At 68.0% G+C, this 113,131-nt stretch carries 102 protein-coding genes; 55 read left to right on the top strand and 47 right to left on the bottom strand.

What is annotated here, in order from left to right:
* Positions 1 to 201: 201 nt before the first annotated feature.
* Positions 202 to 486 (bottom strand): accessory factor UbiK family protein, encoded by a 285-nt coding sequence (locus TSB10P1A_RS07160; RefSeq protein ID WP_186387225.1) that lies wholly within the window; start codon positions 484 to 486, stop codon positions 202 to 204.
* A gap of 341 nt (positions 487 to 827) precedes the next feature.
* Here TSB10P1A_RS07160 and lgt point away from each other — a divergent pair, with 341 nt between their 5' ends.
* From lgt to TSB10P1A_RS07130, 6 genes are all read left to right on the top strand, one after another.
* Positions 828 to 1,655, top strand: a complete 828-nt coding sequence (gene lgt, locus TSB10P1A_RS07155; protein ID WP_186387224.1) for a prolipoprotein diacylglyceryl transferase — start codon at positions 828 to 830, stop codon at positions 1,653 to 1,655.
* Entirely contained in the window at positions 1,652 to 2,770 is a 1,119-nt protein-coding gene (locus tag TSB10P1A_RS07150; protein WP_244293019.1) for a class I SAM-dependent methyltransferase, read from the top strand. The genes lgt and TSB10P1A_RS07150 overlap by 4 nt, the downstream gene beginning before the upstream one ends.
* 68 nt (positions 2,771 to 2,838) lie before the next feature.
* The gene (gene pgeF, locus TSB10P1A_RS07145) at positions 2,839 to 3,609 is read left to right on the top strand and encodes a peptidoglycan editing factor PgeF (protein WP_186387223.1); all 771 of its coding nucleotides are present in this window, start codon (positions 2,839 to 2,841) and stop codon (positions 3,607 to 3,609) included.
* A 2-nt stretch (positions 3,610 to 3,611) separates the two neighbouring features.
* Positions 3,612 to 4,769 carry a Xaa-Pro peptidase family protein gene (locus TSB10P1A_RS07140; RefSeq protein WP_186387222.1) on the top strand — a complete coding sequence of 386 codons (1,158 nt, stop codon included), beginning with the start codon at positions 3,612 to 3,614 and terminating at the stop codon, positions 4,767 to 4,769.
* 98 nt (positions 4,770 to 4,867) lie between these two features.
* Positions 4,868 to 5,386, top strand: coding sequence for a hypothetical protein (locus tag TSB10P1A_RS07135; RefSeq protein ID WP_186387221.1), 519 nt, complete (start codon positions 4,868 to 4,870; stop codon positions 5,384 to 5,386).
* Between the two features lie 238 nt (positions 5,387 to 5,624).
* Positions 5,625 to 6,557 carry a ribose-phosphate pyrophosphokinase gene (locus tag TSB10P1A_RS07130; protein WP_186387220.1) on the top strand — a complete coding sequence of 311 codons (933 nt, stop codon included), beginning with the start codon at positions 5,625 to 5,627 and terminating at the stop codon, positions 6,555 to 6,557.
* 80 nt (positions 6,558 to 6,637) lie between these two features.
* Here the strand turns inward: TSB10P1A_RS07130 and TSB10P1A_RS07125 are convergent, their stop codons facing one another.
* The 4 genes from TSB10P1A_RS07125 to TSB10P1A_RS07110 form a co-directional block, all read right to left on the bottom strand.
* Positions 6,638 to 7,492: an ABC transporter permease gene (locus TSB10P1A_RS07125; RefSeq protein WP_186387219.1), complete on the bottom strand. Its 855-nt coding sequence runs from the start codon at positions 7,490 to 7,492 to the stop codon at positions 6,638 to 6,640.
* Positions 7,479 to 8,252 carry an ABC transporter ATP-binding protein gene (locus TSB10P1A_RS07120; RefSeq protein ID WP_186387218.1) on the bottom strand — a complete coding sequence of 258 codons (774 nt, stop codon included), beginning with the start codon at positions 8,250 to 8,252 and terminating at the stop codon, positions 7,479 to 7,481. Before TSB10P1A_RS07120 ends, TSB10P1A_RS07125 begins: the two co-directional genes overlap by 14 nt.
* 38 nt (positions 8,253 to 8,290) lie before the next feature.
* On the bottom strand, positions 8,291 to 9,325 hold the full coding sequence (locus tag TSB10P1A_RS07115) for an ABC transporter substrate-binding protein (protein WP_186387217.1): 1,035 nt from the start codon (positions 9,323 to 9,325) through the stop codon (positions 8,291 to 8,293).
* A 186-nt stretch (positions 9,326 to 9,511) separates the two neighbouring features.
* On the bottom strand, positions 9,512 to 10,105 hold the full coding sequence (locus tag TSB10P1A_RS07110; RefSeq protein WP_186387216.1) for a hypothetical protein: 594 nt from the start codon (positions 10,103 to 10,105) through the stop codon (positions 9,512 to 9,514).
* 393 nt (positions 10,106 to 10,498) lie between these two features.
* On the opposite strand from TSB10P1A_RS07110, the gene TSB10P1A_RS07105 reads away from it, so the two are divergent.
* From TSB10P1A_RS07105 to TSB10P1A_RS07080, 6 genes are all read left to right on the top strand, one after another.
* The gene (locus TSB10P1A_RS07105) at positions 10,499 to 11,113 is read left to right on the top strand and encodes a 50S ribosomal protein L25/general stress protein Ctc (protein ID WP_186387215.1); all 615 of its coding nucleotides are present in this window, start codon (positions 10,499 to 10,501) and stop codon (positions 11,111 to 11,113) included.
* A gap of 44 nt (positions 11,114 to 11,157) precedes the next feature.
* Positions 11,158 to 11,910, top strand: a complete 753-nt coding sequence (pth, locus tag TSB10P1A_RS07100) for an aminoacyl-tRNA hydrolase (protein WP_186387214.1) — start codon at positions 11,158 to 11,160, stop codon at positions 11,908 to 11,910.
* A 6-nt stretch (positions 11,911 to 11,916) separates the two neighbouring features.
* Positions 11,917 to 13,017: a redox-regulated ATPase YchF gene (gene ychF, locus TSB10P1A_RS07095; RefSeq protein ID WP_186387213.1), complete on the top strand. Its 1,101-nt coding sequence runs from the start codon at positions 11,917 to 11,919 to the stop codon at positions 13,015 to 13,017.
* A gap of 92 nt (positions 13,018 to 13,109) precedes the next feature.
* Positions 13,110 to 13,469 carry a hypothetical protein gene (locus TSB10P1A_RS07090; protein WP_186387212.1) on the top strand — a complete coding sequence of 120 codons (360 nt, stop codon included), beginning with the start codon at positions 13,110 to 13,112 and terminating at the stop codon, positions 13,467 to 13,469.
* 60 nt (positions 13,470 to 13,529) lie between these two features.
* The gene (locus tag TSB10P1A_RS07085; protein WP_186387211.1) at positions 13,530 to 13,988 is read left to right on the top strand and encodes a MaoC family dehydratase; all 459 of its coding nucleotides are present in this window, start codon (positions 13,530 to 13,532) and stop codon (positions 13,986 to 13,988) included.
* Entirely contained in the window at positions 13,985 to 14,452 is a 468-nt protein-coding gene (locus tag TSB10P1A_RS07080) for a MaoC family dehydratase (RefSeq protein WP_186387210.1), read from the top strand. Before TSB10P1A_RS07085 ends, TSB10P1A_RS07080 begins: the two co-directional genes overlap by 4 nt.
* 9 nt (positions 14,453 to 14,461) lie before the next feature.
* Here TSB10P1A_RS07080 and TSB10P1A_RS07075 read toward each other — a convergent pair whose 3' ends face one another.
* From TSB10P1A_RS07075 to TSB10P1A_RS07030, 10 genes are all read right to left on the bottom strand, one after another.
* Positions 14,462 to 14,944, bottom strand: a complete 483-nt coding sequence (locus TSB10P1A_RS07075) for a GNAT family N-acetyltransferase (RefSeq protein ID WP_186387209.1) — start codon at positions 14,942 to 14,944, stop codon at positions 14,462 to 14,464.
* A 54-nt stretch (positions 14,945 to 14,998) separates the two neighbouring features.
* Positions 14,999 to 15,625, bottom strand: coding sequence for a 5,6-dimethylbenzimidazole synthase (gene bluB, locus TSB10P1A_RS07070; protein ID WP_244293018.1), 627 nt, complete (start codon positions 15,623 to 15,625; stop codon positions 14,999 to 15,001).
* Positions 15,626 to 15,684: 59 nt separating this feature from the next.
* Positions 15,685 to 16,233, bottom strand: a complete 549-nt coding sequence (locus tag TSB10P1A_RS07065; RefSeq protein WP_186387207.1) for an adenine phosphoribosyltransferase — start codon at positions 16,231 to 16,233, stop codon at positions 15,685 to 15,687.
* 123 nt (positions 16,234 to 16,356) lie between these two features.
* Positions 16,357 to 17,232 (bottom strand): S-methyl-5'-thioadenosine phosphorylase, encoded by an 876-nt coding sequence (locus TSB10P1A_RS07060; protein ID WP_186387206.1) that lies wholly within the window; start codon positions 17,230 to 17,232, stop codon positions 16,357 to 16,359.
* A gap of 128 nt (positions 17,233 to 17,360) precedes the next feature.
* A complete protein-coding gene (locus TSB10P1A_RS07055) occupies positions 17,361 to 18,203 on the bottom strand; it encodes a cytochrome c1 (protein ID WP_186387205.1) in 843 nt (280 codons plus the stop codon).
* Between the two features lie 29 nt (positions 18,204 to 18,232).
* Positions 18,233 to 19,495 carry a cytochrome b/b6 gene (locus TSB10P1A_RS07050; protein ID WP_186387204.1) on the bottom strand — a complete coding sequence of 421 codons (1,263 nt, stop codon included), beginning with the start codon at positions 19,493 to 19,495 and terminating at the stop codon, positions 18,233 to 18,235.
* Between the two features lie 28 nt (positions 19,496 to 19,523).
* The gene (gene petA / locus TSB10P1A_RS07045; protein WP_244293017.1) at positions 19,524 to 20,084 is read right to left on the bottom strand and encodes a ubiquinol-cytochrome c reductase iron-sulfur subunit; all 561 of its coding nucleotides are present in this window, start codon (positions 20,082 to 20,084) and stop codon (positions 19,524 to 19,526) included.
* A gap of 308 nt (positions 20,085 to 20,392) precedes the next feature.
* Positions 20,393 to 22,234, bottom strand: a complete 1,842-nt coding sequence (locus TSB10P1A_RS07040) for an ABC transporter ATP-binding protein (protein WP_186387202.1) — start codon at positions 22,232 to 22,234, stop codon at positions 20,393 to 20,395.
* On the bottom strand, positions 22,218 to 22,700 hold the full coding sequence (locus TSB10P1A_RS07035; protein WP_186387201.1) for a hypothetical protein: 483 nt from the start codon (positions 22,698 to 22,700) through the stop codon (positions 22,218 to 22,220). Before TSB10P1A_RS07035 ends, TSB10P1A_RS07040 begins: the two co-directional genes overlap by 17 nt.
* Positions 22,701 to 23,188: 488 nt before the next feature.
* Positions 23,189 to 25,054, bottom strand: coding sequence for an ABC transporter ATP-binding protein (locus TSB10P1A_RS07030; RefSeq protein ID WP_208987031.1), 1,866 nt, complete (start codon positions 25,052 to 25,054; stop codon positions 23,189 to 23,191).
* 143 nt (positions 25,055 to 25,197) lie between these two features.
* Here TSB10P1A_RS07030 and TSB10P1A_RS07025 point away from each other — a divergent pair, with 143 nt between their 5' ends.
* From TSB10P1A_RS07025 to TSB10P1A_RS07015, 3 genes are all read left to right on the top strand, one after another.
* Positions 25,198 to 25,689, top strand: coding sequence for a tRNA (cytidine(34)-2'-O)-methyltransferase (locus tag TSB10P1A_RS07025; RefSeq protein WP_186387200.1), 492 nt, complete (start codon positions 25,198 to 25,200; stop codon positions 25,687 to 25,689).
* A gap of 69 nt (positions 25,690 to 25,758) precedes the next feature.
* Positions 25,759 to 26,706, top strand: a complete 948-nt coding sequence (hemF, locus tag TSB10P1A_RS07020) for an oxygen-dependent coproporphyrinogen oxidase (RefSeq protein ID WP_186387199.1) — start codon at positions 25,759 to 25,761, stop codon at positions 26,704 to 26,706.
* Positions 26,707 to 26,721: 15 nt separating this feature from the next.
* Positions 26,722 to 27,843: an AAA family ATPase gene (locus TSB10P1A_RS07015; protein WP_186387198.1), complete on the top strand. Its 1,122-nt coding sequence runs from the start codon at positions 26,722 to 26,724 to the stop codon at positions 27,841 to 27,843.
* Between the two features lie 6 nt (positions 27,844 to 27,849).
* On the opposite strand, the gene TSB10P1A_RS07010 is transcribed toward TSB10P1A_RS07015, so the two are convergent.
* From TSB10P1A_RS07010 to TSB10P1A_RS06995, 4 genes are read right to left on the bottom strand one after another with little or no spacing between them, the layout of a single operon-like run.
* Positions 27,850 to 29,094, bottom strand: a complete 1,245-nt coding sequence (locus TSB10P1A_RS07010) for a CCA tRNA nucleotidyltransferase (protein ID WP_186387197.1) — start codon at positions 29,092 to 29,094, stop codon at positions 27,850 to 27,852.
* A gap of 23 nt (positions 29,095 to 29,117) precedes the next feature.
* Positions 29,118 to 29,378: a DUF6111 family protein gene (locus TSB10P1A_RS07005; RefSeq protein ID WP_186387196.1), complete on the bottom strand. Its 261-nt coding sequence runs from the start codon at positions 29,376 to 29,378 to the stop codon at positions 29,118 to 29,120.
* A complete protein-coding gene (locus tag TSB10P1A_RS07000) occupies positions 29,378 to 30,013 on the bottom strand; it encodes a CoA pyrophosphatase (protein ID WP_371515077.1) in 636 nt (211 codons plus the stop codon). Before TSB10P1A_RS07000 ends, TSB10P1A_RS07005 begins: the two co-directional genes overlap by 1 nt.
* Before the next feature lie 35 nt (positions 30,014 to 30,048).
* On the bottom strand, positions 30,049 to 30,669 hold the full coding sequence (locus TSB10P1A_RS06995; RefSeq protein ID WP_186387195.1) for a DUF1285 domain-containing protein: 621 nt from the start codon (positions 30,667 to 30,669) through the stop codon (positions 30,049 to 30,051).
* 202 nt (positions 30,670 to 30,871) lie between these two features.
* Between TSB10P1A_RS06995 and TSB10P1A_RS06990 the strand changes: the two genes are divergently transcribed.
* Genes TSB10P1A_RS06990 through TSB10P1A_RS06975 form a run of 4 tightly spaced genes read left to right on the top strand, consistent with a single transcriptional unit; the run spans position 30,872 to position 37,750 of the window.
* Positions 30,872 to 31,876, top strand: coding sequence for a MoxR family ATPase (locus TSB10P1A_RS06990; RefSeq protein WP_186387194.1), 1,005 nt, complete (start codon positions 30,872 to 30,874; stop codon positions 31,874 to 31,876).
* Positions 31,877 to 31,882: 6 nt separating this feature from the next.
* Positions 31,883 to 32,839 carry a DUF58 domain-containing protein gene (locus TSB10P1A_RS06985; protein ID WP_186387193.1) on the top strand — a complete coding sequence of 319 codons (957 nt, stop codon included), beginning with the start codon at positions 31,883 to 31,885 and terminating at the stop codon, positions 32,837 to 32,839.
* Positions 32,836 to 35,664 carry a DUF4159 domain-containing protein gene (locus TSB10P1A_RS06980; protein ID WP_186387192.1) on the top strand — a complete coding sequence of 943 codons (2,829 nt, stop codon included), beginning with the start codon at positions 32,836 to 32,838 and terminating at the stop codon, positions 35,662 to 35,664. The genes TSB10P1A_RS06985 and TSB10P1A_RS06980 overlap by 4 nt, the downstream gene beginning before the upstream one ends.
* A 10-nt stretch (positions 35,665 to 35,674) precedes the next feature.
* On the top strand, positions 35,675 to 37,750 hold the full coding sequence (locus TSB10P1A_RS06975; RefSeq protein WP_186387191.1) for a hypothetical protein: 2,076 nt from the start codon (positions 35,675 to 35,677) through the stop codon (positions 37,748 to 37,750).
* Between the two features lie 110 nt (positions 37,751 to 37,860).
* On the opposite strand, the gene TSB10P1A_RS06970 is transcribed toward TSB10P1A_RS06975, so the two are convergent.
* Positions 37,861 to 38,397: a GNAT family N-acetyltransferase gene (locus tag TSB10P1A_RS06970; protein WP_186387190.1), complete on the bottom strand. Its 537-nt coding sequence runs from the start codon at positions 38,395 to 38,397 to the stop codon at positions 37,861 to 37,863.
* Between the two features lie 426 nt (positions 38,398 to 38,823).
* On the opposite strand from TSB10P1A_RS06970, the gene TSB10P1A_RS06965 reads away from it, so the two are divergent.
* A complete protein-coding gene (locus TSB10P1A_RS06965; RefSeq protein ID WP_186387189.1) occupies positions 38,824 to 39,831 on the top strand; it encodes a glutathione S-transferase family protein in 1,008 nt (335 codons plus the stop codon).
* A 3-nt stretch (positions 39,832 to 39,834) separates the two neighbouring features.
* Here TSB10P1A_RS06965 and TSB10P1A_RS06960 read toward each other — a convergent pair whose 3' ends face one another.
* Complete coding sequence (locus TSB10P1A_RS06960; protein WP_186387188.1) at positions 39,835 to 40,287, bottom strand: NUDIX domain-containing protein; 453 nt, start codon at positions 40,285 to 40,287, stop codon at positions 39,835 to 39,837.
* A 528-nt stretch (positions 40,288 to 40,815) separates the two neighbouring features.
* Between TSB10P1A_RS06960 and TSB10P1A_RS06955 the strand changes: the two genes are divergently transcribed.
* Positions 40,816 to 41,727, top strand: coding sequence for a metallophosphoesterase (locus tag TSB10P1A_RS06955; RefSeq protein ID WP_186387187.1), 912 nt, complete (start codon positions 40,816 to 40,818; stop codon positions 41,725 to 41,727).
* A 72-nt stretch (positions 41,728 to 41,799) separates the two neighbouring features.
* Here the strand turns inward: TSB10P1A_RS06955 and TSB10P1A_RS06950 are convergent, their stop codons facing one another.
* Positions 41,800 to 42,417 (bottom strand): hypothetical protein, encoded by a 618-nt coding sequence (locus TSB10P1A_RS06950; RefSeq protein ID WP_186387186.1) that lies wholly within the window; start codon positions 42,415 to 42,417, stop codon positions 41,800 to 41,802.
* Between the two features lie 145 nt (positions 42,418 to 42,562).
* Between TSB10P1A_RS06950 and TSB10P1A_RS06945 the strand changes: the two genes are divergently transcribed.
* The gene (locus tag TSB10P1A_RS06945; RefSeq protein ID WP_186387185.1) at positions 42,563 to 43,036 is read left to right on the top strand and encodes a YbaK/EbsC family protein; all 474 of its coding nucleotides are present in this window, start codon (positions 42,563 to 42,565) and stop codon (positions 43,034 to 43,036) included.
* Between the two features lie 7 nt (positions 43,037 to 43,043).
* Here the strand turns inward: TSB10P1A_RS06945 and TSB10P1A_RS06940 are convergent, their stop codons facing one another.
* Positions 43,044 to 43,679, bottom strand: coding sequence for a GNAT family N-acetyltransferase (locus TSB10P1A_RS06940; RefSeq protein WP_186387184.1), 636 nt, complete (start codon positions 43,677 to 43,679; stop codon positions 43,044 to 43,046).
* A 136-nt stretch (positions 43,680 to 43,815) separates the two neighbouring features.
* Here TSB10P1A_RS06940 and aguA point away from each other — a divergent pair, with 136 nt between their 5' ends.
* Together aguA and TSB10P1A_RS06930 are read left to right on the top strand one after the other, a co-directional pair.
* Positions 43,816 to 44,925 carry an agmatine deiminase gene (gene aguA / locus TSB10P1A_RS06935; protein WP_186387183.1) on the top strand — a complete coding sequence of 370 codons (1,110 nt, stop codon included), beginning with the start codon at positions 43,816 to 43,818 and terminating at the stop codon, positions 44,923 to 44,925.
* Between the two features lie 158 nt (positions 44,926 to 45,083).
* Entirely contained in the window at positions 45,084 to 45,413 is a 330-nt protein-coding gene (locus TSB10P1A_RS06930) for a hypothetical protein (RefSeq protein ID WP_186387182.1), read from the top strand.
* 86 nt (positions 45,414 to 45,499) lie between these two features.
* On the opposite strand, the gene flhA is transcribed toward TSB10P1A_RS06930, so the two are convergent.
* The 9 genes from flhA to TSB10P1A_RS06885 form a co-directional block, all read right to left on the bottom strand.
* Entirely contained in the window at positions 45,500 to 47,578 is a 2,079-nt protein-coding gene (gene flhA, locus TSB10P1A_RS06925) for a flagellar biosynthesis protein FlhA (protein WP_244293029.1), read from the bottom strand.
* A gap of 191 nt (positions 47,579 to 47,769) precedes the next feature.
* Positions 47,770 to 49,143 (bottom strand): sigma-54 dependent transcriptional regulator, encoded by a 1,374-nt coding sequence (locus TSB10P1A_RS06920; RefSeq protein ID WP_186387180.1) that lies wholly within the window; start codon positions 49,141 to 49,143, stop codon positions 47,770 to 47,772.
* Between the two features lie 17 nt (positions 49,144 to 49,160).
* On the bottom strand, positions 49,161 to 49,460 hold the full coding sequence (gene fliN, locus TSB10P1A_RS06915; protein WP_244293028.1) for a flagellar motor switch protein FliN: 300 nt from the start codon (positions 49,458 to 49,460) through the stop codon (positions 49,161 to 49,163).
* A gap of 44 nt (positions 49,461 to 49,504) precedes the next feature.
* Positions 49,505 to 50,224, bottom strand: a complete 720-nt coding sequence (locus tag TSB10P1A_RS06910) for a FliH/SctL family protein (protein ID WP_208987030.1) — start codon at positions 50,222 to 50,224, stop codon at positions 49,505 to 49,507.
* 24 nt (positions 50,225 to 50,248) lie between these two features.
* The gene (gene fliG / locus TSB10P1A_RS06905; protein ID WP_186387177.1) at positions 50,249 to 51,313 is read right to left on the bottom strand and encodes a flagellar motor switch protein FliG; all 1,065 of its coding nucleotides are present in this window, start codon (positions 51,311 to 51,313) and stop codon (positions 50,249 to 50,251) included.
* On the bottom strand, positions 51,310 to 52,944 hold the full coding sequence (gene fliF, locus TSB10P1A_RS06900) for a flagellar basal-body MS-ring/collar protein FliF (protein WP_186387176.1): 1,635 nt from the start codon (positions 52,942 to 52,944) through the stop codon (positions 51,310 to 51,312). The genes fliG and fliF overlap by 4 nt, the downstream gene beginning before the upstream one ends.
* A 923-nt stretch (positions 52,945 to 53,867) precedes the next feature.
* A complete protein-coding gene (locus tag TSB10P1A_RS06895) occupies positions 53,868 to 54,143 on the bottom strand; it encodes a DUF1153 domain-containing protein (protein ID WP_067217848.1) in 276 nt (91 codons plus the stop codon).
* A 248-nt stretch (positions 54,144 to 54,391) separates the two neighbouring features.
* Positions 54,392 to 55,057 carry a flagellar hook assembly protein FlgD gene (locus TSB10P1A_RS06890; protein WP_186387175.1) on the bottom strand — a complete coding sequence of 222 codons (666 nt, stop codon included), beginning with the start codon at positions 55,055 to 55,057 and terminating at the stop codon, positions 54,392 to 54,394.
* A 55-nt stretch (positions 55,058 to 55,112) separates the two neighbouring features.
* Positions 55,113 to 57,731: a flagellar hook-length control protein FliK gene (locus tag TSB10P1A_RS06885; protein WP_186387174.1), complete on the bottom strand. Its 2,619-nt coding sequence runs from the start codon at positions 57,729 to 57,731 to the stop codon at positions 55,113 to 55,115.
* A gap of 503 nt (positions 57,732 to 58,234) precedes the next feature.
* Here TSB10P1A_RS06885 and mnmA point away from each other — a divergent pair.
* Positions 58,235 to 59,419, top strand: coding sequence for a tRNA 2-thiouridine(34) synthase MnmA (gene mnmA / locus TSB10P1A_RS06880; protein ID WP_186387173.1), 1,185 nt, complete (start codon positions 58,235 to 58,237; stop codon positions 59,417 to 59,419).
* Positions 59,419 to 60,123, top strand: a complete 705-nt coding sequence (locus TSB10P1A_RS06875) for a class I SAM-dependent methyltransferase (RefSeq protein ID WP_186387172.1) — start codon at positions 59,419 to 59,421, stop codon at positions 60,121 to 60,123. Before mnmA ends, TSB10P1A_RS06875 begins: the two co-directional genes overlap by 1 nt.
* A gap of 90 nt (positions 60,124 to 60,213) precedes the next feature.
* On the opposite strand, the gene TSB10P1A_RS06870 is transcribed toward TSB10P1A_RS06875, so the two are convergent.
* Entirely contained in the window at positions 60,214 to 62,379 is a 2,166-nt protein-coding gene (locus TSB10P1A_RS06870; protein WP_186387171.1) for an esterase-like activity of phytase family protein, read from the bottom strand.
* Between the two features lie 188 nt (positions 62,380 to 62,567).
* Positions 62,568 to 63,068: a hypothetical protein gene (locus TSB10P1A_RS06865; protein WP_186387170.1), complete on the bottom strand. Its 501-nt coding sequence runs from the start codon at positions 63,066 to 63,068 to the stop codon at positions 62,568 to 62,570.
* A 329-nt stretch (positions 63,069 to 63,397) separates the two neighbouring features.
* Here TSB10P1A_RS06865 and TSB10P1A_RS06860 point away from each other — a divergent pair, with 329 nt between their 5' ends.
* The 14 genes from TSB10P1A_RS06860 to TSB10P1A_RS06795 all read left to right on the top strand — a co-directional run bounded on the left by TSB10P1A_RS06860 (position 63,398) and on the right by TSB10P1A_RS06795 (position 83,597).
* The gene (locus TSB10P1A_RS06860; RefSeq protein WP_186387169.1) at positions 63,398 to 65,305 is read left to right on the top strand and encodes a PhoX family phosphatase; all 1,908 of its coding nucleotides are present in this window, start codon (positions 63,398 to 63,400) and stop codon (positions 65,303 to 65,305) included.
* 495 nt (positions 65,306 to 65,800) lie between these two features.
* Positions 65,801 to 66,802: a metal ABC transporter solute-binding protein, Zn/Mn family gene (locus TSB10P1A_RS06855; RefSeq protein WP_208987029.1), complete on the top strand. Its 1,002-nt coding sequence runs from the start codon at positions 65,801 to 65,803 to the stop codon at positions 66,800 to 66,802.
* A gap of 14 nt (positions 66,803 to 66,816) precedes the next feature.
* Positions 66,817 to 67,641 (top strand): metal ABC transporter ATP-binding protein, encoded by an 825-nt coding sequence (locus TSB10P1A_RS06850; protein WP_305849899.1) that lies wholly within the window; start codon positions 66,817 to 66,819, stop codon positions 67,639 to 67,641.
* The gene (locus tag TSB10P1A_RS06845) at positions 67,641 to 68,885 is read left to right on the top strand and encodes a metal ABC transporter permease (protein ID WP_186387168.1); all 1,245 of its coding nucleotides are present in this window, start codon (positions 67,641 to 67,643) and stop codon (positions 68,883 to 68,885) included. Before TSB10P1A_RS06850 ends, TSB10P1A_RS06845 begins: the two co-directional genes overlap by 1 nt.
* Positions 68,882 to 69,808, top strand: coding sequence for a metal ABC transporter permease (locus tag TSB10P1A_RS06840; RefSeq protein ID WP_244293014.1), 927 nt, complete (start codon positions 68,882 to 68,884; stop codon positions 69,806 to 69,808). Before TSB10P1A_RS06845 ends, TSB10P1A_RS06840 begins: the two co-directional genes overlap by 4 nt.
* A 248-nt stretch (positions 69,809 to 70,056) precedes the next feature.
* Positions 70,057 to 72,405 carry a hypothetical protein gene (locus TSB10P1A_RS06835; protein ID WP_186387167.1) on the top strand — a complete coding sequence of 783 codons (2,349 nt, stop codon included), beginning with the start codon at positions 70,057 to 70,059 and terminating at the stop codon, positions 72,403 to 72,405.
* A gap of 95 nt (positions 72,406 to 72,500) precedes the next feature.
* The gene (locus tag TSB10P1A_RS06830) at positions 72,501 to 73,514 is read left to right on the top strand and encodes a hypothetical protein (RefSeq protein ID WP_186387166.1); all 1,014 of its coding nucleotides are present in this window, start codon (positions 72,501 to 72,503) and stop codon (positions 73,512 to 73,514) included.
* The gene (locus TSB10P1A_RS06825) at positions 73,507 to 74,466 is read left to right on the top strand and encodes a hypothetical protein (protein WP_186387165.1); all 960 of its coding nucleotides are present in this window, start codon (positions 73,507 to 73,509) and stop codon (positions 74,464 to 74,466) included. Before TSB10P1A_RS06830 ends, TSB10P1A_RS06825 begins: the two co-directional genes overlap by 8 nt.
* Entirely contained in the window at positions 74,435 to 78,106 is a 3,672-nt protein-coding gene (locus TSB10P1A_RS06820) for a hypothetical protein (RefSeq protein ID WP_186387164.1), read from the top strand. The genes TSB10P1A_RS06825 and TSB10P1A_RS06820 overlap by 32 nt, the downstream gene beginning before the upstream one ends.
* A gap of 312 nt (positions 78,107 to 78,418) precedes the next feature.
* Entirely contained in the window at positions 78,419 to 79,210 is a 792-nt protein-coding gene (locus TSB10P1A_RS06815; RefSeq protein ID WP_186387163.1) for a DeoR/GlpR family DNA-binding transcription regulator, read from the top strand.
* Positions 79,210 to 80,283 carry an ABC transporter ATP-binding protein gene (locus TSB10P1A_RS06810; RefSeq protein ID WP_186387162.1) on the top strand — a complete coding sequence of 358 codons (1,074 nt, stop codon included), beginning with the start codon at positions 79,210 to 79,212 and terminating at the stop codon, positions 80,281 to 80,283. Before TSB10P1A_RS06815 ends, TSB10P1A_RS06810 begins: the two co-directional genes overlap by 1 nt.
* A 135-nt stretch (positions 80,284 to 80,418) precedes the next feature.
* Positions 80,419 to 81,714, top strand: coding sequence for an ABC transporter substrate-binding protein (locus tag TSB10P1A_RS06805; protein WP_244293013.1), 1,296 nt, complete (start codon positions 80,419 to 80,421; stop codon positions 81,712 to 81,714).
* A 153-nt stretch (positions 81,715 to 81,867) separates the two neighbouring features.
* The gene (locus TSB10P1A_RS06800; RefSeq protein WP_186387161.1) at positions 81,868 to 82,749 is read left to right on the top strand and encodes a carbohydrate ABC transporter permease; all 882 of its coding nucleotides are present in this window, start codon (positions 81,868 to 81,870) and stop codon (positions 82,747 to 82,749) included.
* A complete protein-coding gene (locus TSB10P1A_RS06795) occupies positions 82,746 to 83,597 on the top strand; it encodes a carbohydrate ABC transporter permease (RefSeq protein ID WP_186387160.1) in 852 nt (283 codons plus the stop codon). The genes TSB10P1A_RS06800 and TSB10P1A_RS06795 overlap by 4 nt, the downstream gene beginning before the upstream one ends.
* Positions 83,598 to 83,678: 81 nt before the next feature.
* Here TSB10P1A_RS06795 and TSB10P1A_RS06790 read toward each other — a convergent pair whose 3' ends face one another.
* Complete coding sequence (locus TSB10P1A_RS06790) at positions 83,679 to 85,655, bottom strand: VWA domain-containing protein (RefSeq protein WP_186387159.1); 1,977 nt, start codon at positions 85,653 to 85,655, stop codon at positions 83,679 to 83,681.
* Positions 85,656 to 85,950: 295 nt separating this feature from the next.
* Between TSB10P1A_RS06790 and TSB10P1A_RS06785 the strand changes: the two genes are divergently transcribed.
* A complete protein-coding gene (locus TSB10P1A_RS06785) occupies positions 85,951 to 86,598 on the top strand; it encodes an AprI/Inh family metalloprotease inhibitor (protein ID WP_186387158.1) in 648 nt (215 codons plus the stop codon).
* A gap of 39 nt (positions 86,599 to 86,637) precedes the next feature.
* On the opposite strand, the gene TSB10P1A_RS06780 is transcribed toward TSB10P1A_RS06785, so the two are convergent.
* Together TSB10P1A_RS06780 and TSB10P1A_RS06775 are read right to left on the bottom strand one after the other, a co-directional pair.
* Positions 86,638 to 87,690 (bottom strand): helix-turn-helix domain-containing protein, encoded by a 1,053-nt coding sequence (locus tag TSB10P1A_RS06780; RefSeq protein ID WP_186387157.1) that lies wholly within the window; start codon positions 87,688 to 87,690, stop codon positions 86,638 to 86,640.
* A gap of 123 nt (positions 87,691 to 87,813) precedes the next feature.
* A complete protein-coding gene (locus tag TSB10P1A_RS06775; RefSeq protein ID WP_186387156.1) occupies positions 87,814 to 88,503 on the bottom strand; it encodes an MOSC domain-containing protein in 690 nt (229 codons plus the stop codon).
* 303 nt (positions 88,504 to 88,806) lie between these two features.
* Here TSB10P1A_RS06775 and TSB10P1A_RS06770 point away from each other — a divergent pair, with 303 nt between their 5' ends.
* From TSB10P1A_RS06770 to TSB10P1A_RS06730, 9 genes are all read left to right on the top strand, one after another.
* Complete coding sequence (locus tag TSB10P1A_RS06770; protein ID WP_186387155.1) at positions 88,807 to 89,520, top strand: FadR/GntR family transcriptional regulator; 714 nt, start codon at positions 88,807 to 88,809, stop codon at positions 89,518 to 89,520.
* Complete coding sequence (locus tag TSB10P1A_RS06765) at positions 89,510 to 90,535, top strand: ABC transporter ATP-binding protein (protein WP_186387154.1); 1,026 nt, start codon at positions 89,510 to 89,512, stop codon at positions 90,533 to 90,535. The genes TSB10P1A_RS06770 and TSB10P1A_RS06765 overlap by 11 nt, the downstream gene beginning before the upstream one ends.
* Positions 90,532 to 91,629 (top strand): ABC transporter ATP-binding protein, encoded by a 1,098-nt coding sequence (locus TSB10P1A_RS06760; protein ID WP_186387153.1) that lies wholly within the window; start codon positions 90,532 to 90,534, stop codon positions 91,627 to 91,629. The genes TSB10P1A_RS06765 and TSB10P1A_RS06760 overlap by 4 nt, the downstream gene beginning before the upstream one ends.
* Before the next feature lie 33 nt (positions 91,630 to 91,662).
* Complete coding sequence (locus TSB10P1A_RS06755; RefSeq protein ID WP_186387152.1) at positions 91,663 to 93,174, top strand: ABC transporter substrate-binding protein; 1,512 nt, start codon at positions 91,663 to 91,665, stop codon at positions 93,172 to 93,174.
* A 59-nt stretch (positions 93,175 to 93,233) separates the two neighbouring features.
* Positions 93,234 to 94,181, top strand: a complete 948-nt coding sequence (locus tag TSB10P1A_RS06750; protein ID WP_186387151.1) for an ABC transporter permease — start codon at positions 93,234 to 93,236, stop codon at positions 94,179 to 94,181.
* 11 nt (positions 94,182 to 94,192) lie between these two features.
* Positions 94,193 to 95,062, top strand: a complete 870-nt coding sequence (locus tag TSB10P1A_RS06745; RefSeq protein ID WP_186387350.1) for an ABC transporter permease — start codon at positions 94,193 to 94,195, stop codon at positions 95,060 to 95,062.
* 49 nt (positions 95,063 to 95,111) lie between these two features.
* Positions 95,112 to 96,899, top strand: a complete 1,788-nt coding sequence (locus tag TSB10P1A_RS06740; protein WP_186387150.1) for a gamma-glutamyltransferase family protein — start codon at positions 95,112 to 95,114, stop codon at positions 96,897 to 96,899.
* Positions 96,900 to 96,914: 15 nt separating this feature from the next.
* Positions 96,915 to 97,667 (top strand): DUF1028 domain-containing protein, encoded by a 753-nt coding sequence (locus TSB10P1A_RS06735; RefSeq protein ID WP_186387149.1) that lies wholly within the window; start codon positions 96,915 to 96,917, stop codon positions 97,665 to 97,667.
* A 64-nt stretch (positions 97,668 to 97,731) separates the two neighbouring features.
* On the top strand, positions 97,732 to 98,649 hold the full coding sequence (locus TSB10P1A_RS06730; RefSeq protein ID WP_186387148.1) for a glycosyltransferase domain-containing protein: 918 nt from the start codon (positions 97,732 to 97,734) through the stop codon (positions 98,647 to 98,649).
* A gap of 18 nt (positions 98,650 to 98,667) precedes the next feature.
* On the opposite strand, the gene TSB10P1A_RS06725 is transcribed toward TSB10P1A_RS06730, so the two are convergent.
* From TSB10P1A_RS06725 to TSB10P1A_RS06705, 5 genes are read right to left on the bottom strand one after another with little or no spacing between them, the layout of a single operon-like run.
* The gene (locus tag TSB10P1A_RS06725) at positions 98,668 to 100,137 is read right to left on the bottom strand and encodes an aldo/keto reductase (RefSeq protein ID WP_186387147.1); all 1,470 of its coding nucleotides are present in this window, start codon (positions 100,135 to 100,137) and stop codon (positions 98,668 to 98,670) included.
* Positions 100,134 to 101,135 (bottom strand): branched-chain amino acid ABC transporter permease, encoded by a 1,002-nt coding sequence (locus TSB10P1A_RS06720; protein WP_186387146.1) that lies wholly within the window; start codon positions 101,133 to 101,135, stop codon positions 100,134 to 100,136. Before TSB10P1A_RS06720 ends, TSB10P1A_RS06725 begins: the two co-directional genes overlap by 4 nt.
* A complete protein-coding gene (locus TSB10P1A_RS06715) occupies positions 101,132 to 102,043 on the bottom strand; it encodes a branched-chain amino acid ABC transporter permease (protein ID WP_186387145.1) in 912 nt (303 codons plus the stop codon). The genes TSB10P1A_RS06720 and TSB10P1A_RS06715 overlap by 4 nt, the downstream gene beginning before the upstream one ends.
* The gene (locus TSB10P1A_RS06710; RefSeq protein WP_186387144.1) at positions 102,040 to 102,813 is read right to left on the bottom strand and encodes an ABC transporter ATP-binding protein; all 774 of its coding nucleotides are present in this window, start codon (positions 102,811 to 102,813) and stop codon (positions 102,040 to 102,042) included. The genes TSB10P1A_RS06715 and TSB10P1A_RS06710 overlap by 4 nt, the downstream gene beginning before the upstream one ends.
* Positions 102,810 to 103,523, bottom strand: a complete 714-nt coding sequence (locus TSB10P1A_RS06705) for an ABC transporter ATP-binding protein (protein ID WP_186387143.1) — start codon at positions 103,521 to 103,523, stop codon at positions 102,810 to 102,812. The genes TSB10P1A_RS06710 and TSB10P1A_RS06705 overlap by 4 nt, the downstream gene beginning before the upstream one ends.
* 404 nt (positions 103,524 to 103,927) lie before the next feature.
* Between TSB10P1A_RS06705 and TSB10P1A_RS06700 the strand changes: the two genes are divergently transcribed.
* From TSB10P1A_RS06700 to TSB10P1A_RS06680, 5 genes are read left to right on the top strand one after another with little or no spacing between them, the layout of a single operon-like run.
* Positions 103,928 to 104,701, top strand: coding sequence for a GntR family transcriptional regulator (locus TSB10P1A_RS06700; protein ID WP_244293012.1), 774 nt, complete (start codon positions 103,928 to 103,930; stop codon positions 104,699 to 104,701).
* On the top strand, positions 104,698 to 105,078 hold the full coding sequence (locus tag TSB10P1A_RS06695; protein ID WP_186387142.1) for a TIGR04076 family protein: 381 nt from the start codon (positions 104,698 to 104,700) through the stop codon (positions 105,076 to 105,078). Before TSB10P1A_RS06700 ends, TSB10P1A_RS06695 begins: the two co-directional genes overlap by 4 nt.
* Before the next feature lie 13 nt (positions 105,079 to 105,091).
* Complete coding sequence (locus TSB10P1A_RS06690) at positions 105,092 to 106,144, top strand: aldo/keto reductase (protein WP_186387348.1); 1,053 nt, start codon at positions 105,092 to 105,094, stop codon at positions 106,142 to 106,144.
* A complete protein-coding gene (locus tag TSB10P1A_RS06685; RefSeq protein WP_186387141.1) occupies positions 106,141 to 106,605 on the top strand; it encodes a DUF4440 domain-containing protein in 465 nt (154 codons plus the stop codon). Before TSB10P1A_RS06690 ends, TSB10P1A_RS06685 begins: the two co-directional genes overlap by 4 nt.
* Positions 106,602 to 107,876: an ABC transporter substrate-binding protein gene (locus tag TSB10P1A_RS06680; RefSeq protein WP_186387140.1), complete on the top strand. Its 1,275-nt coding sequence runs from the start codon at positions 106,602 to 106,604 to the stop codon at positions 107,874 to 107,876. The genes TSB10P1A_RS06685 and TSB10P1A_RS06680 overlap by 4 nt, the downstream gene beginning before the upstream one ends.
* Positions 107,877 to 107,960: 84 nt before the next feature.
* Here TSB10P1A_RS06680 and TSB10P1A_RS06675 read toward each other — a convergent pair whose 3' ends face one another.
* The 5 genes from TSB10P1A_RS06675 to TSB10P1A_RS06655 all read right to left on the bottom strand — a co-directional run.
* Entirely contained in the window at positions 107,961 to 108,788 is an 828-nt protein-coding gene (locus TSB10P1A_RS06675; protein WP_186387139.1) for a 3-keto-5-aminohexanoate cleavage protein, read from the bottom strand.
* Positions 108,789 to 108,920: 132 nt separating this feature from the next.
* A complete protein-coding gene (locus TSB10P1A_RS06670) occupies positions 108,921 to 110,951 on the bottom strand; it encodes a bifunctional diguanylate cyclase/phosphodiesterase (RefSeq protein WP_186387138.1) in 2,031 nt (676 codons plus the stop codon).
* A gap of 4 nt (positions 110,952 to 110,955) precedes the next feature.
* Entirely contained in the window at positions 110,956 to 111,435 is a 480-nt protein-coding gene (locus TSB10P1A_RS06665) for a molybdopterin-dependent oxidoreductase (protein WP_186387137.1), read from the bottom strand.
* 317 nt (positions 111,436 to 111,752) lie between these two features.
* Positions 111,753 to 112,553, bottom strand: a complete 801-nt coding sequence (locus TSB10P1A_RS06660) for a xanthine dehydrogenase family protein subunit M (RefSeq protein WP_186387136.1) — start codon at positions 112,551 to 112,553, stop codon at positions 111,753 to 111,755.
* 234 nt (positions 112,554 to 112,787) lie between these two features.
* Positions 112,788 to 113,131 (bottom strand): molybdopterin cofactor-binding domain-containing protein (locus tag TSB10P1A_RS06655; RefSeq protein WP_186387135.1); only part of this gene is annotated, 344 nt, incomplete at its 5' end.

The raw sequence follows: 113,131 nt of genomic DNA, 5'->3' as shown, positions 1-113,131 counted from the left end.
CAGCCGCGATGGCGTTTCATGCCCCTCTGCATCGCCGCCCCGCGAATCTCCGCCTGACTTCAGTATATAGGGAGAACTTAATTCAAGGATATGTTCACTTTTCCTTTACGCTTTTGAAGCTGTGGACGGCGACCGCTCGCCCGGCCGCCGGCTCGCCCCGCAACGGACGCAGGGTGACAGTGTGACCTGATTCGCGAAATGTCAGTCGTCCGCCGCCTTGGCCTTGGCCGAGCGCGGCTTTGCCGCCGACGTCTCCAGCGCGGCGATACGAGCCTCCAGCTCGTCGAGCCGGTCGAGCGCCCGCGCCGCCATGTCCTTCACGACGTCGTGGTCCTCGCGCTTGACCAGGTCCATGTCGGCGAGAAACCGCTCCGCCTGGGCGCGGAATGCCGTCTCCACCTCGCGGCGCGCACCCTGGGCGACACCGGCCATATCCGTCATCAGCTTGGCGAAATCGTCGAGAACCCGGTTCGGTCCCTGTGTCATGGCCAGTCCTTCCCTGCTGCCGGCCCACCGGGCCGCATATCACTTTCTCCTAGGTAGTGCGCTTTTATGCGCGGCGAAACACCCCAGTCATTCGAACCTGAAGTTCGCCACATCTTGCAGCAGGCACCGAAGGAACGTCAGGTTCAAAGCAGATGACCGGCAAGCGTATGTTTCCAGTGTGGTTTTCGAATCTGAGATGCGTCTGTTCCGGCAGCAACCCGGAGCGCATTTCACATTCGCCACACTGGTGAGGAGAAATCGCCGCAGCCTTGACGCAGGCGGCCGGGACCGGCAACGTCGCGCCGCATGTCCTGCCGGTCCGCCGGCGAGCCGGAGCCCCCATGCCGATCCTTGCCCTGCCCTTTCCCGCCATCGATCCCGTGCTGATCGAGATCGGTCCTTTCGCGATCCGCTGGTACGCGCTCGCCTATATCGCCGGCCTGCTGCTCGGCTGGCACTACATGCGCGCACTGGTCGCCCGCGACGACCTGTGGGGCCGCACGCCGCGCCCCTCCCTGACCGACATCGACGACTTCGTCGTCTATGCGACCATCGGCACGATCCTCGGCGGGCGGCTCGGCTATGTGCTGTTCTACGCACCGGCCTATTACCTGCAGAACCCGCTGGACATCCTGCAGGTGTGGTCGGGCGGCATGTCCTTCCATGGCGGCTTCCTCGGCGTCGTTCTCGCCATGGTTCTCTTCGCCTGGCGGCGCGGCATTCCGCTGTGGACCCTGTTCGACCTTGCCGGCGCCGTCGCGCCCATCGGCCTGTTCTTCGGGCGCATCGCCAACTTCATCAACAGCGAGCTGTGGGGCCGGGTGACGGATGTGCCCTGGGCCTTCGTCTTTCCCGATGGCGGACCGGAGCCCCGCCACCCGAGCCAGCTCTATGAGGCAGCGCTCGAAGGGCTGCTGCTGCTCGTCGTCGCGCGCATCGTGCTGCTGCGCGGCGGCTTCCGGCGGCCGGGCCTTGTCGCCGGCGTCTTTGCGCTCGGCTATGGCCTGTCCCGCTCCTTCGTCGAGTTCTTCCGCGTGCCGGACGCGCATATCGGCTATCTCGGGCCGGGCCTGACCATGGGCATCCTGCTGTCGCTGCCGATGATCGCCGCCGGCCTGTGGGCGATCGCCCGCGCCCTGCGCAACCCGCCGGCGGATCGCGCGGCGTGAGCCGGAGCAGTGCCTCCCCTTCCGGCACGGGGCCGCTCGCCGAGCGCATTCGCGCGCTGATCGAGACCGGCGGCCCCCTGTCGGTCTTCGACTTCATGGGCCTGTGCCTCACTGACCCCGAGCACGGCTATTACATGCGGGCCGAGCCCTTCGGGGCGGATGGCGACTTCATCACCGCGCCGGAAGTCAGCCAGTTCTTCGGCGAACTGGTCGGCGCCTGGGTCGTCGCGGCCCATGCGGCGCTCGGCAGCCCACGCCCCTTTCATCTGGTCGAGCTCGGCCCCGGCCGCGGCACCTTGATGGCCGACATGCTGCGCGTCGCCGCCCTGCGCCCCGCGTTCCGCGAGGCGGCCTCGCTGCATCTCGTGGAGACCAGCCGGCGGCTGCGCGAGATCCAGCGCGCCACCCTGGGAGATGCCTCGGCGACCGCACGGTGGCACGACCGCCTCGCCGATCTTCCGGAAGACGCGCCGCTGCTCGTTGTCGCCAACGAGTTCTTCGACGCCCTGCCGATCCGCCAATACGTCAAGACCGCGCAAGGCTGGCGCGAGCGGGCCGTCGGGCTCGACGAACAGGGCGCGCTGCGCTTTGTCGCCGGCACCGGCAGCCTTGATGCGGCAGAGCTGCCGGCCGGCCTTGCGGGCGCCGCCGAGGGCACGATCCTGGAGACCCAGCCGCTTGCCAATGCGCTGATGGAGGAGCTTGGCGCTCGCATCGCCCGCCAGGGCGGCCTCCTGCTCGCCATCGACTACGGCTACGCCCGCACCGCGCCCGGCGACACGCTGCAGGCTCTGCGCGCCCATCGCCCTGTCGAGGTGCTTGCCGAACCCGGCCGCGCCGATCTCACCGCCCATGTCAACTTCGAGGCGCTGGCCCGCGCTGCCCGCGCAGGCGGACTGCGCCCGCGTGCCCTGACGACGCAAGGCGACTTCCTGCTCGGCCTCGGCCTGCTGGAACGGGCCGGCCAGGTCGGCGCCGGCCGTTCGCCGCAGGAGCAGGAGCGGATCCGCGGCGAGGTCGAGCGGCTCGCCGCGCCGCAGGAAATGGGCGAGCTCTTCAAGGTGCTGGCCGTCGCCGGGCCGGACGTCGTCCTGCCGCTTTTCGATGGCGTTTGACAGCCGCCCCGCTTCAAACCACCATCCCGGCGAACATCCCGCCCGCCACGCAACAGTCCGACAGGCCCATGCTCACCTCCCCGGATCTTTCCGCCCTTCCCGGTCTCTCGCACGGCTTCTTCACCCGGCGGGGCGGCGTCTCCGGCGGCCTCTATGCCTCGCTCAACATCGGCCTCGGCTCGAAGGATGAGCGCGCCGCCGTCACGGAAAACCGCGCCCGCGTCGCCAGCCTGCTCGGGGTTGCTCCCGGCGCGCTGCTGTCGCCCTACCAGCACCATTCGCCGGATGCGATCGTGGTCGATGCGCCCTTCGAGCCGGGCACCCAGCCGCGCGGCGACGCGCTGGTGACCGACCGCCCGGGCCTTGCGCTCGCCATCTCCACCGCCGATTGCGGCCCGGTGCTTTTCGCCGATCCGCAAGCCCGCGTCGTCGGCGCGGCCCATGCCGGCTGGCGCGGCGCCCTCACCGGCGTGCTGGAGGCGACGCTTGCCGCCATGCAGCGGCTCGGCGCCCGCAACGAAAGGGTGATCGCCGTGCTCGGCCCGACCATCTCCGGCGCGAATTACGAGGTCGGCGAGGAGTTCCGCGCCCGCTTCCTCGATGCCGACGGGGCGAACGAGCGCTTCTTCTCGCCCTCCGACAAGGCCGGCCATGCGCTGTTCGACCTGCCGGCCTACATTCTTGCCCGGCTCGATGCCGCCGGCGTTGCCACCGCCGCCAGTCTCGACCGCTGCACCTATGCGGAGGAGGATCTGTTCTTCTCCTACCGCCGCGCCACCCATCGCGGCGAGCCCGACTACGGCCGCCTCGTCTCCGCAATCACCCTTTCGGAAAGCTGATCATGTCGCTCGCCTTCACGCGGGAGGAATACGCCTCCCGCCTCGATGCCCTTCGCGCCCGCATGGCCGAGACCGGCCACGACGCCCTGCTGCTCTTCGCCCAGGAGAGCATGTACTGGCTCACCGGCTACGACACGTTCGGCTTCTGCTTCTTCCAGTCGATGGTGGTGACCCGCGACGGGCGGATCGTCCTGCTGACCCGCTCCGCCGACCTGCGCCAGGCGCAGCTCACCTCGATCATCGACGACATCCGCGTGTGGGAGGACCGCGACGGCGCCTCGCCGGTGCTGCAACTGCGCGACCTCATCTCCGAACTCGGTCTCGGCGGCGCCCGCATCGGCGTCGAATACGACACCCACGGCATGACCGGGCGCATCGCCATCGACATCGCGACGCTGATGTCCGATGTCGCGCGCCTCGAAGACGCATCGATGACCGTCCAGCACCTGCGCGCGGTCAAGTCGCCGGCCGAGATCGCCTATGTCCGCCGTGCCGCCAGCCTGACGGATGCCGCCTATGAGGCCGCCCTGCCGCTGATCCGGGAGGGCGCGCGCGAGGGCGAGATCCTCGCCGCCATGCAGGGCGCGGTCTTTGCCGGCGACGGCGACTATCCGGGCAACGAGTTCATCATCGGCTCCGGTCCCGAAGCCCTGCTGTGCCGCTACCAGAGCGGCCGCCGGGTGCTGGATCGCAACGATCAGTTGACCCTGGAATGGGCCGGCGCCTTCCGTCGCTATCACGTCGCCGCCATGCGCACGGTGATCGTCGGCGAGCCGACCGGCCGGCATGTCGCCCTCTATGAGGCCGCCCGCTCCGCGCTTGCCGCGGTCGAGGAGTGCCTCGTGCCGGGCCGCACCTTCGGCGAGGTCTTCGAGGCCCATGCCCGCGAGATCGACGCGCGCGGCGAAGGTGCCCACCGGCTCAACGCCTGCGGCTATTCGCTGGGTGCGCGCTTCGCGCCGAGCTGGATGGACTGGCCGATGGCCTATCGCGGCAATCCGGCGCGGATCGTGCCGGGCATGGTCGTCTTCACCCACATGATCCTGATGGATTCGGACAGCGGCGCCGCCATGTCGCTCGGTCAGACCTACCTGACGCACGAGGGCGGCGCGGAGTGTCTTTCCAAGCTCCCCCTCGACCTGCCGGTCAAGGCGGGCTAAACGAAGAAACCGAACGGAGCCATGACCGGCGGCAGGCGGGTGTCGTCCATGGCCACCGGGCAAGCACCGACGACGGACACGGGGACCAGCAAGGCCAGATGAGCGCGTTCCACCTCACCAGAAAATCCGCTCTGCGAGCCGTCGTGCCGGCGCTTGCGCTGCTGCTGGCCGCCTGCGCCGGCGATCCGACGCCATCGGCCTCCATCTCCGGCGCGAGCGCTCCTGCGGCGAGCCGGCCGGTGCCCAGCGTTCCGGCCGATCAGGCGACATTCGCCTTCGAACCCTTCACCGGCGCTCCCGGCAACATCGCCGATGCCCTGTCGCGGCAGATCGGCACCGAGGCGCGCGAGCAGAACCTGCGCCTGGTGCGCCGGGTCGGAGCTCCGGCGACCTATCGCATCAACGGCTATCTCTCCGCGTCCGGCGACCAGTCCCAGACGACGCTGTTCTATGTGTTCGACATCGTCGACGCCGGCGGCAACAGGCTGCACCGGATCCTCGGCCAGGAATCGGCGCCGGGCTCGTCCGGCGATCCCTGGTCCGGCGTCGACGACACCGCGCTCAACCGGGCTGCCCGCCGTTCGGTGGCCGAACTCGCCGCCTGGCTGCGCCGCTGAGCGCGCCGCGATCCGGGAAAATTTGCCGGCAGGCCCACTGGCCGGTTGTGCAAGGCGGGACGCGTTGTTAAAACGCCGCCGCCTGTTGGAGGAAGGCTCGCCGATGCCGGACTCCGGTCTGGCCTGCCGCGCTTCGACCTAGGCCACGAAAGAAGACCAGACAGACCACCGTGTGACCCTGTCGTACCGGCGCTGCGTTCCCCGTGCGGCGGCGGACCCAAGAAAGGACTTGCGGGCCATGAAGATCGTCGCGGGCAATTCCAATCGCGCGCTTGCAGAGGAAATCTCGTCCTATCTCGGGGCGCCCCTGGCAAAGTGTCAGGTGCGCCGTTTCGCCGACCAGGAGATTTTCGTCGAACTGCAGGAAAACGTACGCGGCGAGGACGTTTTCGTCCTGCAGTCGACCAGCTTTCCGGCCAATGACCACCTGATGGAGCTGCTGATCGTCATCGACGCGCTGCGCCGCTCCTCCGCCAAGCGCATCACCGCCGTCGTGCCCTATTTCGGTTATGCCCGTCAGGACCGCCGCGCCTCCGGCCGCACGCCGATCTCGGCCAAGCTGGTCGCCAACCTGATCACCCATGCCGGCGCCCACCGCGTGCTGACGCTGGATCTCCATGCCGGCCAGATCCAGGGCTTCTTCGACATTCCGACCGACAATCTGTTCGCTGCGCCGGTGATGACCCGCGACATCAAGGAGCGCTATTCGACGGACAACGTCATGGTCGTCTCCCCGGATGTCGGCGGCGTGGTGCGCGCCCGCGCGCTCGCCAAGCGCATCGACGCGCCGCTGGCGATCGTCGACAAGCGCCGCGACAAGCCTGGCGAGTCGGAAGTCATGAACATCATCGGCGATCCGTCGGGCCGCGACTGCATCCTCGTCGACGACATCGTCGATTCCGGCGGCACCCTGTGCAACGCCGCCGAGGCGCTGCTCAACCAGGGCGCCAAGTCGGTCACCGCCTATATCACCCATGGCGTCCTGTCGGGCGGCGCGGTCGCGCGCGTGTCCTCGTCGAAGCTCAAGGAACTGGTCATCACCAATTCCATCGAGCCGACCGCCGCGGTGCTTGCCGCGCCGAACATCCGCACCGTCTCGATCGCCCCCTTGATGGGCGAGGCGATCTCGCGCACCGCGCTCGAACAGTCGGTGTCGAGCCTCTTCGGCTGATCGCCAGCCAGGGCCATGCCTCTCGAACGCCCGGATGCCGCATGGCTCCGGGCGTTTCTGCTTTTGCCCGTTGACGCTGATCAGCCGCGCCAGGCCAGCAGCCAGCGCTCCAGCCGGCCGATCAGCCAGCTGACGATCAGCCCGAGCATCGACAGGATCGCGACGCCGGCCAGCAACTGGTCGGTGGCGAACAGGCTGCCGGCCATCAGGATATAGGCGCCGACGCCGTATTCGGCGCCGATCATCTCGGCCGCCACCAGCAGGATGATGCCGATCGACGCCGAGATCCGGCAGCCGGACAGGATCGCCGGCATGGCGCCGGGCAGGATGATCTTGCGCACGATGGAGCGCCAGGACAGGCCGAAGGACTGGCCCATGCGCACCAGGGTGCGGTCGACATTGTCGACCCCGCCATAGGTGGCGATCACCGTCGGGAAGAACGTGCCGAACAGGATCGTGGCGACCTTCGAGCCCTCGCCGATGCCGAACCAGATCACGAAGAGCGGCAAGAGGGCGATCTTCGGGATCGGGAACAGGGCCGAGACCAGCGGCAACAGGCCGGCGCGGGCCAGCGAGAACAGGCCGATGGCGAGCCCGACGGTGATGCCGAGGGCGGTGCCGAGCGTCCAGCCGATGACGAGGCGCTGCAGCGAGGCCGACAGATGCCGCCAGAGCTGCCCCGATTCGACCAGATAGCTGAAAGCTTCGAACGCCTCGCTCGGTGCCGGCAGCACCAGGTTGCTGATCACGCCGCTGCGCGATCCCGCCTCCCACAGCGCGACGATCGCCAGGAACACGAAGGGCCCGATCAGCCGGATCGGCACCGGGCGAAAACCGCCGCCGCGATAGGGAACCGGGCGCAGACCCTCGCGTTGCTCCCCGGCTGCCCGGCCGCCGGACGTCTGGTCAAGCGACGACTGCTCAAGCGACGTCATCGGCGATCTCCCTGTCGGCGGCACGCGCCTCGTCGCGCAGGAGCTGCCACAGCTCGCGCTGCACGGCATCGAGCTTCGGATCGCCCGCCTCGCGCGCGCCGAGATCGCGGTCGATCTCGACAACGGTGCGGATGCGTCCCGGCCGGCGCGACAGCACGACGATGCGGTGGCCGAGGCGCACCGCCTCGGCCAGATTGTGGGTGACGTAGCAGGCGGTGAAGCGCTCGCGCTGCCACAGGGCGACGAGATCGTCCATCAGCAGCTCGCGCGTCTGGCTGTCGAGCGCCGACAGCGGCTCGTCCATCAGCATCACCGCCGGGCGCACGCTGAGCGCCCTCGCGATGGCGACGCGCTGCTTCATGCCGCCGGAAAGCTGCCGCGGCAGCGCCTTGCGGAAATCGGACAGCCCCGTGCGCTCCAGCACGTCGGCGACGATCGTCTCGCGCTCCGCTGCGGACAGCGGATGGTCCTCCAGCACCAAGGAGACATTCGCCTCGACGCTGCGCCAGGGCAGCAGGGCGAAGTCCTGGAACACATAGGTGAGCGGATTGAGCGACCCGGCAGGCACCTCGCCGGAGAGCAGCACCTCGCCCTCGTCCGGCCGCTCCAGCCCGCCGATGAAGCGCAGCAGGGTCGACTTGCCGCAGCCCGACGGACCGATGATGCAGACGATCTCGCCCTCACTGACCGTGAGGTCGATGCCGTTCAGCACCTCGGTCGCGCCATAGCGATGCGTGATCCCGCGCAGCAGGAGATCCATCGGCTGCGTTCCTTGCCCGCTCTTCGCCCGGTCGGGCGTCAGTCCGTCTCGACGAAGGACGGGTCGACCAGCAGTTCCATCGTCACCGTCGCGGGGACCAGCTTCTCCGACTGGAACCAGGCGAGCTGGTCGGCGATCGAGGCCATGTTCAGCTTCGCCCCCTCGTTGATGCGCATCGCGCCGCTGCGGATCGAGGGTGCCGCCTTCTCGTAGGGCTCGTCGTTGTTGACGTATTTGTGCAGCAGTTGCACCAGCGCCTCGGCCTCTTCCTCGGTCGTGGTCTTGTCGATCAGGGCCGCGTTGAAGTCGGCCGCGCCCTTGGAAAAGGCCGCGAGGAAGCGCTTGACCAGGTCCGGCTTGTCCACCGTGTTGGCGGTCGAGGTGAAGACCGTGGTCACCTGATAGGCCGGGATATAGTCGGCGACCATGCCGATCGCCTCGATCTCCGGCCCCTCGGCCAGCGGCTTGGCGATATGCGGGACGATCGCCCAGGCGTCGATCTGCCCGGTCTTCAGCGCGCCGATGATCGCGCCGACTTTCTGCAGCGGCCGCAGGGTCAGTTCCGAGCGGTCGAAGCCTTCCTTGTCGGCGATCTTGTGGGCGATGTAGTGGAACGACGACCCGGTCTGGGTGATGCCGAAGCTCTTGCCCTTGAGCTGCGCCGGCGAGGTCACGCCCGCGTCATAGGCCGCCTTGGACACCAGGATCATCTGCCCATCGACGCCCGGCTCCTCCTGCAGGCCGCCGCCGACCACCTTGATCGCGCCCTTCTCGGCAAGGTTGATCAGGCCGCCGGAAATCGCCGTGATGCCGAAGTCGACATCCCCGGAGGCGATCGCCACCGCCATCGGCTGCGCCGCCTGGAAATACTCGAAGGTGACGTCGAGGCCTTCCTCGGCGAAATAGCCGCGCTCGAAGGCGATGAAGCTCGGCGCGTGCGAGGTGAAGCGCAGCGCGCCGACGGTGATCTTGTCGGCCGCGACGGCGCTGGCCAGCGGCGCGAGGCTCACGCCGGCGGCAATGCCGGCAGCCGCCGCCAGTTTCACGAATCCGCGTTTGGTCAAAGCCTTCATGGCACCCTCCCGATATGGCCGGTCGTCCGCGCCGGTCCTGTTGTGTCCGTCTCGCGGACGTTCCCTGCCTGCCGGCGCAGCCCTGTCGAGCGGCGACGCGGGGCGGCAATGTGCCGGCGCAGGTGACCGCAGCCGGCCCGACTTGTCAATCTGTGCAGGGTCTTATCGTTGATCGCAGCGGCGGGCCTACAGCTCTTCCACATCGATCCCGAAGGTCAGGGCCCCGATCGGCTCTCCCGTCTGCGGGTCGACGACGGGCACGCTCACCTGGCTCTGCACCGTGCGGGTGGACAGGTCTTCCTCCAGCGGGCCGATATGCAGGCTGTGCGGCCCGACGAGGAACGTCTTCTGCCACTTGTCCTCATCGCCCTGCCAGTAGTCGGTGGTCACCCGGCTGACCGCGACATTGAGTCCGACGGCGTCCATCAGGATGATTTCCGTGAACAGCCCCTGGCTGTCGTCCTGCAGCCTTGCCAGATAACGGGAAACCTCGTGGTCCAGCACACCGGCAATGAGCTGGCCGTGGCTGCCGCTTTCCGCCTCCCTTATCCATTGCTCGTCGAGCTCGGTGATCTGCTCCTGGGTGTATTGCGCGGTCTGCCGGTTCTGCTCGCGCACCGCCGCGATCACCCGCGGCGACCGGGCCACTTCGGCAAGCCGCGTCCTTGCCAGCACGGCGAGATCGCTCTCGAAGACATTCAGGCCGGTGCCCTGCGCGGGACCGGCCAAGGCCGCCGCAAGCAACGAAACCGCCATCAGCCTGAAAACCCTGGTCAGCATGATCCCCCCCATCATTGCCCGGTCCGCCGCACCGGCCGGTGCGCGGGCGCACCCTATCCGGACCAGACTCTCATGGGGAAAGCGCAGGTTCGCACCTTCCTTGCGGCGATGCCGCCATAGAAATCCGCTTTGACGGCAACATGCAAGCGGCTCGGCCCCGGCCGTGCACTGAAATTGACGCTGCGGCAGAGTAATCGGGCCGGCGGGCACACGCGCAGCCTGCCGCAATGGCAGCGCATTTTCCGCGAAAACCCCGCCCGCGCTTGCCCTTTTCCGCGCCTTCGGCTATAGCAGCCGCGCGCACCTGCACCCCTGGAGGCGGCGCATCGGGTCGGCATGCCGCATCGAGGCGACAATGCCCTCCCCTTTCACGAGACATCAAGGAGAACTACCATGGCTGAAGGCTATGTGCTGAAGGCTTCGGTGAGGGATCGGGTTGGCAAGGGGGCCGCTCGCGCACTTCGCCGTGAAGGCCTCGTCCCCGCCGTGATCTACGGCGAGAAGAAAGCTGCCCTGCCGATCGCGATTCCGATCAAGGAGTCCACGATCGCCCTGCATCGCGGCGGCTTCATGACCCATCTGGGCACCATCGAGGTCGACGGCGTCGCGCACCGCGTGATCGCCAAGGACTACCAGCTCGATCCGGTTCGCGACGACCTGATCCATGTCGACTTCCTGCGCGTGTCCAAGGGCGCGACGCTGACCGTCGACGTGCCGGTCCACTTCGTCAACGAAGAGAAGTGCCCGGGCATCAAGGCCGGCGGCGTGCTCAACGTGGTGCGCCACACGGTCGAGATGACCGTGCCCGGCGACGCCATTCCGGATGCGCTGGTCATCGACCTGGCCAAGGCCAAGGTCGGCGATTCGATCCACATTTCGGCCGTGGCCATTCCCGCCGGCTGCGCCCCGACCATCACCGACCGCGATTTCACCATCGCGACGATCGCCGCTCCCGGCGGCGGTGCCGGTTCGGCTGGAGACGGTGCCGAGGAGGAGAGCGAGGGCTGAGCCCCCGCTCGCCGGCCGGCGCGGAGAAGTGACGGGGAGTTCCCATGCGCCTCATCGTCGGCCTCGGCAATCCGGGCGAGAAATACGCCCGCAACCGCCACAATATCGGCTTTCTGGCCGTGGACGCGATCCACGGCCGGAATTCCACCTTCGGCCCGTGGCGGAGCCGCTTTCACGCGGATGTCAGCGAGGGCCTTCTCGACGGCGAGAAGGTGATGCTGATGAAACCCCAGACCTATATGAACGAGTCCGGCCGTGCGGTCGGCGACGCCGCCCGCTTCTACAAGCTCGCGCCCGCCGACGTCATCGTGCTCTACGACGAACTCGACCTGCCGCCGGGCAAGGTTCGCACCAAGGTCGGGGGCGGCAGCGGCGGCCATAACGGCATCCGCTCGATCGACGCCCATCTGGGCAAGGAGTATTCGCGCGTGCGGCTCGGCATCGGCCATCCCGGCCACAAGGACCGCGTCACCGCCTATGTGCTCGGCGATTTCGCAAAGGTCGACGCCGACTGGCTCGATCCGTTGCTCGACAAGATCGCCGCGGAGGCCGGCCTGCTGGCCGGCGGCCACCACTCGGAATTCTGCAACCGGCTGCATCTGGCGCTCGCCCCGGCAAAGCCGCAGAAGCCCCGCAAGGAGCCCGGCGCGGGCATGGGCGGCACCTCCCGCGATCCGACCCCGCCGCTGCCGCGGCGCGGCGGTGACAGCGCGCCCAAGACCAGTACGCCCAAGACCAGTACGCCCAAGACGGGGCTCGCCGAGCAGCTCGCGCGCATGTTTGGAAAGAAGGACTGAGACGAGATGGGATTCCAGTGCGGCATTGTCGGCCTGCCGAATGTGGGCAAGTCCACGCTGTTCAACGCCTTGACCAAGACGGCGGCGGCCCAGGCGGCGAACTATCCCTTCTGCACCATCGAGCCGAACACCGGCGAGGTCGCCGTGCCGGATCCGCGCCTGAAGGACATCGCCCGGATCGCCAAGTCGGCCAGTATCGTGCCGACGCGCCTCACCTTCGTCGACATTGCCGGCCTGGTGCGCGGCGCCTCCAAGGGCGAGGGCCTCGGCAACCAGTTCCTCGCCAATATCCGCGAGGTCGACGCCATCGCCCATGTGCTGCGCTGCTTCGAGGATGACGACATCACCCATGTCGAGGGCCGCATCGATCCCATCGCCGATGCCCAGACCGTCGAGACCGAGCTGATGATCGCCGACATGGAGAGCCTCGAGCGCCGTCTCGCGCCGCTGAAGAAGAAGGCGACCGGCGGCGACAAGGACGCCAAGGCGGTGATCCCGATCATGGAAGGCGCGCTGGAGCTCTTGCGCGACGGCAAGCCGGCGCGCCTGCTCGACGTGTCGGGCCCGGACGAGCGCAAGATCCTCGCCGGCCTCAACCTGCTGACCACCAAGCCGATCCTCTATGTCTGCAATGTCGAGGAAGCCTGCTCGGCCACCGGCAATGCCCAGTCCGAGCGGGTGCGCGAGATGGCCGAGGCGGAAGGCGCCGCCTGCGTCGTGATCTCCGCCGCCATCGAGTCCGAGATCGCCCAGCTCGACGATGCGGAACAGGCCGAGTATCTGGAGACCATGGGTCTCGAGGAGCCGGGTCTCGACCGGCTGATCCGCGCCGGCTACGACCTGCTCGACCTGATCACCTATTTCACCGCCGGCCCGAAGGAAGCCCGCGCCTGGACGATCCGCAAGGGCACCAAGGCGCCGCAGGCGGCCGGCGTCATCCACAGCGATTTCGAGCGCGGCTTCATCCGCGCCCAGACCATCGCCTTCGACGATTTCGTCACCCTTGGCGGCGAAACGGCGGCCAAGGAAGCGGGCAAGGCCCGCGACGAAGGCAAGGAATATGTGGTCAAGGACGGCGACGTGCTGCTGTTCAAGTTCAACACCTGACAGCGGCCGCGCGAAGCGACTCGCGCTTTTCCCAAGGCCGGATTAGTCTTCCGGCCGCCGTCGTCGTGGCGGCCTCTCCTGAGGAAAACCGCATGTCCCATCGCATGCTCGCGGCCGCTTCGGCGGCGCTGTTCCTTTGCGCGTCCACGGCCCTCGCGGGCACGGGCTCGGAAGGCTATTTCCAGATCTACAACAACACGGACGACAACACCGTCGTCGGCTTCTACACCAACGACGGCAGCGGCTGGTCGAGCAACTGGCTCAGCCAGCCGATCCGCCCGGACGAGTCGGCGCGCGCCGAGTTCACCGCCGACAGCGGCTCCTGCGCCCAGACCTTCCGGGTCGGCTGGCTCGCGGAGAGCGGCGGCGAGGTGCTCGACGATCCGATCGACATCGACATCTGCGAGGCCAGCAACGTCTATCTCGACGACAACGAGATCTATTACGACTGAGCGTCGACGCGCGGCCGGAGGCTCTCGACAGCGGCGTCCGGCTGCGTATAGATCGGCGTCATGACCACGTTCAGAAGCTTTGAGGATTTCGAGCCGGGCGAGACCATTGCGCTCGGCTCGAAAACCGTCACCCGCGAAGAGATCATCGCTTTCGCAGCCGAGTTCGACCCCCAGCCGTTTCACCTGGATGATGCGGCGGGCGAAGCCTCCCTGCTCGGCGGCCTTGCCGCCTCCGGCTGGCACACGATCGCCATGCTGATGCGGCTGCTGTGCGACAATCTCCTGCTGAATTCGAGCGGCAAGGGCTCGCCCGGCGTCGAGGAAGTGCGGTGGATGCGTCCCGTCCGCCCCGGCGACGTATTGACCGCCAGCGCCGAGGTCATCTCCAGCCGGGTGCTCAACTCCCGCCCGGATCTCGGCATGGTCGACTTCCTGTTCACCGTCACCGACCAGACCGGAACGCCGGTCATGACCCAGCGCAACAAGATCCTCTTCGGCAGGCGGGAGGTGTCGCAATGACCTGGTTCGAGGACATGGTCGTCGGCGAGCGCCGCGAGCTCGGCAGCTATCATTTTACGCCGGAGGAGATCGTCCGCTTCGCGCAGGCTTATGATCCCCAGCCCTTCCACCTGTCCGACGAAGGTGCGGCCGCGATGCATTTCGGGCGCCTGTGCGCCTCCGGCTGGCACACCGCCTCCGTCTGGATGAAGCTGATGGTCGCCCATATCCGGGCCGACTGCGAAAGGCTCGGCACGCCCTCGCGTCTCGGCCCCTCCCCCGGCTTCACCGACCTGAAGTGGATCCGCCCGGTCTATGCCGGCGACACGATCTCCTACAGCTCGACCTTGCTGGAGAAGCGCGACATGCGCACGCGGCCGCAATGGGGCCTGCTGATCCATGGCAACGAGGGCGTCAACCAGGACGGCGTGACGGTGTTCTCCTTCACCGGAAAGGTGCTGGTGGCGCGCCGTCCTGCTGCCTGAGCGCCGCCGCTACAGCCGGCGGGCGAAGACCACCTCGTCGCGGATCGGGATGCCGTATTCGCCGAGCGCCGGGATCTCCGGCTTGAGCTTGCGCTCCTCGTCGATCGCGCCGGGCACCACCTTCTCCAGCCGGAAGTCGCGGCGCTGGTAGAAGCGGAAGGCGTCGAGATTGTCGTTGGAGGTGCGCACCAGCAGCCGGCGGATGCCGTTCTCGACCGCGGCTCCAGCCACCGCCTTGAGCAGCAAGGTGCCGACACCGCCCCAGCGGTTCAGCGAATCGAGCGTCAGGATCTCCCATTCCCGCTCGCGCTGGATCAGCGTGACAAGGCCGACGATCTCGCCCGCTTCGTCCACCGCGATGAAGCCGGGCAGCCGTGAGGCGTCGATCATCTCGCCCTCGATCAGGATCTCCGGGCTGGTCCATCGCCGGGTCAGCAGTTCGACCGCCGCCGCGTGGTCGTCCTCCGTCTTGCTGCGAATGGTAACCGTCATGGTCGGGTCCTCGTGATGCGCGGGCGGGCGCGCCCGCCATATTCGCCAGCCACATTAGCGCCGGAACAGCCGTTCGCCGAGCCCCTGCCGCGCCTGCCAGCCGGCGCGCTCCAGTTCCGGCTCGTCTTGCTCCTCCTGCGGATAGCCGATGCACAGATAGGCGACCAGCCGCCAGTCGGCCGGCACGTCGAGCGCGGCCGCGACCTCCTGCGGATCGAGGATCGACACCCAGCCGAGGCCGACGCCCCGCGCCCGTGCCGCCAGCCACAGCGTACTGATCGCGCAGACGCAGGAATAGGCCAGCATCTCCGGCATGGTCCGCCGGCCGAGGCCGCCGCCCTGGTCGGTCGCCTCGTCGCAGAAGACGGCAAGCTGCACCGGCGCGCCCCTCAAGCCCTCCAGCTTCAGCCGGGCGTAGAGCTCGGCCCGCTCGCCCTCGTAGGACGACAGCGCGTCGGCATTGGCCTTGCGGAAACTGCCCCGCACCGCCTCGCGCCGGGCGGGATCGTCCACCAGCACGAAACGCCAGGGCTGGCTGTTGCCGACGGAGGGCGACAGATGCGCCTGCGCCAGAAGCGCCTCCAGAAGCCCCTCGGGCAGCGGCTGCGGGTCGAACTGGCGCACGTCCCGCCGCCAGACGAACAGCGCCTGCAACCCGTCGAGAAAGGCCGCGTCGAACACCGGCGTCCCGCCGTCTTGCCCGTCTGCGCGGCGGGCCGGGTCGCGGGGCGCCGCGCCGCTCAATGGCCCGGAAAGTCCACCAGCGTGCGCACCGGAACGCCCAGGGCTTCCAGTCGCGCCCGCCCGCCGAGATCCGGCAGGTCGACGATAAAACAGGCCGCTACCACGTCCGCGCCCATCCGCTGCAGCAGCTTGGTGGCCGCCTCCGCCGTGCCGCCCGTGGCGATCAGGTCGTCGATCAGGATCACCTTCTCGCCGGGCCGGATCGCGTCCTTGTGCATCTCCATCTCGTCGAGCCCGTATTCCAGCGAATAGGCAATGCGCACCGTCTCGTGCGGCAGCTTGCCCTTCTTGCGGATCGGCACGAAGCCGGCCGACAACTGATGCGCCACCGCCCCGCCGAGGATGAAGCCGCGTGCCTCGATGCCGGCGATCTGGTCGACCTTGGCGCCCGCCCAGGGCTGCACCAGGGCGTCGACCGCCCGGCGGAAGGCGCGCGCGTTGCCGAGCAGCGTGGTGATGTCGCGAAACAGGATGCCCGTCTTCGGATAGTCCGGGATGGTGCGGATCGCCGCCTTCAGCTCCTGCGAGACCGTTTCAGTCGTCATTGCCCGTCCGTCTTGCTTGTTTCGGCGCGCCTGCCCGTCCGGCGACGGCGCAACCGTTTGGTGGGGGAGTTTGCCACATTCGCCGGTCCGGCAAAGCGGTTTCGTTCGCCGCGCCGGCTTCCCTTAGCGGAAGAGCACGCGGCCGGCGACGGCGTCGAGCCGGGCCACCAGTTCGGGATCGCGCGCCTCCACGCTCGTCATCACCGCGTATTCGAGCGCGGTGTCCGAGCCGATCGGGCAGGCCTCGTGCTCGCGCGGCAGGTCGCGTGCGAGGCGCGCGACGAGCTGGCGCGCATGGTCGGCATTGTCGTGCAGCACCTTGATGATCGACTGGATGTCGACCGATCCGTGATCGGGATGCCAGCTATCGTAGTCGGTGACCATCGCCACCGTCGCGTAGCAGATCTCCGCCTCGCGGGCGAGCTTAGCCTCCGGCATGTTGGTCATGCCGATCACGTCGCAGTTCCAGCTCCGGTAGAGGTTGCTCTCCGCCAGCGAGGAGAATTGCGAGCCCTCCATGGCGAGATAGGTGCCGCCGCGATGGAAGGTCAGCGCCTCCGCGGCCGCTGCCGCCGCGACATGGTCGACCAGGCGCGGCGACACCGGTTCGGCCATCGACACATGCGCGACGCAGCCCTTGCCGAAGAAGCTCTTGGCCCGCGCGAAGGTGCGGTCGATGAACTGGTCGACCAGCACGAAATGGCCCGGCGCCATCGCCTCGTTCAGCGATCCGACGGCGGAGACCGACACCAGCGAGGTGACGCCGCAGCGCTTCATCACGTCGATATTGGCGCGGTAGTTGATGTCGGACGGGGCGAAGCGGTGGCCCCGCCCGTGGCGCGGCAGGAACACCACCTTGAGCCCGTCCACCTCGCCGATCCGCACGGCATCGGACGGCTCGCCCCAGGGGCTGTCGACCCGCACCCACTCCGCGTCCTGCAACGCCGGCAGGTCGTAGAGACCCGATCCGCCGATCACCCCGAGCACAGCCTTGACCATCCGCGCAACTCCTCTGCCCTGCCTGCTGCGATAGCATTCCCGCCGCGATGTTCCAACCGCCCGGCGGACATGAAAAGGCCGCCGGATCGCTCCGGCGGCCGATTGTTCAGAATTTTCGTCGTGGTCGCTTAGTGATCGACGTCGCGCCAGACCGACTTCTTGGTGAAGTACAGCAGCGAGGCGAAGACGATGAGGAAGATCATCACGCGGAAGCCCATCCGCTTGCGCTCCTCGAGCTTCGGCTCGGCGACCCACATCATGAAGGCCGAGACGTCCTTGGCATACTGCTCGACCGTGGTCGGAGTGCCGTCGGTATACTCGACGCCATCGGCGAACAGCGGCGGCGCCATGGCCAGCGTCTGTCCGGCGATGAACTTCGGATTGTAGTACTGGCCGGCCGGCACATCCAGGTCGTCCGGCGCGTCTTCATAGCCCGTCAGCAGGTTGTAGATATAGTCCGGACCCTGCTCCTGGTACTGCGTGAAGATGTCGAAGATGAAGCCCGGGAACCCGCTCGCCACGGCGCGGGCCTTGGCCAGCGTCGAGAAGTCCGGCGGATAGGCGCCGCCATTGGCGGCACGCGCCGCCTGCTGGTTCGGGAACGGCGAGGGCCAGCGGTCGGAGGGGATCGCAGCGACCTCCTCCATCTCGCCGTCGTCGTTCGGGCCCTTCATCACGGTGTATTCCGCCGCGATCACCTTGACCTGGTCTTCGGTGAAGCCCGGCCCGCCCGGCTCCGCAAGGTTGCGGAACGCCATGAAATTGGCGCCGTGACAGGAGGCGCAGACCTCCTTGTACACCTTGAAGCCGCGCTGGAGCTGGGCCTTGTCATACTGGCCGAACGGCCCGGAGAAAGACCACTGCTGCCGCTCGATATGCGGCCCTTCGCCGGCGGCCATGGCCGGCGCGGCGACTGCCAGAGCCGCCACGGCCAGCAGGGCGCCACGCACGGATTTGATCATCGTCTTCATTGAGGAGAACTCCCAATCCCGTCCGTGTGTCACTTCGTTTCCGGCGCCGCGACCGCACCGGCCGGCTTGCCGCCGCCGCTGAGCACGGCTTCCGAGATCGAGGCCGGCAGCTCCTTCGGCTTCTCCAGGAAGCCCAGCAGCGGCAGGATGATCAGGAAGTGGGCGAAGTAATAGGTCGTCAGGATGCGGGCCGCAATCACATAGCCGCCCTCCGCCGGCATCGCGCCGAGATAGCCAAGGCCGACGCAGACCGCGACGAAGATCCAGAAGAACTGCTTGAACAGCGGCCGGTAGGTGCCGGAACGGACCTTCGAGGTGTCAAGCCACGGCAGCACGAACATCACCGCGATCGAGCCGAACATCAGGACGACGCCGCCGAGCTTGTCCGGAACCGCGCGCAGGATCGCGTAGAACGGCAGGAAGTACCACTCGGGAACGATATGCGCCGGAGTGACCAGCGGATCGGCCTCGATGTAGTTGTCGGCGTGACCCATGTAGTTCGGGATGTAGAACACGAAGTAGGCGAACAGGATCATGAACACCACGATCGCGAACAGGTCCTTGATCGTGTAATACGGGTGGAACGGGATCGTGTCCTGCTTGGTCTTCGGGTTGATGCCCGTCGGGTTGTTGTTGCCCGTGGTGTGGAACGCCCACACGTGCAGCAGAACGACGCCGAAAATCATGAACGGCAGCAGATAGTGCAGCGAGAAGAAGCGGTTCAGCGTCGGATTGTCGACCGCGAAGCCGCCCCACAGCCAGTTCACGATCGGCTCGCCGACCAGCGGCAGCGCCGAGAACAGGTTGGTGATCACCGTGGCGCCCCAGAAGGACATCTGGCCCCAGGGCAGCACGTAGCCCATGAAGGCGGTGGCCATCATGATCAGGAAGATCACGACGCCGAGGATCCACGAGATCTCGCGCGGCGCCTTGTAGGAGCCGTAATACATGCCGCGGAACATGTGGATGAACACGGCAATGAAGAACATCGACGCGCCGTTGGCGTGCAGGTAGCGCAGCAGCCAGCCGAAATTCACGTCGCGCATGATGTGCTCGACGGAGGCGAAGGCGAGCGCGGTGTTCGGCGTGTAATGCATCACCAGCACGATGCCGGTGAGGATCTGCGCGATCAGCACGAAGAACAGGATACCGCCGAAGGTCCACCAGTAATTGAGGTTCTTCGGGGTCGGGAAATCGACGAAGGAACCGCGAACGAGCGAAATGACCGGCAAGCGGCTCTCGAGCCACTTCGCCGCCGCGCTCTGCGGCACGTAGTTGGAATGTCCAGCCATGGCTGCCTCTCCTCTGGAATGCCGCGTATCAACCGATCTGAATCACGTTGTCCGAGATGAACTCGAACGGCGGGATCAGGAGATTCTCGGGTGCGGGTCCCTTGCGGATCCGGCCGGCCGTGTCGTAGTGCGAGCCGTGGCAAGGGCAGAACCAGCCGCCGAAATCGCCGGCCTGTCCGAGCGGAATGCAGCCAAGATGGGTACAGACGCCGACCATCACGATCAGCGCTTCGCGGCCCTCGACGCCGCGGTTGGCATCGGTCGCCTGCGCATCGGCGCCAAGGTTGGCATTGCGCGCGTAGGGATCGGGGAGATCGGAGATCGCGACGGCATTGGCCTCCTCGATCTCGCGGGCGCTGCGGTTGCGGATGAACACCGGCTTGCCGCGCCACATCACCTTGATTTCCTGCCCCTCGTCGATGGCCGAGATGTCGACCTCGATGGATGCCAGCGACAAGGCGGACGCATCCGGGTTCATCTGGTCGATGAAGGGCCAGGCGAGCGCGGCTGCGCCAACCGCCCCCATCGCACCGGTCGCGATATAGAGGAAATCGCGGCGAGTGGGTTCGACCGTATCCTGCTGTGCCAAGGTCGCGTCCTCTTTTAACCTACAAGCCCGACGACAACGGCAAGCGCCGCCGTCCCTGCCCCGGCAACAACGGGGACGAAGGCCGGCGGAAGGCGTCGTCTGGGCGGCAGATGCGGCTTTCCGCATCTTTCCAAGCGGGGCTGTTATTGGCACCCTTGCCCGCGCTTGTCCAGATCATCGTGAAACGAGACGACTCTTTGTCGCGGTTTTTTGCCCAATGATTGCAGCAATGCCGCCCGATTTTGGCCACGTGGTCAACTTCGATTTCCCCCACACGCCGCGCGAGGGGCGCGGCGTGTGGGGAGCAATCACACCGCCTCGCGGCCGCTGTCGATGAAGCCGCCGGACTGGCGCCCCCACAGGCTGGCATAGAGGCCGCCCCGCGCCAGGAGATCCTCGTGGCGCCCGTCCTCGACGACCCGGCCCCGGTCCATGACGATCAAGCGGTCCATCGCCGCGATGGTCGACAGCCGGTGAGCGATGGCGATCACCGTCTTGCCGGCCATCAGCTCGGTGAGGCTGTCCTGGATCGCCGCCTCGACCTCCGAATCGAGCGCCGAGGTCGCCTCGTCCAGCACCAGGATCGGCGCGTTCTTCAAGAGCACCCGGGCAATGGCGATACGCTGGCGCTGGCCGCCGGACAGTTTCACGCCGCGCTCGCCGACATGCGCCAGCAGCCCCTTGCGCCCTTCCGGATCTTCCAGTCCGGCGATGAAGCCGGCCGCATGGGCGCGCCGGGCCGCCTCCATCGCCTCGCTCTCGCCCGCGCCGGGCTTGCCGTAGACGATGTTGTCGAGCACCGAGCGGTGCAGCAGCGAGGTGTCCTGCGTCACCACGCCGATCTGCGCCCTGAGGCTCGCCTGGCTCACCTCGGCGATGTCCTGGCCGTCGATCCGGATGCGGCCGCTCTCCACGTCGTAGAAGCGCAGCAAGAGGTTCACCAGCGTCGACTTGCCCGCGCCCGAGCGCCCGACGATGCCCACCTTCTCGCCCGGACGGATCGTCAGGTCGAGCCGGTCGATGACGCCCGCCTCCTTGCCGTAGTGGAAGCGCACGCCCTCGAAGGCGATCTCGCCGCGCGAGACGACAAGCGCCGGCGCCTGCGGCCGGTCCGTCACTTCCCGCTCGCGCGAGATGGTGGTGATGCCGTCCTGCACCGTGCCGATATTCTCGAACAGGCCCGACACTTCCCACAGGATCCACTGCGACATGCCGTGCAGCCGCAGCACGAGGGCCACCGCCACCGCGACATCGCCGGTGGTCACCGCCTCGGCCCGCCACAGGTAGATCGACATGGCGCCGATGCCGAACAGCAGCAGCACATTGATCGTGTGCAGCACGGTGTTGAGCACCGTCACCAGCCGCATCTGCCGGTGGACCGTCTTCAGGAACTCCCACATGGAGGAGCGGGCATACTCCTCCTCCCGGTCGGTATGGGAGAACAGCTTCACCGTGGTGATGTTGGTATAGGCGTCGACCACCCGGCCGGTCATCAGCGAGCGCGCGTCGGCCTGCACCTGCGACAGTTTCTTCAGGCGCGGCACGAAGAACACCAGCACCGCCAGATAGGCGAAGAACCACAGCACCAGGGGCAGGGCGAGGCGGATGTTGGCATCGCCGATCAGCAGCACCGCCGAGACGAAATAGACCGACACATAGACCAGCACGTCGAGCACGCGGGTCACCACCTCGCGCACCGCCAGCGCCGTCTGCATCACCTTGGTGGCGATGCGGCCGGCGAAGTCGTTCTGGTAGAAGCCGATGCTCTGGCGCAGCAGGTAGCGGTGCACCTGCCAGCGGATCGCCATCGGATAGTTGCCGAGCAACGCCTGGTGGAACAGCAGTTCCCAGGCCAGCGACAGCACCGGCATGATCACCAGGATCACCACGCCCATCCAGACGAGCCGGCCGGCATTATCCTGAAAGAAGGTCTCGCGATCCGCCGTCGACAGCCAGTTCACCAGGTCGCCGAGGAAGGCGAAGACCATGACCTCGAAGATCGCGACGGCGGCGCCGAGCACGCAGATGGTCACCAGGATCGGCCAGATCGGCCGCGTGTAATGCCAGCAGAAGGCGAAAAGCCCGGCCGGGGGCGCCTTGATCGGCTGCTCCCGGAACGGGTCGATGAGTTTCTCAAAGCGGGCGAACATGACGAAGATCCTCATACGTCCTGCGGGTCCGGTTCGCCCGCCGCGTCACCGTATGGCGGCCGGCGGGAAACACCGGCTGCTGTGCCGCCGGCGTCATCAGCACCGACAGGATGAACGCGGACACGGCGGCGGCAAGCACCGTCAGGCCCAGAAACAGGGTGAAAAGCCGTTCGGCGAACTGCGCGGCGGGCACGCTGGTTCCGGCGGAAACGACCGCGTCCAGGCGGTCGAATTCCAGCAAGGCCTGCGGCACGAACAGAACCAGCGCCAGCGACAGGGTCAGCCCCACCGCCGCGCCGGCGACCAGCGCGGCATCGGTCAGGCGTCCTCTGCCAATATCGCGGCCAGTATCGCGGCCAGAATCGCGGCCAGTGTCACGGCTGGAGGCGCGGTCGAGGGAACCGCTGTCCTGCGGCAGCGGGGTTTGCGGCCGCGCGAAAGGATCGAGCGGAAAACGGGAGTCCATGGGTAAGCTCCTGCGGAACTCGGCATCGGACATGTCCCGCGACAGACACGGACGCAAACGCCATGCATTCACCGCGGATCGGTGAATTGCGTGCGGGACGGGACGAAAAACGAGCCGGCCAGGGCCGGATCGAAGGGGAAAATGGGTCTGGTTGGAAAGGCTGGCGGCTTAAGCGCCGCGCACCGCAGATCCGGTCGTTGAAGCCCCGGCGAGCGGAGCGAGGTCGCACATGGAGGTGCGGAACTTGACTGCGCAAAATGCCATCATGCACTCCCTCCTTGCTGTTGCGACCTGAGACGACCTGCGGGTTAAGGACGGACGGGCGTCCGCCGATCGGCGAAGCTCCACCGGGCGCGCGAGGCGCCGAAGATGGCGAAAGCCGATGCGGTGACCATACACGATGACCGGCGGTTGCAAAGGCTCAATTCGAACCCGAAGGATTGAAGCCATGCGACTGTTGCGTTCATGCAACGTTCTCGCGCCCCGCCCTACACCATCTCTTGCGTGTCCTCGTCCTCGACGGCGATGAAGCCGCCGGACTGCCGCGCCCACAACTCCGCATAGAGCCCTCCGCGCGCCACCAGCTCGTCATGCCGCCCTTCCTCGGCAATCCGCCCCTCGTCCAGCACGATCAAGCGGTCCATCGCCGCGATGGTCGACAGCCGGTGAGCGATGGCGATCACCGTCTTGCCGGCCATCAGCTCGGTGAGGCTGTCCTGGATCGCCGCCTCGACCTCCGAATCGAGCGCCGAGGTCGCCTCGTCCAGCACCAGGATCGGCGCGTTCTTCAAGAGCACCCGGGCAATGGCGATACGCTGGCGCTGGCCGCCGGACAGTTTCACGCCCCGCTCGCCGACCCTCGCCTCGAAGCCGGTGCGGCCGCGGCTGTCGGCCAGCGCCTCGATGAACTCGAGCGCGTGCGCCCGCCGCGCCGCCTCGCGGATCGCCGCCTCGCCCGTATCCTCCCGGCCGAGCGCGATATTCTCGCGGATCGAGCGGTGCAGCAGCGCCGTGTCCTGCGTCACCATGCCGATCTGCGACCTGAGGCTTGCCTGCGTCACCGCGGCAATGTCCTGGCCGTCGATCAGGATGCGCCCGCTCTCCAGGTCGTAGAAGCGCAACAGCAGGTTCACCAGCGTCGATTTGCCCGCCCCCGAGCGACCGACGAGCCCCACCCGCTCGCCCGGACGGATCGTCGTCGTCAGGTCCTCGATCACCCCGCCCGTCTTGCCATAGTGGAACCGCACGCCCTCGAACGCGATCTCTCCCTTGGACACGGCGAGCGCCGGCGCCCCCGGCCGGTCGGTCACCGTCACCGGACGGGTGATCGTCTCGGCGCTGTCCTGCAGCGTGCCCAGCGCCCGGAACAGCCCGTTGAGCTGGCCGAGCAGCCGCCCCAGCAGCACGTTGAGCCGCAGCACCAGGCCGAGCACCAGCGCCACGTCGCCGGTGGTCACCCGTCCCGCCTCCCAGGCGAACACCGCCAGCCCGCCGATCGCGGTGATCATCACGCCCGACAGCACGCTCATCTGCCAGCGCACCGCCGTCAGCGTGCGGGTGAAGCGGCGGATCGCGGCGAGGAACGCCTCGTAGCTCTCGCGGGTGCCGATCCCCTCGCGCTGTGTGTCGCTGAACAGCTTGATCGTCTGGATATTGCCATAGGTGTCGACGAAGCGCCCGGTCACGCCGGACGAGGCATGGGCGCTGTCCTTTGCGGTCCGGCGGATGCGCGGCACATAAAGGAAAGCCAGCCCGGCAAAGCCGGCGAGCCACAGCCCCACGACGAGGCCGAACCACGGATCGAGCGCGGTCACCAGCGCCAGTGTCGACACCGCGAAGACGACGATAAACCAGATCACCTGCAGCAGGCTGACCATGAAGTCGCCGGCCGCCTGTCCCGACTGCCAGACCTTCTGCGAGATGCGGCCCGCGAACTCGTCCTGGAAATAGGCCAGCGACTTGCCCACCACCTGCGCGTGACCCTGCATCCGCACCAGGTTGAAGAAGCCCGGCACCACGATCTGCTCTTCCACCAGCGCATTCAGCGTCGCAATGAGCGGGCGCAGCAGCAGCACGGTCAGCGCCATCAGGATCAGAACCGTCCCGTGCTCGGCGAGAAACTCCGTCCGCGTCCCGGCCTGCATCCTGTCGACCAGGTCGCCGACGAAGACATAGAGCGCCGCCTCGATCAGGGCGGTGAGGCCGCCGAGCACCAGCATCGCCAGAAAGGTCAGCCGCGCCTGGGAGACGAAGAACCACAGATAGGCGAAGGCGGTGCGCGGCACCGGACGATCGGGCAGCGGCGCCAGTGGATCGAGGCGCCCTTCGAACCAGGCAAGCAGTCTTTCGATCACGGGACGCGGGTCCTTTGCTGTTGCCGGAAGGGTGGGCTGCGGGCAAGAAGGGGCGCTGAGGGGATGCGTGCGCCGCCCGCACCTGCATATGGGACACCCTGCCCCGCTTCCAAGCCCGCTTCCAGACCCGGACCGCGCCTGCCATGCCCGACCTTGCGCTCTTCCAGCCCGACATTCCGCAGAACACCGGCACGATCCTGCGGCTCAGTGCCTGCCTCGGCGTGACCGTGCATGTGATCGAGCCGGCCGGCTTTCCGCTGTCCGATCACGCGCTGCGCCGCGCCGGCATGGACTATATCGAGCGCGCCGCCCTGGTCCGCCATGTCGACATGTCCACCTTCGAGGCCTGGCGCGCGGAAGAAGGCCGCCGGCTGGTGCTGCTGACCACCTCCGGGGCGACCTCCTATCTCGATCACGCCTTCGAGGCGTCCGACATTCTCATGCTCGGCCGCGAATCCTCCGGCGTTCCGCAAGAGGTTCACGCCCGGGCCGATGCCCGGCTCACCGTGCCGATGGTCGCCGGCCTGCGCTCGCTCAATGTCGCCGTCGCGGCGGCCATGGTGCTGGGCGAGGCCCTGCGGCAGACTGGCGCCTTTCCCCGTCCGGGGGACGCGTCCCCTTCCACCGGCGGATGAGTTCTGCCATGAAGCCGGGGCAGAAGGCCGATCAGGCGCGCGGGCACGCATAGGGGGAGGACTGCAGGAATGAGCGCAGCGACGACGGACGACAGGGGCGAGACGCGCGGCGGCCCGGTTCCCGGTGGCATCGACGACAAGAAGCTGCGCGCCGAAGCCTGGTTCCAGAGCCTGCGCGACCGCATCTGCGCCGCCTTCGAGGCGATCGAGGACGAGGCCGCCGAACAGGCTGCCCTGCCCGGCGACCTCGCGGCCCTGCCGGCCGGCCGCTTCGAGCGCACGCCCTGGGAGCGAATCGATTCGACCGGGGCGAAGGGCGGCGGCGGCATCATGGCGATGATGAAGGGTCGCGTCTTCGAGAAGGTCGGCGTTCACGTCTCCACCGTCCACGGCGAGTTCTCGCCGGAGTTCCGCGACCAGATCCCCGGCGCTTCGGAGGATCCGCGCTTCTGGGCCTCCGGCATCTCGCTGATCGCCCACATGCACAATCCGCATGTGCCGGCCGTGCACATGAACACCCGCATGGTCGTCACCACCCGCCAGTGGTTCGGCGGCGGCGCCGACCTGACGCCGGTGCTGGAGGCCCGCCGCACCCAGGAGGATGCCGACACGCGCGCCTTCCACGCGGCGATGCGAGGCGCCTGCGAGCCCCATGCGGTCGCCGACTATCCCCGCTACAAGGCCTGGTGCGACGAGTATTTCTTCCTCAAGCACCGCAACGAGCCGCGCGGCGTCGGCGGCATCTTCTACGACTATCTCAACTCCGGCGACTGGGAGGTCGATTTCGCCTTCACCCGGGACGTCGGCCTCGCCTTTCTCGACATCTACCCGAAGCTGGTGCGCGCCAACTACCGCACGCCGTGGAGCGAGGCCGAGCGCGAGGAACAACTCATCCGCCGCGGGCGTTATGTCGAGTACAACCTGCTCTACGACCGCGGCACGATCTTCGGGCTCAGGACCGGCGGCAATGTCGCCTCGATCCTGTCGTCGATGCCGCCCTTGGTGAAATGGCCGTGAGGCGAGGCTGATCCCATGTCCCTGCCGCCGCTGACATCCCTCTCCGTCACCGGCTATCGCTCCCTGCGCGCGCTGCATATGCCGGTCGGCGCGCTCAACGTCTTCGTCGGCCGCAACGGCACCGGCAAGACCAACCTCTACCGCGCCCTCTCGCTGCTGCAGCAGGCCGCCTTCGGCCGCATCACCCGCGCCATCGCCGAGGAAGGCGGCGTCGAGAGCGTCTTGTGGGCCGGCGGTCGCAAGCGCGGCGCGCCGGTGCGGCTGATCCTCAAGGCCCGGCTCGGTGACATGACCTATGCCATCGAGGTCGGCCTGCCGAACAACATTACCGACGCGGCCCTGCCGCTGGAGCCGCTGGTCAAGGAGGAGAGCCTGACGCTCGCCGCCGGCGCCCGCGAGGTCACCTTGATGCAGCGCGGCGGCCCCACGGCCTGGCTGCGCGCCGCCGACGGCACGCGGCTGACCTACGACAACGAGTTGCTGGGGTCTGAAACCGCGCTCGGTGCCTTTCGCGACGGCGCCCGCTTTCCCGAACTCGACATTGTCCGCCGCACCTTCGCCGACTGGCGCTTCTACCATGGCTTTCGCACCGACGAGGCCTCGCCGCTGCGCCAGCCCGCGCTTGCGCTGACGACACCGACCCTCTCGTCCGACGGGGCGGACCTTGCCGCCGTCCTGGCGACGCTGACCCTGGTGCGGGGCGATGCCCGCGACATGGAGGCCGCCATCGACGACGCCTTTCCCGGCGCGCGCCTGCGGGTCGAGGTGGCTGAGGGCACCGCCCGCCTGTCGCTGCGCTTTGCCGACATGCCGCGCGACTTCTCGGCCCGCGAGCTCTCCGACGGCACGCTCAACTATCTGGCGCTCGCCGGCGCGCTGCTCGCCTACCGGCTGCCGGCCTTCGTCGCGCTGAACGAGCCGGAGGCAAGCCTGCATCCGGAGCTGCTGGCCCCGCTCGCCCGCGTCGTGGCGCGGGCTTGCGAGCGCACGCAGGTCTGGATCGTCACCCATTCGCAGGACTTCGCCGACGCGCTGGCGCGCGAGGCCGGCGCCGTGCCGCGCACGATCGTGAAGACCGAAGGGGCGACCGGCATCGAAGGGTTGAAGATCACCGGCGAATTCGCCGAGGAGGACTGAAGGACGTCAAGCCGTCCCGGCGACCTCGGCAAGCAGCGCCGCCCGGCCGAGCGCAAAGCCGCTGTCGATCCAGCGGCTCTCGGCGAGGCGCAATTCCTCGCCGACCTTCGGTCCCGGCGCGATGCCGGCCCTGGTCATGTCGCGGCCGGAGACCGGCAGCACCGGAATGTCGAGCCCCGTCACCGCCTCCAGCAGCACCCGCAGCCCCGCGTCGTCCGCCGCACGCCCCGCCTCGGCGGCGGCCAGCAGCACGCCATCGGTCGCCGCCTCGCGCCCGTGGCGATAGAGCAGTTCCAGCGCGGCGAGACGCACCGCCTCGGGATCGGCGCTCCACGGCTTTGCGCGCACCGCGTCGGCAGCCAGCCGCGCCGCCTTCATCCGCCGCCGCTCCGCATTGGAGAGCCGCAGCCGGTCGGCCAGCGCATCGAGCTCCGCCTCGCCGCCCTCGCTGAGCGCGGCGAGCGCCAGCGCCGGCGCGCGCGTGTTGGCGCAAAGAGCATCGAGCGCCCGCAGGGCCCGGAACGGGCCGAGCCCGGCGCGCGGCACCAACACCTGCGGCATCACGCCGCTCGCCGCCATCGCCTCCAGCGTCGCGACCGCGCCGCGCGCGGCGACGAGCTTGCGCATCTCCGCGCCGATCCGTTCGGCCGAAAGCCCCGCAAGGCCGTCCTTCAGCCGGGTCACGGCGGCAAGCCCCTCGGCGTCGGGCGCGCCCTCGCCATATTGGGCATGGAAGCGGAAGAAGCGCAGGATGCGCAGATAGTCCTCGCGGATGCGCCGCTCCGCATCGCCGATGAAGCGCACCCGCCGGGCGTGAAGGTCGGCCAGGCCGCCGACCGGATCGAACAGCGTCCCGTCGCGTCCCGCATAGAGCGCGTTCATGGTGAAGTCGCGCCGCTCCGCGTCATGCCGCCAGTCGCGGCCGAAACGCACGGTGGCATGGCGGCCATGCGTCTCCACATCCTCGCGCAGGGTGGTCACCTCGAAGGCGCGGCCATCGCTGACCACCGTCACCGTGCCGTGGTCGACGCCGGTCGGCACCGCCTTCAGTCCGGCCGCCTCGACGCGCTCGATGACGATGGGAGGCGTCGCCGTGGTGGCGATGTCGATGTCGCTGACGGCCAGGCCGAACAGCGTGTTGCGCACCGCCCCGCCGACGACGCGTGCCGTCTCGCCGCCCTGTTCGAGCGCGTCGAACACGGCCTGCAGCGCCGGTTCGCCCAGCCAGTCGGCCTTGATCCGCTCGCTCATGCGCCCCTCCACGCGAGGCTCCGCTATTCGTAGCGGCCGGGGATGAACTGGCCGTCGCGCATCTCCGCCGGCCGGTAGGTCTGCCCCTCCGGCAGGCCCTCGCGCAGGGTCAGCGTCACCAGCCCGGCAATCACCAGCGCGCCGCCGGCGATCACCAGCCACAGCATCGGCCCCTTGCGCCAGTTCTCCGAGGTCTGTGCCTTCTTGTTGATGAACAGCCAGATCGCAAATCCGATGAAGGGCAGCGAGAACAGCAGGAGCTGGGTGAGAATGATACGCAACATCAGCGGCACACCGTGTCATAGAGAAGCCGGAGGATCCCGGCGGTAACGCCCCAGATGTAGCGTTCGCCATAGGGCATGGCATAGAAATAGCGGGGCTTTCCGGCGAAGATCCGGGACTGCCGGCGGTGATTGGCATCGTCCATCAGGAACCGCAGCGGCACCTCGAAGACATCGGCCACCTCGTCCGGGTTGGCGACGATCCGCGCCCTCGGCGAGACCAGGCCGATTACCGGCGCGACCCGGTAGCCGGAGCCGGTGAGATAGGTCGGCAGCACGCCGACCGGCTGCACCGCGCGCGGCGACAGGCCGATCTCCTCGCGTGCCTCGCGCAGCGCCGCGCTGACCGGCCCCTCGTCCTCGGGGTCGATCTTGCCGCCCGGCAGCGAGATCTGCCCGGCATGGCTGGTCAGATGGTCGGTGCGCTGAGTGAGGATGACGGAGGCCCCGGCCGGCCGGTCCACCACCGGGATCAGCACCGCCGCATCGCGCGGCGGCCGCTTGGCGAAGGCGAAGGGTCCCATGTCCGGATTGAGGATGTGGTCGCCGACCTCGTCCATCGCGGCCAGCGCCAGGCGCAGCCGCGCCTGCTCGGCGAAGGCTTCCGCCGAATCGATCACGGCGGCCGCCCCCTTCATCATCCGCTCCGCACGATCCTGCTCGATCTCCAGGCTCACCCTGCCCCGCCCGTTTCCATATCCGTCTCGCCGGCCGCAACCGCCGGAAAGAAGACGCCCCCGCTCCACACGCCGAGCACGGAGCGGCCACCCATGTCCTGTTCCTCGAAAAGCTCGGCAAGCTGGTAGAGCAGCGGCCGCGCCAGCAGCGCATCCAGCGCGCCTCGTACCCTGATATAGGGTTTAAGTCCGTCCGTGCCAGTTTCCCGTTCAAAGCGAAGCGGATGGCTGGCATCCGCCGTCACCACGTCGCCGACATTGGTGCGCAGGGTCAGCCGCTGCTCGCGGCCCTCGCCTTGCGCATGCATCTCCACCGCCAGGAACGGCGCGTCCTCGACGGTGATGCCGACCCGCTCGACCGGCGTCACCAGATAGTGGCGCCCGTCCTCGTCCCGCCGCAGCACCGAGGCGAACAGGCGCACCAACGCCTCGCGGTTGATCGGCGAGCCCATGTAGTACCAGCGGCCGTCGCCGGCGATCCGCATGTCGATGTCGCCGCAGAACGGCGGGTTCCACCGCTCGACCGGCGGCGTGCCCCGCGTCTTGCCGGCGCGGGCGACGAGATCGGCCAGTCCGGCGGGCATTTTGGCCCCATCCATGGCCTGTCCCTGCGTCATCGCTGTCGCGTTCCCATTGTCGTCGCCATCATTTGGCCCATACCCTGTCATGACATGGGTTACCATTGCCGTGCCGGCGTGAGTCTCGGGCCAGTCCCCGCGGAAGACTGCAACGGCGAGGCGGCCGATGGCAACCGCTGGCCGACTCGGGCGTTTCGGGTGATGCTGGAACCGCCGCGCGATCAGGAAGGATAATTCGACCATGAGTGCCGTCACTTCACCGGAAGTTGATCACGAACGGGTCGCCCGCGACGCGGAAGCGGCGATGGAGACGATCACCGCCGCCCGGACGGAGATCTCCCGCATCATCTTCGGCCAGGAAAGCGTGGTGGAGCGCGCGCTGGTGACGCTGCTGGCCGGCGGCCACGGCCTGCTGGTCGGCGTCCCCGGCCTTGCCAAGACCAAGCTGGTGGAAACCCTCGGCACGGTGCTCGGCCTCGACGCCCGCCGCATCCAGTTCACCCCCGACCTGATGCCCTCCGACATTCTCGGCGCCGAAGTGATGGACCAGGGCCGCGACGGCAGCCGTGCCTTCCGCTTCATCAAGGGGCCGATCTTCTCGCAGGTCCTGATGGCCGACGAGATCAACCGCGCCAGCCCGCGCACCCAGTCGGCCCTGCTGCAGGCGATGCAGGAATACCAGGTCACCGTCGCCGGCCAGAGCTACGATCTGCCGCGCCCCTTCCATGTATTGGCGACCCAGAACCCGCTGGAGCAGGAGGGCACCTATCCCCTGCCCGAGGCGCAGCTCGACCGCTTCGTGATGCAGATCGACGTGCATTATCCCGACCGCGAGGCGGAACGGCGCATCCTGATGGAGACGACCGGCGCCCAGGACGCGCAGGCGAGCGCGGTGATGACGGCGCAGGACCTTGCCGCCTGCCAGCAGCTCGTGCGCCGCATGCCGGTCGGCGAGAGCGTCGTCGAGGCGATCCTCGAGCTCGTCCGCTCCGCCCGTCCCGGCGAGAGCGACGACGAGATCACCAGCCAGATCGCCTGGGGCCCCGGACCGCGCGCCAGCCAGGCATTGATGCTCACCGTCCGCGCCCGTGCCCTCGTCGACGGGCGGCTCGCGCCGTCGGTGGACGACGTGCTGGCCCTGGCCGAGCCGGTGCTGCAGCACCGCATGGCGCTGACCTTCGGCGCGCGGGCGGACGGCCAGACCATTCGCGGGCTGATCGGCCGCATCAAGAGCCGGATCGGATAGCGCCTCATGAGCCGCCTCGGGCGTTTCGGCCTGTCCTCGCCGGGTTCCTCGGCCTTGGACGATCATCAGGGAGCCGCCTGGCCGCAGGTCGTCGCCGGCGCCCGCGCGCTCGCCGAGGCCCTGCCCGACCTCCTGGTCGAGGCCCGCCAGGTGGCGATGACGATCAATGCCGGCTGGCATGGCCGCCGCCGCGCCGGCACCGGCGAGAATTTCTGGCAGTTCCGCCCCTTCAATGCCGGCGAGCCGGTCAAGCGCATCGACTGGCGCCGCTCGGCCCGCGACGACCATCTCTATGTCCGCGAGCGGGAATGGGAGGCGGCCCACACCGTCTGGCTCTGGGCCGATCTGTCGCCGTCCATGGGCTTTCGCTCGCATCTGTCGCAGGTCCTGAAGCGCGACCGCGCCCTGGTGCTGCTGCTGGCGCTGGCCGACCTTCTCGCCGAGACCGGCGAGCGCATCGGCCTGCCCGGCCTGCGCCGGCCCTCCGCCGACCGCCATGCGGCCGAGCGCATCGCCGACACGCTCGGCCACCTGGCCGATCCCGTGAGCCTGCCACCGACTGAGGACATCCGCCGCTTTTCGGAAGTGGTGCTGATCGGCGACCTGCTCGATCCCGTCGAGGAGACGCTGGCCTGGATGCGCAAGGTCGCCGCCACCGGCGCCCGCGCCCATGTGGTCATGGTGCTCGACCCGATCGAGGAGACCTTCCCCTTTTCCGGCCGCACCGAGTTCCGCGATCCGGAGACCGGCTTCAAGCTCACCAGCGGCAAGGCGGAACAGTGGCGCCGCGCCTATCGCGACCGGCTGGAGGCGCATCGCCAGGCGCTGTCGGATGCCGCCCGCCGTGCCGGCTGGACCTTCGTCGTCCATCATACGGATCGCCCGGCCTCCGAGCCGATGCTGCTGCTGCACAGCCGGCTCAGCGGCCTGCCGCTCAACGGACCGGGAGGCGCCGGCCAATGACCTTCCTCCCCCTCGGCTTCACCGCGCCGCTGATGCTCGCCGCCCTGCTGCTGCTGCCGGTGATCTGGTGGCTGCTGCGGCTGATCCCGCCGAGCCCGCGCCGCGTCGCCTTCCCGCCCGCACGCCTGCTTGCCGACATCGACAAGCGCGAGGAGACGCCCGACAACAGTCCCTGGTGGCTGACCCTGCTGCGCCTGCTGCTGGCGGCTGCGATCATTCTCGCGCTGGCCGGGCCGATCTGGCGTCCGCTCGCCGAAGCGCCCTCCGGCCGCGGCCCGTTATGGATCCTTCTCGACAATGGCTGGGCCTCCTCGGCCGGCTGGCAGACCCGCCAGCGCGGCGCCGAACGGCTGATCGAGACCGCCGCCGACAGCGGCCGGCCGGTGCTGCTCGCCGCCACGGCGGAGGGCGCCGACCAGCCCCTGGTGCCGCAGAACGCCCGCGTCGCGCTGGAGCGGCTGCGCGTGCTGGAGCCCCGCCCCTGGCCGGTCAATCGCGGCGAACTGACCCCCGGCCTGACCGCGGCGGCGCAGGAGACCCGCCCCGGCGCCATCGTCTGGCTCGCCGAGGACGCCGCTGACGCCGGCACGCCGCGCTTCATCGAGGATCTTCGCGCCCTCGTCGGCGAGACCGAGCTGACCGTCATGACCGGGCTCGGCCGCCCCACTGTCCTGGCAGATGCCCGCAACGACATCGAGGCGCTGACCGTCTCCGTGCTCGCCGACCGTCCGGCCGCGGCGCCTCGCACCATCCGCGCCCTCGACATGCGCGGCCTCACCCTCGGCGAGACGGCGGCCCGCTTCGGCGAGGATGGGGTGAGCGGCTCGGCCGAGTTCGATTTCCCGGTCGAACTGCGCAACGACGTCGCCCGGCTGGAGCTGGTCGGCGAGGACAGCGCCGCCGGCGTCCAGCTTCTCGACGACCGCTGGCAGCGCCGCACCGTCGGCCTCGTCTCCGGCGCCTCCGCCGATCAGGCGCAGCCGCTGCTGTCGCCGCTCTACTATCTGGAACGGGCGCTCTCGCCCTTTGCCGAACTGCGCCGCCCGCGCGAGGAAAACCTCGCCGTGGCCCTGCCGGACCTGATCGAGCAGGGCGTCTCGGTCATCATCCTCGCCGATGTCGGCCGCCTGCCGGAAGAGGCGCAGGCCAGCGTCGCCGCCTGGGTCGAGCAGGGCGGCGTGCTGCTGCGCTTCGCCGGTCCGCGCATGGCCGGCGGCACCGACGATCTGGTGCCGACCTCCCTGCGCGCCGGCGACAGGACGCTCGGCGGCAGCCTCTCCTGGGAGCAGCCGCAGCCGCTGGCGAATTTCTCCGAAGGCTCGCCCTTCGCCCGCCTCCCTGTTCCCGCCGACGTCACCGTCAACCGGCAGGTGCTGGCCGAGCCCGGCCCGGATCTCTCCGACCGCACCTGGGCCTCGCTCGCCGACGGCACGCCGCTCGTCACCGCCGCCGCGCGCGGGCGCGGCACCCTCGTCCTCTTCCATGTCACCGCCGACACCGCTTGGTCGAACCTGCCGCTCTCCGGCGCCTTCGTCTCCATGCTCCGGCGCATCGTCGCCGTCTCCTCGGCCTCCGGCTCGCGTGCCGAAAACGGCGCCGGCACGGCGGCCGGCGGCAGGCTGCAGGAGCCGGCCGAGGTGCTGTTGCCGCCCGTGCGCGTGCTCGACGGGCGCGGCCGTCTCGGCCCGCCGCCCGCCTCCGCCCTGCCGATCTCGGCGCGCGGCGGCGAGGTTGCCGCCTCCCGGCGCCATCCGCCGGGGCTTTACGGCAGCGACGACGCCTTCCGCGCCATCAACCTGTTCACCGCGCCGGGGCAGGTGCTGCCGCTCGATCTCGCCGGCCTGGGCGGCTCGGCGCGCGTGGTGACCTATCCGACCTCCGAGGCGACCGACCTGCGGCCGCTGCTGTTCCTCGCCGCGCTCCTGCTGCTCTTCGCCGATGCGATTGCGATGATGGCGCTGCGCGGCGACCGCAACGGCCTGCGCGCCCGGCTGGCGCGCGGCGCGACCGTGCTGCTGATCGCCGGCCTTGCCGCCGCCGCGCTGCCGCACGCCTCCCTCGCGCAGGAGACCTCCGACGATCTCGCCGCGCTGGAGGCAACGCTCGACACCCGCCTTGCCTATGTGGTCACCGGCCAGCCGGACCGCGACGTCACCAGCCGCCAGGGCCTGCTCGGCCTCAGCCGCTACCTCGCCAGCCGCACCGCGCTGGAGCCGGAAGCCCCGGTCGGCGTCGACATCGCCCGCGACGAGCTCGCCTTCTTCCCGATCCTCTACTGGCCGATCACCGAGACGACGCCCGTGCCCTCCTCCGATGCGCTGGCCCGGATCGACACCTATATGCGCAACGGCGGCACCATCCTGTTCGACACCGCCGACCAGCTCGCCGCCGGCATTTCCGGCTTCGGCACCTCGCCGGCGGTGCTGCGCCTGCGCCAGGTTCTCGACGGGCTCGACATCCCGCCGCTGGAGCCGGTGCCGGCCGATCATGTGCTGACCAAGGCCTTCTACCTGCTGGAGACCTTCCCCGGCCGCTATGCCGACGGACCGCTCTGGGTCGAGGCGACGGACGCGCAGAACAGCGCCGACCGGCCGGTGCGCGCCGGCGACGGCGTCTCGCCGCTGCTGATCACCGGCAACGACTTCGCCGCCGCCTGGGCGGTGGACGAGGCGGGCAGCCCCCTCTTCCCCACCGTGCCGAACGACGCCATGCAGCGCGAATATGCCTATCGCTCCGGCGTCAACATCGTCATGTACGCCCTGACCGGCAACTACAAGGCCGACCAGGTGCATGTTCCGGCGCTGCTGGAACGGCTCGGACAATAGGAGCGCGCCCGTGATCTGGTCCCTCTCCTTTGCCCCGCTCGTGCCGCTCTGGCTGCTCGCCGCCGCCACAGTCGTGGCCGTGCTGCTGGTCGCCGGCGCCCTGGTGCTGCGCCTGCCGGCCTGGCCCTTGCGGGCGCTCGCCATGGCGCTGCTGCTTCTCGCGCTGGCCGGCCCGGCGCTGGAGCGGGAGGACCGCGAGGCGCTCTCCAGCGTCGTCTCCGTCATCGTCGACGAAAGCCAGAGCCAGCGCCTCGCCGACCGCGCCAGCGTCACGGCCCAGGCGCTGGCAGCCCTCGAACAGCGCTTTGCCGGCCTGTCCGGCTACGAGCTGCGCATCGTCCGCGCCGGCCGCGGCGACGGCGCCACCGCCGACGGCACCGCCCTGTTCTCGGCCCTTGCCGACAGCATCTCCGACGTGCCGCCCGACCGCATCGGCGGCGCGGTGATGATCACCGACGGCCAGGTTCACGACATTCCTGCCCGCACCGCCGACCTCGGCTTCAACGCACCGCTCCATGCGCTGATCACCGGGCGCGCCGACGAGGTCGACCGCCGCCTCGCCATTGCCCGCGCGCCGCGCTTCGCGCTGGTCGGCTCGCAGCAGATCGTCACCCTGCAGCTCCAGGATCACGGCCACAGCGCCAGTAGCCGGGTGCCGATCGTGGTGCGCCGCGACGGCGAGGTCGTGTCGCAGCAGATGGCCCAGCCCGGTGCCAGCATCGACATTCCGGTCACCATCGCCCATGGCGGCAACAACATCTTCGAATTCTCCGCCGAGGCGCTCGACGGCGAACTCACCGACATCAACAACCGCGTCGTCGTCACCATCGAGGGCATCCGCGAGAACCTGCGCGTCCTGCTCGTCTCCGGCAGCCCGCATGCGGGCGAGCGCACCTGGCGCAACCTGCTGAAGTCCGACGCCTCCGTCGATCTCGTCCACTTCACCATCCTGCGCCCGCCCGACAAGCAGGACGGCACGCCGATCAACCAGTTGTCGCTGATCGCCTTTCCGACGCGCGAGCTGTTCTCGGTGAAGATCGACGAGTTCGACCTGATCATCTTCGACCGCTACGAGCAGCGCGGCGTGCTGCCCCTGCTGTATTTCGACAACATCGCCCGCTATGTGCGCGATGGCGGCGCCGTGCTGGTCGCCGGCGGTCCCGACTACGCGGAAGCCGGCAGCCTCTACCGCACGCCGCTGGCGCCGGTGCTGCCGGCCGAGCCCAGCGGCATGATCTACGAGGAGCCGTTCCATGCCGGCATCTCCGATATCGGCTCCCGCCACCCGGTGACCCGCGCCCTGCCCGGCTCGAGTTCCGAGCCGCCGGCCTGGAGCCGCTGGTTCCGTCTGGTCGATGCCAGCGTGCGCAACGGCGAAACCTTGATGACCGGCGTCGACGACAAGCCGCTCCTGGTGCTCAGCCGCGAGGGCGAGGGCCGCGTCGCCGTGCTGCTGTCGGACCATGTCTGGCTATGGGCGCGCGGCTATGAGGGCGGCGGCCCGCATGTCGACCTGCTGCGCCGTCTCGCCCACTGGCTGATGAAGGAACCGGATCTGGAGGAGGAGGCCCTGCGCCTCACCGCCCGCGGCACGGAGGTCGTCGCCGAGCGCCAGACCATCGGCGAGGCCGTCGGCAGCCTGACGCTGACCCTGCCGGGCGGCGAAACGCGTACCCTCGCTCCGACGGAAGTCTCGCCCGGCCTGTGGCGCGCCACCGCTCCGGCGCCGGATCTCGGGCTTTATTCGGTCGATGACGGCACCCGCAAGGCGCTCGTCCATGTCGGCCCGCCGAACCCGCGCGAGTTCACCGACGTCCTGTCGACGACCGGGCCCCTCGCCCCCATCGCCGCAGCGACCGGCGGCAGCGTCCGCCGCCTTGCCGGGGCGGATGGCGGCGTCATCGTTCCGCGCGTCGTGCCGATGCGCCGCGCCACCAGCTTTGCCGGCGACGGCTGGATCGGCTTCCGCACCACCGAGGCCAGCCTCCTGCGCGGCATCGACCGCTACCCGCTGTTCCACGGCCTGCTGGGCCTTGCGCTGCTGCTCGGTGGCCTGTCGTTTCTGTGGTATCGCGAGGGGCGCTGAGGCGCGTCCTCTCGCTGGGTCTCTGGTACCGCGAGGGACGCTGAGGCGCGTCCCCTCGCTGGGTCTCTGGTACCGCGAGGGACGCTGAGGCGCGTCCCCTCGCTGGGGCGTCAAGCCTCGACCGGATCGGTGCAGATCGCGAACCGCGCATCGCGGCCGCCGCGCACCTTGCCCGCCGGCAAGGCGCTGTCCGGCGCCAGATTGGCGATCAGCAGCCGCGCCGGATCCACCGGTCCCGGCAGGGTGATCCGACCCGGCGGCACCGGCGCGAAGCCGAGCGGCCCGTAATAGGGCGCATCGCCCACCAGCAGCACGGTCTTTTCGCCCAGCGCCCGCGCGCTCTTCAGCGCCTGGTTGACCAGCAGCCGGCCGAGCCCCTGATTCTTGAAGGCCGGCGCCACCGCCAGCGGGCCGAGCAGTTGCGAGGGCTCCTCGCCGATGGTGATCGGCGTCAGCCAGACCGAGCCGGCAAAGACATCGCCGCTCATGCCGACGAAGCTGAGCCGGCGGTCATGCTCCACTCCCTCGCGCAGACGGAAGGCCGTCTTGGCGAAGCGGCCGGGACCGAAGGCCTCGGCCTGCAGATCGAGAATGGCGGGGAGGTCGGACGGAAGTTCGTTCCGGATAAGCCAGGACAGTGCAAGCATGATCGGATCTCGGAAAGTCGGGACGGTCAGGCGGAACCTTGCGCCTTCGATCCGCTCCGCCGGGTCATGCCCAACGCTCTAGCCGGATCTCAAGGCACACGTGTGACGACGCGCGAGGGCTGGCCTCGTCGCAAGTCTCGTCGTCGCTGCCGTTCGATCCTGTGCATCGCATCCTGCTCTGGCGTGCGGCCTGTCGTTCTGGGCAAGCCGCAAGCTGTGTCCGTCCGGCCCGCGCCCCGCACTCGGGAGGGTGCCACGACAGGAGCGCGTCGGTATCATGCAATATGCGGTGCGTAAAGCGCTTTTGCGCCCCGCCCGCATCGTTTACTCAGGGTGAACGGTCCATTCGCGACGTTGAAGCCTGACCGCAGGGCCCCATGTGACGCACAAGGACGCAAACAAAATCGGACGGGAAGGACACGCGACATGGGCATGCTGGTGGACGGAGTGTGGAAGGACGTGTGGTACGACACCGGGTCGACCGGCGGCCGGTTCGAGCGCAAGGAGTCCTCCTTCCGCAACTGGATCACCCGCGACGGCGCCCCCGGCCCCAGCGGCCAAGGCTGCTTTGCCGCCGAAACCAGAGACAAGGGCGGCTTTGCCGCCGAAAGCGGCCGCTACCACCTCATCGTCTCCTTCGCCTGTCCCTGGGCGCACCGCACCCTGATCTTCCGCAAGCTCAAGCGGCTGGAGGACACGATCTCGCTCGCCGCGGTCGAGCCCCTGATGCTGGAAAACGGCTGGACCTTCGCGGAAGCGGAAGCGGAGACCGGCGCCAAGACCGCCTGGCAGGTCTATGTGAAGGCCGATCCGCACTACACCGGCCGCGCCACCGTGCCGATCCTGTGGGACCGCAAGACGCAGACCATCGTCTCGAACGAATCGGCGGAGATCATCCGCATGTTCAATTCCGCCTTCGACGCCCTGCCGGGTGTCGACAGCGGGCTCGACTTCTTCCCGCAAGACCTGCGCGAGGAGATCGAGGCGGTCAACGCCCGCGTCTATGACGAGGTCAACAACGGCGTCTACAAGGCCGGCTTCGCCACCACGCAGGAGGCCTATGAGGAGGCGGTGACGACCCTCTTCGCCGCGCTCGACTGGCTGGAGGATCGCCTGTCGCGCCAGCGTTATCTCGTCGGCGGCCGCCTGACGGAGGCGGACTGGCGGCTGTTCACCACGCTTTTGCGCTTCGATCCGGTCTATGTCGGCCATTTCAAGTGCAACATCCGCCGCATTGCCGACTATCCGGCGCTCTCCGGCTTTCTGCGCGAGCTCTACCAGCATCCGGGCGTCGCCGGCACCTGCGACCTCGCCACCATCAAGCAGCACTATTACGGCTCGCACGGCACCATCAACCCGACCGGCATCGTGCCGCTCGGCCCGGTGCTGGACCTCGAGCGCCCGCATGGCCGCGACGCGCTCCCGAAGGCGTGACGCCTACCAGAAGGGTGATGGCGGGCTGTCTCCGGCAAGCTCCGCGATCCGCCTCAGCGTCGCCGGGCTGGTGTCCGGCGGCAGCGCCTGCGGCGCGAAGAACTCCGCCTCGCGGATCTCGCGCGTGGGCGTGAAGGCCGCCTCCGGCACCTCGGCGACGGCGACGCGGTAAAGCGCGACATGGTCGCGGATATGGTTGCGCCGGTTGTGATAGACGGCGAACAGCACCGGCGCGCCGCCGCTCACGCCGGTCTCCTCGCGCAACTCGCGCAGCGCCGCCTCGGCCAGCGTCTCGCCGACATCCACCGCCCCGCCGGGCAGATACCAGCCGGCAAGATAGCTGTGGCGCACCAGCAGCAGCCGGCCTTCGGCGTCGGTTGCCGCGACGCGCACGCCGAGCGTCATCGCCCGCTGATAGCGGGTGGCGGCCAGCACCAGCCGTCTGAGCGCCGTCATGCCCGGCAGGCTTCGCTTCACCTCACCGCCCCTTTCCCATCGCTCCACCCCGCTCCATGGCCGCTCCATGGCCCGCTCCACCGCCGGAATATGGCTAATTTCCCTTAACCCACCATGCGCCTCCCGCATGGGAGCACTGCCCGAATCGCGCTTGTTCGCACGACCGACTTCGACGAGTGTGCCATCGCGGCCGAAGGAGCGGCACCCGGACAAGAGCTCAAGACCCGAGCGCCGGACCCAGCCCGTCTCCAAGCCGCCGTCTCGAAGGAGAGATCCATGTTCTCGGCCCTGTTCCCGGCCTTCGCCCGTCGCCGTTTCGTTTGGCGCCCGGCGGTCGACCTGACCAACCCGCGCATCGCCGCGGTGCTGACCACGTTCAGCAGCAACTGACAGGCCTCCCGGCAGGGCGCGCATCGCGCCGCCGCGGAGCCTTTGTGAGCACCGTCCGCAAGGGACGGATGGAAGCGCCCGGATCCTCCGCGGCGCTTTTTGCTTGACCGCCCGCCCTCCTGTTCCTGATGTGGGCGCATGTTCCGCCTCGCCCATCTCTCCGACCCGCATCTGGGTCCCCTGCCCGATGCCCGGCTTCGCGATCTCGTGTCAAAGCGGGTGCTCGGCTATCTCAACTGGCACCGTTCGCGCGCCCGCTCGATGACGGCGACCTGGCTCGACCTGCTGCTCGACGATGTCCGCCAGCAGGTCCCCGACCACATCGCCGTCACCGGCGACCTCGTCAACATCGCGCTCGACCTGGAGATTTCGGCGGCCCGCCACTGGCTCGACGCGCTCGGCCTGCCGGAAGAGCTGACCGTGGTGCCCGGCAATCACGACGCCTATGTGCCCGGCGCCCTGCGCCGCGCGGTGCATGCCTGGGGTCCCTACATGGTCGGCGACCCGCCGGCCGAGCCCGGCTTTCCCTTCCTCCGCCGCCGCGGCGACATCGCCCTTGTCGGCGCCTCCAGCGCAAGAGCCAGCGGCCCGTGGTTCGCCACCGGCCGGCTCGGCAGCGGCCAGTCCCGCCGCCTGCGCGATCATCTCGGCCGCCTCGGCGAGGAGGGCGTCTTCCGCGTGCTGCTGATCCACCATCCGCCGCAGCGCGGCGCCACCTCGTGGAACAAGCGCCTCACCGATGCCTCGCGCGTGCGCGCCGCCGTCAAGCGCTCCGGCTGCGAACTGGTGCTGCACGGCCACACCCACCTTGCCACCCGCAGCGAGATCGAGGGACCGAACGGCCCCGTGCCGGTGATCGGCGTGCCCTCGGCCTCCAACGCTCCCGGCCACAAGCGCCCGGCGGCCCGCTACAATCTCTTTTCCATCTCGGGAAGCCCCGGCGCCTGGCACTGCCGGATGGAGGAGCGCGGCCTCCACGCCGATGCCCACAGGCACGACCCGGCCGAGATCGTCAGCCTTGCCAGCCACGAACTGAAAATCCCCGGCTGACGCAAGGCCGCGTCCCGGGCACCAGGCACCGGGCACCGGCTTTTCCGCCGGCCTGTCTCTGGTGAAGAAAAGTCAGTTCAGGGGATTGGCGAACCAGGCATAGCCGACCAGCGCCGCGACGCCGACCAGGATGCCGATGGCGAAGGCCGCGAACGGTCCCCACAGGCCGCGCACCGTCGGCACGCTGACCGGCTGGGCGGCCGGCTGCGGCTGCACGGCGGCCTCCGGCTGCGTCGTGCGCGGCGCCTCCTTCAGGCGCTTGTTCAGCCAGTCGCCTTCCACCGCCCGCTCGCGCTCCAGCACCCGCTCGGCGATATATTCGGTGATGCAGTCGGCCATGTCGTCGAGTTCGGTCGTCTCGAGGATGACGGTGCGGCCGAGCCTCGTGTCCTTCAGGAAGCGATAGGTGCGCTTGTCGCGGCCCATGGCTACGTGGCTGGTGATGTCGATCCACAGCCGCGGCAGGTTGCCCGGCACGATCTGGAAGGAGAACTGGTCGTCGTCCTCCGGCACTTCCTTGAAGACGTCCTGCAGCTCCTCGGCGAGGAGTTCCAGACGGGCCCGCTCCGATTCCTGCAACTCCACCACCACATCGGTGCGCTCGACCTCGGCGAACTTGACCTTCCGGATGGCCTCCCGAAGGCTGCGCACCTTGGCGTGCGGTACGACATTGTCACGCGTTCTGGGCATCATGATTCCGATTCGAGCGAGGTAAACGAACCCTTAATAAAACCTGTACCATAGACAGGCATTAACCGCAGCATCGTGGGCAGTCGTTCGCGAGTCGTCCACGGACAAACAACGAGTTATAGTTAACGGAGATTAAGTCTTCTCCATGGCAATCAGCAGTACAGACCGTGTCCGCCAGGCCGCCGCTGAGGCCGGCCTCACCATCGACATCCGCGACATGCCCTCCTCCACCCGCACGGCGGAGGATGCGGCCAAGGCCTGCGGCTGCTCCGTCTCCGAAATCTGCAAGTCCCTCGTCTTCCTCGGCAAATCCAGCGGCGAGATCGTCCTGCTGCTGGTCAGCGGCTCCAACCGGGTCGATGAAGCCGCCGTCGCCCAGCGCATCGGCGAGGAGCTCGGCCGCGCCGACGGGCGCACCGTGCGCGAACGCACCGGCTTTGCCATCGGCGGCGTCGCCCCGATCGGCCATCTGGCGCCGGTCAAGGTCTATCTCGACGAGGATCTTACCCGATTCGAAGGCATCTGGGCGGCTGCGGGCGCACCAAATGCGGTGTTTGCCACAACTGCGTCGGATCTTTTGCGGGCGACCGGCGCCGCCGTCATCCGCATGACGGCCTGATCCGGCCTCACTCGCCCTCGATCACCGGCGCGATCACTGGCACATGGCCTGCCGCCTCGCGCGGCAGCACGCCGGCCAGGCGCGGGTCGTCGGCGATCTCGATCGCCCGCTTGTAGGGCGTGAAGCCGCTCGCCCGGTAGAAGCCGAGCGCCTGCGGGCTGTCGGCGGTGCAGGTATGCACGAAGAGACGCCGCGTCTGCGGCCGCGACCACACCCGCGACAGCGCCTCGTTCATCAGCCAGCGCCCGGCGCCGTTGCCGATCTCCTCCGCCACCAGCCCGAAATAGGCAAGCTCCACCTCGGCCGGATCGGTGAAGTCGAGTTCCAGCAGGCCGACCGGCGCGCTCTCGCGCGCCTTGCGGCAGAAATAGACCTCGTATCCCGGCCGGGTCAGCACCGCGGCGAGATCCTGATCGCCCATCGTCAGCCGGCCGAACCACAGCCAGTCGTCGCCGATCCGGCGGAACAGGGCGCGATATTCGGCCGGGTCGGGCCGCTCGATCCGCTCCAGCGACAGGTCGGGCCGCTCGGCCCGCCGCGCCAGCGGCCGGGCGCGCATTTCCAGATAGGTGACGATGGTCGCGACCTTGCCGGCCGGCAAGTCGGTGTAGCCCGCAAGGTCAACAGTGATCGACGACGACATACTCGCTCCTTGCGCAATGCGATGCGGCACGGCTTGAGGTACCCGCTCCGGCGGCAACGATCAAGCGCCTCGCGTTGGCCTGCGGCGCACCTTGCGATAGGCTCGCCCACGCCCTCGCCCTATCGCAGGACCCGTGATGCCGCAGGCTCCCCTTGCCACCACCCCCGCCGCCACCCCCTCCGCAGAAGGCTTCCGCATGCCCGGCGAGTTCGCGCCCCATTCCGGCTGCTGGATGGCCTGGCCCGAGCGGCCCGACAACTGGCGCGAGGGCGCCGCCCCGGCGCGCCGCGCCTTCGCCGCCGTTGCCGCCGCGATCCATGCCAGCGAGCCGGTCACCGTCACCGTTTCCTCGGCTGAGGGGCGCGCGAGCGCGCAGGCGCTGCTGCCCGCCGGCATCCGCATTCTGGACATTCCCTCCGACGATTGCTGGATGCGCGACATCGGCCCGACCTTCCTGACCGGTCCGGGCGGCGAGGTCCGCGCGGTCGACTGGCGTTTCAACGCCTGGGGCGGCGCGGCGAACGGCCTCTATGCGCCCTGGGACCGGGACGATGCCATGGCCGCGCATGTCGCCGAGGTGGAGGGGGTGCAGCGCTACCGCGCGCCCTTCGTGCTGGAGGGCGGCGCCATCCATGTCGATGGCGAGGGCACCGTCTTCACCACCGCCGAATGCCTGCTGTCGGCGGGCCGCAATCCGCAGATGACCAAGGCAGAGATCGAACAGGGGCTGAAGGACTGGCTCGGCGCGACCGCCGTCGTCTGGCTGCCGCGCGGCGTTCATCTCGACGAGACCGACGGCCATGTCGACAACCTGCTGCATGTCTGCGCGCCCGGCACCGTCGCCCTCACCTGGACGGACGACAGGGGCGATCCGCAATACCAGCGCTCGGCGGAGGCGCTCGACCTGCTTTCCACCTGCGTCGACGCGCGCGGCCGCCGCTTGCGCGTCATTCGCCTGCCGATGCCCGGCCCGCTCAATATGAGCGCGCAGGAGGCCGCCGGCATCGCCGCCGGCGACACCGGCATGGTGCGCAGTGCCGGTGAGCGGCTGGCCGGCAGCTATGCCAATTTCTACATCGCCAACACCCGGGTGGTGTTTCCGCTGCTCGACGAGCGGCACGACGGCGAGGCCGCCGCCCTCCTCGCCGAGCTGTTTCCGGGCCGCGAGATCGTCGGCGTTCCGGGGCGCGAAATCCTGCTCGGCGGCGGCAACATCCATTGCATCACCCAGCAGGTGCCGGCCTGACCCGCCCGCCGGCCGGTTCGCTTGCATTTCGCAACAGGCTGCCGCTGCGGCAGAGCGCGTCGCTAAGGAATTGTTAACCCCCGGCTGGGACACTGGAGAGGTCTTTCGGCACAGCAACTCTGGCTTTGGCCAAGCATCAGGGATCGCACTCCGTCACCATGTCGCTCATCGGCAAGACATCAGGCAGCAGGATCGGCAGCGGCTTCGGCAGCACCAAGAAGCTGTCCGCCTATCAGCAGATGCAGCAATGGAGAACCAAGCAGCGCCAGCGCACCGAGATGCTCGAGCGGCAGAACGCGATCGGTGCCAACCTCTTCGCCGTCGGCGTCAGCGAGACCCAGACCGCGACGGAGATGCTGTTCAACAACGTCGCGGCCCGGGTCAAGAAGGAAGCCAAGGCCAAGCTGGCGGAGCAGGCCGACACCATCGACAAGGCCCTCGGCACCATCGAGGAGCAAAAGGCCAAAGGCGTCGACATCAAGGTCTGAGCGCCGATTCCCCCGACGTTCCCCCGACACTTCGTTTCAAAAAACGCTGTTCGGCGCCCGCGGGGCTCCGGGTGCCCGCCGTATCGTCACACCGTTCCGACCGTCTTCAGCCTCGCGCGGGCATGCACCTCGTTCTGGCTCATCACCGTCGTGTGGGCGCGGAACCGCTCGACGATCGAGCGCACGAAGGGCCGGGTCTGCGGCGAGGTCAGCAGCACCGGCACCTCGCCCAGTTGCGCCGCCTGTTCGAAGGCGTCGCGCACCAGGCGGACGAAGTCCTGCAGCTTCGACGGCGCCATGGCCAGCGAGCGTTCCTCGCCCTCGCCGACGATCGCCTCGATGAAGGCCTGTTCCCACTGCGGCGTCAGCGCGATCAAGGGCAGATAGCCGCCGGGCGACTGGTTGGCGGCGGTGATCTGCCGGGCCAGCCGCGAGCGCACATGCTCGGCGATGGTCGCCGGGTTGCGGGTGAAGCCGGTCGCCTCGGCGATGCCTTCCAGGATCGTGCCGAGGTCGCGGATCGAGATCCGTTCGGCCAGCAGCGCCTGCAGCACCCGCTGGATGCCGGAGACGGTGATCTGCCCCGGCACGATGTCCTCCACCAGCTTCGCCTGCTCGCCGGTGATTTCCTTCAGCAGCTTCTGCACGTCCGCATAGGTCAGCAGTTCGGAGACATTGCCGCGGATCGTCTCGGTCAGGTGCGTTGCCAGCACCGTCGCCGGGTCGACCACCGTATAGCCGCGCAGCGCCGCGTCCTCGCGATACTGCCCCTCGACCCAGGTCGCCGGCAGGCCGAAGGTCGGCTCCGTCGTATGGGTGCCCGGCAGCTTCACCTGGCCGCCGCTCGGGTCCATCACCATGTAGTGGCTCGGGAAGAGCTGGCCGTTGCCCGCCGGCACTTCCTTGACCTTGATGACATAGTCGTTGGCGCCGAGCTGGATGTTGTCGAGGATGCGCACCGGCGGCATCACGAAGCCGAGATCGGCGGCGAGCTGGCGGCGCAGCGCCTTGATCTGCTCGGTGAGCTGGTCGCCCTCCCCGCTCTGGCCGTTGATCAGGGACAGCAGGGCATAGCCCAGTTCGATGCGCAGCTCGTCCATCTTCAGCGAATCCGTCACCGGCGGCTCGCTTGGTGGCGGTGGCTCGGCCGCCGCCACCTCGGCGATGCGCACTTCCTCCGCCGCCACCGTCTGCGACTTGCTGGAGCGATAGGCGAGATAGCCAGCAAGACCGGCAAGGCTCAGGAACGGCAGCATCGGGATGCCCGGCAGCATCGCCAGCGTCACCATCACGAAGGACGACATGCCGAGCGCCTTGGGATAGCCGGAAAGCTGCTGGCCCAGCGCCTTGTCGGCCGAGCCGGCAACACCGGCCTTCGACACCAGCAGGCCGGCCGCCGTGGAGACGATCAGCGCCGGGATCTGCGAGACGAGGCCGTCGCCCACCGTCAGCAGCGTGTAGGACGCGGCTGCCTGCGAGAAGCTGAGGTCCATCTGCGCGACGCCGATGATGATGCCGCCGATGACATTGATGAAGGTGATCAGCAGGCCGGCGATGGCATCGCCCCGCACGAATTTCGAGGCACCGTCCATGGCGCCGAAGAAGGAGCTTTCGTCCTCCAGTTCGCGGCGGCGGCGGCGGGCGGTCGCCTCGTCGATCAGGCCGGCCGACAGATCCGCGTCGATCGCCATCTGCTTGCCCGGCATCGCGTCGAGGGTGAAGCGCGCCGCGACTTCCGCGATACGGCCCGAACCCTTGGTGATGACGACGAAGTTCACGATCACCAGGATCGCGAAGACGATCAGGCCGATGACGAAATTGCCGCCCATGACGAAGTTGCCGAAGGCCTGGATGACCTCGCCGGCGGCATGGGTGCCCTCGTGGCCATTGGCCAGGATCAGGCGGGTGGAGGCAAGGTTCAGCGCCAGCCGCAACATGGTGGCGATCAGCAGCACCGTCGGGAAGGACGAGAATTCCAGCGGCTTCTGGATGAACAGGCCGGTCATCAGGATCAGCACGGAGAAGATGATCGAGATCGCCAGGAACAGGTCGAGCATCATTGCCGGCATCGGCAGGATCAGCACGACCAGGATGATCATGACGCCGAGCGCCAGGGCGATGTCGCCGCGCCGGACCGTATCCCACATCGCCGCCAGCGTCGGCATGCCCGCCGGCAGGCGGAAGCCGCCGCCGCCCGTCACGCCCCCCGCCGCGCCCGAAGCCGCCGCCGAGATCTGGCTCACACCCTGGGAACGACCTGGGGCGCCCTCGCCCCCGCTCACCGTCACATCGCTCATGCCATGCCCTTCATCGCACCCGCCGGCCGGAGCCGGCCGTCACCCGACCCGTTCCGCCCTCAGGCGACGGCGATCCGCGCCTCGCCGGGTCCGGGGACATCGACCCCCTCGTCGGCATACTGGTTCAGCTTGTTGCGCAGGGTGCGGATGGAGATCCCGAGGATCTTCGCCGCATGGGTGCGGTTGCCGAGGCAATGGTCCAGCGTGTCGAGGATCAGTTCGCGCTCCACATCGGCGACGGTGCGTCCGACCAGGGCCCGGCTGATCGCCTCGGCGGTGGCCGCCACATCGGCGGCGAGCCGCGCATCGGGGCTGGCGACGCGGGCGATCGGGCTGCCATCCGGCATGCGGATGGCGTCGACGTCGATCTCCTCGCCCATCGCCAGCAGCACCGCCCGGTGCATGGTGTTCTCCAGCTCGCGCACATTGCCCGGCCATGGGTTGGCGAGCAGCATGCGCCGCGCCTCCTCCGAGATCTGCCGGCGCGGCACGCCGTTCTCGCGGGCGTAGCGCTCGACGAAATGCGAGGCCAGCTCGATGATGTCCGTCGGCCGCTCGCGCAGCGGCGGCAGCTTCAGGTTGACGACGTTGAGCCGGTAGAGCAGGTCCTCGCGGAACGTGCCGGCGCGCACCGCCTCGGCAAGGTCGCGGTTGGAGGTGGCGATGATGCGGATGTCGACGGGCACCGGCTTGCCGCCGCCGACCCGGTCGATCACCCGCTCCTGGATCGCGCGCAGGAGCTTGGCCTGCAGCCGCACGTCCATCTCGGAGATCTCGTCGAGCAGCAGCGTGCCGCCATTGGCCTCCTCGAACTTGCCGATCCGCCGGGCGATGGCGCCGGTGAAGGCGCCCTTCTCGTGGCCGAACAGCTCCGATTCCAGCAGTTGCTCGGGGATCGCCGCGCAGTTGATCGAGATGAACGGGCGGTTGGCGCGGGCCGAGCGGGCATGCACGTAGCGGGAGATCACCTCCTTGCCCGAGCCGCTCTCGCCGGTCACCAGCACCGAGGCGTCGGACGGGGCGATCTGCTCGGCCAGCCGCACCACGGTGGCCATCGCCGGGTCGCGATAGATGATGCTCGACTGGTCGCGCGCCACCGCCGCCAGCACGGCGGCGATCATCTCCGGGTCCGGCGGCAGCGGGATATATTCCTTGGCGCCGGCGCGGATCGCCCCGACCGCCGCGCTCGCGTCGGTCTTGACGCCGCAGGCGACCACCGGCAGGTGGAAGCGTTCGCCCTCCAGCCGCTCGATCAGGTCGGCAATGTCGAGGCCGACATCGGCCATCACGAGATCGGCGCCGCGCCCGGCGCGCAGCACCTTCAGCATCTCCTCGATCGTCGCCGCATGGGTGACCGAGGCGCCGCGGTCCATGGCAATCTTCGAGGCGGTGATCAACTGGCCTTCGAGCGTGCCGACGATCAACAGTCGCATGGGTCTTCTCCTTCCGATCAGCGATCGGACTTGATGATTTCCGTCATGGTCACGCCGAGCTTGTCCTCGACGAGGACGACTTCGCCGCGCGCCACCAGCCGGTCATTGACATAGATGTCGATCGCCTCGCCGACCTTGCGGTCGAGCTTCAGCACCGTTCCCGGCGCCAGCCGCAGCAGTTCCGACACATGCATGCGAGAATGGCCGAGCACGGCCGAGATCTGCACCGGCACGTCGAACACGGCTTCGAGGTCCGCGGCGCTGCGCGCCTGCGAATGGTCGCGCTCGACCTCGCGATGGGGTTCCTGCGCCTCCATGTCGGCGAGCTGGAAGCCGGTTTCCTGCATCTCGTTGGGATCGCTCATCCGTCATTCCGCCCCTCGGCGGCCTCCTGGTTGAGGGCCGCTCTGTGCCCCTTGCCGGCGCGCCGGCCCTCGAAATAGCGCTTGGCGGCCTGGTCGACCTGCCGCTCGATCGCCTTGCGGTCGCGCACGATGCCGCCATCCGCCCATTCGATGCGGCAGTCGCCGGCGGCGATGTCCGGCTCGCCGAGCAGCACCAGCCGCCCGTCGAAGCCCTTTTCCGCGACCAGCGGATCGAGCCGCCGCTTCAACTCGGCCATGTCGCCGTCGCGCACCCGGATCACCAGATGCGGCGCCCGCCGCAGCGGCCCGAGGCATTCCGAGATCAGCGCGATGATCTCGCCGAGCGGCTCGCGGGCGATCAGATGGGCGCAGATCCTGCGCGCCACCAGGAAGGCCAGCGCCACCGCGTCCTTCTCGTGCCGGGCCTGCTCGACGTCGAGCTGGCCGATCAGCGCCGAGACCGATTCGGCCAGCCGTCCCGCCTCGTCGGCAAGGCGGCCTTCCTCGCTCTGCTGCTGCTCGCCCAGCGCCTCGGCGCGCCCGCGCTGGAACGCCGCCTGCTCGGCGATCGCCAGCAGCGCCTTGTGCTCCGACAGCGTGATCGTCGGCTCGGCCGGCTCGACGATCTCCTCCACCTCTTCCTCGTCGGGAAGCTCGATGGCCGCGAAATTGCGGTCGAAGAGGAAGCGGTGAACCTTCATGTGCGTGCTCGCCATCCTTGTCGTCATCGTTCAGGCCGCTCAGTAGATGATCTCGTCGTCGCCCTTGCTCTTGGAGAGCATCAGCTCTCCCTTCGCGGCGAGATCCTTGGCGGTGGCGACCATGCCGGACTGCGCCTCGTCGACGTCGCGCAGGCGGATCGGCCCCAGCGCCTCCATGTCGTCCTGCATGATCTTCGCCGCGCGCGAGGACATGTTGGAGAAGAAGAACTCGCGCACCGCCTCCGACGCGCCCTTGAGCGCGATGGCGAGGCGATCCTTCTCGACGTTGCGCAGCAGCGTCTGGCAGCTTCCCGCGTCCAGCTTCATCAGGTCGTCGAAGGTGAACATCAGCGTCTTGATGCGCTCGGCCGAGTCGCGGTTCTCCTCCTCGAGCGCGGCCAGGAAGCGGGCCTCGGTCTGGCGGTCGAAATTGTTGAAGATCTCCGCCATCATCTCGTGGCTGTCGCGCCGCGAGGTGTTGGTCAGGTTCGACATGAACTCGACCCGCAGCGTCTGCTCGACCTTCTCCAGAACCTCCTTCTGGATCGCCTCCATCTTCAGCATGCGCGAGATCACCTCCAGCGCCAGCTCCTCCGGCAGGATGCCGAGGACCTTGGCGGCATGGTCGGGCTCGATCTTCGACAGCACCACGGCGACGGTCTGCGGGTATTCGTTCTTCAGGTAGTTGGCGAGCACGTTCTCCTGCACGTTGGAGAGCTTCTCCCACATGTTGCGGCCCGCCGGCCCGCGGATCTCCTCCATGATCAGCGACACGCGCTCGCGCGGCAGGAAGCTCGACAGCAGCCGCTCGGTCACGTCGACATTGCCGTTCAGCGCGCCGTTGCTGGAGATCTTGCGCACGAAGTCGATGAACAGCTCGTCGAGCATGTTCGGCGTCACCGGTCCGAGCCGCGACATCGCCGCGGAGACCTCGCGCACCTCCATCTCGTCGAGCTGTTCCCAGATGCGCCGGCCGTGCCGTTCGCCGAGGGCCAGCAGCAGCACGGCGACGCGCTCGACCCCCTTCAGCTCGCGCTCCTTGCCGGTCGCGCTGATGGTCAGATGTGTGCCCTGGGCGGACTGGATGCTGCCTGCGATGCTCATGCTGCCTCATTCATCCAGCCGCGGATGATCCCGACTGCCTCGTTCGGATATTCGTCGATCAGCGCGCCGACCTTGGCGATGGTGGCGACCTGCATCGCGCCTTGCGCCTGCGCCGCCTCCAGCCATTCGATGCGCGGCGGGCCGTCGCTCTCGCCCTCGCCGAGGCCGGACTGGCCGGAATGGTCGGCGAGCATCGCCGGCTCCAGCGGCTGGCCGTCGGCGCCCAGCAGCACCGGCATCGCCTCTTCTTCCTTGGCCAGGATCCGCTTGACCAGCGGGCGCACCGCGAACAGCGTCAGCAGCAGGGCGATCAGGAACAGCACGCCGAGTTCGACGAAGCGCATCAGGTCGGCGCGGGTGAACTCGAACAGGCCCTTCTCCTCCTCGCCGATGATCCCGTGCGGCGACTGGGCGAAGCGCAGGTTGACCACCTCGACGGTGTCGCCGCGGCGGGTGTCGAAGCCGACCGCCGACTGCACCAGGGTGCGGATCCGTGCCAGCTCCTCCTCCGTGCGCGGCGCATAGACCATGTCGCCGCCGGCGTCGGGGGCATAGACGCCGTCGACCAGCACCGCGACGGAGAGCCGGCGGATGCCGCCCGCCTCGATCACCTCGGTCTTCACCGACTTGGAGATCTCGTAGTTGACGATCTCCTCGGACTGGTTGGCGATGTCGCGGTTGCCGGCCTCGCCGGTCTGCTGGTCGCCGCCGGGCACCTGGTTGGCGGCGGTGACGCCGCCCTGGCGCCCGGTCGTCGAGGAGTTCTCCTCGCGCGACTGGGTCGAGCGCACCACTTGGCCGTCCGGATCGAAGGTCTCCTGGGTCTCGGAAATCCGCGTGTGGTCGAGTTCCAGCGCCACCCGCACCCGCGAGCGGCCAACACCGACCACCGAGTTGAGGATTTCCTCGATCTGGCTGCGCAGCCGCGCTTCCATCGACTGGGTGCGCTCCTGCAGCGAGGAGGCGAGGAACCCCTCGCCCTGGTCGCCGGCGCCGCTGGCCAGCAAGCGGCCGGTCTCGTCGACGATGGAGACGAAATTCGGCTGCAGCCCCTCGACGGCGGTTGCCACCAGGTGCTGGATCGCGCGGATCTGTCCGGGGTCCAGCTCGCCGCGCACCGACAGGGCGATGGAGGCCGAGGGCGGCTGCGCGTCGCGCTGGAACAGGCGCCGCTCCGGGATCACCAGATGGACGCGGGCCGACTTGATCCGGCCGATGGAACGGATGGTGCGGGCCAGCTCGCCCTCGAGCGCCCGCGTCCGGTTGATGTTCTGGACGAAGCTGGTCGAGCCCAGCGTGTCGGCCTTGTCGAAGATCTCGTAGCCGACCGAGCCGCCGAGCGGCAGGCCCTGTTCGGCCAGCCGCATGCGGGTGCGGAACACGTCGGCCTGCGGCACCAGCAGCGTCGCGCCGTCGTTCTGGATCTGGTAGGGGATCGCCAGGCTGTCGAGCTGGGAGATGATCGCCGAGGAATCCTCGAAGGTCAGGTCCGTATAGAGCGGCGTCATCTGCGGCGCGGTCACCCGCAGCATGATGAAGGCGAACACGCCCACCAGGATCGCCGCCACCGCGCCCATCGCGCCAAGCCTGGCCGGGCCGAGTGTCTTCACAAGATCCGCAAGTCCGTTCACGTGCCCACCCGTCGATGCTGTCGCGGAAAACCTCTGAAAAGACCGGGCCACCCAGGGCGGCTCCTTGGGGATGAGGGGGATGGAAAAGCCTCCCCGGATGGCCGGTAGGCAATTTTTGCCCGCCAGATGGTAAACGAGTGGTTAACGCGCGTTAGGAAAGGGTAAAAGTCGCGGACTTTCCGCTGCTTATCGTGGCGAAATGCGATAGGAGACCGGCAAAATCGACCGGGTCGCGTTAACCTTTCGCGAAGCGTAATGAGTCGCGCCCCGCCCGGCGCATCAGCGCTTGAGGACCGCGCCAGGGAGAGGATGAAGCGACAAGCACCCGCCGGGGTTACCTCTGGTTCCCGGCTCTCCGGCTTCGCCTGCGGCCGGGATGACCTCCGTGGGGGAGGCACGGCCTCACCCCATCTCGGAGGTCACCCCCGGTCGCGCGCAAGCACGCGCCGGTCACCCCACCCTTCGCCGTCACACCGGGCGCGCGCTAGCGCGACCCGGTGCCCATTGGCTCCCAGAGCAGCCGAGACGGCACACCGCCCTCGCGTTTCGCCCTTCCGGACGGCGCGCCCTTCCGCGCTCGTCCGCCTCCGTGCGCCCTCCCGGACGCAATCCTCTCCCCGCGTCTTCCCGGACGGCGCGCAAGCGCCGAGCCGGGACCGGCGAGCCGAGGGCCTCCGGGGCACGCTCCCGAAAAACTCCTCGAACGCCCCTGCCTCCCCGGTCCCGGATCTTCGGCCTCGTCCGGGAAGACGCCAAGGAAAGGTCTGTGCGACAAGCACCGTCTGAACACCGGCGCACGAAAACACAGAGAGGCCGGCGTTGCCGCCAGCCTCTTCAAGGATCGTTCTGTGCGAAGGGCGGTGTCTCGGGCAGGACGGGCTTGCGGGGAAGCGAGCCGGCCGGGCCTGCCGTCTTATCCTGCCTCAGTTCCGGTATTGCTGGACCCGCGTCGCGCGCAGCCCGGCAAGGCCGTGGCGATCGATCGAACTCTGCCAGGACAGGAATTCCTCGACGGTCAGCGTATACCGCTTGCAGGCCTCGTCGAGAGACAGCAGTCCGCCGCGAACGGCGGCCACCACTTCGGCCTTTCGCCGGATCACCCAGCGACGGGTGGTCGCGGGCGGCAGATCGGCGATCGTCAACGGTGACCCGTCGGGACCGATTACATATTTGACACGCGCACTTGCTCGGTCGGTCATTGTACACTCACACTCAACATGACCACGTTGACTGTGAATGTAACGGTTTGCCTTTAAAAATTACCTAAACGGGAAGCAACAATTCGGTAAGAATTTGAACGACTCGGCCTCCGTAAAAGGTGTCGTCAGCCGAGGAAAACCCTGCCTTCGCACAGGTTCCCTGCCCCTTGCAAAATGAGAACGAAAAAGGGGCGGCGAAAATTTCTCGCCGCCCCGTGCAATTTCCACCCGCCGGCCGGCCGGCCCGATCAGTTGCGATTGACCGAAAGCACCGTGGCCGCCGACACATAGATCCCGCCGATCTTCAGCATCGCTCCCGAGGAGGTGAACTCGATGCCCTCGACGGTGCCGGAAATTTCCGTCGCCACCGGCACGGTCGGGCGGTTGTTCGCGTCATAGCGGGCGATCGAGATCGAGTAGGCCCCCTCCGGCGCCGACGATCCGGCGGTCGTGCGCCCGTCCCAGGTATAGATGTTGGCGCCATAGGACAGGTCGGCATCCTCGGCGAAGACCACCGCGCCGAGGCTGTTGCGGATCTCCACCCGCGCCTTGCCCGATTCGGGCGAGTCGTAGGTCCACTTGGCCTCGCCGTCCTTCAGGCTGGTGGTGTTGCCCGCCGCCGTGACGTTGGTGCCGAGGTAGCTGACATAGCTGGAGGCCGTCGTCGCCGCCATCACCGCCAGCAGGTCGCTGAGCTGGTCGTTGGTCTTGATCTGCTGTTCAACCGACGAATACTGAACAAGCTGCTCGGTATACTTCGATGAATCCATCGGGTTCAGCGGATCCTGGTTCTTGATCTGGGTCGTCAGGATCGACAGGAACAGCTCGTAATTGTTCGAAAGCGCCGTCAGCGAGGCGGAGGTGGTGGTCGCCCCGCCGCTCGTGCCGCTGCCGCTAATGCCGCTCGTCGCCATCTCGTTCACTCCTGTCGCCGTCCGGCTCCCGCCGGGGCGCGCCGTGCCTTGCGGGCTATACCTGGATATCGAGGGCGCCGCTGGCGCCGCTCACATAGGCCCTGGCTGCCGCCATCGGCAGCGTGTCGCCGTCCTCCTTCTGGAGGCCGCCGCCCTCGCCCGGCGCGAGGCGGTCATTGCCGCCCTCACCCCGCTCGAAACCGGCGAAACCATTCTGGTTTTTCAGCGACATTTCGAGTCCTCCGCTTTCCAGCTTGAGGCCGGCGGCATCGAGTGCCCTCTCCAGCCCGCGCTGGTCGCGCAGGAACATGTCCAGCGTCTCGCTGCGTTCCACGGAAAGGTGCGCCCTCACCGTGCCGTCGCGCGAGACCTTCAGTTCGACATCCACCCGGCCGAGTTCCGGCGGGTCCATACGGATCTGGAAGCGCGTTTGCCCCTTCTGGGCAAACCTGGCGACTTCCGCCGCCAGATGAGCGCTTGCCACTGCCACGTTCTGTGGCAGCGCCGCCGTCGATCCGCGCAAGGCGGCGGTTGAAGCCTGGGCCTGCGCCTCGGCGCGGCCAATCTCGATCTGTCCGTCGAAGCCGTCGAGCGGCCTGTCGCCGCCCTGCGGCTCGCCGGCCGTGTCCGTCATCGCCGCCGCGAAGGCGAGCGCCGCGGCGCTGACCCCCGGCCGCTGTGTCTCGCCGGATGCCGCACCCGGAGCGCCCGCCGATGCCGGCCGCGCCGCGGCCGCCGGCCTGTCGCCGCCCGCATCTGCGCTTCTGGCATCCGCGCTCCTCGCCAGCGCCGCGAAGGCGTCCGCCTCGCGGCTCGCGGCCTCGCTCAGCACCGCATCGCGCGCCTGCGCCGAGGCCAGCCCCTGCGGCGGCACCGGCATCGATGCGGACTGTGTCGTCCCCGCCTGCGGTGTACCTGCCTTGGCCGCGCCGGCCTTGGTCGCTTCGTCCGTCTTCGTCGCCCCGGCCTGAGACGCACCGGTGGCGGCCGCCTGCAGGTCCACCTTCAGGCTCGCCGGCACGGATGGCTGCGTGTTCGCCTGGGCAGCAGTCTGTGTAGTGGCTTGGGCAGTGGCCTGGGCAGTGGCCTGCGCAGCAGTCTGGGCAGTGGCCTGGGCGCGCGCTGCGCTCTCGCCCGTTGCGCCAGCCGAACCGTCAGCCCTCTCGGTCACCGTCACCTCGACGCCGGCCGGCAGGCTGGCGCCCTGCCGCGCGAGGGTGGAGGCAGCCGCGCGCATCGCCGCGGCGGCGTCGGTCCGCACGGCCGCATCGCTCTGCATCCGCGCGGTCGCGCCGCTCCGGTCGCGAGGCGAGGCCACCGGCCGCGCCGGAGCCTCGGGGGCGTCAGGCAGCGCCTCCTCCGCGCCGGGCATCGCTGTACCGGGCGCGGCCATCGCGGTCGGTGCCGGACGCGGCGCATCTGCCGAAGCCGCAGCCTGGGCCTGCGTTTGAGCCTGGGCCGGGGTTGGGATCTGCGGCGGCAGCGCATTCGCGATCCGTGTCGCCGCATCCGCGCCGGCGCCAGGCTGCCCCGCGCTCCGAACCGCGCTCTGGCTCACGCTCTCGCCCATGCTCTGGCCAACGCTCTGGCCAACGCTCTGGCCAGCACCCTGAACCGGGCCCTGTCCGACGCCCCGCGCGGCATCACCAGCCGTGCCAATGCCAGTGACAGTGCCAATGCCAGTCCCGATACCAGTGCCGGCCTCCGGCGCCAGCATCCTCGCCGCCAGTCCCGCGGATGTCGTGCGCACGGCCGGCTGCGCGCCTGCCGGCGCGGTCTCGCCCGCCTGTTCCGTTCCAGCCTGTTTCGTTCCGGCCTGTTTCGTTCCGGCCTGTTCCGTCCCGGCCGCCGGTCGCGTCGCGGCGCCGCTGGTCGCGATCGTCTCACCGCCGCGCCGTGCCGTCGCCGCCATCTTCCGGGCAGCCTCGGCAAGCTCGGCCTGCGCGTCCGTCGCCTTGCCCGCCCCGTCCGCCATCGCGGCGGCCGTCCCGCCGCGCGGGGCCTCGGGCGCGTCGCTGTCAGCGGCGTCGGTCTGCGGCAGGGCCGCAAGATCGCCGGCGGCATCCGACAGATGCGCAACGAGGGCGGCCACCGCCGCGCCGGCGAGCGGCGCCGCCGGACCCAGCATCGCTGCGGCAACACCCAATCCCGCGGGCGTCGTCGCCAGGGTCTCGGCCGCCTTGCCGGCCGTGGCGATCAGCCCGGAGAGAATTCCGGCGCGGCCCCGCTCCTGGCCCGTCTCGGAACCAGCCGCATCGCCCCCACCGGCATCGGCATCGGCATCGGTCTGGGCATGCGCCGGCGCATCGGTCCGCACCTCGCCGCCCGCCGCGAAGGCGGCCGGCAGGCTCGCGGCCACGGTCTCGGCAAAGCTCGCCGCAAGGCTCGTGGAAACCGGATCAGCTTCGCTCCCGGCCAGGTTTTCACCTGCGGTCTCGCCAGTGGTCTCGCCGACCCCTTGGACCCGCCCTTCGTTGCGCCCGGCCATCAGCGCCGAGACGAGATCGCGCCGCGCCTCGCCGGCAGCAGCGGCATCAAACCGCAAGGGCAGGCCGGCAACCGGCATCCGCCCGGCCGGAACCGGCACCACGCCCGCCGGCAGCCGCCGGACCGCGATCTCGGCACCGCCCGCCTGCTGGCCGGCGCCCTCGCCCCCGGCAGAGCCCAGCAGCATCGCGAAGGCCGAGGCGCCCTGCTCGCCGCCGCCGGCAAGGCCGGTGCGGGCGGCCGTGGTGCCGGCCGTCGATGTCGTCGGGAACTGCCCTGCGAGGATCACGCGTTTCTCCGCCAGTCGTCGGCGCGGACACCGGATCCCCGGCGCGCGCCATCTTTTGCAAGAGGGGAGAGCAAATGCCGGGCCAGATCGGAAAAATCGCGAAAATCCTCGCCTTTTCGGTAAACACCCCCTTGTCGAGCCGCCCTTTGCGCCTCACATGCCGGGTAAAGTTTGCCGGGTGTGGCAAGCTTTGCCGGGTGGACCGGGCGAAAACCGTCCTGGCGCGCTGCGGCGTCCCCTTTCCCATGGGCCGGGCGATCCGCTATAGTCGCGGGCAACAGAAGCGGGCCGCCAGATACAGAGACCTCACGCGCGTCCTCCAGCGACCGTCCGCGCAGAGCCCGACAGCCGCCGCAAGCGGCTGCCGGCCCGCAATCCGACAGGACCGCAAGGTGACATTCATGCTCAACAGTCTCGACATCCCCAAGCGACCGGAGGACACCCGCGTCGTCGTCGCCATGTCCGGCGGCGTCGATTCCTCCGTCGTCGCCGGGCTGATGAAGCGCGAGGGATACGACGTCATCGGCGTCACGCTGCAGCTCTACGACCACGGCGAGGCGGTGCACCGCGCCGGTGCCTGCTGCGCCGGCCAGGACATCCAGGACGCCCGCCGCGTCGCCGAACGCCTCGGCATCCCGCATTACGTGCTCGACTACGAGGACCGCTTCCGCGAGAAGGTGATCGAGCGCTTCGCCGAGAGCTACATCGCCGGCGAGACGCCGATCCCCTGCGTCGCCTGCAACCAGACGGTCAAGTTCTCCGACCTGCTGGAGACCGCCCGCACGCTCGGCGCCGACGTGCTGGCGACCGGCCACTATGTCCGCTCGCGTCTCCTCGACGGCCATCGGGCGATGTTCCGCCCGGTCGATCTCGACCGCGACCAGAGCTATTTCCTCTTCGCCACCACCCAGGAGCAGCTCGACTTCCTGCGCTTCCCGCTCGGCGGGCTGACCAAGCCGCAGACCCGCGAGCTTGCCCGCGAATTCGGCCTCACCGTCGCCGAGAAGCAGGACAGCCAGGACATCTGCTTCGTGCCGCAGGGCCGCTATGCCGATGTCATCGAGCGGCTGAAGCCGAACGCCGCCGAGCCGGGCGACATCGTCCATGTCGACGGCCGGGTGCTCGGCACCCATCACGGCATCATCCACTACACGATCGGCCAGCGCCGCGGCATCGGCATCGCCACCGGCGAGCCGCTCTATGTCGTGCGCCTGGAGGCGGAGGGCCGCCGCGTCGTCGTCGGCCCGCGCGAGGCGCTCGGCACCCGCGAGATCGTCCTGCGCGAGGTCAACTGGATCGGCCCCGGCCGCCTTTCCGACATTCCGCCGGGCGGCATCGAGCTGCACGCCAAGGTCCGCTCCACCCGCCCGCCCAAGCCGGCCGTGCTGCGCCTCGTCGAGGGCCAGGCGGTGATCGATCTCGCCGACGGCGAGACCGGCGTCGCGCCGGGCCAGGCCTGCGTCTTCTTCGACGACGACGGCGATGGCGCCCGCGTTCTTGGCGGCGGCTGGATCGAGCGCACCATTCCCGTCAATTCAGGCCTCACCGCCCCGCGCGCCGAAGCCGCCACCGTGGTTCCGCTGTAATGGCTGCCGAGTTCTGGCCCGTCAGCCGCCTGCGCCGGATCGCCGACCGCATTGCCAAGCGCCTCGGCCTTGCCCGCGTCGCCGGCCCCTCCACCGGTTCGGTGGAAAGCGCCTATGCCCGCTGGGCGCCGGTCTACGACTGGGTGTTCACCGCGCCGCTGGTCTTCGGTCAGCGCGCCGCCGCGCGCGAGGCCAACCGGCTGAGCGGCGAGCTGGTGGAAGTCGGCGTCGGCACGGGCCTGTCCCTGCCGCTTTACGGCGAGAACCTGACCGTCACCGGCATCGACCTGTCGAAGCCGATGCTGGAGCGCGCCCGCGAGCGCGTGCGCCGCAAGAAGCTGAAGAACGTCGCCACCTTGCGGGCGATGGACGCGGCCGAGATGGATTTCGACGCCGCCCGCTTCGACATCGCCACCGTCATGTATGTGATGACCGTGGTGCCCGACCCCTCCGCCGTGCTCAAGGAGCTGGAGCGGGTGGTCAAGCCCGGCGGCACGGTGATCATCGTCAACCATTTCGCCGCCGACAAAGGCCTGCTGGCACTGATCGAGCGCGGCCTTGCCCGCTTCGCCTCGGCGCTTGGCTGGGACCCGCTGTTCCGCCGCGAGACGGTGCTCGACAACACCGCGATGGAGCTGGTCCGCGAGGAGCGCCTCGCCCCCTTCGGCCTCTTCACCATGATGGTGTTCCGCCGTCCGGACTGACCCGAACCGATCCTTTTAAGCCCGAAACGAGCGGCGGGCCGGTGTTACCCGGCCCGCCTGTCGTTGCATCCTGTCGTTACGTCCTGCCGATCACATCTTGCCGATCGAGAAGAACAGCGTCTCGCCCGAGGCGTCCTGCAGGCCGTCATTGTCGGTGACGACGAAGGCGGTGCCGGCCGCGTCGATGGCGAAGCCCTCGACCTTGTCCTGCACATAGCCGTTCAGCACCATGAGGTCGGGAAGCAGGTCGCGCACCTCTTCCTTGCTCACCACCGGCAGGTCGCCGCCGAGCGGCGCCGGCTGCAGCTCCGCCACCGGCACGCGGTAGAGCTTCTTGATTGTCGCCGCCGCGCCGATCTGGTTGTCGCGCTCCAGCACATAGACATGGTCGCCATGCAGGGTGATCTCGGACAGGCCCACCCAGCCGGTCTCGGCCGCGTCGAGCGGGTAGTGCACCGCGCCCCAGGTCTTGGCCTTGGTGTCATAGGCCACCAGCTTGACCATCCCCTTGGGATCGTCCTTCCATTCGCGCTGCACCGCCATCCACAGCACGTCGCCCTGCACGGTGATCCCCTCGAAGCCGAAGCGGATCTCGTGGGCGAGCAGTTCCGGCGGCAGGGCGATCTCCTGGCGGATCTCGCCCTTGGCATCCGTGCGATAGATCGCATGCGGCACCAAGCGGTCGCTGCGCCCTTCCGAGGCCAGCCAGAAGCCGCCGTCACCGGCGAGCGCGATGCCTTCCAGATCCAGCTTCTGCGCCGGCTGGCCGGAGCGGGTCACCACCCGCTTTTCGGTGATGCGCGCCGGCGTCTGGTTGGCGTCGATCGTGTAGATGGCCGGCTGCATGCCGTAGACGCTGTCGGACACGGCGTAGAGAATGCCGGGCTTTTCCGCATCCGCCACCAGGCCGGACAGGGCACCCCAGCCGATCAGGCTGTCGGCCCCGGCCGAGGTCAGCATCGGATAGGCGGCCGGCGCGTCCTGCCATTCGTAGATCATCACATGGCTGCCGGCGCCGCCGTCCTCGCGCGCGTCGAACTCGTTCGCCGTGGCGATCAGGTTGCGCGAGGGGATGGCGACCACGCCCTCGGGGCTGATGCCGGAGGGCAGCAACTGGTGCAGGCGCGGCTCCGACAGGGTCGACACGTCATAGACGCCGATCACCGAGCCGCGCTCGGAGGCGACGAAGACCATCGGAATGCCGCCGAACGTGCCGGTCTCCATGCCTTCCGGCTCCACGCCCTTGGAATGGCTGCGGTGCTCGGGATAGTGGCCGATCTCGACCAGCGCATGTTCGAACGACGTGCCGGCGTCATAGACCAGCGTGCCGTCGCGGCGGAAGATCGACCAGCCGCGCGTGCCGCCCTTCCAGTCGCCCTCGTTGGCGAAGGCGACATGGTCGCCGTCGAGCCACTTCACCGCATCCGGCTCGCGCGGGATCGGGCCCTTGCTGCCGGTGAACTCCAGCGCGCCGTTGCGGCGGGTGTCGACGCCCTCCAGCGTCACCTCGCCGGCCGAAAAATGCGACACCACCGTGCCGTCCGCGCCGATGATGACGATGTGGTTGTTTTCCTGCAGCGTGACGACGATCTCGCCGGCCTCGTTGATGTCGACGAATTCCGGCTCCGGATCTTCCGGAGCGATCTCGGCAAGGCCGGTCATGTCGATCACCTGCAGCGCCGCGCAGTCCACCGCGCCGTCGCTGACCGGCAGCTTGACGACGAAGCCCGCCGGCATCTGCGGCAGGCCGCCATCGCCCAGCTTCTCGTCGCGCTCGTTCTCGATCGCCACCGCCAGGAAGCTGCCGTCCGGCGCCTTGGCGACGGAATCGGGCTGGCCGCCGAGGTCGCATTCGGCGACGATCGCCTTGCTGGCCGGGTCGATGGTGACCAGCTTGCCGGAGGGATTGGCATAGCTTTCGGACGTGTTGACGCCGGCGAAGACCATGTTGCCGACGAAGACGGCGGTGGTCGGCTCGCCGCCCACGTCGATATTGCCGAGCGGCTTGGGCGCGCGCGGGTCGGTGATGTCGATCAGGCCGATCACCCCGAGCGGGCTGTCGCTGTAGACCAGCGTCATCCCGTCTTCCGAGGCGGAGATGATCTCGGCCGAGGTTTCGCGGGCCGGATCCTCGCCCGGCGCCATGTTGGCGATCACCGGGAAGGTGGCGATGCGGTTGAAATTCTGCTCGGCGCCGGCCATCGCCGTGGAGGCGAGAAGGGCTGCTGCGAAGCCTGCAAGTGTACGGAGTGTCATGGGTTCCCCTCTCCTGACCGCGATCGGTCGCGGATACGCGGAACCCGTGTTAGGGGCGGTCTGTGACACGCCGTTGACAGCCCGTCCCGATCCGCCTGGCGGCACCGTCACACGGGCTTGGCCGAGCGGATCGAGCGGCCGGGACAGGGGCTAAGGGGGAGAGCCCCTGCGGCCGTCGGAAAACCGCGTCAGCTTTCCGTTTTCTCGGAAATCTCCAGCAGCAACTCGTCTTCGTCGCGGAAATAGAGGGTGAAATGCTCCGGGTTCAGCGCCCGCCGGTCGGGATCGGGGTCGCGGTCGAGGATATACTGGATGGCCTTGCCGACATCTTCCGCGATCATCGGCACCGCCTCCTTGAAGGAGGGGTAGCCGGCGATGAGAGTGTAGGACGTGACGAGGACCGTTCCGACCATCTTGAACCGCGCGATGATGCTGCCCGCGCGCACGTCGCTGAAGTCGAGAGTCAGCCCTTCAAGGGCGACATCGTATCCCGAAATGCTGAAGCCGAGGCCCGCATCGAGGACCGCGTGAAGAGCGTCATTGATCTTCTCCGCGATCTCCCGCGAGGCCTGCTCGGCATATGCGTCTCCGACCTCCGCGAGGGAGACCCCCGTATAGACGATCTCCGCATAGCCCAGGGTGAGGGTCTCCGCCTCGGGTTCGGGCTCCATCATCTCCATCATGGCCATTTGCTTACAATCCGCTTTTTGTCCGCGCAGGCAGATCAGAATTCATTCATGAAACAAAATTATACTACCATTACTGCCTTAAATTTAAAAGTATTATTACGTTAACTTCACGCAAAAATCCTCTCATCTGCACAAAGAGAGGTTCTGCATGTTGAAAAATCCCCGCATCCTTGCTGCCACACCCCACCAGAGCGACAGCCGGGAGAACGGCCGTCGTCACACACATGAGTTGCAGCGCCGCTATGGTCCAGCACAGGCCGCCACACGCCGCCTGCCTCCAGCCAGCATGGCCCCCCACCAGCAGAGAATGCCAGCAAAGGAGTCCCAGCATGGATCGCAAGACCGAACAGGACGTTGATTTCGAAGGCTTCTCCTTCGACGCATTCGACGAGGCCCGCAGGCCCGCGCCGCAGACGACCGGCTTCGACCAGGTGGTCGACAGCGCGCTGTCCCGCCGCGGCCTGCTCGGCCTCCTCGTCTATGGCTCCGGCGCCGCCGCCATGGGCCTTGGCACCGGCGTGACCGGCCTGCTGTCGTCCGTCTCCGCCGAGGCCGCCGCCTCCCGCTTTGCCTTCACCGCCATTCCGATCGCCACCGACGCCACCGTGCATGTGCCGGAGGGCTACACCTGGCAGGTGCTGGCGCGCTGGGGCGACCCGCTGTTTTCCGACGCGGTCGCCTTCGATCACGCGACCGGTGGCGACGCCGCCACCTCCGACCGCGTCTTCGGCGAAAACACCGACGGCATGGAACTCTTCACCATCGGCGGCCGCCAGGTGATCGCGGTCAACCACGAATACGTCAACCCGAAGCTCAACCTGCCGAACAATGACGGCGGCACGCCGGCGAGTGCTGAGGACGTGCGCAAGCTGCAGAACCTGCAGGGCGTCACCGTCATGGAAGTGGCGGAAGGCGAGGACGGCTGGCGCATCGTCGTCGACAGCCCGCTCAACCGGCGCATCGACCACAACACGCCGATGCGCCTGTCGGGGCCCGCTGCCGGCCACGACCTGTTGAAGACCGAAGCCGATCCGACCGGCACCGCCTCGCTCGGCACCTTCAACAATTGCGGCTCGGGCCGCACCCCCTGGGGCACCTATCTGACCTGCGAGGAGAACTTCAACGGCTATTTCGGCTCGACCGACGAGGCCGTCGCCCTGCCCGAGCACTTCAAGCGCTACGGCATCGGCGCCAAGAGCGTCTATTCCTACGAGAAGTTCGACCCGCGCTTCGATGTCTCGAAGAACCCGAACGAGCCGCACCGGGCCGGCTATGTCGTCGAGATCGACCCGTCCGACCCGACCTCCGTGCCGGTCAAGCGCACCGCCCTCGGCCGCTTCAAGCACGAGAACGCGGCGACGGTTCTGACCCGCGACGGCCGCGTCGTCGTCTATATGGGCGACGACGAGCGCGGCGAGTTCCTCTACAAGTTCGTGTCCGCCGGCATCTACACGCCGGGCGGCGACACCTCGACCCTGCTCGACGAGGGCACGCTCTTCGTCGCCCGCTTCGCCGATGACGGCAGCGGCGAGTGGGTCGCGCTGACCCCGGAGACGACCGGCATGTCGGCGGCCGAGATCGCCGTCTTCACCCGCGTCGCCGCCTCGAAGGTCGGCGCCACCACCATGGACCGGCCGGAATGGGTCGCGGTCAATCCGGTGGCGGCGGAGGCCTATTGCGCGCTCACCAACAACACGCGCCGCGGCGTCAAGCCGAATGCCGGCGGCGACGACACCCCGGTCGGCGGGCCGAACCCGCGCGCCGAGAACCAGTATGGTCAGATCGTCCGCTGGTATCCGGCCGGCGACGACCACGCCGCCACCGGCTTCACCTGGGACCTCTTCGTCATGGCCGGCAATCCGACCGTCCATCAGGACGCCTATGCCGGCTCGCCGAACATCCATGACGGCAACATGTTCAACGCACCCGACGGCATGATGTTCGATACGACCGGCCTGCTGTGGATCCAGACCGACGGCGACGACGACAACGCCGGCGACTTCGCCGGTCACGGCAACAACCAGATGCTGGCCGGCGACCCGGCGACGGGCCGCATCGAGCGCTTCCTGACCGGCCCGCACGGATCGGAAGTGACCGGCCTCACCTGGTCGGCCGACCGGCGCACCATGTTCGTCGGCATCCAGCATCCCGCCTCGCCCTTCCCGGACGGCGAAGGCACGCTCGGCCGCTCCAGCATCGTCGCGGTCAAGCGGGCGGACAACGCGCCGGTCGGCTGAGGCCGTCCCGGATCGCCCTTGTTCCCGCCCTGTCCCCGTTTCGGGGGCCGGACGACAAGCTCCGGCGCGCTGCGACAAGCGGCGCGCCGTTTTTGCGACGATTGAGAGAGTTTGAGAGGCCGATTCTCAAAATTTCTCAAAATTTTGCAAAAATCTCGCAAAATTCTGCAAGCCTCCGCCCCCTGCTCCAACCCTGTCCCGCGCCTGCCTCGCGCCTGCGCCGCCCCTGCCCCGCGCCTGCCTCTCGCCTGCCTCTCGCCTGCCTCGCCCCTGCCTCGCCCCTGCCCCGCACCTGCCCCGCGCCCGCTCTTGTCCCCGACGCCGCGCTCGCTCTTATCCCCGCCGCCTGCGGAGCGAGCATCGTCCCGCTCCTGATTTTGCAAATCATTCGCAATTGCATTGACAAGTTGCAAATGGTTCTCATAATCATTCAAAACAACGGGACATCCCCGCCGACGGCACTGCCGGGCCGGGAGACACGAAAGGATGCAGCGCATGCGAACGGGATCTATCAACGGGCTTCGACGGATCGCCCTGGCGGCGGGCTTGATGCTGCTGGCGCTCGCGGCCCTCGCGCCGGGCCAGGTCCGGGCCGAGGCCTCGCAGGCGGCGCGGCCGCTGTCGGTCGTGGTTACCACCGGCATGATCGCCGATGCGGCGCGGCGGATCGGCGGCGATCATGTCGAGGTGCGCGCGCTGATGGGGGCGGGCGTCGACCCACATGCCTACCGCCAGACCCGCTCCGACATCGCCGCCATGGCCCGCGCCGACCTCGTTCTCTGGCACGGCCTCTACCTTGAGGCGCAGATGGAAGGCTTTCTCAAGGAGCTCGGCGCCCGCAAGCCGGTCGTCGCGGTGGCCGAGAGCCTGCCGCGCGAGCTGCTGATCTCTCATTTCGACTATGCCGACAAGGTCGACCCCCATGTCTGGATGGACCCGCGCCTGTGGTCGCGCGTCGTCGAGGCGGTGCGCGAGGCGCTTGTCGCCGCCCGGCCGGAGGCGGAAAAAGCCTTTTCGGTCAATGCCGAAGCCTATCTTGACGAGTTGGAGCAGGTCGCCGCCTATTCCGACACGGTCTTTGCCAGCGTGCCCGAAACCGCGCGGGTTCTGGTGACGGCGCACGACGCCTTCAGCTATTTCGGCCGCGCCCAGGGCTTCGAGGTGCTCGGCATCCAGGGCATCTCGACCCAGAGCGAGGCCGGCCTGCAGCGCGTCGCCGAACTGGTCGACATCCTGGTGGACCGGCGGATTCGTGCGGTTTTCGTCGAAAGCTCGGTCTCAGACCGCTCGATCCGCGCGCTGATCGAGGGCGCCGCGGCGAAGGGCCACACCGTCGCCATCGGCGGCGAGCTCTTCTCGGATGCAATGGGCCCGGAAGGCGCCTATGAAGGCACCTACCCTGGCATGATCGATCACAACGCCACCGTGATCTCACGCGCACTCGGCGGCGATGCGCCGGAGCGCGGCATGGCCGGCCGGCTGGCGGCGGGAAGCTGAGGAGCGTGACGGCGATGCAGGCGCGCGACAGGATCGAACTGGTGGCGGACCGGGAGGCGGAGGCCGAGGCGCGCGCCGAAGCGGCGCGGGCGGCGATGGCCCTGCGGGCGATCACCGTCTCCTATGGCGAGAGCCCGGCGGTGTTTTCCGTCGACGCCACCTTCCCGCGCGACAGCCTCATCGCCATCGTCGGCCCCAACGGCGCCGGCAAGTCGACCCTGCTCAAGGCCGCGCTCGGCATCGTGCCGCGCCTGTCGGGCACGGTCACCGTCTTCGGCGCGCCGCTGGAGCGGGCCCGCGCAAGGGTTGCCTATGTGCCGCAGCGCGCCTCGGTCGACTGGGACTTCCCGACCCGCGTCATCGACGTCGTCCTGATGGGGCTCTATCGCGAGCTCGGGCTGCTCGGCTTCGTGCGCGCCAGCCACCGCGAGCGCGCGCTCGCCTGCCTCGCCCGCGTCGGCATGACCGATTTCGCCGACCGTCAGATCGGCCAGCTTTCCGGCGGCCAGCAGCAGCGCGTCTTCCTCGCCCGCGCGCTGGCGCAGGACGCGGACCTCTACCTGCTCGACGAGCCCTTCGCCGGTGTCGACGCCGCGACCGAGAAGGCAATTATCGATGTTCTCAAGGCACTTAAGGCGGAGGCGCGCACCGTCGTCTGCGTCCATCACGACCTCGCCACCGTCACCGCCTATTTCGACCGGGTCCTTCTGATCAACACCCGCCGCATTGCCGAAGGGCCGGTCGCCACCGCCTTCACGGCGGAGAACCTGCAGGCGACCTATGGTGGCCGGCTCGCCTCCGCCCATATCGACCAGTTGCGGCTGTCGGAGCAGGGCTGATGCCGGTGCCGGGCTCCCCGATCGAGGCGTTTCTGTCAGCACTGCTGCTGCAAGCCGGCTACAATGCGGGCCTTGTCGCCATCGGCGCCAGCCTGCTCGGCATTGCTGCGGGTGCCGGCGGCACCTTCCTGTTTCTGCGCAAGCGCGCCCTGCTCAGCGATGCCATCGCCCATGCGACGCTGCCCGGCGTCGGTATCGCTTTCCTGGTCATGGTCGCCTTCGGCCTCGACGGCCGCAGCCTCGTCGGCCTCCTGGCCGGTTCGGCCCTGTCGGCCGGCCTTGGTCTTCTGTGCGTCGAGTGGATCACCCGTCACACCCGCCTTGCCGAGGACACCGCGATCGGCGCGGTTCTCTCGGTCTTCTTCGGCTTCGGCATCGTCCTGCTGACGGTGATCCAGACCCTGTCGCAGGGGCGGCAGGCCGGGCTTGAAGGGTTCCTGCTCGGCTCCACCGCCGGCATGCTCTATCAGGACGCGGTGGTGATCGCGCTTGGCGGCGTCCTTGCCGTTCTCGCTCTCGTGGCCTTGCGCCGGCCGATGACCCTGGTCTCCTTCGATCCGGGCTTTGCCGCCGCCCTCGGACTGAACACTCGCCGCATCGACCTTGCCATGATGCTGCTGGTGCTGGCCGTTACCGTCGCGGGGCTGAAGATCGTCGGCCTCGTGCTGGTGGTCGCCCTGCTGATTGTGCCGCCGGTCGCAGCCCGCCTGTGGAGCGAGCGCACCGACCATGTGGTGCTGATCGCCGGCGCCATCGGCGGCCTGTCCGGCTATGTCGGCGCCGCGATGTCGGCCGCCGCGCCCGGCCTGCCGACCGGCCCGATCATCGTGCTCGTCGCCTTCTCGCTGTTTCTCGTCTCGCTGCTGCTGGCGCCGGCGCGCGGCGTTCTGGCCGCCGCCCTCCGCCACCGCCGGTTCCAGTTGCGTCTGCATCGCCGCCAGGGCCTGCTGTCGCTGGCCCGCGGCGAGCCGATCTTCGATCCGCTCACCTTGAAGGTTCTGCGCCGGGAAGGGTTGATCCGCCCCGACCGCGTGCCGACCGAAGCCGGGCGCCTCGAAGCGACCCGCGCGCTGCTCGACGAACGCCGGTTCGAGGTCGCCCGCCGCATCCACCGGGACGACCCGCTGAGCCACCGCTATGACGGGCTCACCCCGATTGCGGCCGTGATGACGGGTGACGAGATCGCCGAGATCGACCGCTTGCTGGCCGACGCCGCGGCGCGGCACCGCCGGGAGGACGCATGATGGGCGCCGACTTCGTCCAGCTCTCGCTGACCCCGATCCTGATCGGCGTGCTCGCGGCGATCGCCTGCGCGCTGCCGGGCAACTTCCTGATCCTGCGCCGGCAGGCGCTGATCGGCGATGCGATCAGCCATGTCGTGCTGCCGGGCATCGTCGTCGCCTTCCTGGTCACCGGCAGCCTTGCCAGCCTGCCGATGCTGCTGGGCGCCGCCGGAGCCTCGCTGATCGCGGTCCTGCTGATCGAGACGATCCGCCGGCTCGGCCGCATCGAGCCGGGCGCGGCGATGGGCGTCGTGTTCACGGCAATGTTCGCCGGCGGCGTGCTGCTGCTGGAGCAGAGCGACACCAGCGGCGTCCATCTCGATGTCGAGCACGCGCTGATGGGCAATCTGGAGAGCCTGATCTGGTTCGACGCCACCGGTTGGAGCTCGCTGCTGGACCCGGTTGCCCTTGCCTCACTGCCGCCGGAACTGCCGCGCATCGCGCTGGTCGCCGCCCTGATCACCGTGCTGATGCTGGTGTTCTGGCGGCCGCTGAAGCTCTCCACCTTCGACGAGGGCTTTGCCGCAACGCTCGGCCTGCCGGTCCGCCTGATCGGCCTGGCGCTGGTCGCCGCCTCGGCAGTGGCCGCCGTCGCCGCCTTCGATGCGGTCGGCTCGATCATCGTCATCGCCATGTTCATCTGCCCGCCGGCCACCGCCCGGCTGATGACCGAGCGGCTGGAGCACCAGGTGGCCTGGAGCACCGGATTCGCGGCGCTCTCAGCGGTGCTCGGCTATGTGCTCGCCGGCTATGGACCGCTCTGGCTCGGCTCGGCCCATGCGGTCAGCGCCGCCGGCATGATCGCCACGGTCTCGGGCCTGATGCTGGCCGCCGCCTGTCTCGCGGCTCCGCATCGCCGCCGTATCGGTCAGCCGTCAGCCTGATACTTTTGCCATTTCCTCTTGAGATGCGCAATTTGTCGAGACTTTATCTACGTATAACTAAATAAAACTACGCAACTTATACAATTACATTCGAAGTGTAAGTTTCTTTTCGAATTGAAAGTACGATTAAAGGTCGAAAATACAATCAGCCCTGCAGCTTCTGTCGATTGAAAGAAACTCTGCGCAGTGAGAACATTCGCGCATAGGATGTTATCGACGTTAATTGCAATTTTTTGTGGAGGGCTGTGATGTTCGACGTCTCCAGCGTTCGCGAGATCGAATACGGCGCCAGCGGCGTCACCTATGTCTACCAGGACCACGACGATCCCAAGCTCTGGTACATGGTGCCGGTGCCGCGGTTGCGGACTCTGGACGGGGCTCCGGCCTTCGGCCTGACCGAATACACCTCCAATGGCGGCGGCATCGCCGGCCTGTGCACCTTTGAGATGGAGCTGGTGCAGCCGCTCGAAGCGCGGCGGGCGGCGGAAGAGATCCTCGGTCCCGACATTTCCTGGGGCGGATTCGTCTGGGTCGGCGGCACCGCCTTTTTCTATTATGACATTGCCGGCGAGACCCAGGTCCTGGCGATCGAGCCGACGCTCTACGGCACCAATGTCGCCGCCTTCCAGATCGAATTGCCGACGGCGGAGGCGGTCAACACCTTCAAGAACGCCTTCAGCGGCGACGAGGGCGGCGCCTCCCCCTTCCGCGTCGAATACGAGATGCAGGTGCTGACCAAGCTGCTCGGCGCCAAGGCGACGGTCAGCTACACCGCCGAGGCCGCCATCGAATACGAGAAGAAGTACAAGACCGTCCGCGACACCTGGGGCAACCAGAAGCAGGTGTTGCAGGAGGTCAAACAGGTGCTGCGCCAGTCGGGCGCCGGCGAGGTCAAGGTCGAACTCGGGCCGGGCAGCAGCGACGAACTGGCCCAGCGGGTGCGCGACTGGGGCTGGACAACGCTGGAAAACCAGGTCGCCAACACGGTGGCCGCCGCCGCGATCATGGCAACGGGGCCGTTCCCGGTCTCCGCGACCACCTCGTTCAACCAGACCTATCAGGAAGACACGGTGATCGACTGGTCGACGCCGGTCAGCAGCTTCATGCGCCGCTTCACCGCCGACGAGTGGAAAAAGGTCTTCACCAAGGTCGACAACCGCAAGCTCTCGGTGGTCTTCAACCTGATCGGCGAACTCACCCGTTCCGGCTCTGACGATCCGATCGCCGAGACGGTGACCGTCACCGTCACCTACCCGACGCGCAAGACCGACAACACCTTCATGCTGATCGTCACCGACGGCGACCAGTCCTCGAAGATCTACGAGGCGCCGGGCGACTTTTCCGGCGGCAGCTACAATCCGGAATTCACCTATAGCTATGTGATCCACTTCAAGGACGGCAAGTCCTTCCAGAGCGACCCGATCACCACCACGGACACGCTGGTCAACATCACGCCCAACGTCTTCGGCACGCGGCAGGTCACGTTCATCGGCCAGGCCATCCCCTTCTCCGGGGCGACCGGTGTGCGGCAAGTCAACATCGACTTCTTCTTCGCCCCGCCGGCCGGCAATCCGGCGATCGTCCAGACCAAGACGATGACCGGCAACGGCGAGACCAACGCGGTCCGCTTCGAGAGCTTCTACAACCTGCCCATCGGCCCGAATTACAGTTATCGGCTGCGCTACCAGATGGCCGACAATACCGAAATCGTCTCCGAACCGCCGGGTGCCCTGTCCTCGGCGCCCGACTACACCGGCTCGGGCAATGCCGACATCGTCTTCGTTCTCGATCCGAAGGGCCTGTTCACCCAGTTCACCCTGCGCGCGTTCAACTACACGAGCGAGCCGACAACGCTGCTGCTGGTCGATGTCAACGCCCAGTATTTCGACCCCGCCAACAACGGCGACCACTGGGTGGCGGAGAACAGTTGGTCGAACTGGGAGCCGAAGGGCGCGCTCAGCTTCGCCGAGCCGCGTTGGAACTTCCAGGCGATCGACAACACCAACAATGCCTACTTCAACATTTCCGGAAACATTTTCTACTCGGACGGCCAGAGCTTTACCCTCGACAGCTATCGCCAGTCGAGCGAATACAAGACATTGACCATCACCAACACGATACAGAACTACAGCGTCAAGGTCGACAGCAGCCGGATCGACTGGACGCAGGTGGCGAGCGTCAACCTCACCATGTTCCAGTTGACGCCGAAGGCGCGCCAGACATTCGGCGACAGCCTGCCGGGCTTCCTGTCGCGGCCGCGCCACGAGATGACCCGGGCGGAGCGGGTCGAGGCGGAAGCCTCGCAGCAGAACGTCATCCTGTTCAGCCTGCTGGGGGCCCCTTCGGGTGTCGTCGTCGAAAATCTGGAACGCTATTACGGCATCCAGCGCCTGCGCAGCGAGCCGACCATCGAGTTCTACTACACCGCCGTCTATGTGCTGAAGGACGGCAGCACCCGCGAGTTGGAGAAGCAGCAGGTCTCCGGCCGCCTGTCGGTGGAACTGCCGCCGCTGCCGCCGGCGCCTGTGACGGCCGGCCTCGTGCACCAGGTGATCGATCCCGATGCGCTGGCCGCGCGGATGCGCCAGGGCGGGTGAGCGCCATGCCTCCGCCGATCCCGTCCGGGAACGCGCGGCGGCGACGGGATCTGGGTGCCGAGCCTCCGGTTCGGCTCCTGGCCCCGCTCCCGGATGTGGGAGCGGGAACGGTTCCGGCTGCCACCGTCTCGTCGCTCGACCGCCTGCTGGCGGCAGCCGCCCCCTTGCTGCCGCCAGGACTGACAGCACAGGACTGTCCGCCAAGCGATCTCACGCCGGCCGGCGCGCCGCTTGAGGCCGCCTTCGTCTGGGCCGATGGCGAGGCGGGCTGCGATCCGCGACTCAGCCTCGATCCCGCGCCCGGCGCGCGACCCGACACGCGCCTTGCGGCCGCCCTGTCGCTCTGCCGGACGGGTGCGGGGACGGCGCTCGCACCCGCCGCGCTACGGCTCGTCGAGCGGCTGTCCTGCTGGCAACGGCAGGCGGGGGCCCGCTATGGCGCCTGGGCGGGTCTGCGCGAAGCGCCCTCCGGGGGCCTTGCCGCCAAGCTCTATCTGGAGTTGGCGCAGGTGACGAAGGCGAATGGGCGTCCGCTCTGGGCCGCCCTGGAGGAGCGCCTTGCCGGCGCGCCGCCGGTGCTGGCGGGCAGGAACCTCAGGCCCACCATGCTCGGCGTCACGCCGGACGGCGGCCTGCTGGAGCTCTACTATCGCGCCGACCCGCTGTTTCCCGGCGATCTCGACACGCTGATGGCCCGGTTCGGCCTTGCCCCGCGCGGGCACGAGGTTCGCCGGCTCATCGAGCGGCTGACCGGGCGCAGCGTCCGCTTCGAGATCCCCTCCAGCGACATCGGCTTCTCCGTCGCCTTCAGGATGGCGGCCGAGGGCCGGACCCAGGCTGTCGCCTTCACCTTCTATTCCAACGCCGCCGCCCTGCTCGGGCCGGATGCACGCATCGCCGACGCGCTGCTTGTCGAGGGCGCGGCGCGCGGCTGGGACATGACGGCCTATGAACAGGCCTTCGCCGGCTCCGCCGCGCTGCGACGCGCCGGCGAGGCGCCGCTGCAACGGCACGGGCTCCTTGGCATCGTGCTGGCGACAGATGCCCCGCCGCGCGTGACGGCGACGCTCGCCGTGCCGGTTCCGCCCGCGGGAGGTCGTCATGCTTGAGCCCGCCCCGCGTCCGGCTGGTCTTCTGGCCGATCTTCTGGCCCTGCAAGCGCCATCCGGGGCGTTTCCCTCGCAGGTGGAAACGCCGGCCGGGTGTGTCGCCGACGAAACCGCCTTCGTCACCGCGCAGGTGGCCTTGCTGTTGCCGGCGCTCGGTCGAAACGAGGCGGCGATGCACGCCCATGCGCGGGCGCTCGACTTCGTCGAGGCTTGCGAGGATGCGAGCCTGCCGGGAGCTTTCCGCTTCTATCCGCAAGGCGGCGGCGGGCCCCGCCTGATCAACAGCCTGCCGCCGGACGCGGACGACACGGCGCTCGCCTGGATGGCGCTGGTCGCCGGCCGCCGCCGCGAGGCGCGCGAAGGGCGGGCACGGCTGGCGGACCTGCTGCCGCGCCTCGCCTGCGGCCCGCTGCGCCGCGGCGATCCGCCGTTCGCGCGGGCGCCGCTCCTGCGCACCTGGTTTCTCGACAGCGACCCCGGCCCCGTCGACCTGACAGTCAATCTCAACATGCTGGCAGCGCTCGCCGCCTGCGGCGCGGCGAGCTCCAACAGCGGTCTGTCGGGCCTGATGCTGCAGCTTGCCGGGCGCCTTTCCGCCGTCATCGCCGCCCATCCCCCGACCCGCTCGGCCCTGCGCGCGCTCAGTCCCTACTACGCCGATCCGGCGGAACTGGCGATCGCCGCGCTGCGGGCACGGGCCTGCGGCGCGCCGGGGATCGAGGGGCTCGCCGGAACACTCGCGCCCCTTGACGCGCGCGAGCGCGCCGCCGGGCGGCCTCATGACCGCCCGCTCTATTGCAACGCCCATGGCCGACCGCTCTGGCGGGCACCGGCCCTGCAACTCGCCCGGCGCCTTGCCGACCGGGCGCCTGCCGCCTTCGACCTGTCCCTTTCACCGGCCAGATTTTCGGGAGGTTTCCATGATTGCGATGCCCAGGTCCGTTTTTGCTGAACTCGATGCCGGCGAGCGCCCGGCGGCCCGCGCCAGCACCAAATACATGGAGACCTTCCAGCTCTCCCGGCCGGCGCTCGGCGGCACCGATATCGTCACCTACGCCAATGTCGCCGGCGATCTCGACCTCTACACCATCGGCACCGGGGGCGAAGTCTACCGCCTGCGCCGGGGCGAGAAATCGCTGGCGCCTTACCAGGACACCGACCTGCACATTCGTGGGCGGCAGCTCTTCCTCTACACCTCCGGTTCGGAAAGCAGCGACACGCCGAACATCATGACGCTGGGCGACAACGGCCAGCTCTCGCTTGCCGCATACCAGGCGACCACCGGCAGCTACTACCAGCGCGAGACCAAGCCGCGCGATGCGGGCGAGACCATCCGCCAGTTCCGCGGCGCGCGCGGCATCACCGGCAATGTCTATGTCAATGTCATGCTCGACGTGCCGGGTGAGAATTACGGCCTGCTCGCCAACAATTTCTTCAAGCCGGGCAGCAGCGAATGGGCCGGGCCGGTCTGGGCGCCGGTGATGGGGCCGGGCGGCACCCAGGCGCAGGTCAAGACCATCGCCATGGTCGCCAACAGCGCCGTGCAATCGGCAATCTTCGCCATCGGCAAGGACAATTCGGTCCTGTTCAGCGAGACCAGCGACCGCACCTCGGCGCTGCGGGTGCTGGGACCGAAAAAGGCGACGGCGCTCTATGTGGTGGCCGATGCCAATGACCGGCTCGCGATCTTCGCGGTCGAGCAGGGCACCGGTAAGCTGCTGCTGAAGAAGGAGAAAAAATACCAATCCGGCACGGTGAAACAGTTCGACGACTGGATCCAGGTCGATCCCGCGCAAAGCGTGCCGCTGACCGAGATCTACGCCTCCGTCACCTTCGACGACCTGTTGCAGGTCTTCGGCATCGGCACCGACGGGCGGCTGTGGCGCGCAGGTCAGGCACCCGGCAGCGGCCGCAGCGCCGAGCCGGTGTGGCAGACGCTGTTTCCGCTTGGCAACGAGATCCCGTCCGACCCCGGCTCCAAGGCGACGATCTTCACCGTCGGGCGCGACCGGGCCGGCTATGCGGAGGCCTATACCGTATCGGCGGCCGGCGACCTCACCCGCTTCTGGCAGTCGCCGACCTCGCGCCAGTGGTTCGACCAGCGCATCGACCTGCTGCGCCAGGACAACGACATGGTGCCGGTCGAGACCCATGCGCTGGAGATGGTGGTGCTCGACGAGGACGGCATGCCGCTGTCCTTCGCGCCGGTGTCGATCCAGGCCTCGTTCCTCGTCACCCTGTTCGTCGACGGCCGCTCCTATCGCTGCAGCCAGCTCAACCGGGTGGCGGCGCAGACCGGACCGGGGGGCAAGCTGGTGATCTACCAGCAGGCGACGGCGCTGGCGGCGGCAACGCTCTATGTCGAGACGCCGGGAACGCTGGCCGGCACGCCGATCATGGTGGAGCCGAACCTGCAATTGCAGGAGAAGCTCGCCAGCCTTTCGGTCGCCGACATCAAGAACGCCAAGGATGCCGCCGGCAACTACCTGCTGCCGGCCGAGTATCGCGGCAGCGACGAATATGCCCAGAGCCTGCAGCAGATCACCCAGGCCTCGATGGAGATCGCCGGCCAGCGCGAGACGAAAGCCGCAAGGGTCGTCTATCACACCGTGTCGCGGCGCATGGCGGCGCGCGGCTTCGACCCGCGGCTGGACTTGCGCGCCATGTCCGGCACGGCCTGGTCGATCGACTTCACCTCCGGCTTCCCGCAATACCAGCCGATGACGGTCTCCGAGGTCGCGACGTGGAAAAGCGAGCGGCTCGCCGCGATGCGGGCCTCGGCAGCCAATGACGACGGCGCGGAGGTCGCCGGGTTCCTCGGCATCGACTGGGGCGATGTCTGGAACGGCATCAAGAACGCGGCGAAATTCGTCATCGACGGGCTGACCAAGATCGTCGTCGAGATCATCGACGGCATCGGCCGGGTGCTGTTCGAGATTGCCGGCAAGGTGTTCGAGGCGATCATCGAGTTCGTCCAGCAGGCCTTCGACTTCGTGCAGGGCGTCTGGAACTGGCTGAAGGTGAAGTTGCGCCAGCTCTTCGAATGGCTCGCCTTCCTGTTCAACCTCGGCGACTTCCGGCGCATGGCCGAGGCGGTGGAACACAATACGCGGGTGCTGCTCGACTTCACGGCGGCGGGCGTCGACCACGTCAAGGACATGATCCTGTCCGGCATCGACACGCTGAAGGAGTCGCTCCAATCCGTCGTCGACACGATGATCCAGGAGCTCAACAAGGACGACAACCCGACCTACGACCAGTTCTCCTCGCAACAGGAGATGACCGACGAGCAGGCGTATGAGATGGAGCACAATCTGTTCTCCAACGCCTATGAGCAGAACGGCGGCAAGGCCGATGAGCGGGGCGGCAGCACGGTCAGCCTGATGAGTTCCAGCGCGCTGTCGAGCTCGCTCGACGGGCTGATCGCAATGATGGAGGACCTTGCCAACAACTTCCAGTTCGGCGACGGCAAGGAAGCGTTCGAGGAGGCGCTGACCTTCTTCACCGCCATTGGCGACGATCCCAACAACGCGCTGAACCTGTTGATGAGCGGCGTCATCAAGCTGATGGAGAGCGTCGCGCTCTTCGCGCTCGACGCAGCCAAGGGCGTCATCGCGACGCTGATGGATCTCGTTCGGGAAGTGGTGGAATCCTTCCGCGACGTGCTGTTCTCGGAATGGGAAATCCCGGTCCTGTCGCAGCTCTACAAGTTCTTCACCGGCAAGAGCCTGTCGATCCGGGTCAGCCAGATCGCGTCCTGGCTGGTCGCGATCCCGGCGACGCTGATCTACAAGCTGGCGACCGGCAAGGCGCCCTTCCCGGACGAAGCCTCGCTCGAGGCCTACAAGAACTACGTCACCGTCGACTGGGTGAAATCGAAATTCGGCATCGCGACCGACAAGCAGGTGCTGTTCGACAGCACCTCGGAAAAGGTGGTGGCCGGTGTCTCGCTCGGCATCTATGCGGCGGCGATGGTGGTGCGCATCTTCACCGACGGGCTTACCGGCTTCCTCAGCTCCACCGGAGCGATCCCCGATCAGGGCAGCAGGGTGCCGGAGGGGCTGAAGAATTACTCAAGGAGCTGGACCCCGAAAGGCAAGAACCTTGCTGGCCTTGCCGCCGTCCTGATGCGCTACGTCACCACCTTCGCCACCATGCCCTGGCTGATCCGCCCCGGCTCGCCGGCGCCGAGCTGCCCGGCCGGGCAGCCGGGCTTTGCCGGCGTCATCTGGATCTGTCAGGTGATCGCCGGGCCGACGCGCGGGCTGCTGATCCTGGCGTTCCCGGGCGGCAAGGCGCGCACCTACACGGCGGAACTGACCGTCACGCTGTGGGGCTTTGCCAATATCGGAATGATCTCCTGGAATTACGCGGCAAGCGAGAAAAAGGACACGCTCGCCAAGCTCGGCCTGTCGCGGGCGCTGACCAATATCATTCCGGGTCAGGCCACGCGCTTCCTGTTCGTTCCCGATGTGCAGGAGGCGCTGTACTACGTACCGGCGATCATCGGCGAGGCGCTGATCGTGGTCGGCTATCTCGGCTCGGCCGGCATCGCCGTAGCGGAACTCGTCGAAGTGGTGAAAGCCGACTGAGACGAGGCCCGCTGGCGGCGGAAGAGGGGGCGGCGCCCGTCTTCCGCCGCCAGCGACAGGCCACATGCGCTCCCGATCCTCTCCCGAGCCTGCCGGCCCCGCCGGCAGTGCGAGCCATCTGCCTCATCGCGGCCGGCAAACCGCAATCAGTTCGCTCGACCAAGCCCTTCCGCAGAACAGACAGGCCTCCCAAGAACGGTCACCTCCCGGATCGGACAATTCTGTCATTGTATGTTCATATGAGCGTTGTGCTATGTTCATATGAACGAAGTAGAGACGGAACGTCCGCATTCGGGAGGAAGACAGTCGCTCATGACCGGCGACCTGACCATAACCGCGCGCCAGCGCGAGATCGCCGACCTCGTGCAGTCGAACGGCTTCGCCTCGGTCGAGGCGCTGGCCGAGCGCTTCGAGGTGACCACCCAGACCATCCGGCGCGACCTCACCCGGCTGTGCGAGCACGGCATTCTGCGGCGCACCCATGGCGGTGTCGAGCCGCCGGCCCCGGCGGGCAACCTGCACTACGCGCGGCGCCAGATCCTGAACCTGCCACAGAAGCGGGCGATTGCCGAGACGGTCGCACGCCATGTGCCGGACAGTGCCTCGCTGGCCTTCTCCATCGGCACAACGCCGGAGATCGTCATGCAGGCGCTCACCCGGCATGAGGGCCTCCGGGTCTTCACCAACAACCTGCATGTCGCCTTCTCGGCCTCGCAGAACCCCGGTTTCGAGGTGACCATCGCCGGCGGCCGGCTGCGCCACGGCGACCGCGACATCCTCGGCGCCGATACCGAGCGGTTCTTCTCCGCCTATAAGGTCGACATCGGCGTCTTCGGCGTTGCCGGGGTCGATGCCGACGGCACGCTGCTCGACTTCCACGAGGACGAGGTCGCCGCGCGCCAGGCGATCCTCGCCAATTGCCGCCGCGCCTTCCTGGTGCTCGACGCCAGCAAGTTCGGCCGCCCCGCGCATGTGCGCGGCGGTCATATCACCGACGTTGCCGCGGTGTTCTGCGACACCGCCCTGCCCGCTCCCATCCAGGCGCTGCTCGCGGCCGCCGGACGCGAGAGCGTGGTGTGCACCAACACCGGCGAGGAGCGCTGATGACCGCGACCGATACCCGCCCGGGCGGGCAGGAAATCCTGCTTGAGACTGTCTCGAAGGTCTGGGGCGCCCACAAGGCGGTCGACGACCTGTCGATCCGCGTGCCCGCCGGCACCTTCACCGTCCTGCTCGGCCCCTCGGGCTGCGGCAAGTCGACGACGCTGAGGATGATCGCCGGCCTGGAAAGCGCCGATGCGGGACGTATCCTGATCGGCGGGCGCGACGTCACCCATCTGCCGGCGGCCGAGCGCAACCTCGCCATGGTGTTCCAGTCCTATGCGCTGTTTCCGCATCTCGACGTCGCCGAGAACATCGTCTTCGGCCTGAAGGTGCGCCGGATGGCGAGGGACGAGCGTGAGGCGCGGTTGAAGCGCGTTGCCGAGCTCCTGGGCCTGTCCGCGCTGCTCGACCGCAAACCCTCGCAACTGTCCGGCGGCCAGCAGCAGCGCGTGGCGCTGGGGCGGGCGATCATCGCCGAGCGGCCAGTCTGTCTGATGGACGAGCCGCTCTCCAATCTCGACGCCAAGCTGCGCCACGAGATGCGGGTGGAGATCCGCGCGCTGCAGAAGAAGCTCGGCTTCACCATGGTCTATGTCACCCACGACCAGGTCGAGGCCATCACCATGGCCGATCAGGTGGTGCTGCTGAATGGCGGCCGGCTGGAACAGGCGAGCGATCCGCGCGCGCTCTACCAGCGGCCCGAGACGCCATTCGCGGCCCGCTTCATCGGCGTACCGCCGATGAACGTGCTGCCGGGTGCGCTGCTGGCGCATGTGGATGCCGATCTCGCCGCCCACAAGGTCGGCCTGCGCCCCGAAGCCTTGACGCTCGCCGCCGCCGGTCCGCTCGCCGCACGGGTTACCAGCCTCGAATATCTCGGCGCCGACATGCTGATCGACTGCGCGGCGAACGGTGCGACCTTCACCGTCCGCCTGCCTGGCGACCACGACATCGCCACAGGCACCGAGATCCGCCTCGGCTTCGCGCCGCAGGACCTGCACGTCTTCGACGGCACCGCCGGCCACCGCCGCGATGATCTGGCGATGGCGGCCGGAGCCCGGCTCGCCGGCTGAACCCGCGGGCGGACCCAAACGAATGACGGGCCGGTCGCTCCCGGCCCCGACAGGAAACGCTCCCGCCCCACGCGCGGGACGTGACGCCGGCACAGCCAGCGCGAAGCGGCCGGCACAACATGAGGGAAGGCAGACATGTTGAAATCGATGCTGATGAAGGCCGCCGCCACGGCGACCCTGACAACCGGACTGGCACTCGGCACCTGGGCCTCCGCCCAGGCCGTCGAACTGCAGTTCTTCTTTCCGGTGGCCGTCGGCGGCAAGGCCGCCGATACCATCCAGGCCCTGACCGACGAATATGTCGCGAACAACCCGGGCGTGAAGATCGACGCCGTCTATTCCGGCTCGTATCAGGACACCATCGCCAAGGTGATCACCGCCTCGCGCGGTGGCACGCCGCCGCAGCTCTCCATGGCGCTGTCGGCCGACATGTTCACCCTGATCGACGAGGACCTGGTCGTCCCCTTCGACGACTACCTGAAGAGCGACGAGGACAAGGCCTGGATCGAGGGCTTCTATCCGGCCTTCATGGAAAACAGCCAGACCGGCGGCAAGACCTACGGTATCCCGTTCCAGCGTTCCACCCCGGTGATGTACTGGAACAAGGAGGCCTTCAAGGAGGCCGGCCTCGACCCCGAGACGCCGCCGGCGACCTGGGAAGAGCTGGTCGAATTCGGCAAGAAGCTGACCAAGAAGGACGCCAACGGCAACGTCACCCAGTGGGGCGTGCGCATCCCGAGCTCCGGCTTCCCCTACTGGCTGTTCCAGGGCCTGACGACGCAGAACGACGTGATCCTGGCCAACAGCGAGGGCAACAAGACCAATTTCGACGATCCGAAGGTGGCCGAGGCACTGCAATACCTGGTCGACCTCTCCACCAAGCACGGCGTGATGGAGCCGGGCATCGTCGAGTGGGGCGCAACGCCGAAGGCCTTCTTCGAGCGTCAGGCCGCGATCATGTGGACCACCACCGGCAACCTGACCAACGTGCGTGACAACGCGCCGTTCGAGTTCGGCGTCGCCATGCTGCCGGCCAACAAGCGCCGCGGCGCCCCGACCGGCGGCGGCAACTTCTACCTGTTCAAGGGCGCATCCGAGGAGCAGCTCACCGCCGCCGCCGACTTCGTGAAGTGGATCACCGGCCCCGAGCAGGCGGCCAAGTGGACCATCGCCACCGGCTATGTCGCCCCGCGGCCCGATGCCTGGGAAACCGAGGCGATGAAGACCTACGCGGCCGAATTCCCGCCGGCGACGGTTGCCCGCGACCAGCTCGAATTCGCTGTTGCGGAGCTGGCAACCTACCAGAACCAGCGCATCACGACGTTCTTCAACGATGCGCTGGCCGCTGCAATCACCGGCCAGAAAGACGCGGCAACTGCGCTGCAGGAAGCCCAGGCCCAGGCCGACGCGGTCCTTGCCGAGTATCGCTGAACCTGCGGGGCGCACGGCGCCCCCGACGACACCAGAAGGGGGATCGGCGGCGCCTGCCGCCGGTCCCCGCCGGGTGACCGATCCCCGGCGACAGACAGGACACGGAGCAGGGCGAGGACGATGACGACCCCGACAGGACGCGCGAGAGTGCCGATGCTGATCCGCAGCCGCGAGTGGGTTCACGCGTGGCTGCTGCTGCTTCCCGCGCTCTTCTTCCTCTTCGCCTTCACCCATGTGCCGGCGGTGATGACGCTGTGGAACAGCTTCTACTCCACTCCGCGCGGTCGCCGGCCGGCCCGCTTCATCGGCATCGAGAACTACGAGCGGATGATCGGCGATCCGGTCTTCTGGAAGGTCCTCGGCAACAATCTGTGGTTCGCCCTCGGCACGATCCCCACATCCATCGCCATCGCCATCGCCATGGCCCTGTGGGTCAACGACCGGCTGGCCGGACGCGGCTTCGTGCGCATGGCCTATTTCACCCCGACCGTGCTGCCGCTGATCGCCGTCGCCAATATCTGGCTGTTCTTCTACACGCCCGGCTTCGGCCTCATCGACCAGGCCGCATCGACCCTGTTCGGCTGGCCGCAGACCAACTGGCTCGGCGATCCGGCGACCGCTCTCAACGCGGTGATCGTCGTCACCGTGTGGAAGGAAGCCGGCTTCTTCATGATCTTCTACCTTGCGGCGCTGCAGGCGATCCCGCCCTCCCTGGTGGAGGCGGCGAAGATCGAAGGCGCCGGCCGCTGGACGATCTTCTGGCGCATCACCTTCCCCCTGATGATGCCGACGACGCTGTTCGTGTCGATCAACGCGGTGATCAACTCTTTCCGCCTGGTCGACCACATCTTCATCCTGACCAATGGCGGTCCGGACAACGCCTCCTCGCTGCTGCTGTTCTACATCTACGAGACGGCCTTCAAATACTGGGAGACCGGCTACGGCGCGACGCTGACCGTCGCCATGCTGGCGATCCTGTGCGCGCTCGCCATCGGCCAGTTCTTCTTCTTCGACCGTAGGGTGCACTACAAATGATCGCCGCAGCCGACGCCCCCGCCCGCCCGCGCCGCCGGCGCTTCGACCTCGACCGCGCGCTCAACACGCTCGCCGCCTGGGCGCTGGCGCTGCTGTGGATCCTGCCGCTGGCCTTCGCGATCTGGACGGCAATCCACCCGTCCGCCTACGAGGCCCGCTTCGAGCTGCTGGCGCCGCTCACCTTCGAGAATTTCGAAAAGGCCTGGGGGGCCGCGCCCTTCGCGCGCTACTTCCTCAACACCTTCATGCTGGTGACGCTGATCCTCGCCGGCCAGTTCCTGCTGTGCACGCTCGCCGCCTATGCCTTCGCGCGCTTCGCCTTTCCCGGCCGCTCGATCCTGTTCACCCTGGTGCTGCTGCAATTGCTGGTGATGCCGGACATCCTGATCGTCGAGAACTACAAGACCATGCGCATCCTTGGCCTGGTGGACACGATCCCGGCGATCGCCCTGCCCTATATCGCCTCCGGCTTCGGCATCTTCCTGCTGCGCCAGACCTTCCTGACCGTGCCGCGCGAACTCGACGAGGCCGCGCGCATCGAGGGTGCCACGGTGCTCGGCATCCTGTGGCGGGTCTATATCCCGCTCGCCAAGCCGACCTATCTCGCCTACGGCCTCGTCTCGGTCAGCCACCACTGGAACAATTTCCTGTGGCCGCTGATCGTCACCAACTCGGTCGACACGCGCCCGGTGACGGTCGGCCTCAGCATCTTCTCCGCCATCGACTCCGGCATCGAATGGTCGGTGATCAATGCTGCGACGCTGATGACCTCGGGCCCGCTGCTGATTGCCTTCCTGCTGTTCCAGCGGCAGTTCGTGCAGAGCTTCATGCGCGCCGGCATCAAGTAGGACGGATCGCTTCCGCCAAATGCAAGACACCCCGGCAGGTCATCCGCCTGCCGGGGTGTCGATATATTGGCAGCGCTCGCCCTACTTCACCGTCACCGGCACCCGAGCAATGACGCGATGCTCTCCGGTGGCGATCACATAGCGCAGCTCGTACTGGCCCGGCTCCGTCGGCGCCATCACCGTGATATGGCCGTCGGCGATATTCTCGGCACTGTTCCACGCCCCTCCGATATAGGCGGCATCGCCCTCGTCAGGCCGTGCGAAGCCGATCCAGTTGGCATTCGCCACCGGACCTTGCGCCGTCACCCGTACCTCGCTGCCGGCGACGACCTCTGCCGGGGCCTCGAGCGTCACCTCGGCCTCCGCCACGGTGACGGGGAGCGAGGCCAGCACCTTCACCCCGTCCGAAGCCGAGAGCACGTAGCGCAGTTCGTAGTCGCCCGCGACCGCCGGCGTCGACAGGCGAACGCTGGTGCCCTCCGGCATGGCCCAGCCGAGATAGCTGCCCGCATCGGAGCCGACGGGGGCGAAGCCGACCCAGTCGCGGCTGCCTCCGGGGCCCGTCCAGGCGACAGTCACATAACCGCCGACCACGACAGGGCCCTCGACCGAGACCGACGCCGGCGACTCGACCACCTTGAAGGCCTTGCGGACCATCACCTGGCCGTCATTGCCGGCGATATAGACCGCCTCGTAATCGCCGGGCTCGGACGGCGCCTGCATGGTCAGCACCGGCCCCTCCACTACATAGGCGTAACGGTTTCCGGACGCATCCGCCGAGCCCCCAACCGGCACGAACGCAAGATAGTCTCGATCCCCGTTCGGGCCGCGCCAGGACACCTGCGTCATCGTGCCGGCCGGCACCTCCGCCGCAAGGTCGATCGCAAGATCCGCCGGCGTCACCTCGACAGCAGCGGTGGCGAGGATGCGATCCCCGCCCTTCGCCCACACATAGGCAACGGCATAGCTGCCCACCTCCGACGGCAGGCGCATGTCCAGCGGACTGCCATCACGGATCCAGGCCCAGTTGTCGACCTCCAGACGCTGGCCGCCCGCATCCAGGATACGCAGGAAGTCGCCCTCCTCCATCGGGCCGGTGAAGCTGACCGAGACGGTGGAGGCTGCCGGGGCGGAGGATACGGCCAGAACAATGCTTGCCTGCGGCACATCGCTGGCGAGCCTGACGACGACCGACGCGCCCTGATCGGCGACCGTCACCTCGACACCCCCGGCGCGCTCGCCGGCCGTGGCGCTGACGAGATAGTCGCCGGGCGCAAGATCCATCTTCGCCTCGTTGCCGCCGAGCGTTGCGACAAGCTGCTCGCTCGCCGCATCGACCACCGTCCAGTCGACCTGCCCGTTCACCGGCGCGCCGGTTTCCACCTCGACCGCGCGGAAGGTCACCGGGAAGCCCGCCGGCTCCGCCGAAACTGCCTCTGTCGAGCTCCTCAGCGCCTCCGCCAGTTCCCCGGCATTGCGGGCGTTGAAATAGCGCCCGCCGGTCGCCGAGGCGATGCAGGCGATCTTTGCCTGATCAGCGCGCGAGGCGATGTCGAAGCCGATGACATGGGCGGTGAAGTCGATGCCGCCGGCGGCAAGCTCGCGGGCAAGCGCGCAAGGATCGCCGCCGCAGGTCTCGATACCATCGGAAATCAGCACCAGCCGCGCCGGCCGGTCGTTGGCGTTGAGACTGGCCGCCGCCTGCCGCAGCGCCTCGGTGATCGGCGTCTTGCCGCGCGGCTTCATCGCCGCCACGGCGCGGTTCAGGGCCGCCCGGTCGAGCGGCGTGATCGGCACCACCTGTTCGACGTCGCCGCAATCGCCGGTGCGCCGGTGACCATAGGCCATCAGGCCGGTCGGCGCGCCGTCGGGAAGGGTGTCGACGAGCCCCGCAAGGGCCTCGCGGGCGATCTCGACCTTGGCCACCCCGTCGATCTGTCCCCACATGGAGTTCGACATGTCGATCACGAGCAACGTGTCGGGCTGCGTGTCCTGTGCCGCCACGGACGGCACAGCCAGTGCCGTCGCCAGGAGCGCGGCAATTCCTGTCTGTCGCAAAACGAACCTCCACCGGATGCATGAAACACCGCGCACAACTGCAGGCGGGCAAAGCCACAATAGCGGCTGCGGTACGACGCGATGTGACACCCGTCACGAGATGAGGGTGGAAGACGCCGCGACCCGGGCTTGCAGGACGTCCGTTTTTCTCGGCACTGCGTCCGGCATTGGCCGCCCCTGCTTGGCGGCTGGCGTGTCTGACGACAAGAAGGGGCGGCGTGCCATCCGCCGCACCAGGGGGGCAGTGTGGCACGAACCTCCGGACGGACTTCAAAAACGGTTTCAGGATACGCGCATGACCCAATCCCTTCCCGCGCTGTCGTCTCGCGGCCGCCTGACGGCTGCCCTGCTCTTTGCCGCCGCTCTTGCCGGCTGCCAGGCACCGGCGAGCTCCGGTCCACCGCCGCCGCCGGCCTTTGCCGCCCCGTCCTTCGGCGCGCCGGCTTTCGGCAGCACGCAGGCGCCGGCGGCCTCGCCGACCCAGCGCACCGCAACCCTGTCGTCCTCGACGAAATCCTGGGAGACGCCGGACGGCACCCGCCACACCAAATCGTCCAGCACCACCGCGTCCATGCGCGTCGATCCCAACGCGATGGGCAATGCCGCCGCGATGCTGTTCGGCGCGATGATGGGGCAATCCACAGCCGCCGCTCCCGCCCCCGTCAGCAAGGGCCAGATCGCCGGAGACTGGAATGTCGATGTCGACGGCAGGCAATGCCGACTGTCGCTGCGCCCGACCGGAGCTGGCATGGGCGACTTTGCCTCGACGTTCGGCTGCATCGGCACCGAGCTGCAAAGCGTCACAAGCTGGTCGCTGCGCGGCAACGAGGTTGTCCTGAACGGAATGATGAGCAAGCGTGTCGCCGTGCTTCGTCTCAGCGGCACGAACCGCATGGACGGCCCGCTCGATGGCTCCTCCGGGAAGGTCGTCGCCTGGCGCTGACGCGAAAGAGACAGGCGAGGCCTCGGTCTCGCCTGCACCTCAGGCGCTGATCAGGCGAATCCACTCCTCGTAGCGACGGTCGAGGTCGCGGTCGAACTCGCGGCCGCGCCGATGTGCCCATGCCGGGGTCGCGCGCATGTCGCGCGCCGTCGTGCCGAAGCGGGCGCGGAAGGCACGCGAGAAGGCACTGTCATTGGCGAAGCCGCAGTCGGCGGCGATCGCCGAAATCGGCTGCTCGGCGAAGCGATGGTCGATCAGCATGCGCAGCGCAAGGCGCAGCCGCTGCTCGCGGATATAGGCAAGGACACCGCCGAACGGTTCGAACATCTCATAGAGGCGGGTGCGCGAGACGCCGGAGAGGCGAGCTACCCGCGCCGGCGACAGGTCCGGATCGCGCAGGTGTTCGGCGATGCGCTGGCGTGCCCGCACCAGCAGCGCGAAAGCGATGCCGGCCTCGCCCTGCCCATCCTCTGACTTGCTCGCGTTGAGGCAGGCGGCGGTGAGCGCGAGGGTCGCGGCACTGGCTTCCGTGGCTTGCGACAGGCTCATCCCCGAGGCCAGCGACTTCAGAGCCGTCATATGGTCGACGAGGAGCCGGGCCAGCGGATTGCCCTGCGCCGAGATGATCTGCATATGCCGGTCGCCGCCCTGTTTCAGCAAGGGCTCGATCAAGGGCCGCGGCAGCAGCAGCGACAGATTGGTGAAGTCGCTGGTGCGCGAGCGCATCTCCTGAGCGAGATCGAAGACCACCAGCGCATCCTGGCCGAACACCTGCTCGCGGCCGCGATGGGTGAACTCCATCGTCCCGGCCTCGTAGATTTGGATCATCAGATGATCCATGCCGTCGCGGGCGATGGTGGCGGACGAACGCGCCCACTCCTGCGCCTGGGTATGGGTGCGCGCCATCGCCAGGTCGCCGATGACATGAGCGTCGAGTTCGGCGCGAAAGCCCTCGGCCCGGTGCTCCTTCGGCACGTCCACCTCGAACAGGCAGCCGATGCTCTCGCGCCAGACGTCGAACTGCTCGGCAACCGGCACCGCATCCAGCGAAAACACCGAATGCGGCACGCGCGATATATCTTCCGTCGTCAAAGGCCCCTCCGGGGAATTGCCAATCAGGTTTAGCAGGAGATCACGCTCCTGCAAGTCCCCGATCGCGGGCCCCGTCCACAGCCACACACGAAGGGCACCCGTGTCCGATGCCCAGGCAAGGAGTCATGCGCCCTTGAGGCGAGCCGTGGTATCCTCGGAAAAGCTGCCTTGCGACTTTTTCCCGAACGACGCGCGCCAGGACGCGGAGAGCGGCGGCAACGCCGCGATGGCCGCGGCGATCGCCGGGTCGAGACGCGGATCGAAGCGGGCGGCGACGATCCTGTCGAGCGGCCAGTCCGGCAGCGGACGCGCCTCCAGTTCCATCGTGTCGCCGACCGCGATCCGGCCTTCCTCGATAACCCGGTAGTACCAACCGGTCCGCCCGCTCTTCTGCATGGCGACCGCCATCTCGTCGATGCCGGTATGGGCCGGCAGCTTCCAGCAGGGTTGGCGGCCCTGGCAGATCTCCACCAAGGCGGTACCGATACGGAACCGGTCGCCAAGGCAGACATCGGCCTCGGTCACCCCGACCGTCGAGACATTCTCGCCGAAACCGCCGGCGACAAGTCGCCCGGCATGTTCGGGCCATCGCGCGGCCCAATAGGCATAGTGGTCGGCCGGATAGTGGTGCAGAGCCTTCTCCGGCCCGCCATGCACGCTGCGGTCGGCCTGCTCGTCCCCCGCGAGCCCCTCGAGCCCGACATCGAGCCCGTCCGTCACCGGCAGCTTGCCGATGGCCGAGGGCGGCTTGCCGTCCCATCGCTGACGCGCCTTGCCGATATAGAGGCCGCTGACGGATACGCTCATCTGCATGGGAAACTCCGGTCGGAAAAACAGGAAGCGCCACCATATGGGCGCGCGCGCCCCCTCACAAGCCGCCGACTGCCGCACCGCCGCCCACAGAGCCAACAACAACCGAACCAATAAGTGATTGGTTCGAGGGCAGAACACGCCCGTTCTTTCGGCAGATCACCTCTGAAGTGACCTGGATGGAGGCAGCACCGCTCACTCTGAGAGCAGTGCGAACAGACCCAGCGGCACCGGCTTGCCAGGCCCGAGATTTCGCGCCAATAATGGAACCAATAAACAAAAAGGTACGAGGCGAACGCGGCTTCCGTGACAGACGAAACTCAGACACAGCGCAATTCCAGCCTGGCGCTGGAACGGCTGCGCATCATCGTCGACCAGTTGGAGCGGGAAGCACGCGACCAATTGCCGACGGAGCGTGAACTGGCCGAACAGATCGGCGTCGGCCGCCGCGCCGTGCGTCGCGCGCTCGACGTGCTGGAAGCGGAGGGGCGGATCTGGCGCCGCCAGGGGGCCGGCACATTCATCTCCACCGCCCGCAGCGGCACCGAGAGCCGCATCCGCTATCTGCCCGAAATGAGCAACATGTTCGAGGTGATGGAGGTGCGGCTGCGCATCGAGCCGGCGCTGGCCCGCCTCGCCGCACTCCGCGCCACTCCCGCCGACATTGCCCGCATGCGCGAGATCTCCGACAAGGTCGCCAGGGCAACCGACATGGACAGCCGCGAGCTGTGGGACAGCTCACTGCACCGTGCCGTTGCCATGGCCGCCGGCAACACCCTGTTCCTCGCCCTGTTCGATGTGGTCGACCGGGTCCGCCAGGACGAGAACTGGCGCCATGTACGCGAGGCGCTGCGCACGCCGAGCTCGCAACGTCTCTACCATTCCCAGCATGAGGAACTGGTGGACGCGCTGGAGCGCCGCGACCCGGTCGCCGCCGAGCGAACCATGCGCAAGCACCTGCTCAGCCTGCAGGAACGCCTGATGCTGCAGACCGTCGAGGGGCACGCAGATGTCGAGTGAGACCGGCGCTGCACCCACGGTCGCATCCCGGACGCCGCTGCTGGTCGTCGACGATCTGGCCCTTCGCTTCGGCGACAGCTCGTCCAACGTCGTCGACGGCGTCAGCTTCGATGTCGCTGCCGGCGAGACGCTTTGCATCGTCGGCGAAAGCGGCTGCGGCAAGTCGGTGACCTCGCTGGCGCTGATGGGCCTCTTGCCGATGCCCCCGGCCGAGCTCGTGCGCGGCCGCGCCCTGTTCGAGGGGCGCGACCTCTTCACCCTCTCGCGCCGGGAGATGGGAAAGCTGCGCGGCGACCGCATGGCGATGATCTTCCAGGAGCCGATGACCTCGCTGAACCCGGTCTACACGGTCGGCGAGCAGATCGCGGAGATCGTCCGCCGCCACCGCCCCGTCGGGCGGACCGAGGCACGGGCCCGCGCGCTGGAGATGCTGGAGCGGGTCAAGGTGCCGGCTGCCAAACGCCGGCTCGACGATTATCCGCACCAGATGTCCGGCGGCATGCGCCAGCGGGTGATGATCGCCATGGCGCTTGCCAACGATCCGCGCCTGCTGATCGCCGACGAGCCGACCACCGCGCTCGACGTGACCATCCAGGCGCAGATCCTCGACCTGATGCGCGAATTGCAGCAGGAAACCGGCACGGCGCTCATCCTCATCACCCACGACCTCGGTGTGGTCGCCGAAATCGCCGACAAGGTCGCGGTGATGTATGCCGGACGCATCGTCGAGACCGGGCCGGTGGCCGCGATCTTCGACGACCCCCAGCATCCCTACACGCTCGGGCTGATCAGTTCGATCCCCTCGCTCGGCGAACGCGCCGGCCGGCTCGCCGCCATTCCCGGCATGGTGCCGACGGTCGAGCAGATGCCGGTGGGATGCCGCTTCGCCCCGCGCTGCCCGTTTTCCGATGCCGCCTGCCGCGCGGAGGCGCCGCCGCTGACAGAGGTGGCCAGCGGCCATGCCGTGGCCTGCCGCTACGCGCCGCTGGAGCGCCACTTCGGAGACGCGGCATGAGCGGTGAGAGACACGATGTGATCCTCGAAGCGCGGGGCCTCGCCAAGCGGTTCCCTGTCGGATGGAAGCTCTTCGGCGAGCGCCAGAGCGTGCGGGCCGTCGATGGCGTGTCGCTGAAGGTCCGTCGCGGCGAGACGCTGGCGGTGGTCGGCGAGAGCGGCTGCGGCAAGTCCACCCTCGCCCGGCTGCTGCTGCGGCTGATCGAGCCGAGCGAGGGCGAGGTGTTCTATGGCGGACGCGACATCGCCGCCCTGCCGAAAGGCGAGATGCGGCGCCTGCGCAAGGACCTGCAATTCATCTTCCAGGACCCCTTCTCCTCGCTCAACCCGCGCATGAGCGTCGGTGCCATCATCGGGGAGCCGATGCGCGTCCACGGCCTAGGAGATGCCGCCTGGTGCCGCGCCGAAGTCTCCCGCCTGCTGACCCGGGTCGGGCTGAGGGCGGAATTCGCCGACCGCTACCCGCACGAGTTTTCCGGCGGCCAGCGCCAGCGCATCGGCATTGCCAGGGCGCTCGCCTCCGGCCCCAAGGTGCTGATCGGGGATGAGCCGGTCTCCGCGCTCGACGTGTCGATCCAGGCCCAAGTGATCAACCTGCTGGAGGATCTGAAGCAAGAATATGACCTGACCCTGGTGCTGATCGCCCATGACCTTGCCGTGATCCGCCACATGAGCGACCGGGTGGCCGTGATGTATCTCGGCGAGATCGTCGAGCAGGGCGAGACGGACGCCGTCTACGCCGCACCGCGCCATCCCTATACCCGCGCCTTGATGCAGGCGATCCCGATCCCCAGCCCACGGGCGCGCAAGGCGGCGGTGCAGCTTGCCGGCGACGTGCCCTCGCCGCTCGCTCCGCCGCCCGGCTGCCGCTTCCACACCCGCTGCCCGCTTGCCGATGGCCGCTGCTCGACCGTCCACCCGCCGCTGCAGGAAGTCGAGCCCGGCCGCCACGTCGCCTGCCACCACTGGCAGCGGATGGCGGCCGAGGGTCAGGCTGCACTCATCGAACCGGAGGCCTCGCAGGCCGCCCGTCATCGCCTTTCGCTTTACCGGGACAGAAGCGAACGCCAGCAGAACTCCCGTCCCGCAACCTGAAAACAAAAGAACCTGACCAGAGGAGCCTTGAGAATGCGACAGAGTCTTCTTGCAGCCTTGCTGCTGAGTGCCAGCGCCCTTGTCGCGCTGCCGGCCGCCGCCGCCGACCTGCGGATCGGTCTCCAGGAGGATCCGGACGTTCTCGATCCGGATCAGTCCCGCACCTTTGTCGGCCGTATCGTCTATGCCTCGCTTTGCGACAAGCTGGTCGACATCACGCCGGAGCTCGAGATCGTGCCGATGCTGGCGACCGCATGGTCATGGTCTGAAGACGGCAAGGTGCTGACCATGGACCTGCGCGAAGGGGTCGTCTTCCATGACGGCACGCCCTTTGACGCGCAGGCCGTGAAAGCCAATATCGAGCGGTCGAAAACCCTGCCGGAAAGCCGCCGCAAGAGCGAGGTCCAGTCCATCGAAAGCGTCGAGGTGACCGGCCCGATGCAAGTGGCGATCACCGTCAACGAGCCCGACGCGACGCTGCTCGCCCAGCTCTCCGACCGGGCCGGCATGATGATCTCGCCGAGCGCAGCGTCTGCCGCCGGCGCCGATTTCGGTGCCAACCCGGTGTGCTCCGGCCCCTTCGTCTTCAAGGAGCGCATTCAGCAGGACCGCATCGTGCTGACGCGATTTGCCGACTACTGGAACGCCGACGCGATCCACTTCGACAGCGTCACCTTCCTGCCGATCCCCGACACGACCGTGCGCCTCGCCAACCTGCGTTCGGGCGATCTCGACATGCTGGAACGGCTGGCGGCCACCGACGCCGCCTCGGTGAAGGCCGATTCCCGCCTCGTCTATGCCGACGCGGTCAGCCTCGGCTATCAGGGCATCACCATCAACATCGGCAATGGCGAGCGCGGCGACAACCCCTTCGGCAATGATCCGAGGTTGCGCCAGGCCTTCGAACTGACGCTCGACCGCGACGCGATCAACCAGGTCGTGTTCGAGGGCGTCTTCGCGCCCGGCAACCAGCCCTTCCCGCCGACGAGCCCCTGGTACGACAAGGAGGTGCCGATCCCGACGCGGGACATCGCCAAGGCCAAGGAGCTGATGAAGGAGGCCGGCCACGAGACCTTCGAGCTGGAAGTGCAGGTCGCCAACAACCCCGTCCAGACCCAGTTGATGCAGGTGGTGCAGTCGATGGCCACCGAGGCCGGCTTCATCGTCAGGCTGAAGTCGATGGAATTCGCCAGTCTGCTCGCCGACCAGACCGCCGGCAACTATCAGGCAAGCCAGGTGGGCTGGTCGGGTCGCACCGACCCGGACGGCAACATCCACCAGTTCCTCACCTGCAATGGCGGCATCAACGACAGCAAATATTGCAATCCGGAGGTCGATGCGCTGCTCGACAAGGCGCGTACCAGCAACGACATCGCGGTTCGCAAGGAGAGCTATGACGCGGCCCTCAAGATCCTCTCGCAGGATCTGCCGATCATCTACCTCTATCACCAGACCTGGATCTGGGCGCTGGACGGCAAGGTCGAAGGCTTTGTTCCCTTTCCGGACGGCATGATCCGCCTGCAGGACGTCAAGTTCAAATCCTGATGTAACCCCTGCGGGGCCCGGACTGCCGGGTCCCGCAGCCTTACGGATATGGCCCGTTCATGCTGACCTTCATCGCCAGACGCCTGCTGATCGCGATCCCGACCCTGTTGCTGGTGTCGGTCTTCGTGTTCACGCTGCAAAAGCTGCTTCCGGGCGATCCGGCCCTGGTCCTTGCCGGAGAGGACCGCAATCCGGAGGTGCTTGCCTTCATTCGCGAGAAATACCGGCTGAACGATCCGATCCTCTACCAATATGCCTACTGGCTCGGCGGCCTCGTGCAGGGCGACCTCGGCGTCTCCCTGCGCACCAACCAGCCGGTGCTGCAACTCATCCTCGACAAGCTGCCGGTCACCATCCAGCTCGCGGTGATGGCGATGATCATCGCAATGGCGATCGGCATTCCCGCCGGCATCCTGTCGGCAGTGAAGAAAGGCGGCCCCATCGACTACATCGCCAATTTCGTCGCCCTGTCGGGCCTGTCGATCCCGAATTTCTGGCTTGGCATCATGCTGATCCTGCTGGTGTCCGTGGAACTGGGCTGGCTGCCCGCCTCCGGCTACACCTCGCCGTTCCAGGATCCGGTGCGCTCGTTCCAGACCATGATCATGCCGGCCTTCGTGCTGGGCACGGCTCTCGCCGCCACCTTGATGCGCCACACGCGCTCGGCCATGCTCGGCGTACTCAAGGCCGACTATGTGCGCACCGCCCGCGCCAAGGGGCTGGGCGAGCGGATCGTCATCCTCAAGCACGCCTTCCGCAACGCGCTGCTGCCCATCGTCACCCTCGGCGCGCTGCTGTTCGGCGAGTTGCTGGCCGGCGCGGTGCTGACGGAACAGATCTTCACCATTCCCGGCTTCGGCAAGCTGATCGTCGACGCGGTCTTTACCCGCGATTACGCGGTCGTGCAGGGCGTCGTCCTGTGCACCGCCGCCGGCTTCATCCTGATGAACCTCATCGCCGACGTGCTCTACTTCCTGCTCAACCCGCGCATGAGGGCAACGCTGTGACCGCGCCCGCCCTGCTCACCGGAACCGATGACGGCGACCTGCCCGCACGCGGCAGCAGCCGCGCCTGGAAGAAGCTGAAGCGCAACAGGAGTGCCCTGTTCGGCTTCGTACTGGTCGCCTTCTTCGTCGCCATCGCCGTGCTGGCGCCGATCCTGCCGATCGCCGACCCGGCTGCCACGAGCTGGTCGGCGATCCGCAAGCCGCCGTCCGAGCTCTATTGGCTCGGCAGCGACGAAATCGGCCGCGATCTCCTGTCGCGCATGATCTGGGGCGCCCGCGCCTCGCTCCTCGCAGGCGTCGTCTCGGTACTGCTCGCAGTCGCTGTCGGCGTGCCCTTCGGCCTCCTCTCCGGCTATTTCGGCGGCTGGACCGACCAGATCATCTCGCGCATCACCGACGCGCTGCTGGCGACGCCGTTCCTGATCCTTGCCATCGCGCTTGCCGCCTTTCTCGGGCCCAGCCTGACCAATGCGATGATTGCCATCGGCCTGTCGGCAACGCCGATCTTCATCCGCCTAACCCGAGGTCAGGTGCTGTCGGTCAAGACGGAGGACTATGTGGAGGGCGCGAGGGCCATCGGCCTTTCCGATATTGCGATCATGTGGCGCTACATCCTGCCGAACGTCTTCGCGCCGGTGCTGGTGCAGGCGACGCTGACTGTCGCGACCGCCATCATCGCCGAGGCGAGCCTGTCCTTCCTCGGTCTCGGCCAGCAGCCCCCAGACCCGAGTTGGGGGTCGATGCTGAACGTCGCCAAGAATTTCATGACCCAGGCGCCGTGGATGGCGTGGTGGCCGGGCGCCGCCATCTTCCTCGTCGTCCTCGGCTTCAACCTGCTCGGCGACGGGTTGCGCGACGCGCTCGACCCGCGCGAGAGCTGACCCGAGCTTCGGCCCGGCACCAAAACGGAAAACCCCCAAGGGAGATCGGATGTCCACCTTCACCACCAGACCGGAAATCCGGGGCACGTTCGGCGTCGTCACCTCGACCCATTGGATCGCCACCGCCGTCGGCATGAGCATTCTGGAAAAGGGCGGCAATGCCTTCGACGCGGCGGCCGCAACCGGCTTCGTGCTGCAGGTCGTCGAACCGCATCTCAACGGCCCCGGCGGCGACCTGCCGGTGATCCTGCACGATGCGACAAGCGGCAAGATGGAGGTGATCTGCGCGCAAGGTCCGGCGCCGGCAGGCGCGACCATCGACCACTATCGCCGCGAAGGCCTGTCGCTGATCCCCGGCGACGGGCTGCTGGCGACCGTCATTCCCGGCGCCTTCGACGGCTGGATGCTGATGCTGCGCGACCATGGGCGGCTGCCGCTGCGCGACATCCTGGAGCCGGCGATCCACTATGCGCGCAGCGGTCATCCGATGCTGGCGCGCGTCTCCGCCACCATCGCCGGCCTAGCCGGCTTCTTCGAGAAGGAATGGCCGACCTCGCATACCACCTGGTGTCCGGGCGGCAGGGCGCCGGCGACGGACGAACTGTTCTGCAATCCGGCCCTTGCAGACACCTGGGAGCGGCTGCTGAGGGAAGCGGAGACGAAGAGCGGCCGCGAGGCGCAGATCGAGGCGGCGCGCGATTGCTTCTATGGCGGCTTCATCGCCGAGGAGATCGCCGCGTTCGTCGACAAGACCGAGGCGATGGACGCCAGCGGCACGAGGCACAGGGGTGTATTGACCGCCGACGACCTTGCGGGCTGGCGCGCAACCACGGAAGCGCCGTTCACCTACGACTATCACGAGTGGACCGTTGCCAAGACCGGCCCCTGGGGCCAGGGACCGGTGCTGCTGCAGGCCCTCGCCCTGCTCAAGGGGACAGCCATCGGCGAGGTTGATCCGGTCGGCGCCGACTTCGTGCATCTGGTCGCCGAGGCGATGAAGCTCGCCTATGCCGACCGCGAGGTCTATTACGGAGACCCTGCCTTCACCGACGTGCCGATGGCGCATCTGTTGTCGGACACCTACAATGCCGGCCGGCGGGCGCTGATCGGCGAAACCGCCTCCTTCGACCTGCGCCCCGGCATCGTGCCGGGCTACGAAGCGCAGGTGCAAAAGGCGATACAGGTGATCGAGGGGCTCGGCACCTCGGCGACCGGCGTCTACGAGCCGACCATGGCGCATCTGTCGGAAAAACGCGGCGACACGGTGCATATCGACGTCATCGACCGCTGGGGCAACATGGTGTCCGCCACCCCGTCGGGCGGCTGGCTGCAATCCTCGCCGGTCATCCCGGCACTCGGCTTCTGTCTCAACTCGCGCGCCCAGATGTTCCTGCTGGAGGAAGGGCTGCCGACGTCGCTGGCACCGGGCAAGCGGCCGCGCACCACACTGACCCCGAGCCTTGCCCTGAAGCACGGCGTGCCGACGCTCGCCTTCGGCACGCCCGGCGGCGACCAGCAGGACCAGTGGCAGTTGTCGCTGTTCCTGCGCCTCGCCCATCACGACCTCAACCTGCAGGAGGCGATCGATCAGCCGCTGTTCCACACCACCCACTTTCCGGCGTCCTTCTACCCGCGCCAGCGCCAGCCGGGCCATATCATGGTAGAGGAGAGCTTCGGCCGGCCGGTGCTCGACGCCTTGCGGGCGCGCGGCCATTCGCTGGATGTGGCACCAAGCTGGTCGATCGGCCGGCTGACGGCAGCCCGCCGCGATCCGGACGGGTTGCTGCGCGCGGCCGCAACGCCGCGGCTGATGCAGGCCTATGCGGCCGGACGCTGACGGGAGACTGCCTGAATGACCTACTCGATCGTGGCCCGCGACCCGGCCTCCGGCCAGTTCGGCATTGCCGTCGCCAGCCGCTTCTTCGCGGTCGGGGCCATCGTGCCCTATATGGCCGGCGGCATCGGCGCCATCGCCACCCAGGCCTTCATCTCGCCGCTCTACGGCACCGACGGGCTGAAGATGCTGCAGGCCGGCGCCTCGGCCGAAGAGGTGGTCACGGCGATGACCGGCCGCGATGCCGGTTCCCATTCCCGCCAGCTCCATGTGATGGACGCAAAGGGGCGCAGCGCCGCCTTCACCGGAGAGAGGTGCATCGACTGGGCCGGCCACCTGATCGCCGAAGGCGTCTCGGTGGCCGGCAACATGCTGGCCGGACCGCAGGTTCTCGATGCCACGCTGACGGCCTATCTCGCCCATCCGCAAAAGGCCTTCGCCGATCGGCTGCTCACCGCGATGGAGGCGGGCGAGGCCGCGGGCGGCGACAGGCGCGGCAAGCAGTCGGCGGCGCTGAAGATCGTGCGCGGCGAGGCCTATCCCTGGCTCGACATCCGCGCCGATGACCATCCCGATCCGCTGCCGGAACTGCGCCGCCTGCTGGCGGTGGCAGGCGAGCGCTACCTGCACGTGGCCGAGAGCCTGCCGACCTCCGACAATGTCTCGGGCATGCTCGATCGCAGCTCCGTCGATCTGAAGATCGCCGAACTGGAGGCCGAGCGGATCCGGGAAGGCCGACCTTCCGCTTCCTTCGCCACGCCGCTGTTCTGAAAGCCGTTGCCGGGCAGGGCAGGCCGGAGTAAGCGCTGACAGACAGCGATGGGTGGAGGATGCGATGGACGAGCGGGAACAGCAGGGGGTGACCGGCGAGCCCTTTCCGCGTTTCGTCACGCTCGCCTCGCATGAGGGGCCGGGGCTCGCCCGCTACCGGGCCTCGCTCGCCCGGTTCGGCATCGCGCCGGACGTCGTGTGGACCGGCAAGCCCTATCCCGGCCATCTTGCCGCAATGCAGATGCTGGGCGCGCATCTGGCGCGCCTGCCCGCCGACGAGCTCGTCGTCTATACCGACGCCTTCGACGTGGTGCTGATCCGCGATCCGGCGGAGCTTATTTCGCGCTACCGCGCTTTCGCAAATCCCATCGTCATCTCGACCGAGCCGGGCTTCACCTGGAAGCTGCCCGGACGGCTTAGCGCCTCCCGCGCCTACCCGCCGGCCGGCGGCAGGAGCGGCATGTATCGCTACCTGAATTCAGGCGGGTATATCGGAACGGCCGGCGCGCTCGCCGCCATGCTCGGCGAACTCGACTATGCCAGCGCCGTCGACTGCGACCAGTCGCTGATCAACAAGTGGTTCATGGAAAACCCCGGTCGCGCCGCCCTCGACTACGATCAGGAGATCTTCGCCAGTTCCGCCTGCCAGTCGGGGCTGGAGCGCAAGCTGTACCGCTTCGATGGAACGCACCTGACCAACACGCGCACGGGCGGCAAGCCGTTCTTCTTCCACTTCCCAGCCGAGAACCGGCTGTGCACGAAGCATGTGCTCGACATGCTCCCCTTCGATCTGCCTCGCCTGCCCGTTCGCCCGCGCGACCGGCGCAAATACATCCTCAACGTGATCGAGAGCCGGCCGACCTTCTGGCTCGACCGGCCGGCCTATCCGCTGGAGGATGTCGTCGGCCTCATCACCTTCCGCCTGCTGCCGGCAGCAGCCCTTACCGGCCTCGGCTATCTCGCCTGGCGCGCCATCGGCTGAGCACCGGCATCCGCGCCTTTACTGCGGGTCCAGCGCCGCCTCGACCTCGATTTCCACCTCGTAGCCACCGATCAGGCTGCCGACGGCGAGCATGGTATTGGCAGGGCGAATCTCTCCGAAGACCCGGCCATGCGCCCTAGAGGGCCCTTCCCAGGCACCGACATCCTGCAGATAGACCCGCGTGCGCACCACATCCTCCATCGAACCACCGAAGGCGGTGAGCGCGGCAGCGATCTTGTCGAGGATATAGGTGGTCTGGGCCTCGGCATCGCCCGGCGCGACACAATGGTCGGCGCCGTGAGTGGCGGTCGTGCCGGAGACGAGAACGCGGTCGCCGATGCGCATCGCCCGGCTGAATCCGGCCAGCGGCTCCCAGATGCTGCCCGACGACAGCCGCCAGCGGTTGGGACGGCCCGGCACTGGTTCCGGCGTATAGACGCTGGGGATCTGGTCAAGATGGTGGCTGAGGTCGCCCGAAGCGGTGAGGAACGGCGGGCGGCGATACTCGTCGCCGCAATCGCCGGGGATCGGCTTCATCGCGCCGAAGGCGTCTTCCAGCAGGGCGCGATCCTCGTCGTCGAGCGCAAAGCCGAAGAGACGGAGATTGTCGACCCGGTGTTCGCTCTCGCCCACCCGCGCGCCGATGATCACGCCGGCAACGGAGGGCGTTTCCAGCACCCAGCGCGTCGCGACGTTGGAGAGGGAAACGCCGTGCTTGCGGGCGATGCGGTAAAGCGCCGAAAGCAGTCCCTGGAAAGCCTGCCAGCCGCCGGCCGTGTCGATGAAGCGCTTGTACTTCATGCGGCTCCAGTCGGCGATTTCGGTCGGCTCCGGCTTGCCGAGCCAGCGCTCGGAGAGGAACCCGCCGCACAGCGTGCCATAGGCGAGAAGCCGTACACCCCGCTCCTGGCACAGGGCGGTCAGGGCTCCGGCGGCGCGCCGGTCGACCACCGAAAAGGACACCTGGTTGGACACGATTGGAAGGTTCTCGGCGATCGCGACGCGAAGGTGCGCGGCGTCGAAATTGGTGACTCCGATCTCGCGGATGAGCCCTTCCTCGCGCAACCTCGCAAGATGCTTGAGGGCATCGAGCCAGCCGGGATGCTCGAAGGTCCACCAGTGGAACTGCAGCAGGTCGACACACGCTACGCCAAGCCGGTCGAGCCGCTCCTGAACGCCAGCCCGCACCGCGTCCTCGCTCATCGGCCCCGGCTCGGGACACCACTTGGTGAAGGCGAGCGGACGCCCCTCCCCTTCGCCATGGCGCGCCAGCAACCGGCCGGCAACGAGTTCCGCATTGCCGTAGTGGTCCGCCATGTCGAACGTGGTGAAGCCGGCGGCCGCGTATTCGGCAAGATGACCGGCTGCCGCTTCCAGATCGACAGGCGTGCCGTCCTTCTCGATGTCGGCGATCTGCCAGAGGCCGGTCAGAATGCGGCTGATCTCCAGGTCGGGGCCGAGTTTGGTGGTTTCGGGGCGGCTGGTCATGTGCGCTCGGATCCTGTCGTGGCGGCGGGTGTGCCGCGCCATCTGTGAAGGAAGGGCAGGCGGCGGCGCGCACTGCCCGGTTCGGGAAGCAGCCCTTGCGGGCGGAACAGAAGGATGGCGCACAAGGCGACACCGATGATGACGGTCTGCAGCGAGGCAGCACGGGCCTGCTCGCCGGCGGGAGCCAAGGCTTCGACCACCGCCGAAGAAGCTGCCCAGAGCGCCCAGACCAGCAGCGCCCCGAGGATGGCGCCGCGATTGTTGCCGGAGCCCCCGACGATCAGCATCGCCCAGACCTGGAAGGTCAGCATCGGCAGGTAGTTTTCCGGCGCGATGAAGCCGATGAAATGCGCCTGCGCGGCGCCGCCGAGACCCATGATCGCCCCGCCGAGTGCGAACGCCTCGATCCGGAAGCGGCGCGGGCTCTTGCCGAGCGCCTCGGCCGCCACCTCATCCTCTCGAATTGCCCTCAGCACCCGCCCCCACGGACTTCTCGCCAGATGCTGGAGCATCAGGTAGAGGCCGAACACTACGGCGACGAGCAGCGCCAGATTGGCAAGCGAAAAGGCGAGCGACTGGCCGGCCAACTCGCCAAAGGGGCGCGGGATCAGGCTGATGCCGAACGGTCCGCCCGTGACGCCTTCGAGATTGAGGACGGCAAGCTGGATGGTCACGGCGATGCCGAAGGTCGAGATGGCAAGGTAGTCGGCGCGCAGACGGATGGTCATCCAGCCGATCAGCGCCGACAGCACCCCGGAGGCGACGAAGGCGCCGAGCCAGCCGATCACGATCGGCAGTTCGAACCCGCCGAGCCGCCCCTCCACCGGCGGCGAGGTCAGCAGCGCCGAGGCATAGGCCCCGACGGCGACGAAGCCGGCGACGCCGACATTGAACAGGCCCGTCTGGCCCCACTGCACATTGAGACCCAGCACGATCACCGCATAGGTCAGTGCAACCGTGAGGAAGAAGGCGCAATAGGCAAGGAGTTCCAGGCTCATGTCGCCCTCCCGAACAAACCGGTGGGGCGCAGCACCAGAACGACCGTGATCACGGCGAAGGCAACCGCCGCCCGCCATTCGGCGCCTATTGTCTGAACGGCCAGCGCCTCGCACAGACCGACGATCAGCCCGCCGAGCATGGCACCCGGCACCGAGCCGATGCCACCGAGGATGACGGCGGCGAACAGCGGCAGCAGCAGGTCGAAGCCCATATAGGGGCGGATCTGCACCAGCAGACCCGACATTGTGCCGGCGGTGCAGGCGAGCGCACCGCCGATGATCCACACCGCCCGCACGATCTTCGCCGTATCGATGCCGACGACGCCAGCCAGCGCCGGGTTCTCGCTGACCGCACGCATGGCGCGGCCGAGATCCGTGCGGGTGAGCAGCAGGTGAACGGCGATCACCGCCACGAAGGCGAGGCCGATCAGCAAGAGCTGGTCGGGCGTGGCGCGGATGCCGCCGGGCAGCGGCATCGCGATCTGCAACTCGCGGGAATAATAGGCAGGCTTCGAGGTGTAGAGGAATTCCAGCAGGCTGCGCAGCGCCATCGACGCACCGAAGCTGGCCATCACCACGATGATCGCCGTCGCCCCGCGCCGGCGCAGTCTCGCAAACAGCAGGCGGTCGACGAGAAGCGCCAGCAGCGCGGTGCACGCCATCGCCAGCAGGACGGCGAGAATCAGCGCCGCCGACACGCTGAACGGATCGAGCGGGGCAAGGCTAGCGCCCGATACCGCACCGATGGCAAGCGACAGGCTCAGCGAGAGATAGGCGCCCCAACTGACCAGCTCTCCATGGGCGAAATTGGCAAAGCGCAGGATCGAGTAGGTCAGCGTCAGGCCAACCGCTCCAAGGCCGATCATCGCTCCGGCAAGCAGGCCCTCAAGCAGGATCTGGCCGCTCATCGCGCACCCTCCACGGCGGTGGCGGCGCCGTCTGCATGGGCGCCAAGGAACAGGCGGCCGATATCCGGATCGGCAGCAAGGTCCGCCGCCGGAGCATCGTGGCGCAGCAGGCCGTCGACCAGGATCACGGCACGCGAGGCAATCGCCAGGGCCGCCCGCACATTCTGCTCCACCAGGAGGATCGGCACGCCGCTGCGATTGATCTCGATGAGCCGCTGGAACATTTCCGACACCGCTTTCGGCGAGAGCCCCGCCGAGGGCTCATCGAGGATCAGTACCTTCGGCTCGACCAGCAACGCGCGGGCGGTGGCCAGCATCTGGCGCTGACCACCCGACAGACCACCGGCGATGGCGCCCGGCCGGCTTGCAAGATCCGGATAGGCCGCAAGCATGGCATCGATCCGCGGCTTGCGCTCCGCCTTGGGCAGGACCGCGGCGGCGACTTGCAGGTTTTCGCGGATCGTGAGCGTGGCGAAGATGTTCTCCGTCTGCGGCACGAAGGCCAATCCCTTGCGCACCAGCGCATGGCGCGGCTCGTCCGTGATCTCCTCGCCGGAGAGATGCAAGGTGCCGCCATGCAGTGGCACCAGTCCGGCAATCGCCTTGACGAAGGTCGACTTGCCCGCGCCGTTCGGCCCAAGCACCGTGACGAACTCGCCGGGCGCCAGAGTGAAGTCGACCCCCTTGACGATGGGCAGATCCGGCTCGTAGCCGGCAACGAGGCCACGGGTCGCAAGTGGAGACGCGGGCGAGGCTGGCATGGCCGTCATGTCGAGCCCTCCGGCAGAACCTCGCCGAGATAGGCTTCCGTCACCTCGCGATTGGCCATGATCTGCGCCGGTGTTCCGGCCGCCAGTTCCCGCCCCGAGGCCATCACGACGATCCGCCCGCACAGGCGGGCGATCATGTCCATGTTGTGCTCGATCAGGAGGATGCTGACACCCATTCGGTTGATCTCGACAATCCGGTCGATAATGACATCGAGCAGCGCCGGATTGACGCCGGCGGCCGGCTCGTCGAGCAGGATCACCGCCGGTTCGGCCATCATCACACGGGCAAGCTCCAGCAGCTTGCGCTGGCCGCCGGACAGGACGCGCGCCGGCTGGTCGACGAGATGGCCGAGGGTCACGAAGTCGATCAGCGCCTTCGCCCGCTCGCGTGCCGCACGCTCCTCAGCCCGCACCCTGCCGGGCTGCAGGAAGTTGCGCAAGATGCTCTCGCCGGTCTGGTTCTGCGCCGCCGCCATGACATTGTCGAGGATGCTCATGCCGGCGAAGGGGCGCGGGATCTGGAAGGTGCGCCCCAGGCCCATCGACAGGCGTCGCGCCGCCGGCTGACGCTCGATCCGCTCGCCCTTGAGACGGATCTCGCCGGCATCCGGCTTGAGGCTTCCGGCGATCAGGCTGAAGAACGTGGTCTTGCCGGCACCGTTCGGCCCGATCAGCCCGACGATCTCGCCCGCATGCAGGTCCAGAGACATGCCGTCCACCGCTCGGTTGCCGCCGAAGCGCCGGGAAACGCCTGTCGCCGACAGGACCGGGAACGGTCCACTGTTCGCCGCACGCGCCGTCCCCTCCCCGTTGCTGCCGACTGACTGCAAGGATCCGCTCCTTATCCCGGCGCCCGGCGGCGGGGTCTTTTCGCCTCTGTCTGTCGTTCACCCCGTGAGCATCCGACAGTCGCCAAAGGACCGCCTCGCGATCCGTGATGTTTGATCAAACATATCTTGATCACAGATCGCGTTTGATTGTAAAGATGGTCCAGACAGGTTTTGGCAGGCGCCGACGGTGCCGCGACGACCGCCTTGCCGGGCGATTCCGTCGGCATGGCGGCTCTCGCACAGCGCAAGATCTGCCCCGAAGACGGAAAACCAGGGAGGAGGCCGTGGCTGCAAGGACGGCGAGCGGACTGCTGCGCGTGGCGGGCGCCATGCCGGGAACCGATGCCGGCGAGAGCGACGACGCGCTCGCCCCGCTCAATCCGGTCGGCCGCCGCACGGTGCAGGACAGCGTCTATGACGAGTTGCGCCGATCCCTGATCCAGGGCCTGTTCGATCCCGGCGAGGTCCTGCGGATCGTCGACGTTTCCAACCGCCTCGGCACCAGCACCATGCCCGTGCGCGAGGCGCTGGCCCGACTGATCTCGGAACAGGCGCTGGAGGCGATGCCCAACCGCTCCGTTCGCGTTCCCCTGATCTCCCGCGACAGGCTGGAGGATCTGGCCCGCGCCCGGGCGCTCATTGAAAGCGAGGTGATCGCCCTCGCCATGCCCAATGTCACCGACGCCCTGGTCGAGGACCTCGCGCGCCTGACCGACGCCTGCGACGCCGTTCTGGCGACCAGGGGACGCGAGATCTCGGGCGAAGCGGCAGACCTCAATCACGCCTTCCACTTCACTCTGTATCGGGCGGCCGGTTCGCAGGTGATGATCCCGATCATCGAAAGCCTGTGGCTGCAGTCGGGCCCGTATCTGCGCGCCCCCGCCCGCCTGTTCGATGCCGCCGTCGACCGCTCCGCCACCCATTTCCACCGCGAGATCATCGAGGCGGTCACGCGCCGCGATACGCCGGCGGCGCAGGCCGCGCTCAGGGCCGATATCGGCCGTGCCTTCGACATCCTGCGCAAGCACCTGACCGAAACCGGCGAGGAAGCCCAATGAGCAACGAAGCAGGCGACGACAGCTTCGAGCTCTACGATCTGCGGGTCGAAGCAGTGATGCCGGAGGGCGGCGGCAAGGTCTATTGCGGCGCAAAGCCGGGCGACCATTTCGAGCTGCGCGGCGAGATGCTCTACCTGCCACCGGGCCAGGGCTTCTCGATCTATTCCATCGCCGCCGTGCTGCCGCTGCTGGCAGCCAAGCAGCGCCCGAGCCATCCCAACGACTGGATGACCAGCGACGCGGATGTCGCCTGCCCCGACCCCAACTGCGCCAGCCGGCTGCGCATCACTCGGCTCGGCCGGCGCCGTTTCTCCCACGCGGCGACGACCGCCGTCCCCCTTCCAAACGACGCTGACGGCAGCGCAACCGGCGGGTGACCCCGTGACCTTGATGGAACGCCATGTCCTGAAGGACGATCACGTCATCTCCCGTGTCATCCGTGGCGGCTGGCAGCTCGCCGGCGGCCACGGCACCGTCGACCGTAACACGGCGATCGACGACATGATCGCCTTCGCCGATGCCGGCATCACCACCTTCGACTGCGCCGACATCTACACCGGCGTGGAAGAGCTGATCGGCGCCTTCCGCACGCGCTACCGCGATATGCGCGGAGAGGAAGCCCTATCCCGCATCTGCATTCACACCAAGCTGGTGCCGGACCTCGATCGACTGATCGGCATCGACCGCGCGCATGTCGAGGAACTGATCGATCGTTCGCTGACGCGGCTGCGCTGCGAGCGGCTGGACCTCGTCCAGTTCCACTGGTGGGACTACAACGCCCCCGGCTGGCTGGACGTCGCCCTGTGGCTCAAGGAGCTTCGCCAGACCGGCAAGATCCGCAATATCGGCGTCACCAATTTCGACAGCGACCATGTCGCCGCCATGCTGGCCGCGGGCGTACCTCTGGTCTCGGCGCAGGTGCAGTATTCCCTGCTCGACACGCGCCCTGCCAAGCGGCTTGCCGGCATCGCCCGCGACAACAGCATGTCCTTTCTGTGCTACGGCACCGTCGCCGGCGGCTTCCTGAGCGAGAACTGGCTTGGCCGGGCGGAGCCGGCGGCGGAGCTCGAGAACCGCTCGCTGGTCAAATACAAGCTGATCATCGAGGACTTCGGCGGCTGGGATCTGTTCCAGGCGCTGCTTGCCGCCCTCAAGCAGGTCGCCGACAAGCACGGCACCGACATCGCCAGCGTTGCCAGCCGCTGCGTGCTCGACCGCGATCAGGTCGGTGCGGTCATCGTCGGTGCGCGCAACCGGGCACACCTTCCCTCGAATCTCGGCCTTTGCGAGATCGCCCTGGATGCCGACGACCGAACAAGGATCGCCGCGGTGCTCGCCTCCGCCCGCGAGCTGGACGGCGATGTCTACACGCTGGAGCGCGACCGCCACGGCCGCCACGGCCGCATCATGAAATACAACCTCAACGACGAGAAGGCCGCATGATGGGAGCGGGCAACATCGGCGCTGCCGCCGCGCGCGAGATCATCGCCCGGCACGCGTTCTTCGTCGACTGGTTCGCCGGCCGGCTCGAAGACAGCGCCTTTGCCGCCGCGCTTGCTGCCTTCGAACCGGACTTTCATCGCATCGGCCCGGACGGCGCCCTGCAGGACCGCGAAGGCCTGGCATCGATGCTGTCCGCGGCAAGGGGGCGGTTTGCTGAGGGTTTCGCAATCGCCATCGAGGATATCGCGGTGCTGCGCGAGACCGGCGACGACGCCCTCGTGATCTATGTGGAACGGCAGGAGCTCGGCGGAAGGACCACCTTCCGCCGGGCCGGCGCGCTGTTCTCCAGGAATGCCGGCGCTCCCCTGGGGGTGGCGTGGCGCTTCGTCCAGGAAACCTGGATCAAGGACCGCACGGACGGACAACCGGCGGCAGAACAACGAGAAGGGGAACAGCAATGAGCAAGTTGAAATGGACTTCCGCGCTTGCCGGCGGCGTCCTCGCCGCGCTGGCGGCAGGTCCGGCGGCACAGGCCTGCGAGGTCACCATCGGCCTCGTCCTCGAACTCACCGGCCCCGCCGGCCAGTACGGCCAGGCCGGCGCCAAGTCGGTCGAGATGGCCTTCCGCGACCTCAACGAGGCCGGCGGCGTTCTCGACGGCTGCAAGCTGGTCACCGACACCCGCGACAGCCAGAGCCAGGGCAATGTCGCCGTGGATCAGGCGACGCAACTCGTCAACATCAAGAAGGTGCCGGTCATCATCGGCGGCATCATCTCCTCGGTGTCGATCCCGATCCTGACCTCGGTCACCGCACCCGCCGGCGTCGTCCAGGTCTCGCCCGCCTCCTCCTCGCCGACGCTGACCCAGCTCGCCCGCGACGGCAAGAGCGGCGGCTACTTCTTCCGCACGATCACCTCCGATGCTCTCCAGGGCACCGCGGCGGCGAAATACGCCATCGACCAGGGGCTGAAGAAGCTCGCGATCATTCATGTGAACAACGACTTCGGCGTCAACATGGTGCGGGAGTTCTCCTCCGCCTTCGAAAAGCTCGGCGGCACCATCACCTCCGTCACGCCCTATAACGAGAAACAGGCGAGCTACTCGGCGGAAGCGTCGGCCGCCATGGCGAGCGAGCCGGACGCGCTCTATCTCGTCAGCTACCCGGTCGACGGGGCCACCATCGCCCGTGCCTGGATCTCGCAGGGCGGACCGCAGACCTTCCTGCTGAACGACGGCATGAACTCCACCGACTTCATCGAAAGTGTCGGTGCGAAGTTCCTGGAAAACGCCTTCGGCACCTCCTCGGGCACCACGCCGACCAAGTCGACGGAGTATTTCTACAGCGCCTACAAGGACGTCTCCGGCGGCATCGAACCGAGCGCTCCCGCCGCCGACCGCTCCTACGATGCCGGCGCCATCGTCGGCCTCGCGATCGCCAAGGCAGGCACCGCCGAAGCCGCCGCGATCAAGGCCGCGATCCCGCAGGTGGTCGCCGCCGATGGCGAGCCGATCTTCGCGGGCAAGGACGAGTTCGCCAAGGCGCTCGAACTGATCAAGGCCGGCAAGCCGATCAAGTATGAAGGCGTCATCGGACCGGTCGGCTTCGACGAATACGGCGACATCACGGGCCCCTTCCGCCTTTGGCGGATCTCGTCCGGCGAGGTCACGACCGTCGGCCAGATGTCGGCCGAAGACGTGATGGCCCTCAAGGACGAGCTGGTCGGCAAGTAGGCCCGTCCGGTCGCACCTCAAGACGTCGAAGGGCCCGCGCCATGCCGGTGCGGGCCCCATGCCGTTTATCGCTCCGACCCTGTTTCAGGCAGCAAGCCCGAGGATCGCCCGCGCTTCGGCAACGCTCGCCGGGTAGCGGCCATAGTCCGGGCACAAGTCGACGACGCGCTGCACCAGGGCGGCGTTGGACGGCGCCAGCCGCTCCTTGTCGAGGCGTACATTGTCCTCAAGGCCGGTGCGGCAGTGGCCGCCAAGTTCAAGGCTCCAGCGGTTGAGTTCGATCTGGTTGCGGCCGATGCCCGCTCCCGTCCATGTCGCGTCCGGCATCAACCGCCTCAAGGTCTCGACATAGAACTCGAAGACCCTGCGGTCGGCCGGCATGGCATTCTTCACACCCATCACGAACTGGACGTGCAGCGGCGCCTTCAGGCGGCCGTCCTTGACCATCGCAGCCGCCTGGAAGACATGCGACAGATCGAAGGCCTCGATCTCCGGCTTGACGTTGCAGGCGAGCATTTCGGCCGCCAGCCAATCCACGAGGTCCGGTGGGTTCTCGTAGACGCGCGTCGGGAAATTGTTGGAACCGACCGACAGCGACGCCATGTCGGGGGAAAGCGGCAGCATTCCGCCGCGCGCCTTGCCAGCCCCCGAACGGCCGCCGGTCGACAACTGGATGATCATGCCGGGGCAGTGCTTTTTCAGCCCCTCGACCAGCCGGGCGAAACGCTCCGGATCGGAGGTCGGGGTACCGTCCTCCTCGCGCACGTGACAGTGAGCGATCGTGGCTCCCGCCTCAAACGCCTCCTGCGTGCTTTCGACCTGCTCGGCGATGCTGATCGGCACCGCCGGGTTGTCGGATTTCTGCGGCACGGAACCGGTGATTGCCACACAGATGATGCAAGGGTCGGACATGGGAGCACAGACCTCCTGTGGAACATGATCGGCCCGCGGCAAGCCGCAGCCTGACACACCCTCCCGGGCCGACGTTTCACGAAGGCCGGAAATCTGGCTAGCAGCTTCCCCGAAAAACGGCAAACGGCAAAGTCAGACCAACCCCCGAGCGGCCGCAAGCGCGTCGCTCGAAACGGTCGGATCGGCGGCTCCCGACCTCACTGCGCTTCGAGCGAGCAGGGCCGGCAGGTCGGAGACCGGAACCGGAGCGCCGAACAGGAAGCCCTGCGCAACACGGCAGCCCGCACCGGTCAGCAGGGCCACCTGTTGCTGGGTCTCGACGCCCTCGACGGTCACCCCGATTTCGAGCCGCGCGGCCAGTTCGAGAATAGAGGTCACGATCGACAGGCTGTGCCGGTCGCTTTCCAGCGAGCGGACGAAGCTCCGATCGATCTTCAGTTCGTCCCACTGGAAGCTGCGCAGATAGGACAGGGCCGAATAGCCGGTGCCGAAATCGTCGAGCGAGATCGAGACCCCGAGTGCCTTCAGCTTCTTCAGCGTCGAAATCGCCCGGCGCGTGTCCTTCATCACGACGCTTTCGGTCACTTCCAGCTTGAGCCGCGATGCCGGCATGCCGAAACGCAGCAGCACGTCGGCGACGGTTTCGGCCAGGTCCTCACGCGCGAGTTGGGCGACCGACAGGTTCACCGCTACCGGCAGATCGTCAGACAGGGAGAGCGTGTCGCGACAGGCCTGCTCAAGGATCCGCTCGCCGATCTCGACGATCCGACCGGAAGCCTCCGCAATAGGAATGAACTCGCTCGGCGGTATCCATCCAAGAACCGGATGCCGCCAGCGGGCCAGCGCCTCCAACCCGACGATGCGCCCCGTCAGCATGTCGACCTGGGGCTGGTAGTGGGTCGCGATATCGCCATCTTCCAGCGCCTGGGTGATGCCCTCCTCGATCTGGCGATGGCGCGTCGCGTCGGCACGCATCGACACGTCATAGAGTTGCACACGGCCTTTGCCGGTCGCCTTGGCGTGGCTCAGCGCGAGATCTGCGTTCTGCAGCATGGCAGCACCACCTTCGCCGTCCTGCGACAGGGCAACGCCGATGGTGGCGTTGACGACGACATTGCCGCCCCCGAGCGCGTGGGCTTCATGCAACCCGTCGATGAGTTGCTTGGCTCGGATCGCCGCCTCCTGCTCACCGCCCGAAACACGCGTGAGCACCGTGAACTCGTCTCCGCCGAGACGCGAAACCACATCGCGCGGATGCCAGTCGGCAACGATGCGGCGCAGTCTGTCCGCCACCGAACGAAGCAGGTCGTCGCCCGAAGCATGGCCGAGAATGTCATTGACCGCCTTGAACCCGTCGAGATCGAGAGCGAGCACGGCAAGGCGCCCCTCTCCCCGACCCTCGGCGGAGGAGAGCGCCTGTTCCAGCGCATCGTGAAAGGCAATGCGGTTGGGCAGGCCCGTGAGCGGGTCGTGCCGGGCGGCGAATTCGAATTCCCGCGCCGCTTCTTCGGCCACCGCCCGGGCCCGACGCAGGGAGCGGGCCTGAAGGGACATGAACAGCAGCAGCAAGGCGCCGATGCCCACCAGCACTTCCACCAGGATATTCTGGAGCCGCTGCCGCTCCACCAGGGTGCCCCGGATCTCGGCGGCCTCGACCAGATTTTCCGTCAGGGCCTCACCGCCGATCCGGTCAACGATGCCAACGACTTTCTCCAGCACCTGGTCGATGCGCCGCAGGGCGGCTTGATCTGGCAGAGCGAGATAATCGCTTTCGATCGCGGCGACATCACGCCTCAGGTCTTCCATCATCTCCCTGCGCTGCGGCGAACGGGAGACGAATGCGCCAAAGGACCCCGACGACCATGTCTCGATACGGCTGGCCAGAATATTGTAGAACAGCCACGCTTCCTCGGCGTCCGCCAGATCCCCGGTCGCCGCATAGCGGGAGAGCCGTTGCCGGGCGGTGATCGCATCGACGCGCCCGTTCATGCCCGACATGGCGATGTCGTAGCGCATCGACCTGTCCACCGCCCCTCCGGTCGTCAGCACCGCTTCGGCGTGCAGCAGCACCGCGACGACCAGCACCACCAGAACCGTTATCGCCAGATGGCGAAACCGCTCGCCAATGGCAGTCGCACGCTTGAGGAGTTGCGACGGGCTCATCGGCTCACTTCAGCTTGATGCGACGCAACTGCCAGATCGATCGGGAGTAGAAGAGTTCGTTGCGCAACTCCGGAAAGCGGTCGAAGGGGTAGATGACGAAAAGCGGCCCCTTGTCGCGAACGCCGAGATACGCTCCATCGGCCTTGAAAGCGAGAAGCACCCCATAGGCGGCAAGATCGGAGACCGGAATCTCGGCGTAGAAATTGTTGAGGGCAACCCCTTCGATCATCGTCCCCTTGGATCCGACTCGCTGCAGCAGGTCGGACAGCAGGACGCCCTCGAATGTAACGACCTTGTCATGCCAGGGGGTCGATGTGGTTACAGCCGTTACGCCAATGGCCTCCAACTCGGCAATCGTGAAGTCACGCGGACCATTCCCCTCGATGCTGCCTTCCACCGTCAACACGACAGGACTGGCGGCATGGGCCGCTGCAAGCAGCCAGACGCCTGCAGCAATTGACAATAACAACCGCAAAAATGACATGACTCTCTCCGCATCTTGCCTGTTCTTCGATCCATGGCCGCTAGAATGCGCGTTTACACGAATTCAGGCTACGGTTCATCGGATCATATATTACGGGATAGAGGCAAAATTTGGATTAATTACTTTACAAGAAACACTGCATATTAACCATTCATTAACCATTACACGTCGAAGCGGCAGAAATTTCACCATGAAGGCACCCGCTTCAGGAGGCTTCTGCGGAAGAGCGCGCCTCCCGCAAGCACGAGCACCCCGCCGTTTTTTTTCCGGCGGGGTGTTTTGTTTGGGATGTGGGTCTGTTTGAGGGTTTCGGGGTTTCAGGTTTTGAGTTTTGCGACGGCGCGCTTGGCCATGACGGTGATGAGGTTTGCGCGGTAGTCGGCGGAGCCGTGGATGTCGGAGATGAGATCGTCGGCATCGGTCGCGACGGAGGCTGCGGCGTCGGGCGTGAAGCTCTGCGACAGCGCCTGTTCCAGCCCCGCGTGGCGGAAGACGCCGTTCGACCCGGCACCCGTCACCGCCACCCGCACGCCGCCATCGCTGCGCGCCACGAAGACGCCGGCCATCGCATAGCGCGAGGCCGGGTTCGGATATTTGGCATAGGCGCAGGCCGCGCAGGCGGGGATCTCGACGCCCGTCACGATCTCCCCCTCCTCCAGCGCCGTCTCGAACAGGCCGGTGAAGAACTCTTCCGCCTCGATCCGCCGCCGGTCGGTGACGATCGTCGCCCCCAAGGCCAGCATCGCCGCCGGATAGTCCGCCGCCGGGTCGTTGTTGGCGATCGACCCGCCGATCGTGCCGCGATGGCGCACATGCGGATCGCCGATATGGCCGGCAAGCTCCGCAAGACCCGGCACCAGGCGCCGCACGCTCAGTGAGCCGGCAACCTCCGCATGGGTCGTCGCCGCCCCGATCCGCAGGCCCTCACCCGTTTCAGTGATCCCCTTCAGGTCGGCGACATGGGTCACGTCGACAAGGTCGGACGGCGCCGCCAGCCGCTGCTTCATCGTCGGCAGCAGGGTCATGCCGCCCGACAGGATCTTGCCGTCCTCGCAAGCGGCGATCTTCGCCGCCGCATCGGCGACGCTCGTCGCCCGGTGATAGGTCGTCTCGTACATCCCGCTCCTCCCTCGCCCGGCAGTCCGACCGGGCCTCTTGCTCGTCTGGTCAGGCGCCCCCGCGGCCAAGCCGTGCGGGAGCGCCATCCTCAATCAAGATCCTGCGCGGATCGCTCCGCTGCCCTCTTCGGCTGCCCTCTTCGGCAGCCTGTGCCGGTGCAGCGCAGATCACTCCGCTGCTTCTTCCCTGCGCAGCGCAGATCACTCCGCTGCGTCTTGCCTGCGCAGCGCAGATCACTCCGCTGCTTCTGCCGGCCGGGCCGCCTTCAGTGCCGCCCACACCGCCTGCGGCGTCGCCGGCATCTCCAGCGCGTTGGTTCCGATCGCGTCGGTGATCGCGTTGATCACCGCCGGCGGCGAGCCGATCGCCCCGGCCTCGCCGCAGCCCTTCATCCCCAGCGGGTTGCCCGGGCACGCCGTCACCGTCGTCATCAGCCGGTAGGACGGCACGTCGTCCGCCCGCGGCATCGTGTAGTCCATGTAGGACGCCGACAGGAGCTGGCCGTCCGCGTCATAGGACGCGTTCTCCAGCAGCGCCTGGCCGATGCCCTGCGTCAATCCGCCATGCACCTGGCCTT

This window comes from Stappia sp. TSB10P1A (assembly GCF_900185725.1).
Taxonomy (GTDB): Bacteria; Pseudomonadota; Alphaproteobacteria; order Rhizobiales; family Stappiaceae; genus Stappia.
Note: the sequence above shows the minus strand (reverse complement) of the source record. Positions and strands in the feature narration are given on the sequence as shown.

Coding starts and splice junctions, on each gene's coding strand:
- TSB10P1A_RS06885 (WP_186387174.1), bottom strand. CDS start 57,731: ATGCTGCTGGGCTCTGCCGGGGGCGAGGGCGCCGGCCAGCAGGCGGGC.
- TSB10P1A_RS06730 (WP_186387148.1), top strand. CDS start 97,732: ATGGACGAGCGGGAACAGCAGGGGGTGACCGGCGAGCCCTTTCCGCGT.
- TSB10P1A_RS06965 (WP_186387189.1), top strand. CDS start 38,824: ATGGGCATGCTGGTGGACGGAGTGTGGAAGGACGTGTGGTACGACACC.
- TSB10P1A_RS06805 (WP_244293013.1), top strand. CDS start 80,419: ATGTTGAAATCGATGCTGATGAAGGCCGCCGCCACGGCGACCCTGACA.
- TSB10P1A_RS06955 (WP_186387187.1), top strand. CDS start 40,816: ATGTTCCGCCTCGCCCATCTCTCCGACCCGCATCTGGGTCCCCTGCCC.
- TSB10P1A_RS06680 (WP_186387140.1), top strand. CDS start 106,602: ATGAGCAAGTTGAAATGGACTTCCGCGCTTGCCGGCGGCGTCCTCGCC.
- TSB10P1A_RS06720 (WP_186387146.1), bottom strand. CDS start 101,135: ATGAGCCTGGAACTCCTTGCCTATTGCGCCTTCTTCCTCACGGTTGCA.
- TSB10P1A_RS06985 (WP_186387193.1), top strand. CDS start 31,883: ATGAGCCGCCTCGGGCGTTTCGGCCTGTCCTCGCCGGGTTCCTCGGCC.
- TSB10P1A_RS06675 (WP_186387139.1), bottom strand. CDS start 108,788: ATGTCCGACCCTTGCATCATCTGTGTGGCAATCACCGGTTCCGTGCCG.
- fliN (WP_244293028.1), bottom strand. CDS start 49,460: ATGGAGGCGCAGGAACCCCATCGCGAGGTCGAGCGCGACCATTCGCAG.
- TSB10P1A_RS07035 (WP_186387201.1), bottom strand. CDS start 22,700: ATGGACTCCCGTTTTCCGCTCGATCCTTTCGCGCGGCCGCAAACCCCG.
- TSB10P1A_RS06910 (WP_208987030.1), bottom strand. CDS start 50,224: ATGGCGAGCACGCACATGAAGGTTCACCGCTTCCTCTTCGACCGCAAT.
- TSB10P1A_RS06890 (WP_186387175.1), bottom strand. CDS start 55,057: ATGGCGACGAGCGGCATTAGCGGCAGCGGCACGAGCGGCGGGGCGACC.
- TSB10P1A_RS06840 (WP_244293014.1), top strand. CDS start 68,882: ATGATGGGCGCCGACTTCGTCCAGCTCTCGCTGACCCCGATCCTGATC.
- TSB10P1A_RS06990 (WP_186387194.1), top strand. CDS start 30,872: ATGAGTGCCGTCACTTCACCGGAAGTTGATCACGAACGGGTCGCCCGC.
- TSB10P1A_RS06750 (WP_186387151.1), top strand. CDS start 93,234: ATGCTGACCTTCATCGCCAGACGCCTGCTGATCGCGATCCCGACCCTG.
- hemF (WP_186387199.1), top strand. CDS start 25,759: ATGAGCGCAGCGACGACGGACGACAGGGGCGAGACGCGCGGCGGCCCG.
- TSB10P1A_RS06735 (WP_186387149.1), top strand. CDS start 96,915: ATGACCTACTCGATCGTGGCCCGCGACCCGGCCTCCGGCCAGTTCGGC.
- TSB10P1A_RS06670 (WP_186387138.1), bottom strand. CDS start 110,951: ATGAGCCCGTCGCAACTCCTCAAGCGTGCGACTGCCATTGGCGAGCGG.
- TSB10P1A_RS07085 (WP_186387211.1), top strand. CDS start 13,530: ATGACCACGTTCAGAAGCTTTGAGGATTTCGAGCCGGGCGAGACCATT.
- TSB10P1A_RS06785 (WP_186387158.1), top strand. CDS start 85,951: ATGACCCAATCCCTTCCCGCGCTGTCGTCTCGCGGCCGCCTGACGGCT.
- lgt (WP_186387224.1), top strand. CDS start 828: ATGCCGATCCTTGCCCTGCCCTTTCCCGCCATCGATCCCGTGCTGATC.
- TSB10P1A_RS06850 (WP_305849899.1), top strand. CDS start 66,817: ATGCAGGCGCGCGACAGGATCGAACTGGTGGCGGACCGGGAGGCGGAG.
- TSB10P1A_RS06845 (WP_186387168.1), top strand. CDS start 67,641: ATGCCGGTGCCGGGCTCCCCGATCGAGGCGTTTCTGTCAGCACTGCTG.
- TSB10P1A_RS06940 (WP_186387184.1), bottom strand. CDS start 43,679: ATGTCGTCGTCGATCACTGTTGACCTTGCGGGCTACACCGACTTGCCG.
- TSB10P1A_RS06710 (WP_186387144.1), bottom strand. CDS start 102,813: ATGACGGCCATGCCAGCCTCGCCCGCGTCTCCACTTGCGACCCGTGGC.
- TSB10P1A_RS07160 (WP_186387225.1), bottom strand. CDS start 486: ATGACACAGGGACCGAACCGGGTTCTCGACGATTTCGCCAAGCTGATG.
- TSB10P1A_RS07115 (WP_186387217.1), bottom strand. CDS start 9,325: ATGAAGGCTTTGACCAAACGCGGATTCGTGAAACTGGCGGCGGCTGCC.
- aguA (WP_186387183.1), top strand. CDS start 43,816: ATGCCGCAGGCTCCCCTTGCCACCACCCCCGCCGCCACCCCCTCCGCA.
- TSB10P1A_RS06810 (WP_186387162.1), top strand. CDS start 79,210: ATGACCGCGACCGATACCCGCCCGGGCGGGCAGGAAATCCTGCTTGAG.
- TSB10P1A_RS06690 (WP_186387348.1), top strand. CDS start 105,092: ATGGAACGCCATGTCCTGAAGGACGATCACGTCATCTCCCGTGTCATC.
- TSB10P1A_RS07135 (WP_186387221.1), top strand. CDS start 4,868: ATGAGCGCGTTCCACCTCACCAGAAAATCCGCTCTGCGAGCCGTCGTG.
- TSB10P1A_RS06665 (WP_186387137.1), bottom strand. CDS start 111,435: ATGTCATTTTTGCGGTTGTTATTGTCAATTGCTGCAGGCGTCTGGCTG.
- TSB10P1A_RS07110 (WP_186387216.1), bottom strand. CDS start 10,105: ATGCTGACCAGGGTTTTCAGGCTGATGGCGGTTTCGTTGCTTGCGGCG.
- TSB10P1A_RS07025 (WP_186387200.1), top strand. CDS start 25,198: ATGCCCGACCTTGCGCTCTTCCAGCCCGACATTCCGCAGAACACCGGC.
- TSB10P1A_RS06825 (WP_186387165.1), top strand. CDS start 73,507: ATGCTTGAGCCCGCCCCGCGTCCGGCTGGTCTTCTGGCCGATCTTCTG.
- TSB10P1A_RS06765 (WP_186387154.1), top strand. CDS start 89,510: ATGTCGAGTGAGACCGGCGCTGCACCCACGGTCGCATCCCGGACGCCG.
- fliG (WP_186387177.1), bottom strand. CDS start 51,313: ATGAGCATCGCAGGCAGCATCCAGTCCGCCCAGGGCACACATCTGACC.
- TSB10P1A_RS07050 (WP_186387204.1), bottom strand. CDS start 19,495: ATGGCTGGACATTCCAACTACGTGCCGCAGAGCGCGGCGGCGAAGTGG.
- TSB10P1A_RS06860 (WP_186387169.1), top strand. CDS start 63,398: ATGGATCGCAAGACCGAACAGGACGTTGATTTCGAAGGCTTCTCCTTC.
- TSB10P1A_RS07080 (WP_186387210.1), top strand. CDS start 13,985: ATGACCTGGTTCGAGGACATGGTCGTCGGCGAGCGCCGCGAGCTCGGC.
- TSB10P1A_RS06980 (WP_186387192.1), top strand. CDS start 32,836: ATGACCTTCCTCCCCCTCGGCTTCACCGCGCCGCTGATGCTCGCCGCC.
- TSB10P1A_RS06920 (WP_186387180.1), bottom strand. CDS start 49,143: ATGCGACTGTTGATCGTCGGCACGCTCGAAGGCCAGTTGATCACCGCC.
- pgeF (WP_186387223.1), top strand. CDS start 2,839: ATGCTCACCTCCCCGGATCTTTCCGCCCTTCCCGGTCTCTCGCACGGC.
- TSB10P1A_RS07015 (WP_186387198.1), top strand. CDS start 26,722: ATGTCCCTGCCGCCGCTGACATCCCTCTCCGTCACCGGCTATCGCTCC.
- TSB10P1A_RS06835 (WP_186387167.1), top strand. CDS start 70,057: ATGTTCGACGTCTCCAGCGTTCGCGAGATCGAATACGGCGCCAGCGGC.
- TSB10P1A_RS06795 (WP_186387160.1), top strand. CDS start 82,746: ATGATCGCCGCAGCCGACGCCCCCGCCCGCCCGCGCCGCCGGCGCTTC.
- TSB10P1A_RS06760 (WP_186387153.1), top strand. CDS start 90,532: ATGAGCGGTGAGAGACACGATGTGATCCTCGAAGCGCGGGGCCTCGCC.
- TSB10P1A_RS07125 (WP_186387219.1), bottom strand. CDS start 7,492: ATGACGTCGCTTGAGCAGTCGTCGCTTGACCAGACGTCCGGCGGCCGG.
- TSB10P1A_RS06945 (WP_186387185.1), top strand. CDS start 42,563: ATGGCAATCAGCAGTACAGACCGTGTCCGCCAGGCCGCCGCTGAGGCC.
- TSB10P1A_RS06755 (WP_186387152.1), top strand. CDS start 91,663: ATGCGACAGAGTCTTCTTGCAGCCTTGCTGCTGAGTGCCAGCGCCCTT.
- TSB10P1A_RS07005 (WP_186387196.1), bottom strand. CDS start 29,378: ATGTTGCGTATCATTCTCACCCAGCTCCTGCTGTTCTCGCTGCCCTTC.
- TSB10P1A_RS06995 (WP_186387195.1), bottom strand. CDS start 30,669: ATGACGCAGGGACAGGCCATGGATGGGGCCAAAATGCCCGCCGGACTG.
- TSB10P1A_RS06970 (WP_186387190.1), bottom strand. CDS start 38,397: ATGCTTGCACTGTCCTGGCTTATCCGGAACGAACTTCCGTCCGACCTC.
- TSB10P1A_RS06855 (WP_208987029.1), top strand. CDS start 65,801: ATGCGAACGGGATCTATCAACGGGCTTCGACGGATCGCCCTGGCGGCG.
- TSB10P1A_RS06660 (WP_186387136.1), bottom strand. CDS start 112,553: ATGTACGAGACGACCTATCACCGGGCGACGAGCGTCGCCGATGCGGCG.
- TSB10P1A_RS06815 (WP_186387163.1), top strand. CDS start 78,419: ATGACCGGCGACCTGACCATAACCGCGCGCCAGCGCGAGATCGCCGAC.
- TSB10P1A_RS07105 (WP_186387215.1), top strand. CDS start 10,499: ATGGCTGAAGGCTATGTGCTGAAGGCTTCGGTGAGGGATCGGGTTGGC.
- TSB10P1A_RS06725 (WP_186387147.1), bottom strand. CDS start 100,137: ATGACCAGCCGCCCCGAAACCACCAAACTCGGCCCCGACCTGGAGATC.
- TSB10P1A_RS06800 (WP_186387161.1), top strand. CDS start 81,868: ATGCTGATCCGCAGCCGCGAGTGGGTTCACGCGTGGCTGCTGCTGCTT.
- TSB10P1A_RS07140 (WP_186387222.1), top strand. CDS start 3,612: ATGTCGCTCGCCTTCACGCGGGAGGAATACGCCTCCCGCCTCGATGCC.
- TSB10P1A_RS07090 (WP_186387212.1), top strand. CDS start 13,110: ATGTCCCATCGCATGCTCGCGGCCGCTTCGGCGGCGCTGTTCCTTTGC.
- TSB10P1A_RS07000 (WP_371515077.1), bottom strand. CDS start 30,013: ATGAAGGGGGCGGCCGCCGTGATCGATTCGGCGGAAGCCTTCGCCGAG.
- TSB10P1A_RS07065 (WP_186387207.1), bottom strand. CDS start 16,233: ATGACGACTGAAACGGTCTCGCAGGAGCTGAAGGCGGCGATCCGCACC.
- TSB10P1A_RS07120 (WP_186387218.1), bottom strand. CDS start 8,252: ATGGATCTCCTGCTGCGCGGGATCACGCATCGCTATGGCGCGACCGAG.
- TSB10P1A_RS06820 (WP_186387164.1), top strand. CDS start 74,435: ATGATTGCGATGCCCAGGTCCGTTTTTGCTGAACTCGATGCCGGCGAG.
- pth (WP_186387214.1), top strand. CDS start 11,158: ATGCGCCTCATCGTCGGCCTCGGCAATCCGGGCGAGAAATACGCCCGC.
- TSB10P1A_RS06875 (WP_186387172.1), top strand. CDS start 59,419: ATGGCTGCCGAGTTCTGGCCCGTCAGCCGCCTGCGCCGGATCGCCGAC.
- TSB10P1A_RS06740 (WP_186387150.1), top strand. CDS start 95,112: ATGTCCACCTTCACCACCAGACCGGAAATCCGGGGCACGTTCGGCGTC.
- TSB10P1A_RS07010 (WP_186387197.1), bottom strand. CDS start 29,094: ATGAGCGAGCGGATCAAGGCCGACTGGCTGGGCGAACCGGCGCTGCAG.
- TSB10P1A_RS07075 (WP_186387209.1), bottom strand. CDS start 14,944: ATGACGGTTACCATTCGCAGCAAGACGGAGGACGACCACGCGGCGGCG.
- ychF (WP_186387213.1), top strand. CDS start 11,917: ATGGGATTCCAGTGCGGCATTGTCGGCCTGCCGAATGTGGGCAAGTCC.
- TSB10P1A_RS07055 (WP_186387205.1), bottom strand. CDS start 18,203: ATGAAGACGATGATCAAATCCGTGCGTGGCGCCCTGCTGGCCGTGGCG.
- TSB10P1A_RS07040 (WP_186387202.1), bottom strand. CDS start 22,234: ATGTTCGCCCGCTTTGAGAAACTCATCGACCCGTTCCGGGAGCAGCCG.
- TSB10P1A_RS06715 (WP_186387145.1), bottom strand. CDS start 102,043: ATGAGCGGCCAGATCCTGCTTGAGGGCCTGCTTGCCGGAGCGATGATC.
- TSB10P1A_RS06775 (WP_186387156.1), bottom strand. CDS start 88,503: ATGCAGATGAGCGTATCCGTCAGCGGCCTCTATATCGGCAAGGCGCGT.
- flhA (WP_244293029.1), bottom strand. CDS start 47,578: ATGCCGACGCTGGCGGCGATGTGGGATACGGTCCGGCGCGGCGACATC.
- TSB10P1A_RS06705 (WP_186387143.1), bottom strand. CDS start 103,523: ATGTCTCTGGACCTGCATGCGGGCGAGATCGTCGGGCTGATCGGGCCG.
- TSB10P1A_RS07060 (WP_186387206.1), bottom strand. CDS start 17,232: ATGGTCAAGGCTGTGCTCGGGGTGATCGGCGGATCGGGTCTCTACGAC.
- TSB10P1A_RS06895 (WP_067217848.1), bottom strand. CDS start 54,143: ATGACCGACCGAGCAAGTGCGCGTGTCAAATATGTAATCGGTCCCGAC.
- TSB10P1A_RS07130 (WP_186387220.1), top strand. CDS start 5,625: ATGAAGATCGTCGCGGGCAATTCCAATCGCGCGCTTGCAGAGGAAATC.
- mnmA (WP_186387173.1), top strand. CDS start 58,235: ATGCTCAACAGTCTCGACATCCCCAAGCGACCGGAGGACACCCGCGTC.
- TSB10P1A_RS06930 (WP_186387182.1), top strand. CDS start 45,084: ATGTCGCTCATCGGCAAGACATCAGGCAGCAGGATCGGCAGCGGCTTC.
- TSB10P1A_RS06685 (WP_186387141.1), top strand. CDS start 106,141: ATGATGGGAGCGGGCAACATCGGCGCTGCCGCCGCGCGCGAGATCATC.
- TSB10P1A_RS06870 (WP_186387171.1), bottom strand. CDS start 62,379: ATGACACTCCGTACACTTGCAGGCTTCGCAGCAGCCCTTCTCGCCTCC.
- TSB10P1A_RS06865 (WP_186387170.1), bottom strand. CDS start 63,068: ATGGCCATGATGGAGATGATGGAGCCCGAACCCGAGGCGGAGACCCTC.
- TSB10P1A_RS06960 (WP_186387188.1), bottom strand. CDS start 40,287: ATGACGGCGCTCAGACGGCTGGTGCTGGCCGCCACCCGCTATCAGCGG.
- TSB10P1A_RS06950 (WP_186387186.1), bottom strand. CDS start 42,417: ATGCCCAGAACGCGTGACAATGTCGTACCGCACGCCAAGGTGCGCAGC.
- TSB10P1A_RS06695 (WP_186387142.1), top strand. CDS start 104,698: ATGAGCAACGAAGCAGGCGACGACAGCTTCGAGCTCTACGATCTGCGG.